The 115,343-nt window shown below is 48.7% G+C and carries 90 protein-coding genes and 3 tRNA genes (2 of these 93 running past the window's edge); 66 read left to right on the forward strand and 27 right to left on the reverse strand.

Annotation, left to right across the window (positions count from 1 at the left end):
- From WJM45_RS05160 to WJM45_RS05205, 10 genes are all read left to right on the forward strand, one after another.
- Positions 1-1,103: the 3' portion of a PepSY-associated TM helix domain-containing protein gene (locus tag WJM45_RS05160; RefSeq protein WP_341327911.1), read on the forward strand. 91 nt of this gene lie to the left of the window's left edge; 1,103 of the gene's 1,194 nt are visible here — the last part of the coding sequence; the start codon falls outside the window, past its left edge; it ends in the stop codon at positions 1,101-1,103.
- A 223-nt stretch (positions 1,104-1,326) separates the two neighbouring features.
- Positions 1,327-1,578, forward strand: coding sequence for a type II toxin-antitoxin system Phd/YefM family antitoxin (locus WJM45_RS05165; protein ID WP_017841123.1), 252 nt, complete (start codon positions 1,327-1,329; stop codon positions 1,576-1,578).
- Positions 1,575-1,988, forward strand: coding sequence for a type II toxin-antitoxin system VapC family toxin (locus tag WJM45_RS05170; RefSeq protein ID WP_017841122.1), 414 nt, complete (start codon positions 1,575-1,577; stop codon positions 1,986-1,988). The genes WJM45_RS05165 and WJM45_RS05170 overlap by 4 nt, the downstream gene beginning before the upstream one ends.
- Positions 1,989-2,649: 661 nt before the next feature.
- On the forward strand, positions 2,650-2,925 hold the full coding sequence (locus WJM45_RS05175) for a hypothetical protein (RefSeq protein ID WP_341327912.1): 276 nt from the start codon (positions 2,650-2,652) through the stop codon (positions 2,923-2,925).
- Between the two features lie 379 nt (positions 2,926-3,304).
- A complete protein-coding gene (locus tag WJM45_RS05180) occupies positions 3,305-4,084 on the forward strand; it encodes a DUF3450 domain-containing protein (RefSeq protein WP_341327913.1) in 780 nt (259 codons plus the stop codon).
- Complete coding sequence (locus tag WJM45_RS05185) at positions 4,081-5,463, forward strand: MotA/TolQ/ExbB proton channel family protein (RefSeq protein WP_341328910.1); 1,383 nt, start codon at positions 4,081-4,083, stop codon at positions 5,461-5,463. The genes WJM45_RS05180 and WJM45_RS05185 overlap by 4 nt, the downstream gene beginning before the upstream one ends.
- A complete protein-coding gene (locus WJM45_RS05190) occupies positions 5,447-5,965 on the forward strand; it encodes a MotA/TolQ/ExbB proton channel family protein (RefSeq protein WP_341327914.1) in 519 nt (172 codons plus the stop codon). The genes WJM45_RS05185 and WJM45_RS05190 overlap by 17 nt, the downstream gene beginning before the upstream one ends.
- 566 nt (positions 5,966-6,531) lie before the next feature.
- Positions 6,532-6,936 carry a biopolymer transporter ExbD gene (locus tag WJM45_RS05195; RefSeq protein WP_341327915.1) on the forward strand — a complete coding sequence of 135 codons (405 nt, stop codon included), beginning with the start codon at positions 6,532-6,534 and terminating at the stop codon, positions 6,934-6,936.
- Positions 6,933-7,562, forward strand: a complete 630-nt coding sequence (locus WJM45_RS05200; RefSeq protein WP_341327916.1) for a TonB family protein — start codon at positions 6,933-6,935, stop codon at positions 7,560-7,562. Before WJM45_RS05195 ends, WJM45_RS05200 begins: the two co-directional genes overlap by 4 nt.
- 2 nt (positions 7,563-7,564) lie before the next feature.
- Positions 7,565-8,812 (forward strand): tetratricopeptide repeat protein, encoded by a 1,248-nt coding sequence (locus WJM45_RS05205; protein ID WP_341327917.1) that lies wholly within the window; start codon positions 7,565-7,567, stop codon positions 8,810-8,812.
- 486 nt (positions 8,813-9,298) lie between these two features.
- Here WJM45_RS05205 and WJM45_RS05210 read toward each other — a convergent pair whose 3' ends face one another.
- From WJM45_RS05210 to WJM45_RS05230, 5 genes are read right to left on the reverse strand one after another with little or no spacing between them, the layout of a single operon-like run.
- A complete protein-coding gene (locus tag WJM45_RS05210; protein ID WP_341327918.1) occupies positions 9,299-10,690 on the reverse strand; it encodes an aspartate aminotransferase family protein in 1,392 nt (463 codons plus the stop codon).
- Positions 10,691-10,706: 16 nt separating this feature from the next.
- The gene (locus tag WJM45_RS05215) at positions 10,707-13,322 is read right to left on the reverse strand and encodes an MMPL family transporter (RefSeq protein ID WP_341327919.1); all 2,616 of its coding nucleotides are present in this window, start codon (positions 13,320-13,322) and stop codon (positions 10,707-10,709) included.
- Positions 13,323-13,341: 19 nt separating this feature from the next.
- Positions 13,342-14,046: a phosphorylase gene (locus tag WJM45_RS05220; protein WP_341327920.1), complete on the reverse strand. Its 705-nt coding sequence runs from the start codon at positions 14,044-14,046 to the stop codon at positions 13,342-13,344.
- The gene (gene shc, locus WJM45_RS05225) at positions 14,043-16,001 is read right to left on the reverse strand and encodes a squalene--hopene cyclase (protein ID WP_341327921.1); all 1,959 of its coding nucleotides are present in this window, start codon (positions 15,999-16,001) and stop codon (positions 14,043-14,045) included. The genes WJM45_RS05220 and shc overlap by 4 nt, the downstream gene beginning before the upstream one ends.
- A gap of 10 nt (positions 16,002-16,011) precedes the next feature.
- Complete coding sequence (locus WJM45_RS05230; RefSeq protein ID WP_341327922.1) at positions 16,012-17,112, reverse strand: phytoene/squalene synthase family protein; 1,101 nt, start codon at positions 17,110-17,112, stop codon at positions 16,012-16,014.
- Between the two features lie 472 nt (positions 17,113-17,584).
- Between WJM45_RS05230 and hpnH the strand changes: the two genes are divergently transcribed.
- The 3 genes from hpnH (at position 17,585) to WJM45_RS05245 (ending at position 20,620) form a co-directional block, all read left to right on the forward strand.
- Positions 17,585-18,697 (forward strand): adenosyl-hopene transferase HpnH, encoded by a 1,113-nt coding sequence (gene hpnH / locus WJM45_RS05235; protein ID WP_341327923.1) that lies wholly within the window; start codon positions 17,585-17,587, stop codon positions 18,695-18,697.
- Positions 18,698-19,150: 453 nt separating this feature from the next.
- Positions 19,151-19,798: an ABC transporter substrate-binding protein gene (locus tag WJM45_RS05240; RefSeq protein WP_341327924.1), complete on the forward strand. Its 648-nt coding sequence runs from the start codon at positions 19,151-19,153 to the stop codon at positions 19,796-19,798.
- Positions 19,799-19,813: 15 nt separating this feature from the next.
- Positions 19,814-20,620 (forward strand): VacJ family lipoprotein, encoded by an 807-nt coding sequence (locus WJM45_RS05245; protein WP_341328911.1) that lies wholly within the window; start codon positions 19,814-19,816, stop codon positions 20,618-20,620.
- Between the two features lie 467 nt (positions 20,621-21,087).
- On the opposite strand, the gene WJM45_RS05250 is transcribed toward WJM45_RS05245, so the two are convergent.
- The 4 genes from WJM45_RS05250 to WJM45_RS05265 all read right to left on the reverse strand — a co-directional run bounded on the left by WJM45_RS05250 (position 21,088) and on the right by WJM45_RS05265 (position 25,447).
- Positions 21,088-21,603, reverse strand: coding sequence for an adenine phosphoribosyltransferase (locus tag WJM45_RS05250; RefSeq protein ID WP_341327925.1), 516 nt, complete (start codon positions 21,601-21,603; stop codon positions 21,088-21,090).
- A gap of 774 nt (positions 21,604-22,377) precedes the next feature.
- The gene (dxs, locus tag WJM45_RS05255; protein ID WP_341327926.1) at positions 22,378-24,240 is read right to left on the reverse strand and encodes a 1-deoxy-D-xylulose-5-phosphate synthase; all 1,863 of its coding nucleotides are present in this window, start codon (positions 24,238-24,240) and stop codon (positions 22,378-22,380) included.
- An 84-nt stretch (positions 24,241-24,324) separates the two neighbouring features.
- Positions 24,325-25,221, reverse strand: coding sequence for a (2E,6E)-farnesyl diphosphate synthase (gene ispA / locus WJM45_RS05260; RefSeq protein ID WP_341327927.1), 897 nt, complete (start codon positions 25,219-25,221; stop codon positions 24,325-24,327).
- Entirely contained in the window at positions 25,214-25,447 is a 234-nt protein-coding gene (locus WJM45_RS05265) for an exodeoxyribonuclease VII small subunit (RefSeq protein ID WP_014149516.1), read from the reverse strand. Before WJM45_RS05265 ends, ispA begins: the two co-directional genes overlap by 8 nt.
- A gap of 84 nt (positions 25,448-25,531) precedes the next feature.
- On the opposite strand from WJM45_RS05265, the gene parE reads away from it, so the two are divergent.
- From parE to WJM45_RS05330, 13 genes are all read left to right on the forward strand, one after another.
- Positions 25,532-27,421: a DNA topoisomerase IV subunit B gene (gene parE, locus WJM45_RS05270; RefSeq protein WP_341327928.1), complete on the forward strand. Its 1,890-nt coding sequence runs from the start codon at positions 25,532-25,534 to the stop codon at positions 27,419-27,421.
- Positions 27,422-27,881: 460 nt separating this feature from the next.
- Entirely contained in the window at positions 27,882-30,302 is a 2,421-nt protein-coding gene (locus WJM45_RS05275; RefSeq protein WP_341327929.1) for a type I restriction-modification system subunit M, read from the forward strand.
- Positions 30,299-31,339, forward strand: a complete 1,041-nt coding sequence (locus WJM45_RS05280) for a PDDEXK nuclease domain-containing protein (protein ID WP_341327930.1) — start codon at positions 30,299-30,301, stop codon at positions 31,337-31,339. The genes WJM45_RS05275 and WJM45_RS05280 overlap by 4 nt, the downstream gene beginning before the upstream one ends.
- On the forward strand, positions 31,336-32,700 hold the full coding sequence (locus WJM45_RS05285) for a restriction endonuclease subunit S (protein ID WP_341327931.1): 1,365 nt from the start codon (positions 31,336-31,338) through the stop codon (positions 32,698-32,700). Before WJM45_RS05280 ends, WJM45_RS05285 begins: the two co-directional genes overlap by 4 nt.
- A 122-nt stretch (positions 32,701-32,822) precedes the next feature.
- Positions 32,823-34,043: an RNA-binding domain-containing protein gene (locus tag WJM45_RS05290; RefSeq protein WP_341327932.1), complete on the forward strand. Its 1,221-nt coding sequence runs from the start codon at positions 32,823-32,825 to the stop codon at positions 34,041-34,043.
- A gap of 188 nt (positions 34,044-34,231) precedes the next feature.
- Positions 34,232-37,324, forward strand: coding sequence for a type I restriction endonuclease subunit R (locus WJM45_RS05295; protein WP_341327933.1), 3,093 nt, complete (start codon positions 34,232-34,234; stop codon positions 37,322-37,324).
- A complete protein-coding gene (locus tag WJM45_RS05300) occupies positions 37,324-38,037 on the forward strand; it encodes a SprT family zinc-dependent metalloprotease (protein WP_341327934.1) in 714 nt (237 codons plus the stop codon). The genes WJM45_RS05295 and WJM45_RS05300 overlap by 1 nt, the downstream gene beginning before the upstream one ends.
- Before the next feature lie 642 nt (positions 38,038-38,679).
- The gene (locus WJM45_RS05305; protein ID WP_341327935.1) at positions 38,680-39,144 is read left to right on the forward strand and encodes an SRPBCC family protein; all 465 of its coding nucleotides are present in this window, start codon (positions 38,680-38,682) and stop codon (positions 39,142-39,144) included.
- A gap of 302 nt (positions 39,145-39,446) precedes the next feature.
- Positions 39,447-39,941, forward strand: a complete 495-nt coding sequence (locus WJM45_RS05310; RefSeq protein ID WP_341327936.1) for a PAS domain-containing protein — start codon at positions 39,447-39,449, stop codon at positions 39,939-39,941.
- Between the two features lie 58 nt (positions 39,942-39,999).
- Complete coding sequence (locus WJM45_RS05315; RefSeq protein WP_341327937.1) at positions 40,000-40,125, forward strand: hypothetical protein; 126 nt, start codon at positions 40,000-40,002, stop codon at positions 40,123-40,125.
- A complete protein-coding gene (locus WJM45_RS05320; protein WP_341327938.1) occupies positions 40,112-40,600 on the forward strand; it encodes an SRPBCC family protein in 489 nt (162 codons plus the stop codon). The genes WJM45_RS05315 and WJM45_RS05320 overlap by 14 nt, the downstream gene beginning before the upstream one ends.
- 72 nt (positions 40,601-40,672) lie before the next feature.
- Positions 40,673-41,119: a PAS domain-containing protein gene (locus WJM45_RS05325; RefSeq protein WP_341327939.1), complete on the forward strand. Its 447-nt coding sequence runs from the start codon at positions 40,673-40,675 to the stop codon at positions 41,117-41,119.
- A gap of 103 nt (positions 41,120-41,222) precedes the next feature.
- A complete protein-coding gene (locus tag WJM45_RS05330) occupies positions 41,223-42,059 on the forward strand; it encodes a sterol desaturase family protein (protein ID WP_341327940.1) in 837 nt (278 codons plus the stop codon).
- Between the two features lie 329 nt (positions 42,060-42,388).
- Here WJM45_RS05330 and pyk read toward each other — a convergent pair whose 3' ends face one another.
- Positions 42,389-43,834 carry a pyruvate kinase gene (pyk, locus tag WJM45_RS05335; protein WP_341327941.1) on the reverse strand — a complete coding sequence of 482 codons (1,446 nt, stop codon included), beginning with the start codon at positions 43,832-43,834 and terminating at the stop codon, positions 42,389-42,391.
- A 9-nt stretch (positions 43,835-43,843) separates the two neighbouring features.
- Positions 43,844-44,854 carry a type I glyceraldehyde-3-phosphate dehydrogenase gene (gene gap, locus WJM45_RS05340; protein WP_341327942.1) on the reverse strand — a complete coding sequence of 337 codons (1,011 nt, stop codon included), beginning with the start codon at positions 44,852-44,854 and terminating at the stop codon, positions 43,844-43,846.
- Between the two features lie 461 nt (positions 44,855-45,315).
- Between gap and WJM45_RS05345 the strand changes: the two genes are divergently transcribed.
- Positions 45,316-46,401, forward strand: coding sequence for a TRAP transporter substrate-binding protein (locus tag WJM45_RS05345; protein ID WP_341327943.1), 1,086 nt, complete (start codon positions 45,316-45,318; stop codon positions 46,399-46,401).
- Between the two features lie 615 nt (positions 46,402-47,016).
- Here WJM45_RS05345 and WJM45_RS05350 read toward each other — a convergent pair.
- The 3 genes from WJM45_RS05350 to argH form a co-directional block, all read right to left on the reverse strand.
- Positions 47,017-47,397: a PilZ domain-containing protein gene (locus WJM45_RS05350; protein ID WP_341327944.1), complete on the reverse strand. Its 381-nt coding sequence runs from the start codon at positions 47,395-47,397 to the stop codon at positions 47,017-47,019.
- A 279-nt stretch (positions 47,398-47,676) separates the two neighbouring features.
- Positions 47,677-50,502, reverse strand: a complete 2,826-nt coding sequence (locus tag WJM45_RS05355) for a class I adenylate cyclase (RefSeq protein ID WP_341327945.1) — start codon at positions 50,500-50,502, stop codon at positions 47,677-47,679.
- 976 nt (positions 50,503-51,478) lie between these two features.
- Positions 51,479-52,876: an argininosuccinate lyase gene (argH, locus tag WJM45_RS05360; RefSeq protein ID WP_341327946.1), complete on the reverse strand. Its 1,398-nt coding sequence runs from the start codon at positions 52,874-52,876 to the stop codon at positions 51,479-51,481.
- Between the two features lie 259 nt (positions 52,877-53,135).
- Here argH and hemC point away from each other — a divergent pair, with 259 nt between their 5' ends.
- From hemC to WJM45_RS05445, 17 genes are all read left to right on the forward strand, one after another.
- Positions 53,136-54,059 (forward strand): hydroxymethylbilane synthase, encoded by a 924-nt coding sequence (gene hemC, locus WJM45_RS05365; protein ID WP_341327947.1) that lies wholly within the window; start codon positions 53,136-53,138, stop codon positions 54,057-54,059.
- A gap of 4 nt (positions 54,060-54,063) precedes the next feature.
- Positions 54,064-54,834, forward strand: coding sequence for a uroporphyrinogen-III synthase (locus WJM45_RS05370; protein ID WP_341327948.1), 771 nt, complete (start codon positions 54,064-54,066; stop codon positions 54,832-54,834).
- Position 54,835: 1 nt separating this feature from the next.
- On the forward strand, positions 54,836-56,008 hold the full coding sequence (locus tag WJM45_RS05375) for a uroporphyrinogen-III C-methyltransferase (RefSeq protein WP_341327949.1): 1,173 nt from the start codon (positions 54,836-54,838) through the stop codon (positions 56,006-56,008).
- Between the two features lie 19 nt (positions 56,009-56,027).
- Entirely contained in the window at positions 56,028-57,260 is a 1,233-nt protein-coding gene (locus tag WJM45_RS05380; RefSeq protein ID WP_341327950.1) for a heme biosynthesis HemY N-terminal domain-containing protein, read from the forward strand.
- A 311-nt stretch (positions 57,261-57,571) separates the two neighbouring features.
- Positions 57,572-58,855: a lipid IV(A) 3-deoxy-D-manno-octulosonic acid transferase gene (gene waaA / locus WJM45_RS05385; protein WP_341327951.1), complete on the forward strand. Its 1,284-nt coding sequence runs from the start codon at positions 57,572-57,574 to the stop codon at positions 58,853-58,855.
- Between the two features lie 190 nt (positions 58,856-59,045).
- Entirely contained in the window at positions 59,046-59,279 is a 234-nt protein-coding gene (locus WJM45_RS05390) for a TIGR02647 family protein (RefSeq protein WP_341327952.1), read from the forward strand.
- Between the two features lie 35 nt (positions 59,280-59,314).
- Positions 59,315-59,635: a hypothetical protein gene (locus WJM45_RS05395; protein WP_341327953.1), complete on the forward strand. Its 321-nt coding sequence runs from the start codon at positions 59,315-59,317 to the stop codon at positions 59,633-59,635.
- Between the two features lie 139 nt (positions 59,636-59,774).
- Positions 59,775-60,956: an NAD(P)/FAD-dependent oxidoreductase gene (locus WJM45_RS05400; protein ID WP_341327954.1), complete on the forward strand. Its 1,182-nt coding sequence runs from the start codon at positions 59,775-59,777 to the stop codon at positions 60,954-60,956.
- Between the two features lie 245 nt (positions 60,957-61,201).
- Entirely contained in the window at positions 61,202-61,924 is a 723-nt protein-coding gene (locus WJM45_RS05405; RefSeq protein WP_341327955.1) for a DUF445 domain-containing protein, read from the forward strand.
- Between the two features lie 2 nt (positions 61,925-61,926).
- Positions 61,927-62,709, forward strand: coding sequence for an alpha/beta fold hydrolase (locus WJM45_RS05410; RefSeq protein WP_341327956.1), 783 nt, complete (start codon positions 61,927-61,929; stop codon positions 62,707-62,709).
- A 56-nt stretch (positions 62,710-62,765) separates the two neighbouring features.
- Entirely contained in the window at positions 62,766-63,317 is a 552-nt protein-coding gene (locus WJM45_RS05415; protein ID WP_341327957.1) for a hypothetical protein, read from the forward strand.
- 203 nt (positions 63,318-63,520) lie between these two features.
- Positions 63,521-63,760 (forward strand): RNA chaperone Hfq, encoded by a 240-nt coding sequence (gene hfq / locus WJM45_RS05420; RefSeq protein WP_125220321.1) that lies wholly within the window; start codon positions 63,521-63,523, stop codon positions 63,758-63,760.
- Between the two features lie 19 nt (positions 63,761-63,779).
- Positions 63,780-65,042: a ribosome rescue GTPase HflX gene (hflX, locus tag WJM45_RS05425; RefSeq protein ID WP_341327958.1), complete on the forward strand. Its 1,263-nt coding sequence runs from the start codon at positions 63,780-63,782 to the stop codon at positions 65,040-65,042.
- Between the two features lie 307 nt (positions 65,043-65,349).
- Positions 65,350-66,534: an FtsH protease activity modulator HflK gene (hflK, locus tag WJM45_RS05430; protein ID WP_341327959.1), complete on the forward strand. Its 1,185-nt coding sequence runs from the start codon at positions 65,350-65,352 to the stop codon at positions 66,532-66,534.
- The gene (gene hflC, locus WJM45_RS05435) at positions 66,534-67,391 is read left to right on the forward strand and encodes a protease modulator HflC (RefSeq protein WP_341327960.1); all 858 of its coding nucleotides are present in this window, start codon (positions 66,534-66,536) and stop codon (positions 67,389-67,391) included. The genes hflK and hflC overlap by 1 nt, the downstream gene beginning before the upstream one ends.
- Positions 67,392-67,490: 99 nt before the next feature.
- A complete protein-coding gene (locus tag WJM45_RS05440) occupies positions 67,491-68,681 on the forward strand; it encodes an ATP phosphoribosyltransferase regulatory subunit (protein ID WP_341327961.1) in 1,191 nt (396 codons plus the stop codon).
- Between the two features lie 13 nt (positions 68,682-68,694).
- Positions 68,695-69,993 carry an adenylosuccinate synthase gene (locus WJM45_RS05445; RefSeq protein ID WP_341327962.1) on the forward strand — a complete coding sequence of 433 codons (1,299 nt, stop codon included), beginning with the start codon at positions 68,695-68,697 and terminating at the stop codon, positions 69,991-69,993.
- A 582-nt stretch (positions 69,994-70,575) separates the two neighbouring features.
- Here the strand turns inward: WJM45_RS05445 and WJM45_RS05450 are convergent.
- The 5 genes from WJM45_RS05450 to WJM45_RS05470 form a co-directional block, all read right to left on the reverse strand.
- Entirely contained in the window at positions 70,576-71,145 is a 570-nt protein-coding gene (locus tag WJM45_RS05450) for a YbhB/YbcL family Raf kinase inhibitor-like protein (RefSeq protein ID WP_341327963.1), read from the reverse strand.
- Positions 71,146-71,574: 429 nt separating this feature from the next.
- The gene (locus tag WJM45_RS05455) at positions 71,575-72,765 is read right to left on the reverse strand and encodes an efflux RND transporter periplasmic adaptor subunit (RefSeq protein WP_341327964.1); all 1,191 of its coding nucleotides are present in this window, start codon (positions 72,763-72,765) and stop codon (positions 71,575-71,577) included.
- Positions 72,762-74,216, reverse strand: coding sequence for an efflux transporter outer membrane subunit (locus WJM45_RS05460; RefSeq protein ID WP_341327965.1), 1,455 nt, complete (start codon positions 74,214-74,216; stop codon positions 72,762-72,764). The genes WJM45_RS05455 and WJM45_RS05460 overlap by 4 nt, the downstream gene beginning before the upstream one ends.
- The gene (locus WJM45_RS05465; protein WP_341327966.1) at positions 74,213-75,793 is read right to left on the reverse strand and encodes a DHA2 family efflux MFS transporter permease subunit; all 1,581 of its coding nucleotides are present in this window, start codon (positions 75,791-75,793) and stop codon (positions 74,213-74,215) included. Before WJM45_RS05465 ends, WJM45_RS05460 begins: the two co-directional genes overlap by 4 nt.
- 332 nt (positions 75,794-76,125) lie before the next feature.
- Positions 76,126-77,124, reverse strand: coding sequence for a hypothetical protein (locus WJM45_RS05470; RefSeq protein WP_341327967.1), 999 nt, complete (start codon positions 77,122-77,124; stop codon positions 76,126-76,128).
- Positions 77,125-77,486: 362 nt separating this feature from the next.
- Between WJM45_RS05470 and norR the strand changes: the two genes are divergently transcribed.
- Positions 77,487-79,010: a nitric oxide reductase transcriptional regulator NorR gene (gene norR, locus WJM45_RS05475; RefSeq protein WP_341327968.1), complete on the forward strand. Its 1,524-nt coding sequence runs from the start codon at positions 77,487-77,489 to the stop codon at positions 79,008-79,010.
- 845 nt (positions 79,011-79,855) lie between these two features.
- Here the strand turns inward: norR and WJM45_RS05480 are convergent.
- On the reverse strand, positions 79,856-81,556 hold the full coding sequence (locus WJM45_RS05480; RefSeq protein WP_341327969.1) for a hypothetical protein: 1,701 nt from the start codon (positions 81,554-81,556) through the stop codon (positions 79,856-79,858).
- 549 nt (positions 81,557-82,105) lie between these two features.
- Here WJM45_RS05480 and WJM45_RS05485 point away from each other — a divergent pair.
- The 9 genes from WJM45_RS05485 to WJM45_RS05525 all read left to right on the forward strand — a co-directional run bounded on the left by WJM45_RS05485 (position 82,106) and on the right by WJM45_RS05525 (position 91,455).
- Positions 82,106-82,190: transfer RNA gene (locus WJM45_RS05485), tRNA-Leu, on the forward strand.
- A 114-nt stretch (positions 82,191-82,304) separates the two neighbouring features.
- Positions 82,305-83,600 (forward strand): trigger factor, encoded by a 1,296-nt coding sequence (gene tig / locus WJM45_RS05490; RefSeq protein WP_341327970.1) that lies wholly within the window; start codon positions 82,305-82,307, stop codon positions 83,598-83,600.
- 18 nt (positions 83,601-83,618) lie between these two features.
- A complete protein-coding gene (clpP, locus tag WJM45_RS05495; RefSeq protein WP_341327971.1) occupies positions 83,619-84,266 on the forward strand; it encodes an ATP-dependent Clp endopeptidase proteolytic subunit ClpP in 648 nt (215 codons plus the stop codon).
- An 83-nt stretch (positions 84,267-84,349) separates the two neighbouring features.
- Entirely contained in the window at positions 84,350-85,621 is a 1,272-nt protein-coding gene (gene clpX / locus WJM45_RS05500) for an ATP-dependent Clp protease ATP-binding subunit ClpX (protein ID WP_341327972.1), read from the forward strand.
- Positions 85,622-86,174: 553 nt separating this feature from the next.
- A complete protein-coding gene (gene lon, locus WJM45_RS05505) occupies positions 86,175-88,592 on the forward strand; it encodes an endopeptidase La (protein ID WP_341327973.1) in 2,418 nt (805 codons plus the stop codon).
- Positions 88,593-88,773: 181 nt separating this feature from the next.
- Positions 88,774-89,046 (forward strand): HU family DNA-binding protein, encoded by a 273-nt coding sequence (locus tag WJM45_RS05510; protein WP_014149474.1) that lies wholly within the window; start codon positions 88,774-88,776, stop codon positions 89,044-89,046.
- Positions 89,047-89,059: 13 nt separating this feature from the next.
- Positions 89,060-89,135, forward strand: a tRNA-Val gene (locus WJM45_RS05515).
- Between the two features lie 8 nt (positions 89,136-89,143).
- Positions 89,144-89,220 (forward strand) — tRNA-Asp (locus WJM45_RS05520).
- 372 nt (positions 89,221-89,592) lie between these two features.
- Positions 89,593-91,455 (forward strand): SurA N-terminal domain-containing protein, encoded by a 1,863-nt coding sequence (locus WJM45_RS05525; protein ID WP_341327974.1) that lies wholly within the window; start codon positions 89,593-89,595, stop codon positions 91,453-91,455.
- Positions 91,456-91,583: 128 nt separating this feature from the next.
- Here WJM45_RS05525 and WJM45_RS05530 read toward each other — a convergent pair whose 3' ends face one another.
- Positions 91,584-91,739: a hypothetical protein gene (locus WJM45_RS05530; protein ID WP_341327975.1), complete on the reverse strand. Its 156-nt coding sequence runs from the start codon at positions 91,737-91,739 to the stop codon at positions 91,584-91,586.
- Positions 91,740-91,803: 64 nt separating this feature from the next.
- Positions 91,804-92,586, reverse strand: coding sequence for an SDR family oxidoreductase (locus tag WJM45_RS05535; protein WP_341327976.1), 783 nt, complete (start codon positions 92,584-92,586; stop codon positions 91,804-91,806).
- A gap of 92 nt (positions 92,587-92,678) precedes the next feature.
- Here WJM45_RS05535 and WJM45_RS05540 point away from each other — a divergent pair, with 92 nt between their 5' ends.
- From WJM45_RS05540 to WJM45_RS05555, 4 genes are read left to right on the forward strand one after another with little or no spacing between them, the layout of a single operon-like run.
- Entirely contained in the window at positions 92,679-94,829 is a 2,151-nt protein-coding gene (locus tag WJM45_RS05540) for an ABC transporter substrate-binding protein (protein ID WP_341327977.1), read from the forward strand.
- Positions 94,830-94,864: 35 nt separating this feature from the next.
- Positions 94,865-95,845, forward strand: coding sequence for an ABC transporter permease (locus tag WJM45_RS05545; RefSeq protein ID WP_341327978.1), 981 nt, complete (start codon positions 94,865-94,867; stop codon positions 95,843-95,845).
- Positions 95,845-97,176 carry an ABC transporter permease gene (locus WJM45_RS05550; protein WP_341327979.1) on the forward strand — a complete coding sequence of 444 codons (1,332 nt, stop codon included), beginning with the start codon at positions 95,845-95,847 and terminating at the stop codon, positions 97,174-97,176. Before WJM45_RS05545 ends, WJM45_RS05550 begins: the two co-directional genes overlap by 1 nt.
- Positions 97,173-98,786 (forward strand): dipeptide ABC transporter ATP-binding protein, encoded by a 1,614-nt coding sequence (locus WJM45_RS05555; protein ID WP_341327980.1) that lies wholly within the window; start codon positions 97,173-97,175, stop codon positions 98,784-98,786. The genes WJM45_RS05550 and WJM45_RS05555 overlap by 4 nt, the downstream gene beginning before the upstream one ends.
- A gap of 320 nt (positions 98,787-99,106) precedes the next feature.
- On the opposite strand, the gene WJM45_RS05560 is transcribed toward WJM45_RS05555, so the two are convergent.
- Positions 99,107-100,498 carry a LysM peptidoglycan-binding domain-containing protein gene (locus tag WJM45_RS05560; RefSeq protein WP_341327981.1) on the reverse strand — a complete coding sequence of 464 codons (1,392 nt, stop codon included), beginning with the start codon at positions 100,496-100,498 and terminating at the stop codon, positions 99,107-99,109.
- Between the two features lie 314 nt (positions 100,499-100,812).
- On the opposite strand from WJM45_RS05560, the gene WJM45_RS05565 reads away from it, so the two are divergent.
- From WJM45_RS05565 to dnaQ, 5 genes are all read left to right on the forward strand, one after another.
- Positions 100,813-101,529 (forward strand): methyltransferase domain-containing protein, encoded by a 717-nt coding sequence (locus WJM45_RS05565; RefSeq protein ID WP_341327982.1) that lies wholly within the window; start codon positions 100,813-100,815, stop codon positions 101,527-101,529.
- Positions 101,522-101,965: a ribonuclease HI gene (gene rnhA / locus WJM45_RS05570; protein WP_341327983.1), complete on the forward strand. Its 444-nt coding sequence runs from the start codon at positions 101,522-101,524 to the stop codon at positions 101,963-101,965. Before WJM45_RS05565 ends, rnhA begins: the two co-directional genes overlap by 8 nt.
- On the forward strand, positions 101,962-105,315 hold the full coding sequence (locus WJM45_RS05575; RefSeq protein WP_341327984.1) for an EAL domain-containing protein: 3,354 nt from the start codon (positions 101,962-101,964) through the stop codon (positions 105,313-105,315). The genes rnhA and WJM45_RS05575 overlap by 4 nt, the downstream gene beginning before the upstream one ends.
- 146 nt (positions 105,316-105,461) lie before the next feature.
- Complete coding sequence (locus tag WJM45_RS05580) at positions 105,462-106,145, forward strand: carboxylesterase (protein ID WP_341327985.1); 684 nt, start codon at positions 105,462-105,464, stop codon at positions 106,143-106,145.
- Positions 106,145-106,864: a DNA polymerase III subunit epsilon gene (dnaQ, locus tag WJM45_RS05585; RefSeq protein ID WP_341327986.1), complete on the forward strand. Its 720-nt coding sequence runs from the start codon at positions 106,145-106,147 to the stop codon at positions 106,862-106,864. Before WJM45_RS05580 ends, dnaQ begins: the two co-directional genes overlap by 1 nt.
- A gap of 288 nt (positions 106,865-107,152) precedes the next feature.
- Here dnaQ and WJM45_RS05590 read toward each other — a convergent pair whose 3' ends face one another.
- The gene (locus WJM45_RS05590) at positions 107,153-108,889 is read right to left on the reverse strand and encodes a DEAD/DEAH box helicase (protein WP_341327987.1); all 1,737 of its coding nucleotides are present in this window, start codon (positions 108,887-108,889) and stop codon (positions 107,153-107,155) included.
- A gap of 881 nt (positions 108,890-109,770) precedes the next feature.
- Positions 109,771-110,175, reverse strand: a complete 405-nt coding sequence (locus tag WJM45_RS05595) for a hypothetical protein (RefSeq protein ID WP_341327988.1) — start codon at positions 110,173-110,175, stop codon at positions 109,771-109,773.
- 162 nt (positions 110,176-110,337) lie between these two features.
- Between WJM45_RS05595 and WJM45_RS05600 the strand changes: the two genes are divergently transcribed.
- The gene (locus WJM45_RS05600) at positions 110,338-111,321 is read left to right on the forward strand and encodes a hydrolase (protein WP_341327989.1); all 984 of its coding nucleotides are present in this window, start codon (positions 110,338-110,340) and stop codon (positions 111,319-111,321) included.
- A gap of 203 nt (positions 111,322-111,524) precedes the next feature.
- Here the strand turns inward: WJM45_RS05600 and WJM45_RS05605 are convergent, their stop codons facing one another.
- Positions 111,525-113,423: an IS1634 family transposase gene (locus WJM45_RS05605; RefSeq protein ID WP_341325412.1), complete on the reverse strand. Its 1,899-nt coding sequence runs from the start codon at positions 113,421-113,423 to the stop codon at positions 111,525-111,527.
- A 371-nt stretch (positions 113,424-113,794) separates the two neighbouring features.
- Between WJM45_RS05605 and gloB the strand changes: the two genes are divergently transcribed.
- Entirely contained in the window at positions 113,795-114,559 is a 765-nt protein-coding gene (gene gloB, locus WJM45_RS05610; protein WP_341327990.1) for a hydroxyacylglutathione hydrolase, read from the forward strand.
- Positions 114,560-114,567: 8 nt separating this feature from the next.
- On the opposite strand, the gene WJM45_RS05615 is transcribed toward gloB, so the two are convergent.
- On the reverse strand, positions 114,568-115,158 hold the full coding sequence (locus WJM45_RS05615; protein ID WP_341327991.1) for a Uma2 family endonuclease: 591 nt from the start codon (positions 115,156-115,158) through the stop codon (positions 114,568-114,570).
- A gap of 165 nt (positions 115,159-115,323) precedes the next feature.
- Here WJM45_RS05615 and WJM45_RS05620 point away from each other — a divergent pair, with 165 nt between their 5' ends.
- Positions 115,324-115,343 carry the 5' portion of an isocitrate/isopropylmalate family dehydrogenase gene (locus WJM45_RS05620; RefSeq protein ID WP_341327992.1) on the forward strand. The gene runs 991 nt beyond the window's last position, so 20 of the gene's 1,011 nt are visible here — the first part of the coding sequence; the start codon lies at positions 115,324-115,326; its stop codon lies off the right edge, out of view.

Genomic DNA, 115,343 nt, shown 5'->3' on the forward strand with positions numbered 1-115,343 from the left:
GCCTGAGCGGCTCGTTCAATGTGTTTCATTGGGAATTGGAGGAATTGGGCTTGCCCGAGGTGAAGCATGAACGCAACGCTCAACCGTTGGATCTCGATGCGCTGATGGAACGTATTCATCACCGTCATCCGCAAAAAAACGGTCGCTGGCTGTTATTCATGCCGGGCTATGAACGCGATTATCTGTGGGTGGTTTATCCGAAACCGGAAGAAAAAGTCGGCAAGTTCTTTACCCCGCTCCGATTGCAGATCAATCCTTATAGCGGAGAAATCGCCGGCGGGCATTATTGGGGTGACAGCTTATGGACGTTAGTCTATTCGTTGCATGCCAGTCTGTTGACCGAGCCTTTTTTCGGAGCGGAAATAAGCAGAAAGGCTTTCGACGCCATCTGTTTTCTAGGCGTGTTGCTGATGCTGTCGGTCGGGAGTGGCCTGTATTTGTGGTGGCCGTCTCCTGGCAAAATCTGCCAGGCATTGGTGATAAAACCAAGAGCCAGTTTGCCCCGGTTTATTTACGACCTGCATAAAGTGACCGGGGCATACTTTCTGGTCATTTTGTTTGTGCTCGCCTTTACCGGCTTTTCCTTCGCCTACAAGGATTACCTGATGCCTCTGGTTTCGCCGTTCACTAAGGTCGAGGCCCTACATTTCCATGATCCAGAAAACCTGAGCAGTAGGGCGGGCACAACCCACCCTACGAAACCAGCAATTTCCATCATGCAAGCCGTGGCCATCGCGGACCGGGTGTTTCCCTATGGGGAATTGCGCTGGCTGGCGACGCCGGACGGTCCGGGCGGCGTCTACGCCATCGAGAAACGACAGGCTGGCGAAGCCAACCGCAGGCGGCCGCGCAGTAAGGTGTGGATAGACCAATACAGTGGTGAGATATTGGCCGTCGAAGATCCGCAACTATTCAGCGCCGGCGAAACCTTTTTCAACCTGATGTGGCCGCTGCATAACGGTGAAGCCTTCGGTCTGCCGGGGAGGGTTTTGTGGTGCATGACCGGTCTGGCGCCGTTAATCCTCTATGTCACCGGTATCATGCGCTGGTTGCAAAAACGCAAGGCCGCCAAAATAAAGCACCGTAGCCCGGATGGAGCATAGCGCAATCCGGAAGTTCGCAGCTACGCCATTCCCGTATTCCGCTGCGCTGCATACGGGCTACGAAACTACGAAACGCCTTTCCGGCTACGGGGTCAAGTCTTGACCCCGTTGGCTTAGTCTGATCAATGGCCGTATGGATCCGGGCGCAGTTAGTGACGTGAAGTGCGTTTAAAACAAATACCGCTTATAATCTGACCAGACTGGTTAGAATTAGAGGTTGATTATGCATAAATGGCAAATTCAGGAGGCGAAAGCGCGTCTTTCCACCGTATTACGCAGCGCCGAACAGGATGGGCCTCAGGACATCACCCATCACGGTCGTTCTGTTGCGGTACTGCTCTCACGCGCCGATTACGACCGACTGACGGGTAATCGGCAGTCGCTGGTTGAATTCATGCGTCGTTCGCCACTTTATGATCAGGACGATCTCATCATAGAACGCGATGCCAGTCTGACCCGTGAATTCGAACTATGAGTTATCTGGTCGATACCAACGTGTTATCGGAATTGCGTCGCCGTGAACCCAATCAGGGCGTCATCGAATGGTTCGAACAACGTCCAGCCGGCACGCTTTACCTCAGCGTACTAACCTTGGGAGAAATCCGTAAAGGTATCGATTTGCTGAACAATGACGATCGACAGCTCAAACTACTGGATTGGCTGGAAGTAGAACTGCCCCAGTTTTTTTCCGGTCGGATTTTGAGCGTGGATGCTGATGTAGCTGACCGCTGGGGACGATTGATTGCTCAAATAGGGCGTCCCATTCCAGCGATCGACAGCCTGATTGCGGCTACAGCGCTTAGGCATGGATTGAAGCTGGTTACCCGCAATGTTCGCGACTTCAGTTACCCTGAGCTCGATGTCATCAATCCCTGGCGAGATTGAGTTTTCGAACTATCCGATTTACCAGCCCCGTAGCCCGGATGGAGCATAGCGCAATCCGGGACGTTCGAAGCCGCGCCATTCCCGTATTCCGCTGCGCTGCATACGGGCTACGAAACTACGAAATTTATCTCGAATTTGCCGCGCCGATACATTAATCGAACTAAATTATTCCACACGGGCTATCAAAAAAAGCCCACCTAGGCGTTGTAGATTGTGCCGAATGGTCATTCACCAAAAAAAATTCAAAATAACGGTGAGGTTTTTTGGTGTTTGAAACGTCTTAATAAACGGAAGCGAAAAAATCCGGGAAATGTTATTTAACATCCTCCCGCAATTCGGATTTTGTTTCCTGTATGAGTGTTACGAAGCCAATGGACGCGGCAACTCCAGGGACGGATCTTTATTCGATCGTAAAGCCTTCTGTCGATTAGCTGGGGGCATGATTAGCAATGAGTGTTGGAATTATACCCTTTGCTAGTCAAATTTCGGCGTCGGGATGTTCGTCAAAGGACGCCGTGAATACGTCCATGTAGGCTCTGTGACAGCATCCATGCTGTCAAAGCCTTTGCCGACACCCTGACGCCTCCATACATTAATGCCGAAATTTGATGTGCGATGGGTATAAACAACTCGGGTTCGACGCCCGAGTAAGGAATTAGCCATGATAGATCTAGACAAACAACCGCATTTTTCTTCGTCAATAACGGATCGGGCGGCAACTGAGTTCGGGCTAAAAGAATTCAGCGGCCAATTAATCGAATCGTTTCCGATGCCGCGCTATTTTCAAGTGCATTTCGAGCATGTTCACAGCAATGTCGAAACGATGCATAAGGAAATCATTCAGCTCAGGCAGTATGCCATGCAGTTGGAGGAAAAGCTCGATAAGGCGTTGGACTTATTGAGCAGTCTGGCGGCTTCCGAAATGTCGACTGGTTGACCGGTTGCGGATTTCGGGTCTAAAAAATTCATTAAAGCGAATATATGTAATTATTCACACTCTCTATCGTTCCCACGCTCCGGCGTGGGAATGAAGACCGAGACGCTCTGGCGTCTTGTACCGCTGGTGCGGTACTCAGGCGTTCCCACGCAGAGCGCTCATCGTTATACATAAGTGCCGTCATGCCCGCAGGACGCGGGCATCCAGTGCCATGGATGGCAAGCTTCAAGCTATCCATGCAGCCTGGATTCCGGCAATCCCTGCCGGAATGACGGCTATCAAACAGAGATGTGTATAACGACGAGCGCAGAGCGTGGGAACGATAATTGCCGGGGGACTGAATAGTTACAATAAAATAACATTTAAGAGGATAAACGTAATGATGTGTCATCGGTCCCGCCTCCGCGCGCTGAGTATCGGGTTGTTATTGCCGGCTTTGATGCCGGCGGCGGTAACGGGCGCGCAACTGGACAGCGCGGTACAAGTTCAACAGGAGCGGCTGGAAAGTGCTCGTCGTTCGCAAGCTACCGTGGAAAAACTGGACGACCAACAGCAACAGATGCTCGCCGAGTACCGCGAAGCCGTTCGCGAACTCGAAAACTTGAAAAGCTATCATACGCAATTGGCCAAGATCGTCGATAGCCAAGATAAGGAAGTCGCTGAGCTGGACCGGCAGATGGACGAAATCGACGAAACCCAGCGTAATATCATTCCGCTAATGTTGCGCATGCAAGCGGTGCTGCGCAAATTCGTCGAATTGGATGCGCCGTTTCTCGAACAGGAACGCACACTGCGAGTGGAGGAATTGGAGCAGTTGCTGGACCGTTCCGATGTCGATTTGGCCGAGAAATTCCATCGCCTGATCGACGCCTATCTGATCGAAACCGATTATGGGCGCACGATCGAAGCCTACAGCGGCGAATTGCCGATGGGCGGAGGCAATCGTACCGTCGAGTTTCTGCGCCTCGGCCGCGTCGGTCTGTATTATTTGACGCTGGACGGCAGCGAATGCGGCTATTGGGATAAGGAAAACAAAGAATGGCGAATTCTGCCGAGCGAATACCGCACTCCGATCGGACAATCCTTGCGCGTGGCGAAAAAACAGGCCGCGCCCGAATTGCTCAAATTGCCGGTATCGGCACCGGAGACGGCACGATGAAATCGACGATTCGAAACCTGAATTCCATCAGACAATCGCTATGGGTCTTATGTCTGTACTTTGCCGTTGTACCGGCTGTCATGGCCGAAAGTCCGAAAACGCTGGATGAATTGATCAAACAAGTGCGTTCCGATAGCGTCCTGGAAAGCCGGGAATTGGCCGAACGCGAGCGCGAATTTCGCAATGCGCGCGATCGGCAGGCTTCGCTGTTGCAATCGGCCAAAGCCAAATTGGCGGCCGAACGGCAACGCGGTGCCGAACTTAAAAGCCGATACGAGGCCAACGAACCGGCCATCAAGGACAAGACCGAACGCTTGCACGAGCGCATGGGCGCATTGGGCGAATTGTTCGGCATCGTTCGGCAAACGTCGAAAGACATGCTGAGCCTGTTCAGCGCTTCGATCATATCCGCGCAATTACCCGACCGCAAGGAAACCGCGAAATTGCTGGCCGAGCGGAAAAGCAATCCGAACATCCAGGCGCTGGAGGAATTCTGGCATTTGTTGCTGGACGAAATGGTGCAAGCCGGTAAAGTCGCACGCTTCGAAGCGCCGGTCATCACCGCCGACGGTCAGGAAAGCCGCCGCGAAGTCGTACGTATCGGTGCGTTCAATGCAGTCTCCGACGGCTTGTATCTGCGGTATCTACCGGAAACCGGACGTTTGGTCGAATTGGGCCGTCAGCCTCAAGCGCGTTTCTTGACTCTGGCGAAAACCTTGGAAGAAAGCAAGGACGGCATTGCGCCGGTCGCGCTGGACCCGTCGCGCGGCGCGATCTTGTCGTTGATGGTGCAAAAGCCGGATTGGTCGGAACATATCGAACAGGGCGGTGCGATCGGTTATTTGATCATCGGATTGGGTGTCATCGGTCTGCTGTTGGCTGCCGAACGTACGTTTTCGCTGACGCGCCTGCACCGGAAAATGCTGGATCAGAGGCAAGATCCCGAAGCCGAAACCGATTCGGCGATCCGTCGTTTGCGCGAAGTCGCACAGGAACATCCGAAACTGGATGCCGAGGCCTTAGGGCTCAAACTGGATCAGGCCATACTCGGCGAACGTCCCCAAATCAAACGCTTTCTGCCGACCATCGCGATTTTCGCATCGGTGGCGCCGTTGCTGGGACTGCTGGGCACCGTCACCGGCATGATCGAGACCTTTCAAGCGATTACGCTATTCGGCACCGGCGATCCCAAGTTGATGTCGGGGGGTATTTCCGGCGCCTTGGTGACGACCGAAATGGGATTGGTTGTCGCGATTCCCTTGTTATTGCTGCATAGCTGGTTGAACGGCAATACCCGAAAACTGATCTATCTGTTGGATGAGGAAAGCGCTGCATTGGTGGCGAGCCGTGGAGGACAAGTCCGTGTTGTCTCCGGCTGAAACGATCGACATCGCCCGCGCCTTCATGGACAAAGGCGGTCCCGCGCTATGGGCGATTTTTGCCGTATCGTTTGCGATGTGGGCGATGATCCTGGAACGCTATTGGTATCTGTATAGTGCTTATCCTCGGCAATTGACAACGATAAAGCGCGAATGGCAACACTATCGGCGTAGGCCGGCCAAGGTGGCCAAACGCCTGCGCGGCCGCCTTTTGGAGCAATTGAGCCTGTCCGCCTGCGCCGGTCTCGGTGGCATACGCGGTACGTCGAAGGTATTACCGTTGCTCGGCTTGCTGGGTACCGTATTCGGCATGATCGACACCTTCGACGTGATTGCGGTGTTCGGCAACGGTAATGCGCGCGGCTTGGCCGGCGGTATTTCCGAAGCCTTGTTGACGACGATGGCGGGACTCGTCACCGCGTTATCGGGTCTGTATTTCAGCAGCGACTTGCACGAACGCATTAGAATCTTGGTGGATCTGGCTGCGGACGAGTTGGAATGATTGGTAGCCCGGATGGAGCACAGCGCAATCCGGGGAGGCCGGAGCCGCGAAGTTCCCGTATTCCGCTACGCTGCATACGGGCTACGCAAAAAAAGATAGCTGAGAAGACAGATGTTCAATTTCTGGTTCCCACGGTCCTCCGTGGGAACCCATACCATGGCTGCCGCAACAAGACCGGTATGCATTCCCACGCAGGAGCGGTGGGAACGAGGAAAAATCATCGCCCGTAGCTCGGATGGAGCACAGCGCAATCCGGGGAGGCCGGAGCCGCGAAGTTCCCGTATTCCGCTACGCTGCATACGGGCTACGCAAAAAAAGATAGCTGAGAAGACAGATGTTCAATTTCTGGTTCCCACGGTCCTCCGTGGGAACCCATACCATGGCTGCCGCAACAAGACCGGTATGCATTCCCACGCAGGAGCGGTGGGAACGAGGAAAAATCATCGCCCGTAGCCCGGATGGAGTGCAACGCAATCCGGGAGGCCGAAGCCGCGCCATTCCCGTATTCCGCTTCACTGCATACGGGCTACGCAAACAAACAAAAATAACGAAGTAACATTATTTCTATGAAAATTCACAGCGAAGACGAAGAATTCAACGGCAACGGCATCGATTTGACGCCGTTGATCGATATGGTATTTATCCTATTGATCTTTTTCATCGTGACCTCGTCGTTCGTCAAGGAGTCCGGCATGGAGGTCAACCGGCCTTCGGCGAAAACGGCCGAGCGTCAGGAAAAAGGCAATATCATCATTTCAGTGACCAAGACCGGCGAAATCTGGATTGACCGGCGCAAAGTCGACGTCAATGCGCTGCGCGCAAACGTCGAACGCCTGCATGCCGAAAATCCGGAAGGCTCGGTCGTCATCGCCGCCGACCGCGACGCGCGCACCGAATTGCTGGTTCAGGCGCTGGATCAATCGCGTCTGGCCGGTGTGTCCAACGTCTCGATCGCAGCGTTTTCCGAATGATCGCGAAACGTCATGCCGTCATCGGATTGGGTGCGGTCTTCATCAATTTGCTGCTGTTCGCCGTCATGGAGCGCATGGCCGCACAGAGACCGGTCTTATTGAAAATGCCGTCCGAGAGCTTGGTGATCGATTTCGTCAGGCTCAAGCGCGAGCCGCCGGTGCCGCAATTGAAAGAGCGGGTGAAGCCCAAGCAACCGAAAAACGAACCGCTGACGGTGCCGGAACTCTCGGTGCCGAGCCCTAAACCGGTCAAAGTCAACCCGGTGGCGATGAATGTGCCGGAAATGGACCTGGCGCTCAACATCGCAGGTCAACCGTTCAAAGGCGAAATGGGCGGCGGCGGACTCGGTTCTGTTCAGGAAGCGATGCCGCTGATTCGCACCGCGCCGCTCTATCCGCCCAGCGCGTTGGCCAAACGCATCGAAGGCAAAGTGAAAATTCTGTTCACGGTCACCGAAGAGGGCACGGTCGTCGATCCGCAAGTCATCGTTTCCGAACCGAAAGGCGTTTTCGACAGCACCGCGTTACGCGCGATTCGTCACTGGAAATTCCAGAAAAAGAAAGTGGACGGTCAGGCCGTCCGTTGGCAAAGCGTTCAGACGATCTATTTCAACTTGGAAAGATAATCATGCACTGGAACAGAACACGCTTCGGGAATGTCAATCGGCGATTAATCACTGGCGTGCTGCTTGCGCTATTGAGTTTGCAGGGTAGGGCGGAGACCGAAACGGACGAATCTAAAAAATATGCTGTTTCGCCGGAAACCTATAAGGTGCTGAATCAGTCCCGCGAATTGAGCGAACAATCGCGCTTCAGCAAAGCCTTATCGCTGTTGCAAGCGCAATTGCCTAAAGTGGCCGGCAACCGCTATGAACGCGCCTTGATCCATCAGCATCTGGCCTATATCCATCTCGAACGGCACGACTATCTTCAGGCCGTCATCGCACTCGAAGAAACGCTGCGCGGCGCCGATACGCTGCCGCCGGATACCGTCCACAATTTACGCTATAACCTGGCGCAGGCCGCGGTACAGGCCGAACGTTTCGAACAAGCAATCAAGCAGTTGGATCTTTGGTTCGCCAATGAGCCGCGCCCGTCAGCCGAAGCCTGGTACCTGCGCGCTTTGGCGTATTATAAAATCAAACGATTCGATCGTTCGGCGGGTTATCTGAAAAAGGCCTTGGCCTTATCGGAAAGACAAGATTGGCAAATCTTATTGCTGAGTATCGTCCTGGAACAGAAAAAATACCGGGAGGCGGTGCCGTTGTTGAACAAACTGATCGCGCAAGCGCCGAACGAACAAAGTTGGTGGCTGAACCTGACCGACGTGCATTTGATGTTGAAGGACTACGGTAAAGCGGTATCGGTATTGGAATTGGCGCACCGTAAATTCGAATTGCCGAAAGACCAAATCGTCCGGCTTGCACAGTTGTATATGCATAAAAATACGCCTTATCTTGCGGCAAAATTACTGACCCGCGAGATGGAGCGCGGACGCATCGAGCGCAACGCGGCCAATTTGGAATTGTTGGCCAATAGCTGGGCGATGGCGCGCGAACACGACAAGGAGTTTACGATTCTGAAACAGTTGGCCGCGATGCGCAACGACGGCAATCTGTATCTGCGCTGCGCCCATATTTTATTGAGCCGGGAAAAGTGGAGCGAATCGGCCGGGATGCTGAACAAAGCCCTGGCGACCGGTAACCTGAAAAACCGGCAGCAAGCGCAATTGATGCTCGGCATCGTCTACTACAACAGCGGCCGCATGGACTCCGCCGAGAACGCATTCACGCGCGCCTGCAAGCATCGCCAGACCAAAGACCAGGCCCAGCGCTGGCTGATGCAAATCAAAAGCAGGGAAAAAGCGGAGTCGTAGCCCGTATGCAGCGAAGCGGAATACGGGAAAGGCGTGGCTTCGAATGTCCCGGATTGCACTTCGTTTCATCCGGGCTACAATGCTAAAATCAACCTCATCAAAATGATAGGCCGAAACCCGGAATGACAACCATGTCTGGCGATCGTAAACCGTAGCCCGTATGCAGCGCAGCGGAATACGGGAAAGGCGTGGCTGCGAATGTCCCGGATTGCACTTCGTTTCATTCGGGCTACACTGTTCGGAACTTACATTGTTATTTACGTGTTTCCGAGTGAAGTACTTATTTTTCACATTTCAAATTTAGGCACCGGGGTGCCCATCGAAAGTTCAGCACCTGATTTATCCCAGATAGTTAATCATAGCCAATGGACTATGGAATTTAGGTGCTGGATTTACGGCGTCCTTGCCAAGCGAGTTACCGAACCTTCAACAAAGCGCATAGTTCCAAGACGATATTTATCATAAAACTCTAAATAAACTGCAAGCTTATTTCCCCGCCTTACCCTTCAACGCATGACTTGCCAAGTTTTTGCCTAAATCCCAAATCGTGCCCGGAACTTGATGGGTTGCGGCGATGGTTTGGTCAAAGGCGTTGACGATATGATCCCTGTCTTTTTGCGTTAGGGTCAGCGGCGGCAGCAGTTTGACGACGTTCATGCCGTGTCCGGCGACTTGCGTTAGAATCCGGTGCTCTTTAAACAGCGGGATCGTGATCATTTGACAGAACAGTCCTTTGTTGGCCGCTTCCAGCATTGCCCAGGCCGCTTTCAGCGTCAGGCTTTTCGGTGCGTGGAATTCGATCGCGATCATCGAGCCTTTACCGCGCGCTTCTTTCAAGAATTCGTATTTTGTCGACAGCGCATTCAGGCTGGCGATGATGTCATTGCCGACTGTCGCGCTCTGTTCAACCAGGTTTTCCGATTTGATGACTTCAAGACCGGCGAGCCCCGCCGCCATTGCCATGTTGTTTTTCGAAAAAGTCGAGCCGTGCACGACCGCGCGGTCCATGCGATTGAAGACGGTGTCCATGATGTGCTGCGTCATCGCGACCGCGCCGACCGGTACGAAGCCGCCGGATAATGCCTTGGACATCAGGATCATATCGGGTTTGGCGCCGTAATGATCGATCGCCCAGAATTTGCCGGTGCGACCGATACCGGTTTGGATTTCGTCGGCGACGAATAGCGTGCCGTATTTTTTACAGAGGCGTTCGACTTCGACCAAGTAGTTATCGTCGGGCAGGTTGACGCCTTTGCCTTGTATCGGTTCGACGATGAAGGCCGCGACGTCTTTGTTGCTTAGGGCTTGTTCGAGTGCCGCTAAATCGTTGAACGGTATCGCAATGCAGTCGGGCAGGAGCGGGCCGAAGCCTTCTCGGAAGATCTTTTCGCCGTTCAGCGAGAGCGCGCCCATGGTCAAGCCGTGATAACCGTGTTCGCAATAGACGATTTTCGAGCGCTTGGTGGTGTAGCGCGCGAATTTGATTGCCGCCTCGACCGCTTCGGTGCCCGAGTTGCAAAAAAACATTTTTTCGAGATTTTCCGGTGTCGTCGTCAAGATTTCTTTGGCCAGTAAGCCGCTCAATATCGAGACGTCGAGTTGTACCAGGTTCGGCAATTCGAGCGTCAAAGTTTCTTGCAAGGCGCTGATTACGGTTGGGTGGTTGCGCCCGATCGCGAATACGCCGAAGCCGCTCAACAGGTCGAGATATTCGTTGCCTTGTTCGTCGTAAAGATATTGGCCGATCGCGCGTTTGTAATTGCGGTCGTATCCGATTGTTTTTAAAACGCGAACCATTTGATTGTTCAAATGTTTTTCATGCAACTCAAATTTATCTTCACTGTGTTGCGCTAATAGTTCGGCTATGCTGAAAGACATAAAAAGACCTCTAAATTTATATTTTGTGCCGGCTGAATGCAGGCAGCACGATTAACGTGCAAATGATGGTGAAGGAAATGCCGATCGCCAGTAACAAGCCCATGCTGGATGTGCCTGGATGAGGCGTGAAGGCAAGACTGGAAAAACTGCATAAGGTTGTTAAAGAACTGAATAAGACGCCTCGTGCGGTGCTGCTTTGCAGCAGGTCGACGCCGTTCGACCAGTGGCTGTTCAGTCGGTGCACGACATGAATGCCGCTGTCGACGCCCATGCCCATCAGTAGTGGCAAGGCGATGATGTTGGCGAAATTAAACGGATTGTTGAGCAAGACATTGGTCGCTCCTGTCAATAAGGTCGCAAGCAGTAGCGATCCGATCATCAATAGCGTATCGCGGATGTTTTTCGTAATGATCAGCATGAGCATGACGATAGCCGCGAATGCGCAAGCGAAGGCTTCGACAAATGACAGGATGATTGCGTCGCCGGAGGCTTTATCGATAATCGGTAAGCCGGATACGGTAGTATCGATGCTTTGTACGTCATTGACGAAGGCTTCCCGGTGACTGACGATGTTTAGGTTTTTCTCCGGCGTGATCATGATTTTATAAAGGCCGGTTTTACTCTGCCAATGGTCGGTTATGTAAGGCGGCAGGTCATTCAGGTCGTAAGCCTGGGCGGTCAAGCTGATGCTCAAGCGCTGCATCGTATAAGGTAGCAGGCCCAATATGTTTTGTTCCAATTGGCTGTATTCGGCATTCGGTTCGGGTTGCCGGTCGGCAAATTCAATATAGCTGTTGATTCGTGCGAGTAGGGTTTTCAGTATCGGAATCGGGACGGCGGTCGTTGCTTCATCGATGGCTTTTTGTAATGTAACGGCGAAACGAATCGCGGCATCGCGCTGATCGTTGGCAAGTAACGGTTTACCGAATTGTTTGAGTTGGGCGCCGAGAATCATGTCCAGTTCTTCGATCCGATAGAGTTTGTCCTCTTGGTCGCCGGCGACAAAGCTCGATAGGGTGAGTGCTTCATGAGTCGTCGGCAAAGCGCGTAATGCTTCGGCTCGTCGGTCGGCTTCCGCTAGGCTGTCGGCAAGGCCGGTTAGCGAATAAGGCGATTCATTGCGTGACGACAAGAGCTCTTTGAATGTAGAGGCCGATTCGCGGCTGGGGTCGCGTAAGTTGAATGTGCTGGAATCGAACTCCAGTTGTGTAAGTATCGCGGCCGAGGCAATGGCAAGCAGTATGCTGACGGTTCTGATCGCTTTGGCATGACGAAACGGAAAATGGGCGATGGCCGATGATAGTTGCGAGGATCTAAACGGGGCGGTTTTACCCAGAGGCATGACTTTCAATAATGCGGGTACGATCGATAATGAAAGCCCCAGGCCGATGAACATTCCGGCGCTGGAAATAATGCCTAATTCGGATACGCCGGAGTAGTCGGTCGGAATGAATCCGAGAAAGCCGATGGCGGTGGTCAATGCGCATAAAAACAGCGAGAAGCCAATGCTGTTGATGCTTTCGGTAATTGCGCTTTCATTGTTCATGCCTGCTGCACGGCATTCGCGGTAGCGTAGGCACAAATGCGTGGCGTAGTCGACGCCGAGTCCGATATACAAAACGGCAAAGGCCACTGAAATAATATTTAAATGTCCGACCGCGAGCGTGGCGAAGCCGGCGGTCAGAATCAGGCCCATGATCAATGCGGCCAATGTAGTTAACAGGAGTCTGACGGATCGGTAGCTCAACCATAGCGAGGCGCAAACAAGCAGCAGCGATAAGATTCCGGAAACGATCGCACCTTCGCTGACTGTTTCGAGCTCTTCGTGTTGTAAAGCGGTTTCGCCGGTAATTCGAATGCGGACCGCAGGGTTTTCTTGCATGATCGATTGACTCACGGATCGCGCGACCGAAAGCGCAAAATCGGCGGGCATGATGTCGGTAAAAATCAGTTTGGGTTTGGCAATGACGATCGAGCGTTTAGACTCGGTATTGAGTCGGTGGTCGGCTAGTAGGTTTTGCCAGGATAAATAACGAGGGTTCCGATTGAGTCGACGGTCGACTGTGTCGTCTATCGCAGTCAGCAGCGGCGTAAGATTCATCGGTAACGATTTATTTTTTTCCTCGAGCGCTTGGCGAATGATTTCGAATAAGCCTTCCAAGTTGTAGTGTTGCGCGAGATAGCCGATGAACGGTTGGGCGTCGGTCAGTTTTTTCGACAGGTCGTCTAACTCGTCAAGGCTTAGGAATAATAAGGCTTGTTGCTTAAAAAATGCGTTATCGGTTGGTATTATTGCCGACTCGAAGTGTTCCTTGTCACGGCTTAGACGCTGTGCGAGTTCGGCTGCGGCCCGGGAAATTTGTTCCGGAGTTTCGCCGTCGACCACCAGCATGATCGCGGCGGCGTCTTCGGGAAAGGCGTTGTTCAGACGAAAGCGATTGACTTGAAAAGGTAAATCCGGCGACAACATTTGTGTCGTATCGGTATTGAATCCGAGGTTGTTGATCGTGTAATGCAGGCTAAAGCCGCACAGAGTCGTGGTCAGAATCAGCAAAGTCCACGGAAAACGCACGACTTGGCGGTCCCACCATAGTAATAATCTGTGAATAAGGGTGTCGTGATGCTGAGTCATGCCGGCGTTGCGCGGATTTTTAGTTAACGATTGATGGCAGCCAAATCGATGCGGCCTGTTTCAATGTTTTTTGCGATGCATGAAAGTGCCGGCCTAATTGTATCAGGCTTGGTAATTCTAAGGGATGTTTGATTAGATGGTTAAGTAGTTTGGCGATATTGACTTCGCCGTTTTGGTCCAATGCATGCGCGACGGCTTTCGGTAGGCTCATGTCGGCGGGGTCTGCGATCGATCTAATGGCTAGGAAATCGATTCGGCAAGCCTTAGCGACTTTGGCGATGGCAACGCTTTCCATGTCCAGTGCCGCGGCACCGGTTTTTCGATGGAGCTCTTTTTTGTCCTTGCTTGTGGCGACAAGCGTATTGCTGGACGCTAGGCTGATATGCGCGACAGGGGTAAGCGCGTTTAATAGCGCTTGCACTTCAGCAAGCCAAGGAGATCGGATGTCGATGCTTTCCAAGTCATCGCTAATGAGTTGTTCGGGTAGGGTTAGGTTGCCTGGGCGCAAGTCAGGTGCGAGCGCGGCGGCACAACCCCAGCTTATCAGGCGTTCGGCGCCTTGATCGAGCAGTTGTTCAGCGGCTTGCTTGGCATTTTTCGGGCCGGCGCCGGATTGAATGATAAGGATATTTTCGGCGATGACGTGACAGCACCCTTTCTTCGGTTTGTCCGAAGTCAGGGTGCTTAGTTCTTCCGGTAGGGCGGCAATAATCCCCGTGATCACGAGTTATTGATCGCGTTACGGTATTTGGCCAGGGCCCACAGCGGGAAGAATTTGTCGTAGCCGTGATATTTCAAATAAAACACTTTTGGAAAACCGGGGGCGGTAAAGCATTTGTCGTTCCAGCTACCGTCGGTCAACTGGGTTTTCATGAGAAACTCAACGCCGGCTTTGACTTCCGGGCTATGCGCTTCGCCGGCCGCAATCAAGCCGATAACGGCCCAGGCGGTTTGAAACGCAGTGCTGAAGCGATATTTTCCGCGAAAGTTCTGTTCGTCATGATAACTGAAGTTGTCTTCGCCCCAGCCGCCATCTTCGCGTTGCACGCTTTTCAGCCATTTCGCCGCATTGACATACATCGGGTCGGTTTTAGGGACATCGGTTTGTTCGAGGCCCAATAATACCGACCAGGTGCCGTATATATAGTTGGTTCCCCAGCGTCCGAACCAAGAGCCGTCCGCTTCTTGTTCGCTACGAATATAATCGATGGTGCGTTGCAGTGCCGGGCGGTATTCGTCGTGGCCTTTTGCGACGCGTGCCATCAGCATCGCGCAGCGCGCGCTGACGTCGACCGTGGGCGGGTCGAGTAAGGCACCGTGGTCGGCGAACGGAATTTCGTTCAAGTAATAATATGTGTTATCGACATCGAATGCGCCGTAGCCGCCGTTTTCCGATTGCATGCCGACGATCCAGCGTGTCGCGCGGTGTATCGATTCGTCCAACTCGGGCAGATTAGAATCGGCCATGGCGAACGCAACGAGTCCGGTGTCGTCGACATCGGGATAGTGTGGGTTGGCATATTGAAACGCCCAGCCGCCGCCTTCCAAGTCGGGTTTAGTTACTTGCCAGTCGCCCGGTTCGTCTATCAATTGCTTAGATTTTAGCCAATCATAGGCGCGAATCAAAGCGTCGCGATTGCCGTTTTTGTCGACTTCCTGCAAGGCTAGGGCTGTTAGGCCGGTATCCCAGACGGGTGACAGGCACGGTTGGCAATAGGCGTCGTGTTCGTTGATGACCAATAATTTATCGATCGCTTTTCTAGCCGTAACGACCAGTTCATGATCTTTCGGCATGCCGAGTAGCAGCATCGCTTCGTAAGCATTGACCATGGCCGGGAAAATTCCGCCCAAGCCGTCTTCGCCGTTCAGGCGCTCGACGAACCAATCTTTGGCTTTGTCGAGCGCTTTTTGATGCATGCTTTGGGGAATCAGCGGACGGGTGAAGCGACCGAGCTTGTCCAGCATCAAGAAAAACTTGTTCAACGCGGTGCGCTCGGGAAAATAATGTTTTTCCTTGTCCGGATGAACGACGAACAGTTCCAGAATGTCGACTTTATTCGGGTTTTTCGCGGTCGCTTTTTCTGAGCACAGAACGAACAACGGCACCATGACCGTTCTGGACCAATACGAAACCTTGTCCAAATGGAACGGAAACCATTTCGGAAACAGCATGATTTCAACCGGAATATAAGGCACGCCGCGCCAAGGCAATTGTTCGAACATCGCTAGCGCTATGCGCGTGAACACATTGGCGCGAGCCGCACCGCCTTGGCTTAGGATGTAATTTTTGAGTTTTTTCATGTGCGGCGCGTCGATCGAATCGCCGGCCATTTTTAGCGCATAGTACACCTTGACGCTACAACTAATATCGCCCGGGCCGGCGGTAAATAGCGGATAACTGCCGTCCTCGGATTGGCGCGATCTCAAATAATTGGCAATCTTGGCTTGCAGGGTTGTATCGATTTCGCCCAAGTAATGCATCATCATGATGTATTCGGCAGGAATCGTGCAATCGGCTTCCAACTCGAAAATCCAATGGCCGTCCGGTTGTTGTCGCTTTAGCAGGTAATCCTGCGCCTTGCCGATAGCTTTGTTTAAATCGTTAGGCTTGGCGATGATAGCCGTGGCGGAGCGGGACAAGTCGCGCGTGTTGGTCTCTGTAGTGGCGTCGGTGAACATAATGCTTCCTTTATAGTGCTGACTTAGCTTTCAGGGATTGTGGGTGGTAAGTCCAATCGGGCGATTCGAGCCCGCGGCTGGTCAGATTAAACAATAAGGACAGCAGCAGGTTGCTGCGCCCGGTAAGACGAGTTGTTAGAATGGTCGCTTTGACACTGTTTCGGGTGATCTTGACTTGGTTCGATTGTTTAAAGTCCAAGTGCTGCTTGATTTTTCGCAAGGTCAGGACCGCCATGCCAAGCGCCCATAAACAGAAGTTTCTAATTCCGGTTTCGTGCGACGGAATCAGCTGCGTATAAGCAAGTGCATTACGCAGGTGTCCGTGTGCGATGCTGATTAGGTGTTCAAGGCCTTTTCGGAAGTTCTCGTCGTCGGTTTCCGGCGTCAACATGGATAAGTCGAAACCGGTCTCGTCGAAAATATCTTGAGGCAGCCAGCAAACACCTCGGCTAGCGTCGTCCCATATATCCTTGAGGATGTTTGTCATTTGCAGACCTTGTCCGAACGATACCGAGAGTTCGAGCAGGCGCTCTTTATTAGCCGCAATCTCGGGCGAGTAATGGCAAAACAGTTTGGCGAGCATTTCGCCGACGCAGCCGGCTACGTAATAACAGTAGTTATCCATGTCGGCCATGGTCGGCAGTCCATTGCTTAGATTTTGCGCCTGAAAGACAGGCATGCCTTGTGCCATTGTCTCGACGCAAGTTGCCAGCGCCTCAATCTGTTGCGGATCGAACGAATGCGTGATTTGAATGACGCGTGGCGTCAGGTCGATCAGCGTATGTTCGGCCGGAATGGTTTGCTCTGAAAGTAAGGGGGCTAGATCGGCGGCAAAATCATTCGCGCCATGACCGGTTTTGACGGTTTCGATGAAACGCTCGCAGAAAGTTTTTTTCTGTTCCGGGCTAAGCGAAACTTCGTCTTCTACTGTGTCCACAATTCGACACAGTAGATAGGCATTCGCTACAGGGCGATAAAGACTTTCCGGTAGTTGAGGAATCGTGAGCGCAAACGTCCTGGAGACGCCTTCAAGCAGCAGTGCCTGAAATTCATCGTCGGATAGGCCGGTTAATGACTCCGGTTTGTCCAGTGTTGGTTGTAATGCGCTCATGATTATTTTCTAAGATTTCGTCTTGAGGGTGTTGGAAACAGACTGAATTTAACGGCAATGATAGACTGTTTGTTGGTATTTTGCAAAGCAATGTTGTTTTCTAGCCAATATGAGGAAAATCCTGTGCTCTGGCTCTGTTATATAGAATAAAAATCAACTATTTAAAAGTTTATGTTGTATTTTTGCAAATAGGCTGCAATGTGCTCCGGTTTGGCGCTTAAGGCGATAAAATTATGCTAAAACTGGAGTCGATTCCGAAAAGATAGTATTCTACTTGTAAATCTATAAATGATTGTAATTTATAAGGACTTATATTTTAGGTGGGTTGTTTTGATTCGCCGGAAGTTATTTTCATGGAAAGGTGCTTGATATTTTTGGTCTGTTGCAAGCATGCAACAGGTCGTTTTTCGGTTATATGAGGCTTGATAACGATCGGCCTTGCTTGTATTCAGTCAATATGGAGGATATGCCCGTGGGTGTGCCATTACGTCAGCAGTTAGCAGTTGGTAGTTATCTTATTAAGCAAAAACTGAAAGGGGCTAAAAAGTATCCTTTGGTTTTAATGCTCGAGCCATTGTTTCGATGCAATCTGGCTTGCGCAGGATGCGGAAAGATCGACTATCCGGATGATATTTTAGATAAGCGGTTATCGGTCGAGGAATGTTTGCAAGCGGTCGACGAATGCGGTGCGCCAATGGTTTCGATCCCCGGTGGCGAACCGTTAATTCATAAAGATATGCCGGCAATTGTCGAAGGCATCGTTGCGAGAAAGAAATTCGTTTATCTATGCACGAATGCGCTGTTATTGAAGAAGAAAATTGATGATTATAAGCCTTCTCCATATTTGACGTTCTCCATTCATTTAGATGGAAATAAAGAAAGACACGATGCATCGGTTTGCCAGGACGGCGTTTTCGATAGGGCGGTCGAAGCGATCAAGTTAGCGCTCGATAAAGGTTTTAGAGTCACGATCAATTGCACGCTGTTTCAAGGAGAGAAAGCGAAAGAAGTGGCCGAATTTTTGGATTACGCGATGGAGTTGGGTGTCGAAGGCATTACAATCGCGCCGGGTTTCAGTTACGAACGCGCGCCGCAACAAGATATCTTCATCAAAGGACGCGATGTCAAGGAGTTATTCCGGGGTATTTTCAAGATCGGCAAGAATCGTAAATGGAAATTGAATCATTCGTCGCTCTATTTAGACTTTTTGGCCGGAAATCAAAGCTATAATTGTACGCCATGGGGCAATCCGACCCGTAATGTATTCGGTTGGCAAAAGCCTTGTTACTTGCTATCCGACGAAGGTTATGCGGAAACCTTCCAGCAATTGCTCGATGAAACGCCATGGGAAAAATACGGTACTTCGAAAAATCCGAAATGCGCCAGTTGCATGGCGCATTGCGGTTACGAGGCAACAGCCGTGGAAGACATGATGAAAAACCCGATTAAAGGTTTATTGACAGCGATCAGAGGGCCTAAAACCGAAGGCGACATGGTTCCGGAGCCGGTTCCTGTTTATGCAAATGAAAAGCCGGCTTCTAGTCTCTCCGGTATTCCTATTACTGTCGAGGCGATGGATTCTTAAAGCAGGTTTGAGGTAATTATTCACATCCCCCTATCGTTCCCACGCAGAGCGTGGGAACGAGAATGGCCGGGGAACTGAATACTCACGGTTTGAGTGGTGTCCATGCCTTTATGGATATTGGCATGGGCGATATTGCTGCCGGTATACCTATACTTTTCGCACTTCAAATTTCGGCGTTGCTTAAGGAGAGGCCGGGCTCGGGGCGAGGTATTCAATTCGTCCCGAACGTTTTGGTTTACTTATTCTGTTTCCCAAACTCCTGAGGTTGTGAAAGTATTGGTGAATACATCGTAAAAAATTTATTTATCATGAAGAGCATGAAGGTAATGAAGAAAAAGACCATAAAAGCAACAATCTAATTCTTCATGGTTATTTTGTAAGACTATATGCTTTGACAGTCTCTAGAGCTTGGGAAGGAGCGAAAGAGTATATCTTCTTTACGGCCGGCAACGCATGCCGGAAATTAATGTTTTCGGAGTTTTTATGTATCAGAGTCTAATAATAAATAAAATATCGGGTCTTTTTTTGCTTTTTTTGTTGGGCTTAACCGAAGTTTATGCCGAGGATATTCTCAGCGCCAGAGAGGTTGTTGAAAATTTTCAAGCCGAGTTAATTGATGTTATGAAAAACGGCAAAGAGCTTGGTTATGAAGGCCGTTTCGATCAGCTTGAAAAACCGGTAAGTGAAAGCCACGATTTAAATATGATTGCAAGAGTCGTGGTCGGGCGAGAATGGGAGAATATGTCGTCGGATCAACAAGAAAAATTTGTCGAGGTGTTTAGTCGATTCAGCGTTGCGGCTTATGCGCACAATTTTAAGGAATACTCCGGCGAGTCGTTTAAATTCGAATCGGAGGAAGAGACCGGAAGAGGCGGTGTTATCGTCCATACTTATTTGGTCATACCCGATGATAAGGATGTTAAATTCGATTATATGTTGAAGAAAAAGGGTAATAGCTGGAGAATAATCAACATCATTGCCAATGGTGTCAGCGATTTAGCTTTAAGGCGTTCGGAGTATGGCAGTATCTTGAAACGGGACGGCTATGACGTGCTGATCGAAAAAATCAGCGAAAAAATCGATTTTTATTCAAAACAGTAGGTTTTTATGGGTATTTTGGGTGGCAAGTTTCAACGAATGGTTGTCGTTTTTCTTTGTGCTCAAGCTTACGGGTTAAGTGGTTGCGCGACGACGGCGAGTCAAGATTTATCGTTGTCGGAAGTCGACCCTTACGAAGACATAAACCGTAAGGTGTATGCTTTTAATATGACGGTTGACGAATATGTTGCCGAACCCGTCGCCAATGCTTATAAAACCGTGGCTCCGGATGTTGTTCGGACTGGAGTCAATAACTTTTTCGGCAATCTAAAAACCATCAATACCGTTATCAACGATGTTCTGCAGGGTAAGTTTCAGCAAAGTGCCGAGGATTCCGGGCGTTTTTTGGTGAATTCTACGGTGGGTCTGGGCGGTTTGCTCGATGTCGCAACCGACATGGGGTTGGAACATCATGAAGAAGATTTTGATCAGACATTCGCGGTGTGGGGCGTTCCTCAAGGTTCTTATTTGATGCTGCCTTTTTTAGGGCCCTCGACGACCCGGGGCATCCCAGGAGCGGTATTGGATACCGCGGCGAACCCGGCGACCTATGTTGGAATGCCGGCGCAAGCATTACAAGTGTTGGAAGTTATCAATTCTCGAGCTAATGCTGACGGTGCGCTGAAATTTATCGATGAAGCAGCATTGGATCCTTATGTATTCACCCGAGAATCTTATCTTCAGTGGCGCAATAATCTGATCAACGATGGCAATATTGAAGTCGACGCTAATGACGATATAGACGAATTGTTAGAATTGGAAGACGCGTTTTATGAAGAAAATGATGCTGAAAAATTAACCGATCAAGCGCCTGGTAACGATTAGGGTTGTCATTTTCAAACATTTTAGCTTTATTAAAGGCTATTGTTGGATTAACCTAAAAAGAGCATTTCACCATGAAGATCATGAAGAATAGGAAGTTAATTCAATAACTTATTGCGCGTTTGAGTAGAGCATTCGCTCACCAAAAAGGTTAGCGAGAAGATTTAGGTAATTTCTTGAAATCCTTCATGAACTTCATGTGCTTCATGGTAAAACTGCCGAATTCAGGATTAATGGTTGTCGTCGTTCGGTCAAAAATATTGAGGAGCGGGGCAGGTTATTTGGACGAGTCTAAACAGTGTAGCCCGGATGGAGCGCAGCGCAATCCGGGAACTTCGAAGCCACGCCATTTCCCGTATTCCGCTACGCTGCATACGGGCTACATGCTGTCGACAGGCGCGGGGCGGGTGATTCAACCAGCCCTGAACCTTTTGGATTGCCTTGGACATAGTCAGAATTTGAGGTTCGCGCTAAAAATGAAGCAGCGAATGAACTTCGTATGCTGCAAGCTTTTCACGTCCTTTTAGAAAATCCAATTCAACGACAAATGCACAGGCTTCGACGGTTGCGCCCAGTTTCTCTACCAATTCGCAACTTGCTTTAGCGGTTCCGCCTGTTGCCAACAAGTCGTCTATCAATAAAACACGGTCCCCGGTTTCGAACGCATCGCTATGTGCTTCCAGTGTCGCCGATCCGTATTCCAAGTCGTAAGAAACGCTTTGTACGTCATAGGGTAATTTGCCCGGTTTTCTAAGCGGTACAAACGGCAATCCCAGCTCCCATGCGACCAATGCGCCGAATATAAATCCCCGCGCCTCCATGCCGGCTACGGCTGTGATGTCTCTTTCCAAGAACGGATGCAGTAAATGGTGGACTGCAAGTCTTACTGCAACCGGATCTTTGACCAGCGGTGTAATATCTTTGAAGATAATGCCGGGCTTCGGAAAATCCGGGATGTCTCGGATTTTTTCTTTTAGTTTGTTCATAGTTAAAATGTAGAGTTTATATATCGCGTTCGGGGTGGTTTACTCCCTTTATACTCAAAAAACGGTTAACTTTATGAGTCATTATACCCTTTGCTGGTCAAATTTCGGCGCCGGGGTGTCCGTCAAAGGACGCCGTGAATACGTCCATGTAGGCTCTGTGACAGCATCCCTGCTGTCAAAGCCTTTGCCGAACACCCCGGTGCCTCCATCATACGTCAATGCCGAAATATGAAGTGCGATAGGTATATTCACATCCGCTATCGTTCCCATGTTCCAGCGCTCATCGTTATACATAAGTCAAAAATTACCCTTTTGCAAGCTTAACCCATGAGACCTCGATGCCATTTATTGTGACTTATCACTCTCGGCCTTCCCTCACCTAACGCTAGGTGAGGGACGATCAGGGGATCGCTCCCACAGAGCGTTTTCCGCTCTCTGTGGGAGCGACGCCTTCGTCGCGATTTTCGAAGCCACCGACGCTCAACTTCCACGGTTTGTTTCGAAGTCCTAATTATCCTGAATTCAATGAATTCGCCCCTAGGCGAAGTGCTTTATCTTAGAAAAAGCATTTCACCATGAAGATCATGAAGAATAAGAAGTTAACTCAATAACTTGTCATTCGTTTATGAACAACTTTCGCTCACCCGAAAGGTTAGCTGCAATGTTTAGGTAATCTATTGAAATACTTCATGAACTTCATGTGCTTCATGGTTGAACTGCCGAATTTAGGTTTATCTATGGTCAATCGAGCAAAGCCGGCTTTCGCCAATGATGTCACGCGCAAAATTGCTCGATGCTCTGCCGAATGCCTTGGGTATCCAATCCGCAAAAACTCAGTAATTCCTCGCGCGTACCCTGTTCGATGAAGGCGTCGGGCAGGCCGATATTCAACACCGGCATCACGATTCTTTGTGCCTGCAGAAATTCGTTGACCGCGCTGCCGGCGCCGCCGGCGACGACGTTTTCCTCGACTGTCACGATGACATCGTGACTCTTGGCCAGTTCCAGAATCAACGCTTCATCGAGCGGCTTGACGAAACGCATGTTGACGACGGTCGCGCCGAGTTGCTTACCGGCCTCGATCGACGGCGCTACCATGCTGCCGAAGGCGAGCATCGCGATACGTCCGCCTTGGTGGCGAATTTCGGCCTTGCCGATCGGTAGGGCGGTCATGCTGCAATCGACCGGCACGCCAGGACCCTTGCCGCGCGGATAACGCACCGAAGCCGGGCCTTTATGAATATAACCGGTATAGAGCATCTGCCGGCATTCGTTTTCATCGGCCGGCGCCATGATCAGCATATTCGGCAAACAGCGCATGTAGGTGTAATCGAAACTGCCGGCATGGGTCGGGCCGTCCGGGCCGACCAAACCCGCGCGGTCGAGCGCGAACAATACATCCAAGTCTTGCAAGACCACATCGTGTATCAATTGATCGTAGCCGCGTTGTAAAAATGTCGAATAGATCGCGACGACCGGCTTTGCGCCCTCGCAAGCCAGGCCCGCCGCCAAGGTTACGGCATGCTGCTCGGCGATGGCGACATCGAAATAGCGCTTCGGAAAGCGTTCGGAAAATGCGACCAAGCCCGAGCCTTCGCGCATCGCCGGGGTGATGCCGCACAGGCGCTCGTCCTGCTCGGCCATGTCGCAGAGCCATTGGCCGAACACCTGCGTATAAGTCGGATGCGGAGAAGGAGCCGATTTCGGCAGGCAATCCCGGCTCGGGTCGAAGGCCGGGACGCCGTGATAGGCAAGCGGGTCTTTCTCCGCCGGCGGATAGCCCTTGCCTTTCTTGGTGACGATATGCAAGAAGCGCGGGCCGGAAATTTGCTTCAGATTCTCCAGCGTCGACACCAGCATGTCCAGATCGTGACCGTCGATCGGGCCGATATAATTGAAACCCATTTCCTCGAACAAGGTGCCCGGCACGATCATGCCTTTCATGTGCTCCTCGGTCTTGCGCGCCAGTTCCCAGACGCTCGGCATGCTGCTCAAGACTTTCTTGCTTTCTTCGCGTACCGAAGAATAAATCTTACTCGACAGAATCTTAGTCAGATAATTATTCAACGCGCCGACATTCGGCGAAATCGACATATCGTTATCGTTTAGGATCACCAGTAGATTCGCATCGATCGCACCGGCATGATTCATCGCCTCGAAGGCCATGCCGCCGGTGATGCTGCCGTCGCCGATGATCGCGACGCAGTGCTTGTCCTCGCCGCGCAAACCCGATGCGATCGCCATGCCTAAGGCCGCGCTGATCGACGTGCTTGAATGGCCGACGCCGAAGGCATCGTACTCGCTCTCGTCACGATTCGGAAACGCGCAGATACCGTCGCGGGTGCGGATCGTCGTCATGCGCTCCTTGCGCCCGGTTAGGATCTTATGCGGATAGGCCTGGTGGCCGACATCCCAGACTAATTGATCGTGCGGCGTATCGAATACGTAATGCAGCGCCACGGTCAACTCCACGGTGCCGAGACCTGCCGAGAAATGCCCGCCGGAAATACTGACCGTGTGAGTTAGGTATTCGCGCAGTTCTTTGGCAAGCGGTTTTAATAGTTCCTTCGGCAGTTTTCTAAGGTCGGAGGGAAGCTTGACGCTGTCTAGTATGGGGAATTTTCCTGTGATTTTCATGAATAAATCGATTCCTTGTTGATCGGTACGGACGCGGTTGCCGACTGATTATGCAGATTAATACCTGAGTGTTCAAGTCGGTTATTAATGATCCCGCTGAATAATATAAAGCGACAGGTCGCGAAGCAAATCGGCTTCGGAGCCGAATCCCTTTAAGCTTTCAATGGCTTGCTCATGAAGTTCCTGGGCTTTTTGCTTTGCTCCGGCTAAGCCGAGTAAGGCAGGGTAAGTCGGCTTGTCGTTGTCCTTGTCCTTACCTTGGGTTTTGCCGAGTGTTGCGGTATCGCTTTCCTCGTCCAAAATATCGTCCTTGACTTGGAAAGATAGGCCGATGCATTTCGCATAATGATCGAGGCCTTCTGCTTGGTTAGGGTCTATATCGGGCTTCGTTAATGTCGCCATGTTGACGCTGGCTCGGATTAACGCACCGGTTTTGTGGATATGCATATTTTCAAGCTGAGGCAGCGTCAGTATTGTGCCGACCGATTCTAAATCGATGGCTTGGCCGCCGACCATGCCTTGAGAGCCGCTAGCCTTGGCCAGCATCGTAATCATTTTTAGACGGCTTTCGGCATCGGCTTGGATGGTTGGATCGTCCGCCAAGACTTTGAATGCCAGTGCTTGCAGTGCGTCTCCGGTCAGAATGGCGGTCGCTTCATCATAAGCGATATGGCAGGTCGGCTTTCCGCGCCTGAGATCGTCGTCGTCCATGGCCGGCAAATCGTCATGTATCAACGAATAAACATGAATGAATTCAACCGCACAGGCCGCTCCGTCTAAATCTTCCGGTGCAATGCCCAAGGCTTTTCCTGTACAGTAGGTTAGCATTGGCCGCATGCGTTTACCGCCGTCCAGCACGCAATAGCGCATGGCTTCGTGCAATTTTGTCGGAATTTGATTTTCGCTTGGCAGCCGGGCTTCCAAGGCTCTTTCGACTCGGTTTTGACAAAAGGTCAGATAGTCTTTCAGTGCGTTACTCATCGGTGAAGGGCTCCAGAGTTTGAGTGCCGTTTTTTTCCAGTAAAATCTGAACTTTCTGTTCGGCTTCCTGCAAGGCTTTTTGGCAGGTTCGGGTCAAAGCGACGCCGCGTTCAAATGATTTTAACGAATCTTCTAAAGATAGCTCACCTTGTTCCATTTGCTCGACGAGTTGCTCAAGCTCGGCTAGGGACTCTTCGAATAAATTCGTGGTTTTTTTTTTCGGCATGTAGATAAAATAGTAGGTAGAAATTGGGCGATGGAATCAAACCGGCCATTATATATGAAATTGGATAATGAGTGATTAGGAAGTATGAGTAATGATTACAATGCAGCCGCGATAGAAGTATTAAGCGGCTTGGAACCGGTCCGAAAACGGCCGGGTATGTATACCGATACGACCCGGCCGAATCATTTGGTTCAGGAGGTTGTCGACAATAGCGTCGATGAAGCGATAGCGGGACATGCCGATACGATTGCTGTCGTGTTATACAAAGACGGTTCGGTGTCGGTCGGCGATAACGGCCGAGGAATGCCGGTCGACATTCATCCGGAGCAGGGTATTCCCGGTGTCGAAGTGATTTTGACGCAACTGCATGCCGGCGGGAAATTCTCGAATAAAAATTATCAGTTCTCCGGCGGTTTGCACGGTGTCGGTGTGTCGGTCGTGAATGCCTTGTCGGCCCAATTGGAGATTGAGGTCAAGCGGGGCGGTAAGGTGTATCGCATGACCTTTGCCGACGGCGAAAAGCAGAGCGAGTTGACCGAAATGGGCTCGGTGGGCCGCAACAATACCGGTACTTCGGTCAAGTTTTGGCCGAATGAAAAATATTTCGATTCGAGTAAGATTTCGGTTAGTAAACTCAGGCATGTATTGAGAGCGAAAGCGGTATTATGCCCGGGTCTCAATATTACTTTGCAATCCAAATTTACCGATGAGCAATGGCAGTGGTGCTACCAAGACGGCTTAAAGGAATATTTACTCGATCGTGTAGGAGATGCCGAATTTTATCCCGAACCGCCGTTCATGGGCAAAATGACGTCCGATCATGAAGCGGTCGAATGGGGTATCGTGTGGACGGCGGATAGTTTGCCGGAAGCGATTAACGAAAGTTATGTCAATTTGGTACCGACCGCGCAAGGGGGCACGCATGTCAATGGTTTGCGGGCCGGCTTGACTGAAGCGATGCGCGAGTTTTGCGATTTCAGAAACCTATTGCCGCGAGGCATCAAGGTTTCTCCGGAAGATGTCTGGGAGCACTGCCATTTTATTTTGTCGGTCAAATTGGAAGATCCTCAGTTTTCGGGACAAACCAAAGAGCGATTGAGTTCGCGCGAATGTGTCGCGTTCGTCTCGGGCGTTGCTAAAGACGGTTTCAGTCTTTGGCTGAATCAGCATCCCTCCGAAGGCGAAAAAATTGCCGAAATCATCATTGCCAGCGCGCAAAAACGATTGAAATCCGCCAAGAAAATCGTTCGTAAGAAATTGACATCGGGACCGGCGCTACCCGGTAAGCTTGCAGATTGTTCCGGTCAGGATATTGGTCGATCCGAGTTGTTTTTGGTTGAGGGCGATTCGGCCGGCGGTTCGGCTAAACAGGCTAGAGACCGAGAGTTTCAGGCAATCATGCCGCTACGGGGGAAAATCCTAAATACTTGGGAAGTTGATTCGAGCCAAGTCATGGCCTCCCAAGAAGTTCACGATATCGCGGTGGCCCTGGGCATAGAGCCGGGTTCGGATGATTTGCGAAGCCTGCGCTACGGCAAGGTATGTATTTTGGCAGACGCGGACTCGGACGGAAATCATATTGCAACATTGATTTGCGCATTGTTTTACCAACATTTCAAGGCGCTGGTGCAAGCCGGTCATGTTTTCGTTGCAATGCCGCCGTTGTACCGGGTCGATATCGGCAAAAAAGTCTTTTATGCGCTCGACGAATCCGAGCGGCAAGGCGTTTTGGATCGAATTAAGGCGGAGAAGTTGAAAGGCCAGATCAATGTTCAGCGTTTCAAAGGCTTGGGCGAAATGAACCCGAGTCAGCTTCGCGAAACGACGATGAACCCCGATACCCGCCGGCTCGTGCAATTAACGGTAACCGAAGACGACGATACCAGCGAACAACTGGATTTACTATTAGCCAAAAAACGCTCGCCGGATCGCAAGCATTGGCTCGAAACCAAAGGGAATTTGGCGGATTTGTGATGAGTAGGGTGAGCAGTAAGTCGGGAGCGGAGAGCAGGGGTTGGTACTACAAGCGGGACCTTTCGCCGGTCAAACTTCATCGCTGGAGTGTCCTGCCATACACATCAATCTAAATGCTGCTCCTCGCTGCAGCTAAATTGCTATTGGCCGGGACGTCATGAGAGCCATTGCAACAAATCGCGGGTTTGGTAAATGGCAGCGTTATCATAACCGCGCCTGCGTTTATACCTTTCGCACTTCAAATTTCGGCAGTGCCTAAGGAGGCGCCGGGGTGCTCGGCAAAGGCTTTGCCAGCATGGAGCTGGCATAGAGCCTACAGGGACGTATTCACGGCGTCCTTTGACGGGCACCCCGGCGCCGAATTTTGATCTCCGATGAGTATAAACAAGACTACCGAAGTTTGAAGTTCGAAAGGTATATAAACGGACCGGGCAAGCGCCCGGCACAGTAAGGAATAACCATGGCTATTAAGAAAACCGAACTCTACTCCTCCCTTTGGGCTAGCTGCGACGAACTGCGCGGCGGTATGGATGCCAGTCAGTACAAAGACTACGTACTGACCCTGCTGTTTATGAAGTACGTCTCCGATAAGTACAAAGGCGACCCTTACGGCATGATCGTGGTGCCTCAAGGTGCCAGCTTCGACGATATGGTTGCGCTAAAAGGTGACAAAGAAATCGGCGATAAAATCAATAAGGTTATCAGTGCGCTTGCTGAAGAGAACGACCTGAAAGGCGTCATCGACGTGGCCGACTTTAACGATGAAGACAAGCTCGGCAAAGGCAAAGAAATGGTTGACCGACTAGGTAAATTGGTCGGTATTTTTGAAGGCTTAAACCTGGCTGATAACCGCGCCGATGGTGACGACTTACTTGGCGATGCTTACGAATACCTGATGCGCCACTTCGCCACCGAATCGGGCAAGTCTAAGGGCCAATTTTATACGCCGTCGGAAGTCTCGCGCATTCTCGCGAAAGTCATTGGTATCAATAGCGATACGCCGCAAGACGCAACCGTCTACGACCCCACCTGTGGCTCAGGCTCGCTATTGTTAAAAGCCAGCGATGAAGCGCCGCGTGGTTTGAGTATTTTCGGACAGGAAATGGACAATGCCACCAGTGCCTTGGCGCGTATGAACATGATTCTGCACAACACCGCCACCGCTAAAATCTGGAAGGGCAATACCATTTCCGATCCCCAGTGGAAAGACGCCAACGGCCGGCTTAAAACCTTTGACTTCGCTGTCGCCAACCCGCCGTTCTCCAATAAAAACTGGACCAGCGGCATTAATCCGCAAGAAGATGAATTTGGCCGTTTTACCTGGGGCATTCCGCCGGAAAAAAACGGCGACTACACTTTTCTGCTGCACATTATCAAAAGCCTGAAAAGCACCGGCAAAGGCGCGGTGATTCTGCCCCATGGTGTCCTGTTCCGTGGCAATGCCGAAGCGCGCATTCGTGAAAATCTGATTAAACAAGGCTACATCAAAGGCATCATCGGTCTGCCCGCCAACTTGTTTTACGGCACAGGCATTCCTGCCTGCATTATTGTGATCGACAAAGAGCACGCGCAAGCAAGGAAAGGCATTTTTATGGTCGATGCCAGCAAAGGCTTTATGAAAGACGGCAACAAAAACCGTCTGCGCAGCCAGGATATTCACAAAATCGTCGATGTGTTCACCAAACAACTGGAGCAGCCGCGCTATTCCCGCATGGTGCCCGTAAGCGAAATCGCCGCGAATGATTACAACCTGAATATTCCGCGTTACATTGATTCCAGCGAGCCGGAAGACCTGCATGACTTAAGTGCCCATTTGCAGGGCGGTATTCCCAATGCCGATATCGATGCTTTGGAACGTTACTGGCAAGTCTTCCCCAGTATTCGCGCCAGCCTGTTCGAACCCGTGCGCGAAGGTTACAGCCAAGCGTTGGTCAAAGCCAGCGAGGTGAAAAGCACCATTCTCAATCACCAGGAATTTAAAAGCTTTGCCGCAGCGAGCCTTGTGCCCTTTACCGATTGGTCTGAGCGCGCCAACTTAAAAGCCATAGCACCAGGTGAACAGCCAAAACAGATCATTCACCGCATTAGTGAAGACTTGTTGGAAAGCTATTCCAGCAACTCACTGCTCAGCAAATACGACATTTACCAGATTTTGATGGATTACTGGGCGGATACCCTGCAAGACGATGTCTATGTACTGGTGCAGGATGACTGGCCCGCAGGTAAGGTACTGCGCGAATTGGCGGTTAAAAAGGGCGAAAAACTCAAAGAAACGCCGGATTTGGTGATTAACAAAACCAAATACAAAGCCGAATTGATTCCACCGGCTTTGATCATCGCCCGTTTCTTCTCCAGCGAACAGCAACAAGCGGATGCCATGCAAGGCGCACTCGATAGCGCCGGCCAAGAACTGGAAACCTACTTGGAAGAAAACGGCGGCGAAGATGGCCTGCTGAGTGAAGCGCTGAACGATAAAGACAAAGTCACCAAAGCCACGGTTACCGAACGCTTGAAGCTGGCAGCAGACCCGGAAGAAAAGGCCGCCCTTAAACAGGCCAAGAAACTGTTCGATGCCGAAGCGGAGTCCAAAAAAGCCCTGAAAGAGGCGCAAGATGCCCTCGATTTAGCCGTGTTTAAGCAGTATCCCAAACTGAGCATCGACGAGATCAAAGTCCTGATTGTTGAAGATAAATGGCTGGCGACACTGGAAAGCAACATTGTTGCCGAAATCGAACGAGTGACGCAGCAACTGGCCAATCGAGTGAAAGAATTGGAAGAGCGCTATAGCGAGCCGTTACCGGCTATTATCCAATCGGTAGAGCAGTTTAGCGACAAAGTAGCAGGGCACCTAAAAGCCATGGGCTTGGAGTGGTCGGTATGAGTGAATTAAACTTCACCGGATTAAACCATCTGGTGGATGCCATTGCCCGCCAGATTGAGCAAGCGCGCAGCCAAGTTCGTCAAACGGTAAACATTGCCATGGTACAAAGTTATTGGGAGATTGGTCGCCTAATTGTTGAGGAAGAACAACAGGGTGAAAGCCGTGCGGTCTATGGCAAGCAACAATTACAGCAACTCTCCCAACAGTTAACAGAACGCTTAGGCAAAGGCTTTGACGTTGGCAACCTGCGTAATATGCGCCAGTTTTATCTAGCTTTTCCAATTCACGACGCAGTGCGTAGTGAATTAAGCTGGACACACTACCGAGCCTTAATGCGTATCGACAATCCAGCCGCAAGGGATTGGTATCTGCAAGAGGCGATCAGCCAGAGTTGGAGTGCTCGTGCATTAGAACGCCAAATCAACGTGCTCTATTACGAGCGCCTGCTGGCCAGCAAAGACAGAGCACGGGTCGAGCAAGAAGCCGAGGCCAACACCCAGCCATTGGCCGAAACAGCCCAAGACTATCTGCGTGACCCGTATATTCTCGACTTCCTCAACCTGCAAGACAAAACCTACCAAGAAAACGAACTGGAGCAGGCCATTATCAGCAACCTGCAACAGTTTTTATTGGAGTTAGGCAAGGGCTTTGCCTTTGTCGAGCGCCAACAGCGCATTCGCTTTGACGATGAAGACTTCTATATCGACTTGGTATTTTACAACTTCAAACTCAAATGCTTTCTGCTGGTGGATCTGAAACTGGGCAAACTCAAACATCAGGATATTGGCCAGATGGATACTTACGTGCGCCTTTACGACGAGCAGCGCAAAGGAGATGACGACAATCCTACCATTGGCCTGGTGCTCTGCAGCGAGAAAAGCGAAGCTATAGTGAAATACTCGGTATTGGCCGAGCAAAAACAGCTATTTGCCGCCAAGTATTTGCCTTATCTACCGACCGAAGAAGAATTGAAGCGTGAGCTGGAACGCGAGCGCGCGGTGTTGAGTGGCAAGTTGAAAATGGAGAATGGAAAATGACAAACAGCGCCGTGAAAGAAGCGAGTAGCCACTATCAATTATCCACTGTCAATTCTCAATTGAATGAAGTGCCGGTTGGGTACAAGCAAACCGAAGTTGGAGTTATTCCTTATGATTGGGAAGCTGCATGCCTCGGCGAGATTGCCGCAGTTCGGATGTGCAAGCGAATTCTTGCGGGGCAAACTCAAAAAGTAGGTGCCATTCCATTTTTTAAAATAGGTACATTTGGAAGTGAGCCAGATGCATATATTCCATACTCTCTGTATGAAGAGTTCAAAGCAAAATATTCGTTTCCTGCTGAAGGTGATATTTTAATTTCAGCAGCTGGAACACTTGGGAAGTCAGTTGTTTATGATGGCAAGCCCGCATATTTCCAAGACTCAAATATTGTTTGGCTCGAAATTAATAAACGGAAATTGCTGAATGAATACCTGTACCACTATTACAAGGTAATTAAATGGGCTTCCTCTGAAGGCAGTACTATTGCTCGACTTTACAATGGCATAATTCGAGCCTCGATGATTGCACTTCCTCCAATCGAAGAACAAACCGCCATCGCCAATGCCCTATCCGATGTCGATGCGCTGATCAGCGTGCTGGAAAAACTGATCGCCAAAAAACAGGCCATCAAAACCGCCACCATGCAACAACTCCTCACCGGCCGCACCCGCCTGCCGCAGTTCGCCCTGCGTGAAGATGGCACACCAAAAGGCACCAAGCCAAGCGAGTTGGGGGAGATTCCGGAGGATTGGGAAGTTATGACTCTCGGAGATATTGGCCAAACGATTATCGGCCTAACATACTCGCCGAATGATGTTGCTGAATTTGGTACATTGGTTTTGCGTTCGTCCAATGTCCAGAATGGTAAATTGGCTTACGTGGATAACGTCTTTGTCAATATGGACCTGCCTGAACGCGTCATCGTCAGGCAAGGCGATATTTTGATCTGTGTTCGTAATGGAAGTCGCCAGCTCATCGGAAAGTGCGCGTTAATTGATAAAAATGCAGAAGGAAGTGCGTTTGGTGCATTTATGTCGATATTTAGAACTAAGCACTCCGTATTCGTGTTCTACCAATTTCAATCAGATCTAATACAGAATCAGATAAATGAAATTATGGGGGCAACAATTAACCAGATAACAAATAAAGATATGTCTGGATTCAAGATTACGTTGCCGTCGGATGAAAAAGAACAAACCGCCATCGCTACCATCCTGTTTGATATGGACGCAGAGATTCAGGCACTGGAACAACGCCTGAGCAAAACCCGCCAAATCAAACAGGGCATGATGCAAGAACTGCTAACGGGTAAGACGCGCCTGGTGAAGCCTGCTGCTGCGGGAGGATCTTATGCCCATTGATATGAGCTTGCCGCAACGGCTTGCACTCTTAAAAGGTATTGAGTCAGAAACCCGATGCCGAAAAAAAGCGGATATGTGGCGTATTTAGGCCCGCATTTAAGTTTATGAACAAGGTGTAGGCTATGCTAAAAACAGAATTACTGGAAATTATTGCCAATGGTGAAAACTCAGGCGTTGAATTTAAGCGTGATGATATTCGCCCTGAACAGCTTGCTAAAGAAGTGGTTGCCATGGCCAACTTTCAAGGTGGTCGGGTTCTGCTTGGTGTCGAAGATGACGGCACGATTAACGGGGTGCAAAGGGAAGATCTTGAAGAATGGGTGATGAATGTTTTTCAAAATAAAATTCACCCAATGATCCTGCCTTTTTACGAAGAAGTGAAGCTGGATAATGGCAAACGGGTTGCTGTCGTCAGTTTTCCTATGGGTATTTCTAAACCTTATGTGGTTCGCCATGCAGGCAAAGAAGAAATCTACATCCGCATCGGCTCGACTTCGCGGCAGGCCACCCGAGAACAGCAGATGCGCCTGTTTGAACTGGGCGGCATGTTGCATACCGAATTGATGCCAGTACCTCGAACCGATATAAACAGTTTGGACGACGCACGTTTACTGAATTATTTACGTGATATTCTTAATGACCCCGATATTCCGAAAACGCCCGATGCATGGCGGCAACGCTTGCTTGGGCTGGGTTTTATCACCGAGGCCGGTGAAAATACCTGCTGTACCATCGCTGGATTGGTGCTATTTGGCAAAACGCCACGCCGCCACCTTAAACAGGCCGGGTTACGTGCGCTTGCTTTTCAAGGGAAAGATAAAGAATATCAAGCATTACTGGACGATTTAATAGACGGACCAATGGTCGGCCGTTGGGATAGCCATGGCGCAAGCAAAACCTTACTGGATGGAGGCATTATTGAGCGTTTCATGTCGGCCATGAAGCCCTTTATTTCTCAGGAAGCCGCCCGGATAAATCAGGATTTGAGACGAGAGACAACATGGTTTTACCCTCTCGAAGCCGTTCGTGAGTCTTTGATTAATGCACTTGCCCACCGCGACTGGACACGCTTTGTTGAGATTGAAGTAGCCAGTTATTCCGACCGGCTGGAGGTTATTAGCCCCGGCGCTTTACCAAACTCGATGACTGTGGAAAAAATGAAGGCTGGTCAGCGCTCGCCGAGAAATACCATAGTCATGGAAGTTTTACGCGATTATGGTTACGTCGATTATCGCGGCATGGGTGTAAGAACAAAAATTGTACCGTTGACGAAAGCACTAACAGGCAAAGAACCAGAGTTTGAATCAACAGAAGACTATTTAAAAACAGTTTTATATCGATAACTACTCCCTTTATACTCAAAAAATGGTTAACTTTATGAAGGTATGGGGTGTGGCTAGCGAGGATGTCGGCAGCAGGGAACGCTGCCGTCAAGCCCCCATGGACGGGTTCACGGCTGTCCTCGATAGACACATCCCATGCCTTTTTATTCTTAGACGGTTTTTCAATCAAAAGGGAGTAAGGATAAGGTATGAGTAACGTCGGCCAGCGCGAGCGCATTACCCAAAACCGTATTGTTCAGTTTTTTCAAGCTGACTTAGGCTACCGCTATTTAGGTAATTGGCAGGATCGCGCCAATAATAAGAATATTGAGGTCGATATCCTTGTCGATTGGCTAAAAAGCCGCGGTGTGAGCGAAGCCTTGATTAATCGCGCCATTCGCCAGTTGGATACGGCGGCAGCACTGGGCGAAGGTAAAAAGCTCTACTATGCCAACAAAGAGGTCTATCGCTTGCTGCGTTATGGCGTAAAGGATAAAGAAGGCGCGGGCCATCAGAATGAAACGGTATGGCTGATTGATTGGAACAATCCTGAAGCCAATGATTTCGCCATTGCCGAAGAGGTCTCCATTAAAGGCGAGAACAAAAAACGCCCGGACATCGTGTTGTATGTGAATGGTATTGCTTTAGGCGTGATAGAGATGAAACGCTCATCGGTTTCGGTTTCTGAAGGTATCCGCCAGAATCTCGATAACCAGAAGAAAGACTTTATCCGCAATTTCTTCACCACCATGCAATTAGTGATGGCAGGCAACGATACTCAAGGCCTTCGCTACGGCACGATTGAAACGCCGGAAAAGCATTATCTGGAGTGGAAAGAAGACGTCGCCAATCCATACGATCATAAGCTGGAGTTTCATCTGAGCCGCGTTTGTAGCAAGCAGCGCTTTTTGCAAATTATCCACGACTTCATTGTATTTGACGCTGGCGTAAAGAAAACCTGCCGTCATAACCAATTTTTTGGCATTGAAGCAGCCAAGCGCCATATTGCCCGGCGTGAAGGCGGCATTATTTGGCATACGCAAGGCTCGGGTAAAAGCTTAACCATGGTGTGGCTGGCCAAGTGGATACGCGAAAATGTGAAAGATGCCCGCGTGCTGATCGTGACCGACCGCACTGAGCTCGACGAGCAGATTGAAAAGGTCTTTACCGGTGTTGAGGAAGATATTTATCGCACCAAAAGCGGTGCCGACTTGGTGGCGACACTCAATCAACCCAATCCTTGGTTGGTGTGTTCGTTGGTGCATAAGTTTGGGCGACAGTCTGACTCGGAAAATGATGCCGCGACCGATGAGTTTATCGAGGAGCTGAAGAAGTCTCTGCCATCGGATTTCAATGCCAAAGGCGACCTATTTGTATTTGTCGATGAGTGTCACCGTACTCAATCGGGCAAGTTACACGAAGCGATGAAATCGATTCTGCCGCAGGCCATGTTTGTTGGCTTTACCGGTACGCCGCTGATGAAAAAGGACAAGAAAAAATCGGTGGAGGTATTTGGCCCCTATATCCACACCTACAAATTCGACGAGGCCGTGGCCGATGGCGTGGTGCTCGATTTGCGCTACGAAGCGCGAGACATAGACCAAAACATCACATCCCAGAAGAAAGTGGATGAATGGTTCGAGGCGAAAACCCGCGGCCTGTCTCGATTAGCCAAAACACAGCTCAAGCAGAAATGGGGCACCATGCAAAAGGTGCTGTCCAGCAAATCGCGCTTGCAGCAGATTGTGAATGACATCCTACTGGACATGGATACCAAGCCGCGCCTGATGGACGGACGCGGCAATGCCATGTTGGTGTGCTCCAGTGTGTATCAAGTTTGTAAGGCCTATGAGATGTTCAGCCAAACCGATTTGGCAGGCAAGATTGCCATTGTTACCAGTTTCCAACCTAACGCTGCCGGCATTAAGGGTGAAGAAACCGGTGAAGGCTTAACGGAAAAGCTGTTCAAATACGACACCTACCGCAAGATGTTGGCGGATTATTTCGAGCAACCTGAAGAGCTGGCAGCCAGGCGCGTGGGGGAGTTCGAAAAGGAAGTGATAAAACGCTTCGTGAATGAGCCAGGGCAAATGCGCTTGCTGATTGTGGTCGATAAGCTCTTAACCGGCTTTGATGCGCCTTCGGCAACGTATTTGTATATCGACAAGCAAATGGCCGATCACAACCTGTTTCAGGCGATCTGTCGGGTAAACCGTTTGGATGGTGATGACAAAGAATACGGTTATATCATCGATTACAAAGACCTGTTCCGCTCATTGGATAAAGCGGTATCGGATTATACGGAGGGCGCATTTGACGGCTACGACAAGGAAGATGTCGCCGGGCTATTAAAAGATCGTTTAGAGCAAGCTAGGCTCGATTTGGATAATGCGCTGGAAATGGTACGCGCTTTATGTGAGCCGGTAAAAGCCCCGCGGAATACCGAGGATTACATTCACTATTTTTGTGGCGAGTCAGGATCGAATCAGGATGAATTGACTGAAAAGGAGGCGCTTAGATTAACTCTGTACCAGAACGTGGCCAAGCTGCTGCGAGCCTTTGCCAATATCGCCAACGAAATGGTCGATGCCGGATATTCTGCACAAGACGTTGAGGCAATCCGGTCGGAAGTCGCCCACTTTGAAAAGGTTCGCGACGAGGTAAAACTGGCCGGCGGTGATTTAGTGGAGATGAAGCGCTTTGAACCCGCGATGCGCCACCTGTTAGATATGTATATTCGGGCTGATGATAGCGAAACCTTGATGGATTTTGAAGAACTCGGGCTCATCGAGCTGATTGTCGAAAAAGGCGCCGATGCTTTGGATGCTTTGCCGGAGAGTATCCGCAAGAACCGAGAAGCCATGTCTGAAACCATCGAAAACAATGTGCGTAAAACCATCGTGGATGAAAATCCTGTTAATCCGAAATATTACGAACAGATGTCTGTTTTATTAGATGAATTGATTGAGTTACGCAGACAAAAGGCCATTGAATATCAGGAATATCTGGAGCGAATTCGCGAGCTGTCTCGCAAGGTCATTCGCCCGGATCAAACGACTTCGAATTACCCGCCTTCCATAGACACAAATGCCAAGCGAGCTTTCTACGATAACTTTGGCAATGATGAAGTATTGGCAACGAAAATTGATACTGCGATTCGTTACACCAAAAAGGCTGATTGGGCGGGTGATCGTTTTAAAGAGCGTGAAATTGCCAATGCTATCAGGGAAGAAACGGCTGGTTATAACGTGGATATTCAAGGCGTAATGGAACTGGCCAAGGCGCAGAAAGAGTATCAGTGATGGCAATGATTGAAATCGGTTCGATTGCGATGCAGTTGAATCGCAAGGCAATTAAAAATCTGCATATCAGCGTGTTGCCGCCTGATGGCCGCGTGCGGGTGTCTGCGCCGGAATCCATGACGGATACGGCTATTCGTATGGCGGTGATCAGTCGCATTCCCTGGATCAAAAAGCAGCAAAGCGGATTTGCCAAACAACCCCGTCAGTCTGACAGGGAAATGGTGAGTGGCGAATGTCACTACTTATGGGGAAAACGCTATCGGCTCAATGTCGTAGAGCGCTCCGGTAAACATGAAATCAAGTTGGGACGTGGTTGGTTACACCTGTATGTCAGTACGTCTGCGACGGCTGAAAACAGGGCTTTGGTACTGAACTCGTTTTACCGAGATGCGTTAAAGAAACGAATCGCCGACTTATTGACTGTTTGGCAAAACAAAATAGGCGTAGCCGCTGCCGATTGGGGCGTTAAGAGGATGAAAACCAAGTGGGGCAGCTGTAACACGCAAGCAAAGCGTATTTGGCTGAACTTAGAGTTGGCGAAGAAGCCGCCCGAGTGTTTGGAATATATCCTAGTGCATGAGTTGGTGCATCTGCTTGAACGTACGCATAATGAACGGTTTAAGGCCCATATGGAAAAGCTTCTTCCAGACTGGCGTGAGCGTCGGGACTTGTTGAATCGTATGCCGTTGGCACACAACGACTGGGTTTACTAGGCAATTACGCGGAGTAATACCTTTCGCGCTTCAAATTTCGGCATTATCACAGGAGGCCTTGGGGTGCTCCGCCCCTCACCTAGCGCTAGGTGAGGGGCAGCATGGAGCTGGCATAGAGCATGGACGTATTTACCCAGCACCTAAATTCCATAGATCCTTGGCAATGATTCAAAATCATCCTAAAAAGAGCAGTTGACATGTGTTGTAGACCGTTCGTGCTGAGCTAAGTCGAAGCATGAAGGGTCTACAACACTTTCACCGTCTTGGTGAAGCCTCAAACTACCATTCACCCTTCGACGGGCTCAGGGCGAACGGTAGTTTGAGGGTATCAACTGCTCTTTTTAGGATCATGGCTTATTTAGGCGCTGGGTTTACGGCGTCCTTTGACGGGCACCCCAAGGCCGAACTTTCATCTACGATGGGTATACACATGGTTTGCGTAGTTATGCATGTGGCGCGTATGCTCAGTATATTTCCGGAAGCTATTTCCAACCACATCTTCAATATTGCAAGGAGTATGATTGCCAATGCTAATTGTGCTGATATTCTATTTGACAATTCGTTATAATCGAAATGAATGGAATAAATGAGCCAATGACTAGGACTTTCGTTTCTATTGTTAACCAAATGGTGAGCCTGTAAATGTTTGGATTTACTTCGGATCATTCCGCTTCGGGCACGGCTAGCACAATCATCAATAAACCGGTGGATGATGTGTTTAATTTTATCGGGGTCGATTTTTTTAAAAATTATCCTCGGTGGTCGCCTGAGGTCATCGAATGCGAATTACTGAGCGATCCGCCGTTACGTTTGAATAGTCTTGCCAGGCAAGTGCGAATCGATCAAGGTCAAAGAAGCGAGTCGACTTTTAAGGTAACTTGCTTTGATCCGTTTACTAAATTGACTTTCGAAGGTGTTTCGAATCCTTATCGTTGTTTTTATGATTTTAAGCCGGGGCGAACGCCGGAGCAGACTGAGGTCACATTTACTTTCGAGTTATTGAGGCTCGAGCTTTTCATGCTACCGTTTGAAAAGCTGATTCGTATTGCTGTGAGAGAGGGCGCGATCCGAACGGTTCGAAATCTCAAAACCTTAATAGAGTCTTAGGTGGGGGGTAGGGTACGCTATGCGTACCATGGTAACCCCACCAATGCTAATGTAAGCCATTATTGTTTGGTCTGAATAGGGATTCGGAATTTAACGGCATGGAGGTTGCGGTTATTCCACAATAGCACCGGATTCCGCCAGTCTACGGCGGAATAACGAGTTTAACTTAATGTTATGGCAAGCCTGGGCATGATGCAGTAATTTCGTGCTCATTTCTTAGAGAGCTCTAAAAACGAGTTCAGACTTGATGGCTATTGCTAAACAATCCGGATATTTTTTGAGTCAGATGGCGGATATCGAACATGAAATTTCAAATAGAAAAAGATCCGGGAGTCATTCCTCACATTCTTACTCAAATTTTGGACGGTTGCGTTAATGGTATTACCTTGTCCGACCCCGATTTGGAAGATAACCCGATCGTCTTCGCGAATGAAGTTTTCGAAAAAATCACCGGTTATAGTTGTGATGACATCATTGGAAAAAACTGCCGCTTCTTGCAAGGAAAAGATCATGATCAACCGGAGATTGAAATCTTGCGTGATGCGATCAGGAATCAACGAGCAGTTGAGGTCACGCTAAAAAACTATAAAAAAAACGGCGATCTTTTTTACAATCGTCTTTCTGTTACCCCCTTATTCGATAACGAAGGTCGGTTGATTTATTTTCTAGGCGTTCAATACGACATTACCGAACAAATACATGCGCAACATGAGATCGAAAGATTGAATAATTCTTTCGACTTAAGGCGTTCCGATTACCTTAGTCAGAAGTCTAAGCAAGGAACTGTTAAGCGTTGAGTACTCAAACGTGATCGATTCTTTCATAAACAAACAGCTATGCTATATGGGGAAGCTAATGAGCAATAAGGTTGCCATGACGAGTACCGACATTCATCCGAAAATGCCTGTCGATGACGGTTCGGTGCCGGATAAAAAAAGCTTCAACTCAGAATCGACCGGGGAATGGCATGTTTGCGTTTGACTTATCAAAACCGTTGATCGGGAAGGCTGATATAGGCATCGAAAAAACCGTCTCTGACGTGTTTGATTATGTAGGATTGCATTTTTTTGATAATTATCCTAAATGGGCCTTAGAAGTTATCGAATTTGAGGTGCTGCAGGAGCATCGTATCGGAGTCGGTTCCAGAGCCAAGCAAGTTAGAATAGAACAAGGGCAAAAAGTTGAGTCGATGTTCGAGATCACCGAATTTGTGCCGTTGCAAAAATTGGCGCTGGAGTCGGTAAGCCAAGAGTTTCGTGAAGTTTATACCTTCGAGGAAAATGACGGCAGCGATTCGACTCGATTAGAAATAAGCTTTGAGTTGTTGCATGTCGATTTTTTCATGAGGCCGTTTGAAAAGTTGATTCGCGTTGCGATCGAGGAAGGCTTGCAAAATTCGCTGGAAAACATCCAAGCACTGTTGTGTGGTCATTACGGTGAGCCGGAAGGGTCTTAATTTAAAGGCATTAAATGCCGCCGGCAGCCAATACTGAATGTTCCAATCGTAAATTTATCTAGGAGTATAACCATGGCCTTTATTGCTGAAAAAGATCCGGGACTGATTCCGCAAATTCTTTCGCTGATTCTGGATGAATGTATTAACGGCATCACACTTGCCGACCCCGACCTTGACGACATGCCGATTGTTTACGCCAACAAAGCGTTTGAAACGGTTACCGGTTATTCACAAGAAGAAGTGATTGGACGGAATTGCCGATTCTTGCAGGGCGAAGATCGAAACCAAGAAGAAATTAAGAGGATTAAGGAGGCTATAAATGCACAAAAACCGGTTGAAGTGGTTTTGCGCAATTATAAAAAAAATGGAGAGCTATTCTATAACCGGTTTAAGATCATTCCATTATTCGATCGGAGCGGCAAGCTGATTTATTTTCTCGGCGTGCAATACGATATTACCCGGCAAATAGTTGACGAAGAAACAATCAATAAATTAAACAAAGAACTTGAGAGTCTGTAATATTCCGATTTATTGGGGAATATTTTGGCAATCGGCCAGGGCTTTATCCAACAAAACTTCCTATATTTGGTGTTGATATGTGTACTATTAGTCAAGGTGCGCCATGAACGTTACGGATAGTTCTATACCGGTTGCTGAGCAAGGTCTGCCGTTGAATGAAATCTTTTTGTCATTGGCGATAGCAGCATTTCTGTTGTTATTAGTGATGGAGGGATTGAAGCCTTACCAGCGGTTCGATCGAAAAGTCGCGAAGAATTCGGTGGTTACCAATACTACGGCTTTCTTATTCAATAATGTCATTTTAACCACGCTAAGAGCGTCCTCGCTTTTTTTTGTGGCACAACAGTTTTCGAATTATGGCGTATTGAGCGGTCTGTCTAACGGGCCGATTAAATGGGTGCTGTCGTTTTTGCTATTCGATCTTGCAATTTATGCTTGGCACTATGCCAGCCACAAATACGAATTTTTATGGCGTTTCCATAAAATTCATCATAGCGATAAAACCTTTAATGTCACGACCGGGTTTCGTTTTCATGTATTCGATCTGTTTATTGAAATCGTTATGAAATGCCTGTTCGTCATTGTTTTCGGCGTGGAGGCTTACGTTATACTTGCGATCGAATTGATCGAGCTGTCTTTTATTTTCTTCCATCATTCAAATCTATCCTTCGATAAAGAAGATTTATTGTCGAAAGTGATTATTACGCCGGCTCTGCATAGAACTCATCATTCGGCGCTACGTAGCGAACATGACAGTAATTACGGTATCGTGTTATCGATATGGGATCAATTGTTTGGGACTCGCAAGGAATTGGTTCCGAAAAAGATCGGTCTCGATCTAATCGAGGCAGATAATTTTATACAGTTGTTTTTCTTGGCATTTATTACCGAAAGACACGTAGCTAAGTTATTAGGTTTGATTCCGAAAGGAAAAAGATAAAATTATTTTAGCGATTTGGTGTCCCCAGGTAGGTGGCCCAACCCAGGTGCTTTATAGCCAAGGTTGATCTCGTTTACTCCCTTTTGATTGAAAAACCGTCTAAGAATAAAAGGCATGTGGTGTGTCTATCGAGGACCGCCGTAAACCCATCCATGGGGGCTTGACGGCAGCTCCCTGCTGCCGACATCCTCGCTAGCCACACCCCATACCTTTATAAAGTTAGCTAATTTTTGAGTATAAAGGGAGTAGTATTGCAAACGGGCGCCGTAAATAAAAAAGGGCGGAGAATATCCGCCCTTGGTGCATTGTTTAGGAATGCCAGTGAGTTATTAAGGCGTTAAGCCTTCACCCACGGTAATCACTTTCAATGCGTTGGTTCCGCCCTGTACGCCGGTCAGATCGCCTTTGGTGATAATGAATTTATCTCCATTTTGCGCTTGATGGCGTTTTCTTAGCTGTTTGACGATTTCACGGTTCACTTCGGCATGATCCGGTTCTTTCAAGTGTTTGTCGAAATAGAACGGAAATACGCCTCGATAAAGCGTTACCTTGCCTAAAGTTTTTTCCTGACTGCTAAATGCGAAGATAGGAATTCCCGAACTAATTCTGGACATCCATAGCGGTGTCGATCCGGATTCGGTCAATGCCGCTATGCCGTCAATTGTCGTATGATTCGCCATATACATCGCCGACATCGCGATAGCTTCATCGATACGCTGGAATTGCGTATCCATACGATGCTTCGAAACTCGAACGCTCGGTTGTTTTTCGGTTTCTTCGCAAACCCTTACCATCGCTTCGACCGCTTTGACCGGATATTTACCGGAAGCGGTTTCAGCCGATAGCATGATAGCATCGGTGCCGTCGACGACCGCATTCGCAACGTCGAAAACTTCGGCGCGAGTCGGAATCGGGTTTTCGATCATCGATTCCATCATTTGCGTTGCAGTGATCGCTATGCGATTCAGTTCGCGTGCGCGGCTGATGAGTCGTTTTTGTGCGGCCGGAAGGTTAGCGTCCCCGATTTCGACGCCTAAGTCGCCACGAGCGACCATTACCGCATCGGATGCCAGGATAATTTCATCCATTACATCCATCGCTTCGGCGCGCTCCACCTTAGCGACGATGCCGGCATGGCAGCCTTCCGCCAGCAGCAATTCGCGTGCTTCGTTCAAGTCCGCAGCGCATCTAGGAAAAGATACCGCAACATAATCGCAATCGATTTTCGCAATCGTTTTGATGTCTTCCTTGTCTTTGTCGGTCAAGGCGGCAGCGGATAAGCCGCCGCCTAGAAGATTGATGCCTTTGTTGTTGGACAGGTCGCCGCCGACCACAACTTTGCAATTGACGCGTTTGCCGTCGGTATCGACGACGTCTAATACCACTCGTCCATCGTCCAGCAGCAAACGACTGCCGTTGCGCACTTCGCGGGCCAGCGGTTCGTAAGTGATTCCGACTTGGGTGTTATCGCCGTCGTTCGGCCCTAAGTTGATGTCCAGGGCGAAGTTCTGGCCTTCATCGAGCCATACTTTCGTTTCCTTGAAACGCGCTATGCGTATTTTAGGGCCTTGCAGGTCGCCTAAGATGCCGACGCGGCGTCCGGTTTTGCGGCTTAATTCGCGAACTTTGTTGGCTCGGTCAATATGGTCTTGCGCCGAGCCGTGCGAGAAATTCATGCGAACCACGTCGATGCCGGCTTTGAACAAGTTTTCCAGGACCCCGGGTTTATCCGTTGCGGGGCCTAAAGTGGCCAGTATTTTGGTTCTTCGTAACATTAGTGCCCTTTATTTTGCGTTGCACAAGGCAACAGTGGTGTCCAGCATACGATTCGAGAAGCCCCATTCGTTGTCGTACCAAGCCAAGACTTTAACAAAGTTGCCTTCGGTGACTTTGGTTAATGACGATTCGTAGATCGATGATGCAGGATTGTGGTTGAAGTCGATAGAAACCAGGGGCTTGTCATTGTAAGCCAAGATACCGTTCGATTTTTCCGAAGCGGATTTCAGGATGCTGTTGATTTCATCCACGCTGGTGTCTTTTCCGGCCGTAAAGCACAGGTCGACGACCGAAACGTTGATGGTCGGAACGCGCATGGCGAAGCCGTCCAGTTTTCCGGCCAATTCAGGCAGAACCAAGCCGACAGCTGCGGCAGCGCCTGTTTTGGTTGGGATCATCGATTGTGTTGCGGAACGAGCGCGGCGTAAATCGCTGTGATAAACATCGGTTAATACTTGGTCGTTGGTGTAGGCATGAATCGTGGTCATCAAGCCGTGTTTGATGCCGATGCTATCGTTCAAGGCTTTTGCTAATGGCGCCAGACAGTTGGTGGTGCACGAAGCATTGGAAATGATCGTGTCGGAAGCTTTTAGCGTTTCGTGGTTGACGCCGTAAACGATTGTGGCGTCGACGTCGTTACCGCCGGGGGCCGAAATGATGACTTTTTTCGCACCTGCGGTGATATGAGCGGAAGCTTTGGCTTTGCTGGTAAAAAAACCGGTACATTCATGCACGACGTCGATTCCGAGTTCGGCCCAAGGGAGTTTGGATGGATCGCGTTCGGAAAGTACACGAATTCTGTCGCCATTGACGATCATGTAATCGCCGTCGACACCGACTTCACCGGGGAATTTTCCGTGCGCGGTATCGTATTGAGTGAGGTGAGCATTGGTAGCGGAATCGCCCAAGTCGTTGATTGCGACAACTTGGATTTCACCGTTGCGGCCAGATTCATACAATGCACGAACGATATTTCGTCCAATACGACCATAGCCGTTGATTGCGACTTTAATTGCCATATAAGTTCTCCGGTAATGTGAGGTTGATTTTTCGGTGGGCGCCAATCGGTTTCCGATCAGCGTACGGCGTGAAAGTATAGCAAAATTAGCTATATTCCGTCCATGTATAAAGGGATTCGTTGCTTTAGAGTAACGTTCATGAAGGGCTAGCCATCGTCCCGGCAAATGAAAGTGCGAGGGAGTGGCTGGGTGCGGTCACTCGCCCGACAGGACGCCGTGAATACGTCCATGTAGGCTCGACGGCGGCTTTCCCTGCCGCCGCCGACGCCTGTCGATCGAGCAACCGCACCCGCTTCGGAGCCGGCATTGTACTTTCACAGTAACATAAATCACCGTGTTGCTATTGTTGAAAGTTTCGGTAGATTTTGTGAATCTTCGTTAAACTCACGTTACATTCAAAGCCATTTTTTTGATTGCGGGTAATCATCGACTTTTTCGGAAATAACGGAGATGCATAGCATATGAAGCGTAGAGAATTTATAAAAAAAGCGGGCGTGAGTACGGTCGCGGCAAGTGCTGTAACATTGACAGGCACCGAAATCAGTAAGGCCGACACGGCTTTTAAATGGAAGTTGGTTACGGCTTGGCCGAAAAATTTTCCAGGCTTAGGGCATGGAGCTAACTTATTGGCGCAAATGATCACCGAGATGAGCGGTGGGCGGATCAACGTCAAAGTCTATGGGGCTTCGGAATTGGTGCCCGCTTTTGAAGTGTTTGATGCGGTTGCTAATGGAACCGCAGAGATGGGTCATTCCGGATCTTATTATTGGAAGGGTAAGTCGGAAGCGGCGCAGTTTTTTTCGGCGGTGCCTTTCGGTTTTACGGCTCAAGAAATGAACGCTTGGTTATATTACGGCGGCGGTTTGGAGTTGTGGCAAGAACTTTACAAGCCCTTCGGTCTGATTCCGGTGCCGGCCGGAAATTCGGGCGTGCAAATGGCCGGATGGTTCAATCGAGAAATTAAATCGGTAGCCGATTTGGATGGATTAAAAATGCGTATTCCGGGTCTGGGTGGCGAGGTTTTGAGGCGCGCAGGCGGTACTACGGTTAACTTGCCGGGGGGAGAAATATTCACGGCTTTGCAGTCACATAACATCGATGCGACTGAGTGGGTCGGACCTTATAACGATTTGGCTTTCGGTTTGCATAAGGTGGCCAAGTTTTATTATTACCCAGGTTGGCATGAACCGGGCTCGACGATCGAGGCTGTTATCAACCGAAAAGCCTTCGATGCATTGCCGAAAGATTTGCAGCAAATTGTCATGACGGCATGTAAGGCTGCAAATATGGACATGATAAGCGAATACACGGCGCGCAATAATCAAGCCTTGGATACTTTAATTAACAAGCACAATGTATCGGTATTGCCCTTGCCGGACGATGTGTTGAAAAAACTCAAGCAGATTTCGGACGAGCTTATTGCTGAAATGGCTGCAAAGGATCCTGCGGTCAAAAAAGTTTACGATTCGGTCGTCGGTTTCAGAAGTCAAGTCTCGCGTTGGACCGAGATTTCGGAGTTGGCTTTTTTGAAAGCGAGAGCGCTTTGATCGATAAACCTATAAAAAGCATTTCACCATTAACATCATGAAGAATTATAAGTTAATGCAATAGCTTGCCATGCTTTTGCAAAATAACTTTTCTCTCCTGTATGTAATTGTTCACCCCCCCCCCCCCCCCTCTATCGTTCCCACGCTCCGGCGTGGGAATGAAGACCGAGACGCTCTAGCGTCTCGTACCGCTGGAGCGGTACTCAGGCATTCCCACGCAGAGCACTCATCGTCATACATAAGTCAAAAATTACTCTTTTACAATCATTAGCCAATGAGACCTCGATACCATTTATTGTCACTTAACATCTCGACTTTCCCTCACCTAACGCTAGGTGAGGGAAAGCCAGTGATGTTCAATATCCGCAGATTTATCAAACAACACCGTTTCCAAATATACGATGACCTCTGTTTAGCAAGTTTACCGATACTTGTGTATAACGATGAGCGCAGAGCATGGGAACGATAATTGCCGGGGGACTGAATAGTTACTCCTGTATGGTTGCCAATATTTTTTAATATTTATATTGAAATACTTAATTAAAGAACCTCATGTGCTTTATGGTTAAACCGCCGAATTTAGGATCAAAAGCATTTTGTGGATTCGTTGCCTTGTTATATTGTCGGCATTGCGATGCTCGTTTGGGCGTGTTTGACGCATTCGAACATTAATTCGTCTAAGGCTTCTTCAGTCGAATAGTTGCCATGGTGCAGGCCGTATTCGAAGTGTGGGCAGTAATGCTTGATCTCGCCGTGTATCGTTATCGGGATTTGCGATTCCGGGAGCACGATGACAATTTTGACAATACCTTCGCTTTCCTCGGGTAATGGAGAGTTCAGGCGAATTTTAATGCCGGTATAGCTAATGTCGATTACGTCGCCGTCAATTTCAATCGGAGCCTGTCTGACTCGGTCGATGCTGACATGGGCTTTTAATTCCTTGACCGATATTCTTGGGTGGTTGCGTTGTTCGTTGTGCATGTGATGTATACTCATCGTAGATGAAAATTCGGCCTCGGGGTGCCCGTCAAAGGACGCCGTGAACCCAGCACTTAAATTCTATAGGTCATTGGCAATGATTTAATATTATGGCTAATTTAGGTGCTGGGTGAATACGTCCATGTAGGCTCTATGCCAGCTCCATGCTGGCAAAGCCTTTACCGAGCACCCCGAGGCCTCCTCCGGCACGGCCGAAATTAGAAGTGCGAAAGGTGTATGAATTAAAAAGTTTTGCTGCTTAGGATTTTGCCATAAATCATTTGAATCCAAGAAGTGTTATGTACCCGAAATGCTGTTCAAACGGTTTTCGATTTTTTGTTTATATTTCAATAAGTGAATGGTTTGTAATTCCGATGCGTTTTCAATGCCTAAGTTTGCGAGCGGTACGTCGATATCACTGATGTGAATAGGATATCGCTGATTGGATTGTCTAAATTCCAGAATATATTCCGCCGCTGCTGAAAGGGCGCGCTTACCGTAAGTTAGTGTCGAAAACTCTTTTTCGTTGCAATAAAGCGTGTAGGATGCCGAGTGTTCTCCTGATACGCGAATATCCAATTCGCGAGTCAAGTTTATTCTGTTTGGAACACTCGGAGTATATTTAATGATGGTACTGGGATTGTGTCGGATTTTATAGTGCTCGATTAACAGGCTGTCGTCAAAGAAATATCGGTTCAGAATATTATCTAGAAAATGTTGATAACGGCGCAACAAACCATCGATCTTTGCGGAAGGGTAGTACTGGCGAAACAGCGCGCCTTTTTCGTCCAGTAAATAAAGCTGTATACCTGTTTTCGTGGCAGTATGAAATACTTGAATCGTGTTGGCTTTATTCAATTTTAATAATTCGGGGATCTCGCTTTCTTCCAGGCAAAAAGGGTCGATATGCGTCGGGCTGAAAACCCCTTGGGCTTGGCTTAATTCGTTTAACAGTTCTTGACGAGTTCCAATGCTTCGATATTGTAGGGTTCTGTTTTTTCTCTGAAAAATATAATAATCTTTTGCTCCTGCCAGAATGTATCGGGGCGATTCGTCTGGACTTGACTGGCCGAACCAACTGATTAACGTTTGGAATACGCTTTGAGCTCGTTGACTAATGCTATTGGCGCGTGCCGAAGTATTACAAATAACTTTGACATCGCTATCAGCGATTGGAGGGCGATGATTGTTGAAGATGTCGGTGAAGGTGTCGAATAGACCGTCCAGTCCGAGTGCGCGGCTTGCGGTAACCTCCCCCCAGTTCGAGATGGAAATCCGGTTTACCGATTGAACAAACGATTGACGGCTTTTGCCGTAACTAAAAGGGTCGGAGCGTTCGCTCATGACAAGGCGTCCGTCATTGCGCTCACCCTCAGGATCCGTTCCGATATTGATGAATAATAGCGAGCTTTGACATTGGTTAGGTTGTTTATAGCTAGGTAGGTCGAGGTGTAATTTATCGAGTCTGCTGCTAATGAAGTCATGCAATTGTTCGGTCGTGGTTTGGAGTTCGTTCTTTGAGAGAGTGAGTGTTTTGCTGTCGAGGTTAAGTTTCAGTTTTTTATGGTATAGGCCGTTTACAATGATCCATGCCAGCAATTCGATTAAACTCCAGGTATTTTTTATCGGGCTTTGTTCAGCAAGATTGTCCGCAGTAACATGACCAAGATACAGGCTCCAGCCGCTTTGATTATCGGCGAAGCGAGTTTCTACGAGCGATAATTCCTGTTCTTTGGTTTGGAGTGCCGAGCGGGTTGTAATAAACTCGATTTTGCCTGGTTTTTTGTCTAGAAAGGAGTGCAGCTTGCGGCCTATCAGTTTGAGGTCTTCATTGTCCTTCAGATTACTTTGAACATGTTGCCCGGCAAAATTTAAAATCATACGATAACAGCCTGCGAGATGACGCAGAATGATGTCATGTTCACGGGTGGCTTTTTGTATGTTCCATGACTGTTGACTGCTGATTTCAGGCAGCAACGTTTCCGGCCATTGCCACCGATGCGCAATATGCTTGATGAATTCGGTGCGATAGAGTTGTTTTTGCGGGTCTTGTTCGATATTGGCAAAGCCCATGATTTTAATATATAGGCTATGCCTGATCAGTTCCAGGCGCGCGCGGTTAGCGGGCGAGCTAAGGTAATTCTCGAGTTTTTGATAAATCAATAGATAGGGGTCGAGATCCTCGAGCGAGAATTCACCGCCGTGAACGGCTTTTTTCATTTCCGAACAAAGCCATTGGGTATTGGGATACTCGCTTGCGTAACATTCCATCAGCATCAGTTTTAGCAGCGACTTATGCGGCGAGCCGATCGCTTTATAAATATGCCAGAGCGTGACGGTGATGAATTCTTCAGGAGGCGCGTTTTCCAAACTGCCGAAATCGATGACTTCCAGTTCCGAGATGAATTTGTTATCGAGTAAATGACTGATATAGCCGGTATGACGATGCTCTTCTTGCGGCGGCACGAGCCACCAAGCCGGGGATCGGCCCGCGATATAGACGGCGGTACGATAAAATTCCTCCAGTAATAAATAGTGTTGGGTCTTTCCGCTGCTTTCATCGGAAATAGGGATATCTTGGCCGCTTTTAAATTTTTCATGATCGATCAGAAAAAAATGGACCTCGAGGTCTAAAGACGTGGCCCATTCTTCGATCGCGGTGGCTTTCTGCTGAAGTTCTTCTAGGGCGGAAGGCGGCAGGGCCGGGTCGTGACAAAGCCAGATATCCATATCGCTGGTTTTAGTGAAGGCAATGCTGCCGACGCTGCCCATCAAGAACAAGCCTAGAATCGGGTAATTTGCTAAGGCGCGCGTTTTGTATTGGTAGCTTCTCGAAAATTGGGCGGCATGCAGTAGGGCTTGACGTGTCGGTGAATAGTCTAGAATGCCGGCCGGGGTTTCAGAAGAAATAAAACCGGGCAATAACGGTACGTTTTGATGAAACAGCAAGGGGAGTAATTCTAAAAAGACTTGTTGACGCGGTTGCAAAAAGCTTTGAATGCGTTTTTGCTGAAGCAAATGCAAATTTTTGAAACGCTGGAGAATCGCTAGCAAATCTTTTTTGCTGATATCTTCTCCGGGCGAACCTAGGCGAATCGGTGTGAGATGTTTTTTTTCAACCATGTAGTCGTGAATGGTTAGCGATTGACAGGCATATTATTGTCTTCGGTATGGCAGTGCAGCAAGATTTGTGGGGATTTTGAGGCGCGGAAGCTCCCATCACGCAAAATTTTTCGTACTGTTATAACTTTAGGTTATCCCCTTTGTTAGTCAAATGTCGGTTCCGGGGCGAATGTCGATTTTGCATTATACCCATCGCAGATCAAAATTCGGCACCAGGGTGTCCGTCAAAGGACGCCGTGAATACATCCCTGTAGGCTCTATGCCAGCTCCATGCTGGCAAAGCCTTTGCCGCACACCCTGGCGCCTCCTCAGGCACTGCCGAAATTTGAAGTGCGAAAGGTATACGTTATTCTTGACGTTCGAGCGCTGCCGTCAATTCCCCATGGGTGGGGTGGGTTCACGGCGCATACACATCAAACTAAAAACGGCCAACCCGCATCCGCTCTTGCCCAAGTTGCTATTAAAGCATGTAGCCCGTATGCAGCGTAGCGGAATACGGGAATGGCGTGGCTCCGAGTTTCCCGGATTGCGCTACGCTCCATCCGGGCTACGCTGATTAGACTCGCCGGAAGTGGTCGGTTACGATTTAGCAACGAGGACCCGTGCTTAGCTTTATTCGCATGGTTTATGGCGGTCCTCGATAGACACAAGCCATACCTTTTATCCTAGAAAAAGCAGTTGGCATGTGTTGTAGACCGTTCGTTCTGAGCCAAGTCGAAGCATGAAAGGGCTACAACGCGTTCACCAGTTTGGTGAAGCCTCAAACTACCCTTCATCCTTCGACAGGGCTCTCCTGAGCGCAGCCGAAGGACTCAGTGCGTACGGTAGTTTTAGGCTCTCAACTACTCTTTTTTGGGTAAAAAATCAGTGGTTTGCCTCGATCTTTCGACTATGCTTTTCCATTCACCATTCACCATTCACCATTCACCATTCACCATTCACCATTCACCATTCACCATTCACCATTCACCAGCATTCAAGCATTCCCTGCAAGTTCGGCTCTCGCTTTGCTAATGGCCTCCCTAACGGTGTCCGGTGCGGTTCCGCCAATATGTTTTCGGGCGGCGACCGAGCCTTCAAGCGTTAATACGCTAAAGACATCTTCGTCAATGCAGTCGGAAAACTGTTGCAATTCCGTAAGGGTTAGCTCGGACAAGTCGCGTTCGGTTTCGACGCCGAGCCGCACGGCTCGACCGACAATTTCATGTGCATCTCGAAAGGCCAAGCCTTTCCGGACCAGATAATCGGCTAGATCGGTCGCGGTCGCGAAGCCTTGTTTCGCGGCGCGGTACATTTTGTCTTTTTTTGCGCTCAAGCGGGGCACCATGTCCGCGAATGCGCGCAGGCAATTGATTAGGGTGTCGGCAGTATCAAACAACGGTTCTTTGTCTTCTTGATTATCCTTATTGTAGGCGAGAGGTTGGCTTTTCATTAGCATCAACAGCGACATCAAATGTCCGGTTACGCGCCCCGATTTGCCGCGTACCAACTCCGGAACATCGGGGTTTTTCTTTTGCGGCATGATAGATGAGCCGGTGCAGAAAGCATCAGGAATATCGATGAAATCGAATTGGGCGCTGGACCATAATACCAGCTCCTCGGAGAAACGCGAGAGATGCATCATGATCAAACTGCCCGCGGCACAAAACTCGATTGCGAAATCGCGGTCGCTGACCGAATCCAATGAATTGGCCGACGGTTCGGCAAATTGCAACAGTTGCGCGGTCATGTGCCGGTCGATCGGATAACTGGTGCCAGCCAGTGCCGCGGCACCTAACGGCATGATATTGATTCGTTTTAGGCAGTCGGCTAAGCGCTCGTTGTCGCGCTTGAGCATTTCGAACCAAGCCATCAGATGATGTCCGAAAGTGATCGGTTGCGCGACCTGCAAATGGGTAAAACCGGGCATGATCGTGTCTGATTCGCGTTCGGCAAGGTTTAAAAGCGCATTTTGTAAGCGAGTTAGTTCGGCGCGGATACGCTTGATTTCATCGCGTAAATAAAGCCTAATGTCTGTCGCGACCTGATCGTTGCGGGAGCGTCCGGTATGCAGCTTTTTGCCGGCAATGCCGATCATATCGGTCAGGCGAGCTTCGATGTTCATATGGACGTCTTCTTGTTTGACGGACCAATTAAATTGACCTTGCTCGATTTCGATGCCGATTTTTTGGAGGCCGTCGATGATCGCATCGCGTTCGTTTTCGGTGAGGATGCCGATTTTGCCCAGCATTGTTGCGTGAGCGATCGAGCCTTGAATGTCTTGCTGGGCCATGCTTTTGTCGAAGTCGACCGAAGCGGTAAAGATTTCTACAAAGGCGTCGGTGGCCTCGGCAAATCGGGCGCTGGATAGTTTTTCGGAGTTAACGTTGGTCATGAGTTTCGGTACTGAAATTAAAAATAATTCATTATAAGCGATGCGCAGGCTTTCGTTGTTCTGAAAATTATTGATTCGCCCCATTTGCGTATCTGTGAAGAAAAAGTTTTCAATAGGGCATGAGTTCTGTAAGTGCCTAGAAGTAAAGTGAGTTTTTTAGGCCGTTCAAGGCTTTGTTTGCCGAAAATGAAACTCGCTAAGGATTGTACTTGTCGGACAGGTTACAATATGCATTTTTAGTTGAATATTGGGTGTTGTTTTGGCAAATCAAATCATTCGTATCGCAACTCGCAAGAGCCCTTTGGCTTTATGGCAGGCCGAACATGTCGCCGACCGGTTGAAGCGGGCTTTTCCTGGACTCGAAACCGAATTGGTCACGATGACCACGAAGGGCGACAAATTGTTGGATGCGCCATTGGCTAAGGTTGGCGGCAAAGGCTTATTCGTCAAGGAATTGGAACAGGGTATGCTGGAAGGCAGGGCCGATATTGCCGTGCATTCAATGAAGGATGTGCCGGTGGAATTTCCGGATGGCTTGCATTTGTCGGTGATTTTACAGCGTGAAGATCCTACCGATGCCTTTGTGTCTAATCACTATGCTTCGCTGAGCGAGCTGCCCGAACAACCTAGAATAGGGACATGCAGCTTGCGCAGACAATGTCAAATCAAGGAAAAATTTCCCAATGCCGAAATATTGACATTAAGAGGTAATGTCAATACCCGTTTGGCCAAGCTCGATGCGGGCGAATTCGATGCGATCATCCTTGCCTCAGCCGGGCTGATTCGCTTAGGAATGCAGGATAGAATCGCCGCGCGGCTCGATCCTAGCGAAAGCCTGCCGGCCATTGGGCAAGGCGCGATCGGTATAGAATGCCGAAGCGACGATACGGTTATCAATGAATTATTGAGTCGGCTGCATGATCCGGAAACCCATATTTGTGTATCGGCGGAGCGTGCGATGAATGCTCGATTAAAAGGCGGTTGCCAAGTCCCGATAGCCGGTTTTGCGACCTTGCAATCGGGTACTCTTTATATGCGTGGCTTGGTCGGCGATCCGGACGGTAGTGTGATATATCGCGCCGAACGAAGCGGGCCGGCCGAACAGGCCGAGCAGATCGGTGTGTCTATTGCCGAAGAGTTATTGGCTAACGGCGCCGATAAAATTTTGCAAGCTTTGTTTTAGATTAATGACGAATGCAAAACCGTTTTCAGTGCTGGTGACTCGCCCGGTTCATCAGGCGCACAATTTGACTCGAATGATCGAAAGTCGTGGTTGGCAGGCCGTGCCCTTTCCGGTACTCGAAATTGTTCCGCTGCCTCGCTCGACTGGCGGATTCGATAAGCTGGAAAGACTGCCGTATTTCGATTGCGTAATCTTTGTTAGCGCTAATGCGGTAAATTTTGCGCTCCAAGCGAATAATGGCAAAATAGCCCCATTTAAACAGTGTAAAATCGCCTCGGTTGGAAAAGCCACGGCCAGAGCCTTGGAGTCTGCGGGACTCGTCGTGGATTGGGTGCCTGAGACTGGTTTCGATAGCGAAGCTTTATTGACACTGCCTTATTTTCATGGGGTTGAGGGACGCTCCTTTTTAATAGTCAGGGGCGAAGGCGGTAGGGAAAAACTTGCCGATACTTTGCGCGAAAGAGGTGCGGTCGTTGAATATTGCGAGGTCTATCAAAGAATTCGACCGCAATCCGATGTTCAGCCGGTGGTCGATTTGTTAAAACGCAGAGAACTTAGCCTGATCACGGTAAGCAGCGGTGAAGCATTGCGCAATCTTGTGGAAATGTTAAGTTCTTACGCAAAGCCGGAATTGATGTCCGTCCCGTTGGTCGTTATCAGCGAAAGAATGAAATGTCTTGCCGAGGATATCGGCTTTAAAAGAATCGTTTTAGCCTCCGGTCCGGATGACGAAGCGATTGTTCGAAAAGTAACTACTGTGTGCAATGGGGAATAGTGTGGCCGAAGTGACTGAAAATCAAGAGCGGGAAGCGGAAGCTGAAACGGATACAAAAACGGCGAATAGCAGCGAAAAAGTACACCGATCCCGAAGCGGGTTTTGGCTGGCTGTGATCGTTTTTTTAGTTATCCTATCGATAGTTGGCATAGGCTTGTTTTTATTTGCTCAATTAAGACAGCAGCAGGAGACGCTCGGCGGTGAAGTCTCTAAAGGCGATATGCAATTATTCGAATTGACTAAGCAAATTAGCGGCTACCAAACGCAAATTGCCGCGATTCAATCGCATTTGACGACGATCGAATCGGATTTGAAAGCGAAAGATAGGTTGATTAACGAATCCTTAACCGAGTTTTCTCAACTGCAGTCCGAAAAATTGGAAGCGATGCGTACCGATTTGAATACTCGAATTCAACAGGTTCAGCGCCAATTGGGTAAAACGCGTGGCGATTGGTTAATCGCCGATGCCGAGTATTTGCTTAGCGTCGCAAATCAGCGCCTGCAATTGACCGGTGATGTCGAGACTGCTCGTGAAGCCTTGCAAGCGGCGGATCAACGTTTGCGTGAAAGCGGCGATGCGGCCGCCTATAAAGTACGCGAACAGATTGCCAAAGAAATTGCCGAATTAGGTAAGGTGCAATTGCTCGATATTGTCGGGGTTTATTCGTCAATCAGAACATTAGAGACCGAAATCGGTAAGTTGTCGTTGATTAAACCTTATTCAGGTAAACCTCTGACGCCGTCTGAAGAAATACACGATCATGCTCAGCATACCGATGAAGAGCACGACCTTCTGTCGAAAGCGTTAAAAAGTTTGCAAGGTGTCGTAACGGTAAGGCATACCGACCAGCCCATCACTGAAATTATTACGCCGGAGGAAGCGCAGTTTACTCGCCAACAATTGCGAGTCAAATTAGAAATGATAAAAATCGGTTTGGTGCAGCAAAACGAAGTTTTATACAAGGCCAGTATTGCCGATGCCAAGGAATGGGTAGCCGAACATTTTACAAGTAATTCTATCGCCAGAAACTTCGTGACCGAATTGGATAAGCTCGAAGCAATTAGTTTACATAGTCAATATCCCGATATCAGTCATTCGCTAAAAATGCTACGCGATATCACTAAACTTAGAATCGAAACCGATAAGGCTTTGTCGGCTCCTGAGTCATCCTAAATATAACAACGGGTACATTATGAAAAATATTATTTTTTTTCTGGGCTCGCTGTTTATCGCCATCGCGGTCGCTTTTGGGATACACAGTTGGTTTTCTCGCTACGACGATCCGGGCTATGTCTTGATTGGTATCGGCCATTGGTCGTTGGAAACCTCTTTGGTAGTGTTAGGTGTAACGTTAGTCATCGCCTTTTTTCTGTTCTATATGTTTTTTCGCCTGTTGGGCTGGTTGCTTCGGCTACCCGGCAAGGTTAAATCTCATGGTCAAAGCGTCAAATACAACCGATCTCAAGAAGCTTTGATCGCAGGCTTAGTGGATTCGGCGGAAGGAAATTGGGAAAAAGCCGAAAAAATTCTGATCAAACATGCTTCGCATAGCGGCGCGCCATTGATTCATTATTTGACCGCGGCACGCGCCGCTCAGTCGCGCGGAGCTGTTGAAAAGCGCGATGAATATCTAAGAATTGCCGCGGAGCGATCGCCGGGCGCCGATATTGCGGTTGGTTTGACCCAGGCGGAAATGCATTTGTCGGAGCAGCAGTTCGACCAAGCGCTTGACACGCTGAAAAAACTACACTCCATCAATCCCGGCCATGCCAGCGTTTTGAAGCTGTTGCATCAGACGTATCGCCAATTAGGGGACTGGGAGGCGATACGCAAAATTATTCCGTCGATGAATAAAAGTAAAGTGTTGATGGAAACCGAAATCAAACTGCTGGAAGCCGAGGTTTTTAGCGGCTTGTTGAGGCAGACGGCGGAAAACGGAGATTATACCAAGATTCAAGAAGTCTGGCAGGAGGTGCCTGATTATATTAAGCGTATACAAGGGATTCCCGCGATTTATTTTGCCGCTATGATCGATGTTGGTGCGGGCGCCAAAATAGAGGACGAGTTAGCACGCTCGATTTCCGAGGATTGGGACGAAACTTTGTTGGTATTGTTCGGGAGCGTTCAATCTAACGACCCTCAAAGGCAGCTTAAAACCGCAGAAGGTTGGCTTAAGGCCTATCCCGATAATGCAGTTTTGTTGAGAGTTCTCGGTAAAATCAGTAAACGTTGTAAAGAAAAGGATAAGGCCGGCCAATATTTGGAAAAAAGTATTGCCTTGGAGCCTTCGGTTTCGGCTTATCAATTGTTAGCAGACTTATTGACCGAAAAAGGCGATAAAAATTCGGCGCTTGAATGTTACAAATGCGCTCTCGACTTGGCCTCCGGCGAAGTGGCGCGCCAGGTGGAAAATATTACGGGCTAACCGGCTGAAAAAAATCGCTAATTGGAAATTTTTGGCGCTTCAGAAAAGCTATTATCATCCTGGAAAAAGCTTTTTGTCCACGAAACACACGAAATACATACCTTTCGCACTTCAAATTTCGGCATTGTCGGAGGAGGGCCTTGGGGTGCTCGGTAAAGGCTTTGCCAGCATGGAGCTGGCATAGAGTCTACATGGACGTATTTACGGCGTCCTTTGACGGGTACCCCAAGGCCGAATTTTCATCTACGATGGGCATATTACGAAATCCTTAGTGCCCCCTCTTTTTTTCCGGAATGTTAAGGCTAAACATCGTGCGAGTTATTTATTCCGCCGTTTTTTATTTATTATTGCCGCTGATTTTTGGGCGATTGCTTTGGCGGAGTATCAAGGCGCCCGAATATCGTAATCGATATTGGGAGAGGCTTGGGCTGTATCGGCACAGTTTCGAAGGTTCGTTTATCTGGTTTCATGCCGTATCGGTCGGAGAGGCCGAGGCGGCTTTTCCGTTAATTAAGCGCCTTCAGCAAGATTATCCTGCAAAAAAATTCCTGATTACTACGACCACGCCGACCGGTTCCGCGCGTGTTCAAGCCGTTTTAGCCGATTCTGTCGCTCATGTTTATCTTCCTTATGATACGCCCGATTCGGTCGCGCGGTTTATTGCGGCATTTAGGCCCGAGCTTGGCGTCGTCATGGAAACCGAAATTTGGCCCAATCTATTTGCAGCCTGCGAGGCAAAGGGTATTCCATTATGCATTGTCAATGCTCGATTGTCCGATAGATCCGCGCGCGGTTACGCCAAAATTCCGAGCCTAATTAAGCCGGCGCTTACTTGCGTGAGTCAAATTGCCGCTCAAACGCAGGAAGATGCCGAACGATTCGTGTCGATCGGCGCGGAGCGGGAGCGCGTTCAATCGGTCGGCAATATGAAGTTCGATATCGACATCGATTCGCAATTGCCTGATCGAGGTAAGCAACTGAAGCAGGAATACTTCGCCGGACGTTTTATTTGGATTATCGCTAGCACGCATAAAAACGAAGAAGCGATTTTTTTGGGTCTTTATCCGAAGCTCAAAGCCATGATACCTAAATTGCTGTTACTGCTCGTACCTCGTCACCCTGAGCGGTTTTCCGAAGTCGAGCAACTGGTTGTCGGCAATGATTTAAAGCTGATAACCCGTTCGTCCGGATTGAAATGTGCGGATGAAACCGATGTATTTTTGTTGGACAGTATAGGCGAGTTGAAGTTGTTTTATGCGGCTGCCGATTTGGCTTTTGTCGGCGGCAGTATGGTGCCGGTCGGAGGGCACAATATTTTAGAGCCGGCAGCGCTTGGTGTTCCGGTAATGTTCGGCCCTTACATGGATAATTTCAGAGAAATTCAATCCAATGTGTTAGCCGCTGAAGCAGCCGTTCAATGTTCCAATGAAGCAGAGATCCTCTCTAATATTGGTTATTTCCATCAAAATCGAGCAGTGCGTGATGCATTGGCTCAAAAGGGATTGCAATTTGTCGCTGATAACAAGGGGGCTTTGGATAAAATTGTAACCCTGATCGCTTCGTTACTCGGGCGCAATAATGCTAGATCGGCGTAGTATGGTGAAAGAGGGCTTGACAAGTAGTAAAAATATCGAATCATTTCACTGCTCACTATTTTCGAGGGCTAACCCTTATAGGATTAAAACTTGTCGGGAGCTTCATTCAAAATAAACGCCGAACTTTTTCGAAAATGGTTATTATCCGCTTCTGTGGTCTAATGATATTAATAATAAATGGAGAACATACATGCTCAAACAAGAATTAGTGGACGAACTCAATATATTGTTGCATTACAACCTAGCGACGACACTCGAGGGAATCAAAATCCATAAGGATGCCAATGCCTCTGTAATCGATGCGGTAGCGCGTTTGTACCAAAAAGGCTTGGTAACGCAAGCAGATGGCGGATATTTGACTGACCTTGGTCGAACGGCAGCCGAGCATGCTCAAGCTTGTCATATTATTCTTACCTCCGGTTGAGGTTGTTGCTTACGGGTTTTCGGGAGGCTTAAACGATGAAAGTATTTTTATTATTCTCCGGTAGCGGCACGATGGTTGTGATGACGGATCGTTCGCAAGTCGACGACCAGTCTTTTTTAGCGGTGCTGGCAGGCAAGGGCGTCGAAAAGTTTGTGGCCTATGAAATTCCGATATCTTTGGCCAGAGATCGCTATGGACATCATTTCGAAAAAGCCGAACAAGAATTGAATGCGGATCGTCCTTTGCGAGTGCTTGATTATAACGGCGAACGCGCAATGCGTTTGTTTCGATTCGCCGAATTGGGCGCTGTGGTCATGCATGAGCCGGAAGGATATACGGAGCAAAAAAGTTTTTGATGGCCCCGTCTCTTTTTTTCAAATGCGCTTGTCGCTTATGTATGTCCTACAAGGCTAATTTCTCACGCTGATTGACTCGAAGTCTGGTGATTTGATTGCGGTTCTTGTATAGTTCGCCGCTTTTTTCCGGATATAAACTATGGTGGAAACCGATGTCGTCGTAATCGGTGCGGGCGCTTCGGGGTTAATGTGCGCCATCGAAGCAGGTAAGCGCAAGCGCAATGTGAAAGTGTTGGAATTAGCCGCAAAGCCCGGTAAAAAGATTCTGATGTCCGGAGGCGGACGCTGTAACTTCACCAATTATTCGGTTGAGCCGGACAATTATATTTCACATAATCCGCATTTTTGTAAATCGGCCTTGAGTCGATTTACACAATGGGATTTTCTGGATTGGGTTCAGCGTTATCGCATCCCTTATCACGAGCGAGAATTCGGTCGTCTGTTTTGTAACGACAGCGCTAAGGATATTCTTAACATGCTGTTGACCGAGTGCGATTCGGTCGGTGTCGACATTGATTTGAATACCCACATCGAAGCCATTGAGCATCGTTCCGATGGAAAATTCCTGATTAACACCAAGCTGCAAAATTATTTATGCCGTTCGCTAGTGATTGCTACCGGCGGTCTGTCGATTCCTAAAATGGGAGCGACGCCTTTCGGCTATAAAATCGCCGAACAATTCGGTATTAAAGTTTGGCCGACCTCGGCGGGCTTGGTTCCGTTTACGCTGCAACCGGACGACAAGCAGCGATTATCCGAACTTTCCGGTATCGCACTGTTATGCCGGGTAAGTTGTTTAGAGCAAAGTTTCACCGAGAATTTGTTGTTTACCCATCGGGGTCTAAGCGGTCCGGCGATGCTGCAGATTTCGAACTACTGGCGTCCCGGACAGTTCTTGACGATCGATTTGTTACCCGAGACCGATCTTGCCGAGCATCTTTGGCAGCTTAAAACGACAAAGTCTAAAGCCGCGTTAAAGACCGTGCTAGCCGAATTATTGCCGAAACGTTTGATCGCCTATTTAATCGAAGAAAAGTTGCTGAATAGTAATATGGCGGATTTATCGGCTGCTCAAATCGATGCTATTACCGACAGTATCAACCATTGGACGATCAAACCAAACGCGACGGAAGGCTACCGCACCGCGGAAGTGACGCTGGGCGGCGTCGATTGCAACGCGATTTCATCGAAAACGATGGGCTGCCATGATGTGCCGGGTTTGTATTTCATCGGCGAAGTACTCGATGTGACCGGTTGGCTCGGCGGTTATAACTTTCAATGGGCTTGGTCGTCGGGTTGGTGCGCCGGGCAATATGTTTGAACGGCTTGAAACCGATGATATCGTCCCCATAGTCCCGGATACTGCATCCATTGAAAAGATTATTAGTAATTATTCAGCATAAGTCATGTATGAGCAGGTGTCAGGCATTGATTTCTAAGGACGCGTGAATACATCCCTGTAAGCTCTGACTGCAACGTCCTGTTGCAGACAGCCTTATGAATCAATGCCTGACACCAACCTATCGCATGCGCTGAATAGTTACGATTATTATTGTTTAAATCATCATGAAAAAGTTATTCAACAAAAGTTTAATCACGAACTTGCTGGCGGTTTTGATCGTTGTTACCGGCTATGTGTGCCCTGTACAGCAGGATTTAATGAAAGCGGTCGGTTTTTTTGCATTGTCGGGTGCGATTACCAATTGGTTGGCCGTGCATATGTTATTTGAAAAAGTGCCGTTGTTATATGGCTCCGGCGTCATCCCCAATCGTTTCGAGGAGTTTAAATCGTCGATCAAGCTTCTGATGATGCAACAGTTTTTTACCGTCGAAAATGTCGAACATTTTATCGAGAAAGAAGAACGGGAAGGCGGCAAGGTATTGAATTTAGAGCCGATATTGAATGCAGTCGATTATGACCGGGTTTACGAAGGTCTGGTGGCTTCGATCATGAACTCTTCATTCGGCGGCATGTTGATGATGATGGGTGGAGAAGACGCATTAAAGCCGCTCAAAGAGCCTTTTACCGAGAAAATGAAACTCATTTTGACCGAAACGGTCGATTCGGAGCGCTTCAAAGAAGCTTTACATCATAGTTTGGACGCTCATAAGATTGGCGAAGATATTGTCGACAAAATCGAGACTGTTATCGATAAACGCTTGAATCAATTAACGCCTCAGCTAGTCAAGGAAATCGTGCAGACCATTATCCGCCAACACTTGGGATGGCTTGTGGTTTGGGGCGGTGTTTTCGGCGGCTTGATCGGTGCCGCGTTCAGCTTTATATAGTCATGGGCGACATTCAGTTACATTATGAAACCTTCGGCGAAGAGCGCGCGCCGCCAATGGTTATCTTGCACGGCTTCTTAGCTTCGTCTCGCAACTGGAGGCAAATTGCCAAGCGTTTGTCCGAGCGTTTCCGTGTTTATGTGCCGGATCAGCGCAATCATGGCGCATCGCCCCATGCCGAGAGCATGGACTATCCGCTGATGGCATCCGATCTGGCGACATTCATGGATCGTCTGAATTTAGAATCGGCTACCTTGCTTGGACATAGCATGGGCGGCAAGACCGCGATGTGGTTCGCGCTCAATTATCCCGAGCGGGTGTCGCGTTTGTTAGTCGCGGATATTGCGCCGGTCGCTTATCAACACAATTTCGATCGTATTATCGAGGCGCTTGACCGCTTGCCTTTAGCATCGCTTTCGAATCGTAAACAGGCTGATGATTTTTTGTCTGAGGCGATTCCCGATATTGGCTTCAGGCAATTTTTATTGCAAAACTTGATATTGCGGGATGGACAGTATGCTTGGCGCATCAATCTGGATTATTGCCAACAGTCGGCCGATTATATCGTCGGTTTTCCTTCCGTCGAGGGAGTGGCGGGTTTTGTCGGAGAGGTATTGTTCATAACCGGAGAAAATTCCACTTATTTTCGGCCCGAAGCCGTTCCGGCGTTGTTTCCTAACGCGGCTGTCGCAACAATTGCGAATGCCGGGCATTGGTTGCATGCCGAACAGCCTGAGCACTTCGTCAAGGTAGTCGAGGATTTTGTCATGGATCAGTTTAAATAATCCGCCTAGTTTGCCGATACTATCTGTATATGGATAAAAACGACCGGGTTATGAATATGAAACTTTTTAGTGGGTTGATTGTATTATTATTAATTGTTTCGACTGCAAAGGCTTATGCAGAGTTTTACGAAGTGCCGATGATGGATGCAAAATGGGACGTTGAAAGCGGTCAATCGGAGTGCCTTCTTAAACAAACCGTCCCCAATTATGGCGTAGCGGTGTTCAGTCATCGTTCCGGGGCTGCGTTAAAATTCTCATTGCAGGAAAGACGAGTTAAGGCCGATATCATTAAGGCGAATGTCATCGAAGCAACAGCACCTTGGATACATAACGAGTTAGCGTCACCTAATCATGCGGTATATTTGGACGGTGCTGCGCATGGCCGAGATTTTGATCGGCTCAGTGTGTATGGCGATGCAGCGGAAGATATGCTCGATGCATTATTGCGAGGTAACGCGCCGACCTTTGTCTACGTGCGGGCATCGACGGTCTTAGATATGCGCGAAATTAGGGTATCGGTATCGCCGATTAAGTTTTTGGAAAGCTATGATGATTTTGTTCAGTGCCGGGAAAAGTTGTTACATAGTCGTTCAAGAGTCGTTTATTGAAAATTTTCCCTAGGATTTGGTTGCTTGGATTCCAGTTATGCTTGATTGCCGAGGGCGATCAGTGTGCTATTGTTTAATAATTGTCCAAGAGTATTAAAAACGGGTTAAAATGCTCTGCGAATTAAGTTAGACTTACTGAAAAGTATTGGTATAGTGTATTCATAGTTTATTTAGGCTAGCTAAAAATAATAAGGAGAAAGCGGATGTCGAAAGGGCAAAATTTGCAGGATAATTTTTTAAATACACTCAGAAAAGAGCATACCCCTGTATCGATTTTTTTAGTGAACGGAATCAAGCTGCAAGGTCGTGTCGATTCGTTCGATCAATATGTCATTATGCTAAAGAACACGGTCAGCCAAATGGTTTATAAACATGCCATTTCAACGATCGTTCCAGGAAAACCCGTAAAAATCACCCGTGATAACGAACTCATTGAAGATTAACGATACAAGGAGCGCTTGATTGTTTGAGCGTCCAAATGCCGGTGAACGGGCCGTGCTCGTTCACCTCACCTTACATACTTCACCCGAAGACCTTTCGGAATTGAAAGAATTGGCTAAGTCGGCGGGTGCCGATCCGGTTTATGTGTTGACCGGCAGCCGGCAAAGCCCCGATTCGAAATATTTTATCGGTACCGGCAAGCTTGAGGAGCTCAAGCAGGCTATTAGCGATTATTCGGCCGATATCGTCTTATTTAATCATCCTTTATCACCAAGCCAAGAGCGCAACCTCGAAAAAGCGTTGGAAGTTCGTGTGGTCGATCGCAATGGTTTGATCTTGGATATTTTTGCACAGCGGGCGCAGACTTTCGAGGGTAAGCTTCAAGTCGAATTGGCTCAATTGCGGCATTTATCCACTCGCCTAATTCGCGGCTGGACGCATTTGGAGCGGCAAAAAGGCGGGATCGGCTTAAGGGGACCCGGTGAAACACAGCTTGAGACCGACCGCAGGCTTTTGGGGGTTCGGATCAAACAAATTCAACGCCGCTTGAATAAAGTTGCCAAACAGCGACATCAAGGGCGAAGTAAACGTAAAAAAGCTGAAGTTCCATCGGTTTCGTTGGTCGGTTATACCAATGCGGGGAAGTCGACGCTATTCAATACGATGACCGGCGCGGAAATTTATGCGGCCGACCAGTTATTTGCGACGCTCGATCCAACTTTGCGCCAATGCGTATTGCCCAATAATGCCGAAATTGTCTTGGCCGATACCGTTGGATTCATTCGGCATTTACCTCATGAGTTGGTTGCTGCTTTCAGATCGACACTACAAGAAGCTAGCGAGGCAAATCTACTTCTGCATGTGATCGATGCTAATGCCGAAGACCGCGATGAAACTATAGCCCAGGTTAATCAGGTTTTAGAGGATATCGAAGCGAATGAAATCAGACAGCTGCAAGTGTTTAATAAAATTGACCTCTTGCCGGATATTGAGCCGCATATCGATAGGGATGATGAAGGTAATGCTCTGAGAGTCTGGTTGTCGGCCGAAACCGGTGCAGGCATTGATTTGCTGTATCAGGTGTTGGCCGAAATTTTTGCTTCCAGCAAAGTGCGACGACAGATTAATCTTTTGCCAACTCAAGGCGACGTTCGAGCGAAGCTTTTCCGTCTGGGAACGGTCCTCGAGGAAGAAGTGAGCGATACGGGAGGATGGGATTTACTAGTCGAAATCGATAAAAAGCATTTGGGTGTTTTGAAATCGCTTGATAAGTTGGAGGCGTAGTATGAATATTCTTATCTCGATAGGTGGGTTTGTATAAAGGTGGTTTTTTTAGGATAATCCCCGACTTGATGATTATCAATAATACAAATGCTTGTTGCTCTCTTCGTGTTTGCGGTCTTTATCGGAAGCAGTCAATAAAATAAGGGTAAAACGTGAGAGACAAAAATAATTTTTGTTTAAATTTATAGGTTTATTAAGTGATTGAAGCGGTTGCGAATGTTGATTTTTCATATTACCGATTTTTTATTTTACTGTAATAGACGTCTTTTTAATGTTTAATTTAAGAAAATCCAAATGGAGCATAGCTATGTCCTGGAATGAGCCTGGCGGCGGTAAAAAAGATCCTTGGAGCGGTCGTGGAGGAGACGATAAAGGACCTCCGGATCTGGATGAAGCGATCAGAGCGCTTCAGGAAAAGATAGGCGGAATTTTTGGCGGGGGCGGTGGAGGCGGTAGTTCGCCTGGCGGCTCGATGAAAGGCTTCGCGTTTCTTGTTGGAGGTGCCGTCGTATTGTGGGGCCTTAGTGGCTTTTACATCGTAGATGAAGGTAATCATGGTGTTGTGACACGTTTCGGTAAATACACCGAAACGACCCAGGCCGGCTTGAATTGGCACATACCAGCCCCCATCGAAAGCGTCGAATTAGTTAATGTCAGACGACAACGCTTTATAGAAGTCGGGTATCGTAGCGGTGGATCTCAACAGACTTTGGGGTCGGTGCCGAAAGAAGCGTTGATGTTGACTAAAGACGAAAACATCGTCGATGTCCGTTTGGCTGTGCAATATCAAGTCAAGGATGCGAAGGATTTCCTGTTCAACATCGTTAGCCCTGAGATCACATTAAAACAGGTGACCGAAGCGGCTCAACGCGGTGTGGTCGGTTCGAGTAAAATGGACTTTGTCTTGACCGAAGGGCGTACTGAAATTGTAGCGCAAATCCGGGAGGAAATTCAGGAGGTCATGGATTCTTATGAATCGGGCGTCCAAATTACCAGTGTCAACTTGCAGGATGCCCAGCCGCCTGAGCAAGTTCAGGGGGCGTTTGAAGATGCGATCAAGGCTCGAGAAGATCAGCAGCGTTTAATCAATGAAGCGGAAGCTTATTCGAACGATGTCATCCCGAAAGCACGCGGCGCCGCGGCTAGGAAGATGCAGGAAGCCGAAGGTTATAAGCAGCAGGTGATAGCTCGTGCGGAAGGTGAAGCCAGTCGTTTCTTGGCTTTGCTCGGCGAGTATAAAAAGGCTCCCGAGGTGACGCGTAAGCGCTTGTATATCGAGTCTATGCAGAGCGTATTGACCCATTCCAATACCGTTTTCCTTGATGTTAAAGGCGGTAATAATTTGATGTATTTACCCTTGGATAAATTGATTAAACAATCTCCAACGGAAGAATCTGCGCCAAAGCCTCAAACCGGCAACGTGACGCAAACTAGGCCGATCGATCCGGTTTTTCGAACCACTACTCGCGGTCGTGAAGGAAGGGGACGCTAATGACTTTGAATAAAATTTTAATCGGTGTAGCCGCAATCCTATTCGTTGGGTTGATGTGCGTTTTTACCGTATCGGAAACTGAAAAAGCTATTAAATTCAAGTTGGGTGAAATCGTCAAAGACGACTATGAGTCCGGTATCCATTTCAAATGGCCAATCGTCAATAATGTCAAAAAATTCGATAGCCGTATTCAAACAATGGATACTACGCCGGAGCGTTTTTTGACCGCAGAGAAGAAAAACGTAATCGTCGACTCTTTCGTCAAATGGCGAATCGGCGATGTCAAGGCGTTTTATACGGTAGTTGGCGGTGATATTAATCAGGCCAATTTAAGACTGGATCAAATCATTAAGGATGCCTTTCGTAGCGAATTCGGTAAACGCGATATCACGCAGTTGGTCGCGACCGACCGAAAAATCATTCGGGAAATCTTGATTGATAAAACTAGAGAGATCGCGGCTGATTTAGGTCTCGATATTATCGACGTTCAAGTCAAGCGTATCGATTTACCGTCTGATGTCAGTAACTCGGTGTTTAGAAGGATGGAAGCCGAACGTGAGCGGGTAGCCAGGGAGTTTCGCTCTCAAGGTTCCGAGGCCGCTGAACGTATTCGGTCCGATGCCGATAGACAACGTGTCGTAATTCTTGCCGAAGCCTTTAGAGAAGCCGAGAAGCTGCGAGGCGAAGGCGATGCGATTTCGGCCGATACCTATGCTAAAGCGTTTACAAAAGATTCTGAATTTTACAGCTTTTATCGTAGTATCAATGCATATAAAGATACATTTAACGATCCTGAGCGCATGATGGTCATCGATCCGGAATCGGAGTTCTTTAAATACTTCAAGTCTCAGAAATAAAGACTGGTAAAATTTATTGTTCAATTAAGTCGATTGGACATTTGACAAAACTAACGCTCCGTCTTTACGGGGCGTTTTGTTTGAGTGGGTACGTAAAAAATGCAACAAAAAAATACTTGGCTTTTGCCGGATGGTATCGAAGAAGTCTTGCCGGCTGAAGCCAAGCACCTGGAAAATCTTAGGCGCAAGTTATTGGATGTTTTTTCGTGTTGGGGATATTCTCTAGTCATTACGCCAATGATAGATTATTTGGATTCTCTGTTGACCGGGTCCGGTCATGATTTGGATCTCCAAACCTTTAAATTAACCGATCAGCTGAGCGGTGAAATGCTGGGCATTCGTGCCGATATGACGCCACAGGTTGCGCGTATCGACGCACATAACCTTAATAACTGTTCGCCTGCCCGGTTATGCTATGTCGGCACGGTATTGCATACGCTTGGCGACCCGCTCGAAAAAACCCGGAGTCCGATGCAGATCGGTGCGGAGCTCTACGGTCACGAAGGTCGTGAGAGCGATGTCGAAGTTATCTCGCTAATGTTGGAAATGTTGGCGATGACTGGTTTGAAAAATATTCATCTCGACTTGGGACATGTCGGCATTTATCGAGCCTTATCGGAACAGGCTGAGTTAACCGATGCCGACGAATCGGCATTGTTCGATGCGTTGCAGCGAAAAGCGCGGCCGGAAATTCGAGGGCTCATAGATGGATTGACTGTCGATGAGAACCTGAAAACAATGCTGCTCAAGTTGCCGGAACTGAATGGTGGTTACGAAACAATCGAGCAAGCACGAGCCGTGTTTGCCGATGCCGGCGATGCCGTAAAACAGGCCTTGGCAGATTTGCAAATGATTGCCGATCAAATGGCGGTCGCTTTTCCTGATTTGCCGTTGAGTTTCGATTTGGCCGAGCTCAGAGGCTATCGCTATCATACCGGCGTCGTGTTTGCGGCTTTCATGCCGAGCGTAGGGCGCGAGATAGCTAGAGGCGGACGCTACGACAATATCGGCGAAGTCTTCGGTAGGGCCCGTCCTGCAACCGGTTTTAGCGCCGATTTAAAATTATTATCGGTTTTAAGTAAAGACATTATTCCGCTTGATCGGCCGGAAATTATTTTTGCCCCCGCTTCCGAAGACAGGGAGTTGGCCGAAAAAATTCGGGATTTACGTGCCGAAGGCCGTACCGTCATCCGTGAATTACCCGGACAGACCGGAAACTACAAAGAGCTTGGATTTACTTCGATCTTGGAAAAAAATAATACCGATTGGATTGTTAAGGCTATCGCTTAATTTTGGAATCATCATGGGAAAAAATGTTGTTGTCATCGGCACTCAATGGGGTGACGAAGGAAAGGGTAAACTGGTCGATTTGCTGACCGATCAGGCGGACGCTGTCGTCCGTTTTCAAGGCGGCCACAATGCGGGTCATACCTTGGTCATTCAAGGCCAGAAAACCGTGTTGCATCTGATACCGTCCGGTATTCTGCGAAAAGACGTGCAATGCATGATCGGCAACGGTGTCGTGCTCGCGCCTAATGCATTGCTTGAAGAGATCGAAATTCTCGAGAAAGCCGGCATTTCTGTCAAGAATCGACTACTGATTAGCGAGGCATGCGCACTAATCCTACCGATTCATGTCGCGATCGATCAGGCCCGCGAACTGGCGCGTGGAAACAAAGCCATCGGCACGACCGGGCGCGGCATTGGCCCTGCTTATGAAGATAAAGTCGCGCGTAGAGGTTTGCGAGCCGGCGATCTATTCGATGTCGGCAGCTTCAGCGATAAGTTGAAAGAATTGCTCGATTATCACAACTTCATGCTGACAAATTATTATAAAGTCGATGCGGTCGATTTTAACCAAGCACTCGACGAAGTTCTGGCTCAAGGCGAGCAAATAAAGCCGATGTTGGCCGATGTCGGCGACGTGCTTTCAAAATATCAAAGCACCGGTAAAAAGATATTGTTCGAAGGCGCACAAGGTGCGTTGCTCGATATCGACCACGGTACTTATCCCTATGTGACTTCGTCGAATACGACGGCTGGCGGCGCCTCGACCGGAACCGGCGTCGGTCCGCTGAATCTCGATTATGTATTGGGTATTACCAAGGCTTATTCGACACGGGTCGGCAACGGTCCTTTCCCAACCGAATTAATGAACGATATCGGCGAGCATCTCGGGGTGAAAGGTCATGAGTTCGGCGCGACGACCGGACGCAAACGCCGAACCGGTTGGTTCGATGCGGTATCGATGCGTAAATCCGCGCAATTGAACAGTTTGACAGGCATTTGCTTGACCAAACTCGACGTGCTCGACGGCCTCGAAAAAATCGGCATTTGTACAGCTTACAAATTGGATGGCGAATTCACCGAAACCGCTCCGTTAGGTGCCGACCGTTATCAAGCTTGCGAAGCGATCATCGAAGAAATGCCGGGTTGGAGCGAAAGCACCGAAGGTGTGACCGAATACGACAAATTGCCTGAAAACGCGAAATCCTATATCAGAAGAATCGAAGAACTGATCGGCGTTAAGGTCGCTATTCTGTCGACCGGTCCTGATCGTGACGAAACAATCATGCTGGAGCATCCGTTCAACGGCAATTGACACAAAGCTCTACACAGAAACGTCCGGTTTATGTCGGGCGTTTCCGATGATTCCATCGGCAAGACTGAGCGTCCCCTGCTCATTTACTCCCTATATAGCCGTAGATCAAATTTCGGCAGTGCCGGAGGAGGCCTCGGGGTGCTCGGTAAAGGCTTTGCCAGCATGGAGCTGGCATAGAGCCTACATGAACGTATTTACCCAGCACCTAAATTCCATAGCCATTAGCTATGTTTAATATTATGGCTACTCCCTTTTGACCGAAAAAGCGTATAAGAACGAGAAGGTGTGGGGTATGCCTAGCGAGGATGTCGGCGGCAGGGAGCCGCCGTCAAGCCCCCATGGATGGGTTCACGGCGCTCCTCGATAGGCATACCCCATACCCAACAAAGTTGAACGATTCTTCAGTAAGAAGGGAGTAATTTAGGTGCTGGATGAATTCCATACCCCATTGGCTATGGTTAACTATCTTGGATAATTTAGGCGCTGGGTTCACGGCGTCCTGCCAGGCGAGTTACCGAACCCTCGACAAAGCTCATAACTTTAGGAAGTTATTTTTCAGGAAATCCTTAGCTAATTTTATAACTAACGTTCGTAAGTTCCCACCCATTCGGCCTTGTCGAGAATATGTCCTTGCATCGCCTGTTCAAGTTCTGCTTTGGTTGGCTCATTGAGGTCAGGTAGCTCGATATCTAAGGCATAGAGTTTATGAAAATAACGATGCTTGCCGGTCGGCGGGCACGGTCCTCGATATCCGATTTTCTTCCAATCGTTCTTGCCTTGGAGTGTACCCGGCGGCAATTCTTCGTCGCTAACGGCTTTCGCCAGTCCGGGGGCCGATGCCGGTATGTTGTAGAGCACCCAATGCACCCAAGTCATTTTCGGCGCCTTCGGATCCGGTGCGTCGGGGTCGTCGATGATCAACACAAGTGTTTTGGTGTTTGACGGTATTCCGGACCAAGTCAATGCTGGAGAAATATCGTCTCCGTCGCAGGTAAAAGTTTTGGCAATCGGGCCGTTTTCGTTGAAATCTGGGGATTGAAGTTTAAGGCTCATGGTTTGGGATCCTTCGGCGGCGAGACCGGAAATACTAGCGGCAAGTAAGCTCGATAGAAAAAGCAAGCGTAATGATGCGGGAATATATTGTTTATGCATCGCGAATCTCCTCTTTATGTGGAATTCTTAACGCCCAACATAAACCGCCGGGCCCGTGGCCGGCAAGTTTTTTGTTAATCCCGATCATACCAAGGTTTCTTGATTGTAAAAATAATCAAAAAATGACTTGACCGTTACCGGCTTATGCACACCGAGTGCATTAAGCGTTTTCCGAACCTAAAATCATAAATCAAGGACTTAGAGAAACCGGTATTGCTTCATAAGTTGTTGATTTAATAAAAATATGAGGGCTGTATAAAAATTGAACAATTTAACAAAACCGTAATAATTACGCGGCATCGAAGCTTTCATCATCAAGATATGCACAGAGTTATCCACAGGTTTTGTGGGTAACTGGAATTAACTAATCAACAGTGAGATTTAGCCGGTTTTCGTGAAATGATTTTAAGAATCACGCGTAATTCGTCATTACTCTTTTAAGCGATAGTTGGCAGGTTGGTTTTTAAAAATGATTTCGTGGATTAATCGTTCGGCTTCTTCCAATTCGTTGTCGAAGATAGTAGTACGGTAAAACTCGGTACGGGTGCCGGCGTTCGAGGTCAAGAGCGGCTCTCCTGTTTCGCTAATGTTGATCCGGGTTAGTGTCGATAGTCCCGGCTGTAGCGGGTGTTCTTGTATTTCCTTCGGGTCGAGTCCAATGCGGACCGGCACGCGCTCGGCGATATGAATGAAGTTGCCGGTGGCGTTGTTGGTCGGCAGTACCGCGAATACGCTGCCGGTTCCGGGGTTTAGGCCTTGCACGGTGCCATGGTATAGCCTTTCGCCGCCGTAAGCGTCGATCTTGATTTCCGCGGATTGGCCGGGGCGGATTGAAGCGATTTGGGTTTCGAGAAAATTGGCCTCTACCCAGACCTCGTCTAGCGGCACAATGGCCATTAACGGCATGCCGGACTTGATATGATCTCCGACATGCGCGCGGCGATTGGCAACATAGCCCGATACCGGCGCGAAGATATTGCTTCGGCGATAATCCAAATAGGCTTTTTTGACGCGGCTCTTGGCTTTTTCGACGGATGGATGGTGGTCGATGTCGGATTCGAGTAATTGCGCTTGAATGCCCATTTTTTCCGCTTCGGCTTCGCCGATCGCCGCTTCCAATTCACGCAGTTGGTCGCGGGCGTTTTGCACTTGCTGTTCGGATACCGCGCCTTCGAAGAGGGCGCTTTCGTAGCGCTTGAGATCGTGGCGAACCGTTGCCAGCGAAGCTTGCCGGGCAATCACGCGATGATTGAGCGTTTCTATTCGGGTTTTCAGCGTGACGATGTTTCTGACCGTTTCGGCCAATTCGGCTTTCGCTTGTTGCAATGCGACCTCGGCATGGTTGCCGTCGAGGCGAATCAATAGGTCGCCGGCTTGCACGGACTGGGTGTCTTCGACCGCGACTTCGACGACGATACCTTCGGTCAACGCTTTGATTGTGATCAAATGTCCCGCGACGAAGGCGTCGTCGGTAGTGACCCAATCTCGATTCACATACCACCAATAAGCGAAATAGCTCAAGCCGGCCAGTAATATCGCCAGTGTTATCCCTTTCAATCGGCGGTTACGTTGGCGAAGGATTTCTTTCGGGCGAATTTTTTTGGGTACGGCTGTCGTCATAGTTTGTCGTTTTCGGTATAGCCGCCGCCCAGGGCTTTAAAGAGTTGCACGGCGGTTTTGAAGCGTTCGTTTTCGAGCGTCGTTAAGTGGTAGCGTTGATCCAAAACCTGAATTCGGGCTTCCAGCAAATCGCTACGATTGTTGAGTCCGGCTCGATTGAGGGATTGCGCGAGACTTTCATTGCTTTGCGCCGCCTCCAACGAACGTTGCTGTTCAGTGAGTCTGGCTTCGGCCTCTTGCCAATGCGTCAAAGCATCGGCGACTTCTTGTACGGCATGCAGCAGACTGGCGTTATAGCGTTCCACCGCCGCATCGTAGGTGGCTTCTTGATAAGTCAAATTAGCGCGCAAACGACCACCTTCGAAGATCGGAAACTCGATCGAAGGTCCGACAGCATAGGCCAAGCTTGCGCCTTGTAACATTACGTCGGTCATGCTGACGCTATGCAGTCCGGTAAATGCGATTAGGTTGACGTCCGGGTAAAATGCGGTTTCGGCGACTTTGATTTCTTCGGCGGCGGCTTCGGCATGCAGCCTGGCAGCAGCGATATCGGGACGGTGTGCGAGAAGGCTCAACGGCAGGTTGGCCGGTAGATTCAAGCGTTTCGGAAACAAGCTGGGGCCGGCCGCGATGCTTTGTCCCCAGTCGGGGCCACGCCCGGCGAGCGCCGCGAGTAAATGGCGCTGTAGATCGACCTTGGCGCGAAAAGCGGCTTCGATTTCCCGGGCCGCATTCAATTCGATTTCGGTATTCAGCGGCGCGGAGCGTTCGACCAATCCGAGCTCGAGCCGAGTCTGTTCGAGTTTTAGCAGTGTTTTTTTGTGTTGCACGATTTGTTGTATCAGTTTCAGTTTTTCGGTGCTTTCGCTCAAGTCGAAATAGCCTTGCGCGACGGTGGCAGATAACAATAATTTGGCGTCGGCCAGTTCGTTTTCGACGGCAACGGCACGGCCGACAGCGGCTTGCAAAGCGGCTTTGTCGCGTCCCCAAAAGTCCAGGTGATAACGCAAGATTAATGGGTTGATCAGCATGTGCCGGAAATTTTCTCCGGCGAATTTGACTTGCACGCTGTTCGCGGAAAATCGTTGGGCATTGAAGGTGATGTTGGCATGGACGGTCGGATACAGTTCGGCTGCTTGCGCATCGACCATCGACTGAGCCTGGCTTAGCCGTGCCGCGGTGGCTTTCAGGTCCGGGTTGCTTTCGAGCGAGGCTTCTATCAGTGTTTGTAATTGCGGATTGTTGAAAATGTCCCACCAAGCCGGGTCCGGCCATCGATCGGCCGCCGGCAGATTTTGCTGCGCCTCGCGAATCGTTTGGCCGATCTCGGGCAACGCATTCATTACGGCGCGTTGCGTGCTTTCGGGAAACCACGCGCAACCGGCTATCAATAGCGTACCGCCGAGTAGGCAGGCGCTAGCAGTGTGCTGTTTGGCCGGATTACCTGTCATGGCCCCTCCGATAAGGCTTGTTGAGCCTTGCGCCTTAGCGCGCGGGCGATCGTCGATTTAGCCGGTTGACGGGTCGGATAGGCGAACCAAACCAAGATCGACAGGCCGACGAATAGACAGCCGGCCAACCAGTAAGCGTCGTTCATCGCGTTCAGCACCGATTCGCGTTCCACGATTTTGGCCAGTTTAATGAAGGCCTGCCGTTCGGACAGCCCGGTCGCGAGTAAGGGTTCGATGGCTTGGTCGTAACGGGGTGCGAGCGGTGTTAGGATTTCTGCTATCCGGGTCATATGAAACGGCTTGCGTTGATAGATGATGATGGTTTGCAGCGTGATGCCGAATGCGCCTCCGGCAATCCGCATTAGTCCGGCCAATTCGACGGCTCGCCATTGCCTTTCCGGCGGCAGGCCATGCAGCATCAGCGCGGTCAACGGCACGAAAAAACTGCCCAAACAAATGCCTTCCAATAGCTTGGGCCAGAACAGATCGGCATAGGCGTCGCTTACATCGAAGCGGCTGAGCCAGAAATAGGTCGCCGCGAAGCCGAGTAAATTAAAAGAGGCCAATAGGCGGGCATCGAAGCGCTTGATGATTTCATGGAAGATCCCTCCCATCGGTTTCGCGAAAATTGCCATCGGCAGAAACACTAGTCCGGCCAGCCATGACGAGTAGCCTAGGGTGATTTGCAATTGCACGATCAGCATCGATAGCAGGCCTTGAAAGCACAGAAAGCCCAGAAACAGCGATAGGGCGCCGATTGTGAAGTTGCGATGCGCGAACAGTCCTATATCCAAAAACGGATAACGTGCGCCGATTTCCCAAACGATCCAATAGGCGAGACTGATAGCCATGACGATGATTAAGGCATCGATCAACGGCGAATTCGTCCAATCCCAGTCGTTGCCAATATTTAGAATCGTTTGCAGGCAACCCAGAATGACGGCTATTAAAATAAAACCGGTGAAGTCGAAGCGCCGCCAGATTCGCTTGTAGCCGCGCTGGTAGAGTAGCGCGCCGACGACTCCGGCAATCGTGAGCGCTACCGGAACGTTGATCCAAAATAACCAGCGCCAACCCAAGGTGTCGGCGATCCAGCCGCCGAAGGGGGGCGCGAAGGTGAAAGGCGTCAAGGTAAATAGGCTCCAGACCCCGATGCCCAACGATTTGCGTTTATCCGGGAACTCCTTGATCAGTAGCGACTGTCCGAGCGGCAATGTCAGACCGCCGGCAAAGCCCATGACGATGCGTCCGGCCAAGTAAACATAGAAAGATGAGCTGTAGGCGCAAACCCACGAGGCCAGCGCAAAGATCGTAAAAGCCGCGACAAAGGGGCGGTATTCGCCGATGCGCCGCGACAACCAGCCGCCGACAGGAAAGGACAGTGCCAAACCGATCATATAATCGGTTTGCGTCCAAGTGGCATAGCTCAACGGAATGCCGAGGCCGCCGGCGACGCGGGGCAGCATCGCGATGTAGGCGCCGGCGTTGAATAGGACCAAGGCATGGCTCAAGCCCAGGCAGCCATTGAATAAAATAAAGCGCCAACCTTTCAGGCGTTTCGCATAAATGATGCTCATTGCCGCTTAGGATTTCGTAATAAATAACGTCCTGGAACTATGAGCCTTGTTGAGGGTTCGGTCACTCGCTTGGCAGGACGCCGTGAATACGTCCATGTAGGCTTGACACGGCGGAATCTGATTGCCATGGATGGCATGAATGCAGATTTTGCATTACGCCATGGATGGCGTGTATTAGGGCAATGCAGGAGCAATTGCCGAGGAGCAAAAATCTGCCCTGCCGCCGACACCTGCCAATCGAGCAACCGAACCCTCCTTAAAATAGGGAAGTTATTTACGGCCAAATCCTTAAAGCATGGGGGAGGCGAATCTATTAACATATCGAGGCAAGGCTAAAATTGTGTATTGACCGGCGGGGCTTCGACGAAGGGTATTTTAGATGGGTTCAGAGCCGTTTTCCGAAGCGGCAACCCGATGTTACCGAGCCCGCGGTCGACGAGTCGCATGCCCATATCGGTAATCAGTTGTTTGAAGCGTTGGCCTTCGTTGTCGAGTAATGATTGCGACGAGCCGGAAATCGTATACGTTTCCGCGCTGGTTCTGGCGAAGACCGTGCCGTCGGCCGGATCGACCAAGCGCATGAGAATTTGTAGCGCTGTTTGACCTTCGAAGATTCGGTAATGTCCGATGCCGATTTCGAGAACCGCATCAAAACCGGCCGAATCCTTTAGCGAGCGGTAGTCGATCGAGGATTGCGTTTGTTCGTACCACTGCGCAACCGATTTGCGCCAGTCGGCTGGGTCGCTACTGAACCGAGCTGTGGGGCTAGGTAGCCGGTAATAATGGCTACTCAATTGGGATTTGATATTGTTAAAGGTCAATTGCGTCACTAGGTTTTCAGCCAAAGCCTGGCTCGGTAGCCAATAGTCTTGACCGAGGGGCGAGAGTGACGGGCGATGCGCGTCTTGTTCTATGTCGGGGGCGAACTCGGTAACGACATCTTCGTTGCTGATTAATCCCGAGACTAGCAGCTTGCCCGGATTGAGATAGATCTTTTTGGTCAAGGGTGTTGCGATCTCCATGTTCCGAAAGTGACGCTGCACCGGTAGGCGGTTGTCGATGGGATCGGGAATGACTTCGAGCGGCGGCGTTTCGATTGGGACGACGAGGATCTGGCGTAATTGTGCGGTTTTGTATGCAGGCGCCTTGATCGGCGGCGCTTGGCAACCCGATAATACTAAGGGAAGGAGTAATATGAATATACCGGTCATGATACTGCCGATTCGATTGCGCCGCGGTTTGCCGAAACGAGTAAGGAGCGCGCGGTAATCGAAGTCATGGCTATTGTTTGTGTTGGGGCTTAGCGCCGTGTTCAAAATTGATTTTGACATCGGTGATTTCCTGTCTTGAATTATTCGGTTGCTATAAATATCGGTGCCGGTGAATGATTTCGGTATGGGGAGAACAGTTGATCGCGTCGACTGGGGTATTCCGGCATGACTTGATGGATACGGAAGCAATTACTAGGCCAAATTTCAGGCTATTGAATAATAAGGAATTTTTTGTGGTGTGTTAGTGATTGTTGTCATAATGACACTTATCGATGGAGTGAGGTTTGACGTATACCAAAAAGATTTACTGAACAGTCTTGCATAGGCTGTAGGTGATCGTTGTAAAATAGGGGTGTGTCGTATTGACTCGAAACGAGTCTAAATAACACGGTATTTTATCGGATCAGCCTGGGATTATTGAAATGGATAATGCTATACGTGAAGTAGTGCTCACCTTGACCGCTAATTTGTCGATGAATGAGCGTTATACCGAATTTTTGAACGTGTTTGCCAGAATTACCGGTAATCATGCGTGCGCCCTGTTGCGTTATCAAGACGGGCTATTGATCCCTGTCGCGACACGCGGCTTGGTACCCAAGGTCCTCGATATGCAGTTTCAACCGGAGCTTCATCCGCGCTTATCGGTCATCATGCAATCGCGGGCCCCGGTTAGGTTCCCGGTCAACGACCCGAGGCCCGATCCTTATGACGGTCTGCTAAGTAACGATGCCAATGGGACGATTGGGGTTCATGCCTGTGTCGGTTGCGCCTTATATAATGAAAACACTCTATTCGGAGTGCTGTCCGCGGATTCGTTGGAGCCCGGTGCCTTTGATCATATCGAAGACAGCGTGTTTCGCATTTTTGCTGCCTTGGCAACGGTGTCGTTGCGATATGAATCGTATATCAATCGTTTGGAGCAGTTAGCAAAGCACCGTGAATTGGTCGCTAGTGAGTTGGTCAACGAGAACCTGCAGCGCAGTAATCAAACCTTGGGTGAAAGCCCGGCAATGCGGAAATTGAGCGGCGAGATCGATATCGTCGCCGGTTCCGATTTGACCGTTCTGCTGCTAGGCGAAACGGGGGTCGGTAAGGAAGTCATCGCGCGTATCATTCATGCCCGTTCGCCGCGAGCCGATCAGCCCTTGGTTTATGTCAATTGCGCGGCTTTGCCTGAAGCCTTGGCCGAAAGCGAATTATTCGGCCATGTGAAGGGGGCCTTCAGCGGCGCGAATAACGACCGCGCCGGTAAATTCGAATTAGCTAATGGCGGCACGCTGTTTTTGGACGAAGTCGGCGAATTGCCGTTGACGATACAGGCGAAATTGTTGCGCGCGGTGCAATTCGGCGAAATCCAGCGCATCGGTTCCGACAAGAGTCATCGAGCCGATGTGCGGATCATTGCCGCCACGAACCGAATGTTGGCCGAGGAAGTCAAGGCAGGCCGTTTTCGCGCCGATTTGTACCACAGGCTGAGTGTCTATCCGCTGCATGTTGCTCCGCTACGCGAACGTATCGTCGATATTGCCGTGCTGTCCCGGTATTTTCTTAATCAAGCTAGGGGGCGTTTAGGTTTGGTTAATGCCGGATTGGCCGCCGAAACCGTCGAGGTTCTGCAAAGTTACCGCTGGCCGGGCAATGTTCGAGAATTGGAGCATGTGATCTTGCGAGCGGTGCTCAGGGCTTCGTCGATACGAGGGCGCTCGGTGATACTGGAGCCGGGCGATTTGGATCTCGCGGAGAAACATGAGACGCTTGCGCAAGCCTCGCCGGTTATGCCAGAGGTTGAAAATGTTACTTTGTCGCAGGCGGTCGATGATTTTCAACGGCAATTGATCAGGACTGCTTATCTCGAAGAGGGATCGAATTGGGCGAAAACGGCCCGTCGCCTTGGTGTCGATCGAGGCAATTTGCACCGTTTGGCTAAACGTTTGGCGATCAAATGATAGTGAATGGCGTGGGCTTTGTGAGCCGCTTTTATGGATAGTATACCCGTCGTAGATCAAAATTCGGCGCCTGGGTGTCCGCTAAAGGACGCCGTAAACCCAGCACCTAAATTCCATAGGTCTTTGGCAATGATTTAAAATCATGGCTTATTTAGGTGCTGGGTAAATACGTCCATGTAGGCTCTATACCAGCTCCATGCTGGCAAAGCCTTTATCCTAGAAAAAGCATTTCACCATGAAGATCATGAAGAATAGAAGGTTAATTCAATAACTTATTACGCGTATGAATCAAGCTTTCGCTCACCAAAAAGGTTAGCGAGAAGATTTAAGTAATTTCCAGAAATCCTTCATGAACTTCATGTGCTTCATGGTTTAACTGCCGAATTTAAGTTTATCGGACACCCAGGCGCCTCCTCCTGACACTGCCAAAATTTGACCTGATTAGCAAGATGCTTCAGCTTGCCGAAACCAAGTGTCCAAGCAGAGGCCAGTCGTAGTCGCAAAAACTAAAATATGCTGTTACCCAAGCTCCAGCTTGGGTAACCTGTTCAGGAAGCTCTAGCTTCCCGACAATCAAGAAAAATTGAACGAGCAAGTCGCGGGGTTGATTGAGAGTGAGCGGAGGTTGTGTCGGTCTCAGGAAGCTCTTGCCCTGAGCCCTTCGGCTGCGCTTCCGGGGTGTTTTTCCCAAGCTGGAGCTTGGGAAAGAGCGTGAAGTGGGTGGCCGTTTTTAGCTTGACGTGCATGGCTTACGAACCCCGTCCTGCTAGGGATATGCTGATCTTTGGGCTTTAGCTGAAGAAGCTTGCTAATCAGGTCAAGACATGTTTATTCTTGGAAATTGCCTAAAATCGCGAACCGGTCAGTTCGACATCGGCTTCCGCCCAAACGTGCCGGAACTGAGTATCGATTTCATCGGCTTCGCGGTTTTTATGCTGTTCGCGTAAGCTTTGCGCTAGTCCGTACAATGACCAACCGTTTTGCGGATGATGCCGCAAATCCTCGCGATAAACGAGTTCGGCCTCTTGCGGTCGGTCCGCTTCGAGTAAAATCGCCCCCAAGACCTGCCTCGGCGGCAAATACCAGTCCTTGGGTTCGGTATAATTGAGGCCGTCTTCGAGTTCAATTGCGTGTTTGAGATGCCCGGCGGCTTTGTCGTAGTCTTTGCTTTCGGCGGCCAGTTCGCTGCTCAGAATTTCCGATCCGATTCGCAACAACGATGCGATCGGGTTTAAATCGAACACTTTCAATTCGGCAATAGCGGGATCGTTCAAGATTTTTTCAAGTTGAGCCAATTCCTGACGGGCAGACTCGGCTTGATTTGTTCTGAGTAAAGCCAGTCCGCGCGTATAATGCCAGATGCCTTTCGGATAAAGTAGATCGGGAGCCGGGGTAGGTTCATTCAAGATGGCTTCCCATTCGCCGAATAGGGCTTGAGTGTAAAGCGGGATCAAGGAAAAATGCTGCAAGGTGCCGTCAAAGCCGGGCTCGCGCAACAATTCCGGTTTGATCTTGGATGCTGTATCGGCGGCCGCCTGGATAGCCAATGCCTTGCGTCCGGTTTTGATTGCGGCAGCCCATAAAAAATGAAAATTATGCGGGACATAGGCAAGGGTATAGAGGCTTTCGGCATGGTTGTGACTCAGATAGCCGTGATCGGATTTAACAGCTTGCTGATTGGCCATAATCGCATCGCGGTAGCGCCCGGTGCGGATATAGATATGCGCCGGCATATGTACCAAATGGCCGGAAGCCGGTACCAAGGACGACAGGCGTTGAGCGCTCGGAAGCGCTTTTTCGGGGAATGGTGAGGCCTCGAGAGCGTGAATATATAAATGATTGGCGAGTGGATTATTGGCATCGATAGCCAGAGCTTGTTCTAACGTCGATATAATTTCCGCTGTCCAAGGTTTGGCCTCGCCTTGGTTGGTCCAAAAGTCCCATGGATGCAAATCCATCAAAGCTTCGGCAAATAGAGAGAGGATGACGGGGTCGTCAGGAAAGCGTTGAGCCACTTCGCGCATAGCCGCCGCATAGGCTTCATCGAGATATACCCGGTCTGCCGGCGCCTCTTTTACATAACGTTTGGTTAAGGCATGAATGAGGGCTTTTTCTTTGTCGGAGACCGAATCGGCGAGTGTCATCGCTTTTTGTACCGATGCATAGGCTTGTGGGACAGTGCTTGGGTCCATCGGCGCATTAATATTCGGTCCAAGGACTAGCGCTTCGCCCCAATAGCACATGGCGCAGGTCGAGTCCAAGCGATAGGCTTGACGAAACGAACGAGCCGCTTCGGCATGGTTGAAGCCGTAGGTTAGAATCAAGCCTTGGTCGAAATAGCGTTGCGCCGCAGTCGATGAAGTGGCGATCGAATAGCGGTGGTCGCCCAAATCGTCGAACAACGGTACGGTTTCGACTTGTACGTTATGGCAGCCATGGAGCAGCAGCGCCGAAAACAAGAGCTTTGTTAAATCATGCATGCGTTTTTTCTTTAGTGTGTGTTGCGAAAAGCGGGCGATGACGATTCGTGGGCCGTCATTGCTCATGAAGCACTATGTTAGTTTCATTGTTTATAGTTGGGTTCACGGCGTCTTGTCAAGCGAGCCATCGAGCCGCCGCAAAGTCTACTATACCCGTCGTAGATCAAAATTCGGCGCCTGGGTGTCCCGCTAAAGGACGCCGTGAACCCAGCCCTAAATCCAGCACCTAAATTCCATAGGTCTTTGGCAATGATTCAAAATCATGGCTTAATTTAGGTGCTGGGTGAATACGCCCATGTAGGCTCTATGCCGGCTCCATGCTGGCAAAGCCTTTATGAGCGCCATGGATGGCGTGAATGTCGATTTTGCAGGAGCGAAAATCGACCGGACACCCAAGCACCTCCTCTGTCACTGCCGAAATTTGAAGTGCGAAAGGTATATTTGTAGAAGTTATTTTGTGCATATTCCTTAAGTTATGTCCGTCACTGTAACAAATGGCGTGGACTGCCATAAGCGCTATCGAAACTTTGATATGAGATAAGTATGAATAAATGGTTTGAAAAAAAGGTTTGTATAATGGCGTATATCGAATATAATGCCGCGTTCATTTAATGTGCGAATGTGGCGGAACTGGTAGACGCGCTGGATTTAGGTTCCAGTAGGGTAGCCTGTGAGAGTTCGAGTCTCTCCATTCGCACCAATAAATTCTAAATACGCTACATTTCAAGTTAGTGTTCCCAACGTTAACTTTTCCAAGTCTTAAGCCTTTATCAGGCGTCTTAATCCAATCGTATCAAAATAGCTGAGGTAAAAAATGCAGGTTTCTGTCGAAAAAACATCGGAATTAAGCAGAAAAATGACCGTGAGCGTGCCTGAAGAGGTCGTTAAGGATAAAATGGAAAGCCGTTTTAAATCCTTGGCGCGCGAAGTCAAATTGGATGGTTTTCGACCGGGTAAAGTACCTCAGCATGTTATTAAAAAAATGTTCAAGGATAGGGTTCGAGAAGAAATCGCCGGTGATTTGATTCAGTCGACTTATTTTGAAGCCCTGCAAGAACAAAATTTAAGACCGGCAGGATATCCGCATATTCAGCCAATCGATGAGTCGGAGGGCTTCCAATACACGGCGGAGTTCGAAGTCTATCCCGAGATATCTCTTCAAGGAATTGACGGTATCGAAGTGGTTCGAAAAGTGGCGTCTGTCGAGGAAGCCGATCTTGACGCGATGATCGAGCAAATCAGAAATCAAAACAAAACTTGGGCTCCAGTGGAGCGTCCAGCTCAGGCTAACGATCAAGTTTGGATTAGCTTTTCTGGTGTTAGCGAAGGCGAGAATTTCACCGATGGCAAAGTCGACGACTATCCTGTCGAGATCGGCGCCAACAAAATGATACCCGGATTCGAAGACAATCTGATTGGTTTGAGTGCCGGCGACGTCAAAACTTTTACCGTGACATTCCCCGAACAATACGGTAACGCTAAGTTGGCAGGTAAGCCTGCGGAGTTTGAAGTTTCTGTAGCCAAGGTTGAAGAGTCTGTGGTTCCTGAAATAGACGCCGAATTTCTGAAAGATTACGGAGTTTTAGATGGCGATTTAACGACTTTCAAAGAGGATGTTAAGGCCAACATGGAACGGGAATTGAGGCAAGCTCTGCGTAACAACCTGAAAACTGCCGTAATGGATAGTTTGTATGCCAATATTTCGGTTACATTGCCTAAAACGCTTGTCGATCAGGAAGTCGAGGAAATAATCAAGCCCTATGTTGAAAACGCCAAAAAGCAAAATCGCAAGCTAGAGGAGTCTGAGTTACCTAGGGATGTTTTTGAGGAGCAGGCGCGTCGAAGAGTTGCTTTAGGCTTGATTCTGAGCGAGGTTATCCAGGCCAACAATATTAAAGTCGATGAAGCGAAAGTACGATCGACGATTGAAGATATGGCGCAAAGTTACGAGCGTTCTGAGGATGTTATTAATTGGTATTATTCCGATGAAAATCGTCTGAATGAAATTCGACAGCTGGTTTTGGAAGACCAAACCGTTGAGTGGATTGTCGAAAGAGCGAAAGTCACCGATGAAAAAGTCAATTTCGATGCTATCATGGGCAAGAAGTAACAGATCTTAGGAATGCAAATGCACTATCGAAATGAGTTAAATAATAACATGCAGCCACAGGCGGCCGGCGGTTTGGTCCCGATCGTCATTGAACAGACAGCTCGGGGCGAACGTTCGTTCGATATTTATTCCCGATTGCTCAAAGAGCGCGTGATTTTTTTGGTAGGGCAAGTCGAAGATTACATGGCCAATCTGGTTGTTGCGCAGTTATTGTTTCTCGAATCGGAAAATCCGGATAAAGACATTCATCTTTATATTAATTCTCCGGGCGGTTCGGTGACCGCGGGTATGTCGATATACGATACAATGCAGTTTATCAAGCCCGATGTCAGTACAATGTGTATTGGTCAGGCGGCGAGTATGGGAGCATTGTTGTTAACTGGCGGCGCTAAAGGTAAACGTTTTTGTTTGCCTCACTCGCGCATGATGATTCATCAACCTTTAGGCGGTTTTCAGGGGCAAGCTTCCGATATCGATATTCATGCTCGTGAAATATTATCAATTAGAGAAAAGCTCAATAAAGTTTTAGCTTTACATACCGGCCAGCCCATCGAAAAGATTCGTTTGGATACCGATAGGGATAACTTCTTGAGTGCGCACGATGCGGTCGAATATGGTTTGATCGATAAGGTCTTGACCAGTCGTGTCGGCGAAACTGTCAAATAACAATTTGCTAATGTTCGGGATATCCTTTTTACTGAATCGATTGATGCGAATACTTCAGTCTTGGGGTATGTGGGAGTCTATTTATGAGTAATGACAAAAGCGGTAAAGATGACGACAAGCTTCTTTATTGTTCTTTTTGCGGTAAAAGCCAGCATGAAGTCAGAAAACTGATTGCAGGTCCCTCGGTATACATATGCGACGAGTGCGTCGAGTTGTGTAACGATATTATCAGGGATGAATTGTTGGATGAGTCTTCAGAAGGCGATGGCTCTCTGCCGAAACCGTTAGAAATTAAAAACGTGCTGGATGAATATGTCATCGGGCAGGAACGTGCTAAAAAAACATTGGCTGTTGCGGTTTATAATCACTATAAACGATTACGCAGCAAATCCAGGAAAGATGAGGTCGAACTGGCGAAGAGTAATATTTTGCTTATCGGTCCGACCGGTTCGGGTAAAACCCTGTTGGCTGAAACATTGGCAAGATTGCTGGATGTTCCTTTCACGATCGCCGATGCGACCACATTAACCGAAGCCGGTTATGTCGGCGAAGATGTCGAAAACATCATTCAAAAAATTCTGCAGAAGTGCGATTACGATGTTGAAAAGGCGGAATCGGGTATCGTATATATCGATGAAATCGATAAGATATCCAGGAAGGCCGACAATCCGTCGATAACGCGTGATGTTTCAGGTGAGGGTGTGCAGCAAGCGTTATTGAAACTGATCGAAGGTACCGTAGCTTCAGTGCCTCCGCAAGGCGGTCGCAAGCATCCTCAGCAAGAATTTTTGCAAGTCAATACGGCGAATATTCTTTTTATTGTAGGTGGTGCATTCGCGGGATTGGATCGTGTGATCAAGGCCCGTTCCGAGAAAGGCGGCATCGGTTTTTCCGCCGAGGTCAAGGCCAAGGATAACGACAAGAATGTCGGAGAAATTTTTGCCCAGGTCGAAGCGGAGGATCTGATCAAGTATGGCTTGATTCCCGAGTTTGTCGGTCGTCTGCCGGTTGTTGCAACGCTTGAAGAATTGGATGAGGAAGCGTTGGTCAAGATCTTAACCGAACCTAAGAACGCCCTCGTCAAACAATATCAGCACTTATTTGAAATGGAAGGGGCCGAATTGGAGTTTAGAGAAGACTCTTTGCATGCCATTGCGCGCAAGTCTATGGAAAGAAAAACCGGAGCAAGAGGGTTGAGGACCATCGTTGAAAATGTCCTGTTGGATACAATGTATGAGCTGCCTTCAGCGGAAAATATCACAAAGGTCGTCGTGGATGAGGGTGTGATATCGGGCGAGTCTAAGCCGATTTTGGTTTATGAGTCCGAGATAAAAAAAGCGGCTTCGGATTCCTGATATCCCTTTTGCTAGTTAAGCTTCGGTGCAGGACTTCCGTTATCCATGGCGTTATACAAATCCGCTATGGCATAGCTCACTGGCTAAGTAACTATCTTGGTTATTTAGGTGCTAGTCAGGCGAGTCACAGGCCACTACCAAAACGTATCGTTCCCACGCTCTGCGCCACTGCCATTAAGTTAAGCCTTTTCTGGTTCCCACGGTCCTCCGTGGGAATCCGTACCTTGGCTGTCGAAACCAGATCGGTATGCGTTCCCACGCTGGAGCGATGGGAACGAGGAAAAATCTCCCCCAGCCACTCTTTTTCAAAGAGGGGAGTAAAACTCCAAGGATCTTAACTTAATGGCACTGACGCTCTGCGTGGGAACGATAGTGGGTGTGAATAATTACTATATTTCTTAGCATAAAAAAGGGCTTTATATGTTACATATAAAGCCCTTTTTTATGCTTACTTGCGATGGTTATTCTCTCAAAACTTGCTATTTTAATAAGTGGCCTTATATTAAAGTTATTGAGAAATAATAAATGACCCCTTTTGCGGAAGCTTATTGAAATGACAGTTATACATCAAACAAAAATGATCGTGCCGGTTTTGCCGTTAAGAGATGTCGTGGTTTATCCGCACATGGTGATTCCATTATTTGTGGGAAGGGACAAATCGATTGTCGCTCTCGATTCGGCAATGAAGGATAACAAGCAAGTGCTTTTAGTCGCACAAAAAGAAGCCGAAGTCGATGATCCGGATTTTACCGATTTATATCAGGTGGGAACATTGGCGAATATCCTCCAATTGCTTAAATTGCCTGACGGAACCGTAAAAGTGCTAGTCGAGGGCGGTAAACGCTGCCAGGTGCATAAATATGAGTTTTCCGACGGTTATTTTTCGGCCATGGTTTCCGAGATTAATGACATTATTACGATGTCCGAGCAAGAGCAGGAAGTCTTGCAACGTACTGCAATGGGATCTTTCGATCAATATGTCAAGCTGAACAACAAGATCCCTCCCGAGGTTTTGAATGCACTAGCCGGTATCGACGATCCGGGGCGTTTCGCCGATACCGTGGCGGCTCACATGACGCTGAAAGTTTCCGATAAACAAACGATATTGGAATTATCCGATATTCAACAACGTTTGGAAGCTTTGATGACGTTGATGGAAGGCGAGGTCGATTTACTCGAAATGGAGAAGAGTATTCGCGGGCGCGTCAAGCAACAAATGGAGAAAAACCAAAGGGAGTATTATCTGAATGAACAGATGAAGGCGATACAAAAGGAATTGGGAGAAATGGACGATGCGCCTTACGAAATCGAAGAGCTTGAAAAGAAAATCAATTCGGCCGGTATGACGGCGGAAGCGAAAGAGAAGGCGACCGCTGAGCTCAATAAGTTGAAAATGATGTCGCCGATGTCGGCCGAAGCGACTGTGGTGCGTAACTATATCGACTGGATGGTTAATGTGCCATGGAAAAAGAAAACCAAGGTCAGGCATGATTTAAAAGTGGCGGAAGAGGTATTGGAAGCCGAGCATTACGGGCTTGAAAAAGTGAAAGAAAGGATTCTTGAGTATTTGGCCGTGCAACAAAGAGTTAAACGCTTGAAGGGTCCTATTTTATGCTTAGTGGGTCCTCCTGGTGTCGGCAAGACCTCATTAGGCGAATCGATTGCGCGTGCAACTAATCGTAAATATGTTCGCATGGCATTAGGCGGGGTTAGGGATGAGGCCGAAATTCGCGGGCATCGGCGTACTTATATCGGTTCTATGCCCGGCAAGATTTTGCAGAATTTGGCTAAGGTGAAAACGCGAAACCCGATGTTTCTGTTGGACGAAATCGACAAAATGGCTGCCGATTTTCGTGGCGACCCGGCATCGGCATTATTAGAGGTCCTCGATCCCGAGCAAAATCACACCTTTTCGGATCATTATCTAGAAGTGGATTTCGATCTGTCCGATGTGATGTTTGTAGCGACGGCCAATACGATGAATATTCCGGCGGCATTACTTGATCGCATGGAGGTTATTCGTCTCGCCGGCTACACTGAAGATGAAAAAATCAACATCGCGATGCGTTATTTGATTCCCAAGCAAATCAAAAATAACGGTTTGAAAGAAAAAGAAATCGACATTGATGAATCGGCGGTCAGGGATATTATTCGTTACTATACGCGAGAGGCGGGTGTCAGAAGCTTGGAGCGAGAGATTTCTAAAATTTGCCGTAAAGTCGTTAAGGATTTGTTGCTTCAACAAAAAGACGCTAAGGTACTAGTAGATTCGACTAACCTGGACAAATATTTGGGCGTTAGGCGTTTCAATTACGGATTGGCGGAAGAGCATGATCAAATCGGTCAAGTGACCGGTTTGGCGTGGACCGAGGTTGGCGGCGAATTGCTGACGATTGAGACAGCGGTTATTCCGGGCAAAGGCAAGCAAACCGCAACCGGAAAACTCGGCGATGTGATGAAAGAGTCTATCGAGGCGGCAATGACTGTGGTGCGAAGTCGTGCGGCTGTGCTCGATATCGATAATGAAGTTTTTCAAAAAAACGATATTCACATTCATGTCCCTGAAGGAGCGACACCGAAAGATGGGCCTAGTGCCGGTATCGGTATGTGTACCGCGATTATTTCCGCATTGACCAAAATACCGGTTAAGGCTAGTGTAGCAATGACGGGGGAAATCACATTAAGAGGCGAAGTATTGCCTATCGGCGGCCTGAAAGAAAAGTTGCTGGCCGCTCATCGCGGAGGCATTACTACGGTTTTGATTCCTGCGGAAAATGAAAAAGATTTAGCCGAGATTCCGGTAAATATAAAAGAAAAGCTGACGATTAAATGTGTACACTGGATCGATGAGGTCTTGGTTGAAGCGTTGCAGTACATGCCTGTTCCCGGCAATAAGAAAAAATCGATTGAACATGCTAAAAAAACCGAAGCGGCTGCTAAAGCAAAAAAACAGAATGTAACCGCGCATTAATAGGCCTTTTTTTGTTAAAGTGTGCTTAAAACCGGAAAATGCCTGGTCTGGAGAGTTTAAAGCTTGACACTTAAGGAGTCGTGTTGATATAAATGTTCGCTTTCTTATGTGGCGGGGGGCGGCATAAGAAAATAAGCGCTTTGCTTATACACTTAACTTTAATAATTTCCTAGGGGGAATAATGAACAAATCTGAACTTATTGATGCTATCGCGGATTCATCAGGATTAACGAAAGCGGATGCCGGTCGTGCCTTAGATGGTTTTTTAAGTGCGGTAACAACAGCTTTAAGCAAAGGCGATTCTTTAGCGTTGGTTGGTTTCGGTACGTTTTCTGTCAAAGAAAGAGCAGAGCGCAAAGGACGTAATCCGCAAACGGGTGAAGAAATTACCATTAGTGCTGCAAAAATTCCTACATTTAAAGCTGGTAAATCTTTAAAAGATGCTGTAAACTAGCGATTCTTTAGTCGGGTGCTTAGCTCAGCTGGGAGAGCATCGCCCTTACAAGGCGAGGGTCGGGGGTTCGATCCCCTCAGCACCCACCACAGACTTAGGAGCGGTAGTTCAGTTGGTTAGAATACCGGCCTGTCACGCCGGGGGTCGCGGGTTCGAGCCCCGTCCGCTCCGCCAAATATAAAACCCCGGGCCGTTCCACGGTTCGGGGTTTTTTTTTGCTTCGATTGAAGGTAGCTATTACTCCCATCTGATCGGAAGAGCATCCTAATTTCTGGAGGATCTGGGTTATGGCGTTCGAATTGTCTCGCCAAACTCGCATGGATGGGATCATCCAGACCCTAAATTCCAAGCGTTTTAATTACTGAATCGAATTTCGTTATACCTTTCGCACTTCAAATTTCGGCCGCGCCAAAGGAAGCAACTGATGCCGAACTTTGATCTACGATAGGTATAAAAGGAGTCGAGTGAAAATTTGGCGGTAGCCTAAGAATCAATGCACATGAGTGTTCTTACAAATCAAGTTACTTTTATTTAAGGATCTAGCATATGCTGACAAAGATAAGAGAAAAAGCGCAGGGCGTGTTCTCGTGGGTCATTCTGATTGCAATCACAGTGCCTTTTGCTTTATGGGGAATTCAAAACTATGTCGATGTCGGGAAAGAAACTCCGGTTGCATCGGTCGGCGATAGAGATTTTTTTCAACGCGATGTATCTAAAGCTTACGCTCAATTCAGTCAAAGTTTGCAAGGTTTGGAGATTGACGAGGAAACGCTTAAGCAGCAAGCGCTGCAAAAATTGATTCAAGATGAGGTGCTTTTGCAGCATGTGCAATCGCAAGGCTTGGTGATAACCGATAAAACGGCTAGGGATTTTATCCAGTCCTTGGATTATTTTCAGGTGGATGGCCGGTTTGATAAAAACCAATACCAAGCATTACTGGGTTCTCAAGGCATGTCTTCGATGGAATTTGTAGGCAGAATTAAGAATGCATTGATGATGGAGCAGTTTCAACATGCGGTCGTTAAAAGCAGTTTTGCTACACCATACGATGTTGAAAGTTTTTTTAAAATTCAAAATCAACTACGGGATATTGAATATTTGACCGTTTCGGTCAAGACGATTGACGAGCAGCCTGGTGAAGAAGAAATCGAAGCTTTTTACCGGCAATATCAAGATAATTATCGTACCCCCGAGCAAGTTTCGGTCGATTATATCGAGTTATCGCTTAATGAGCTTGCCGACGCGGTCGAGGTTGACGACGATAAATTGCGTGCTTTTTATGAAGAGCAAAAGGAGTTTTTCAGCACTAAAGAGCGCCGAAAAATCAGCCACATACTGTTTGCAGTGACGAGTGAAACCGATGATGCGGCAGCGTTGGCAAAGGCACAGGCAGCAAAACAGCAATTGCAAACCGAGTCGTTTGCTAAAGTTGCCGAAGCCTTGTCCGATGATAAATTAACGGCAAAATCCGGCGGTGATTTAGGGCTATTCGAAGCCGGCGTAATGGAAAAAGCCTTCGAGGATGCAGCGAGTGCGCTGCAGTTGGGTGAGGTTTCCGATCCGGTTAGGTCGGCTTTCGGTTATCACCTGATTAAAGTGACCGAACTGATTCCCCGGGAAACTAAGTCTTTCGAGGATGTTAAGGATGAAGTAAAACGATCCTACCAAAAAACGGAAGCCGAAAATAAATATTACGAGCTTGGGCAAACGCTGACGGAGTTCAGCTACGAGCATTCCGAAGACTTGCTCGAAGTAGCGGACGCTTTAGGGTTGACGATTAAAACGACGAAACTCTTTACCCGTGACCAAGGCGAAGGGATCGCCGCGGAACAGAGGGTTCGTAATACAGCGTTTTCTGAAGATGTCTTGAAAGGCAATAACAGCGAGCCGCTCGAACTGGAGGGCGATCGATTGATCGTACTGCATGTCAAGGATCATCAGCCTGCTGCCGTGCGCGAACTGGCTGAAGTCAAGAATGACGTCATCGAAGCGTTGTTGTTGTCGAAATCTAGACGTCAAGCTGAAGAGCGGGTGTTCGATCTTAAAAGCCGGGCAATAGCCGGCGAGAGCTTGAAGAAATTAGCCGAAGAAGCAAACGATGTTAGTCACAAATCGATAAAAGGCTTGTCGCGCACTAGTTCGGAAGTTCCCGGCGAACTTTTGCAGGCTGTTTTTAAAGCCGCCAAACCTGTCGCTGATCAGCCGAATCTTTTTGTCGCGCCTTTGAGCAGCGGTGAGCAAGTGTTGGTGAGCTTGCAGAATGTTACTGATGGCAAGATGACTGAAGAAGACAAAAAACGTATGGAATTGGCAACCAAAAATATTGCCAATGCGTTAGGTCAGTCGTTATTTAGTGCGGTAATGGCAAATTTGCAAGAAAAGGCCGATGTAATTGTCCGATCAAAATGATTGAGTCCGGATCTTGGGGCAGCGTTTTAGCAAAAGCGTTGCCTTATCGGATTTAAAAATGGCATAACGTTCATGAAGGCCCGGCCATCGCCCCGACAAATGAAAGTGCGAGGAATGGCTGGGTACGGTCACTCGCCCGACAGGACGCCGTAAATACGTCCATGTAGGCTCGACGGCGGCGACTGATTGCCATGGATGGCATGAATGCAGATTTTGCAGGAGCAAAAATCTGCCCTGCCGCCGACGCCTGTCGATCGAGCAACCGCACCCGCTTCGGTTCGCATACTTTCACAGTCAAAAAAGGGAGCTTTAAGCTCCCTTTTTTGACTGCGTTATTCTTGGAAAGAATTAGGATGCAGCTAAACCCGCTATGTTATAGCCGGCGTCAACATAGGTAATTTCTCCGGTGATGCCGGAAGCCAGGTCCGAGCATAAAAATGCCGCAGCATTGCCGACTTCTTCTATGGTGACATTCTTTTTCAGTGGTGACGTATCAGCCGCTTTACTCAGCATCGCCTTAAAATTGTTAATGCCGGAAGCGGCTAGTGTTCTAATGGGGCCGGCTGAAACCGCGTTGACACGGGTGCCTTCGGCACCTAAGGCTACGGCCATATAGCGGACATTGGCTTCCAGGCTGGCTTTAGCGACCCCCATGACATTGTAATTCGGGATCGCGCGTTCGGCGCCTAGATAGCTTAGCGTCAACAAGGCGCCGTTGCGTCCTTTCATCATCGGCCGGCCCGCTTTAGCCAGTGCGGTAAAGCTGTAAGAACTGATATCGTGAGCGATTTGAAAATTCTCTCGGGTCGTGGCTTCGACATAATCGCCGTCCAGCGCTTCTCTAGGCGCATAAGCCACCGAATGCACGATGCAGTCCAGTCCATCCCAATGCTTGCCCAGTTCCTTGAATACGCCTTCGATATGGTCGTCATTGCTGACATCGCACTCGACAGTAATATTGGAGCCGCACTCGGCGGCCATTGTAACGACACGTTCTTGCAATTTGTCGTTTTGGAACGTAAATGCCAGTTCGGCACCTTCACGGTGCATTGCCTTGGCAATACCCCAAGCGATTGAGCGGTTGCTGGCCAAGCCGACAATCAAGACGCGTTTGCCTTGCATGAAACCCATATTATCTCTCCATTGGTTTATTGTTAGAATAACGCAAAGTATCTCTAACCGTTAATTTGATGTCCAGCCTTTTGTGGATGAATACGCTGCTGATGAACATAAAATCTAAAACTATCGGTGTAAAAGCAGTTTTGTCGGCATTTGCCATATTATTAAGTGCTTGCGATATCTCGCAATTAAATAATCCTTATTCCAAAAAAGACGCTGATTTGGTCGTACTTTATTCTGCATTTACGGAGCGCCCGAAGCATCTGGACCCGGCGATTTCCTATAGCGCCAACGAATATACGTTTCTCGGACAGATTTATGAGCCGCCATTTCAATATCACTACCTCAAAAGGCCTTATGAATTGGTACCGTTGACCGCGATGCAAATGCCGGAAGTAGTCTATCTTGATGTTGAAGGTAACCCGTTACCTGAAAACGCTGCGGAAGCGCATATTGCCTTTACCGATTATCTGATTGAAATCAAAGCGGGAGTTCGTTATCAGCCGCATCCGGCGTTTGCCAAAAACAGTGACGGAACGTATCGATATCATGCATTAAATGATTCGGAGATAGTGCACATAAACGCGTTGGCTGATTTCGATCAGTTAGAGACCCGGGAGTTGGTGGCTGAAGATTACGTTTATCAAATCAAACGCCTGGCTTATTCAAAGATTCAATCGCCGATCGCTGAATTAATGAAGCAGTATATTGTCGGATTCGATGAGTTTTATGAGGCTACCCGAGATGTCGAAACCGGTGAATTAATGCAGCGGAAACTTTCCGGTGCGGAAGCGTTGGGCAAGTACCGTTACAAAATTCGAATCAACGGCAAGTATCCGCAATTCAGTTATTGGTTGGCAATGCCGTTTTTCGCGCCGATGCCTTGGGAAGCCGATGTTTTTTATCATCAGGATGGTTTAATCGAAAAAAATATCACGCTCGATTGGTATCCGGTCGGTACCGGACCTTTTTTATTGGCGGAAAATAATCCGAATCGGCGCATGGTGCTGGAAAAAAACCCCAATTTTCGCTTCGAAGCCTATCCCGACGAGGGCGAGCCTGATGATCGAGAGCAAGGCTTGCTCGAAGATGCCGGAAAGGCCCTGCCTTTTATCGATAAAGTCGTGTTTACGCTGGAAAAGGAAACGATTCCCTACTGGCAAAAATTCCTGCAAGGTTACTATGATGCATCCGGCATCGCCTCCGATAGTTTCGACCAAGCCGTGCAATTTTCCGGCAGCGGCGAAGTAGGTTTGACCCATTCGATGGAAGAAAAAGGCATTCAATTGAAAACATCGACGGTCACCGCGATCTATTATATGGGCTTCAATATGCTGGATAGCCTAGTCGGTGGTTTGTCCGATGAGGCTAGAAAGTTACGCCAAGCGATCGCTATCGCGGTCGACTATGAGGAATTTATTTCGATATTCATGAATGGTCGCGGCGAAGCCGCGCAGGGCGTTTTGCCGCCGGGGATATTCGGTTACGCAGAAGGGCAGGAAGGACTCAATCGCTATGTTTACGATTGGGTGGACGGAAAACCGAAGCGAAAGAATATTGAGGCGGCTCGTCAATTAATGGTTGAGGCCGGATACCCCGGGGGGATAGATCCCAAAACCGGCCAACCCTTGATTCTGTATTTCGACACGACCTCGTCGGGTATCGATGATCGATCTAGATTAAACTGGTTTCGCAAGCAATTTAGACAATTAGGGATTAAGTTGGTCATCCGTGGGACCGATTACAATCGTTTTCAACAAAAAATGCGTGCCGGCAATGCGCAAATTTATATGTGGGGTTGGAATGCCGATTACCCCGATCCGGAGAATTTCTTTTTTCTGCTTTATGGACCAAACGGAAAAGTGCAATTCGGCGGTGAAAATACCGGTAATTACCAAAATCCTGAGTTCGATCGCATATTCGAAAAAATGCGTAATATGGATAACACGGATGAGCGTTTTCGCTTGATTCAGAAATTACAAGAACAAGTTCGTTATGATGTGCCGTGGTTGTTCGGCTTTTATCCGAAAGATTTCATTCTTTATCACCAGTGGTATAAAAATGTGAAGCCGAATTTAATGGCGAATAATCGTTTAAAGTACGTTCGCATCGATACAGCCATGCGTACCGAAAAAAGACAGCAGTGGAATCAGCCGGTTTTCTGGCCTATTGTGCTCGTTTTATTGTTGTTGGCTGTCTTGATTGTTCCGGCAATACTCGCTTATCGCCGTAAAATCAGAGCGATTGCTCATTAGTTTTTATTGATTTACAAGGTTTTGGAGACCTAGCGATGATTCAATATATCATCCGACGAATTTTATATGCATTTCCGCTATTGCTGGGTGTAAACATTCTGACGTTTGTGTTGTTTTTCGTCGTAAACAGCCCCGAAGATATGGCGCGTATGCAACTCGGGCACAAGCATGTCACCGAGCAAGCCGTCGAGAACTGGAAGCAGCAGCGAGGTTATCATTTGCCGCTGTTGTGGAATGCTGAGGCTAGCGGGACAAGCAAGATCACCGAAACAATTTATTTTCAAAAATCGGCCGGTTTGTTTTGGTTCGATTTCGGAATTTCCGATAGCGACCGGCGTAATATCGGTGCCGATATCAAGCAGCGGATGTGGCCCAGTTTGGCAGTGGCATTGCCGACTTTATTGCTGGGTCTGATCACGAATATTTGCGTCGCCTTGCTGATGGTTTTGTTTCGCCGATCTTATCTTGAATTCGGCGGTATTGTGCTTTGTGTCGTGTTGATGTCGGTATCGTCATTGTTTTATATCATCGGCGGACAATTTTTTATCGGCAAGGTGCTGAAGCTGGTGCCGATTTCCGGCTACGATGGGGGCTTTCAAGCGTTGAAGTTCATAGTGCTACCGATAGTCATCGGTGTGATCTCCGGCATCGGTTCCGGGGGGAGATGGTACAGAACGCTGTTTTTGGAGGAAGTCGAAAAGGACTATGTGCGAACCGCTAGAGCCAAAGGCTTGTCCGAGACCCAAGTGTTGTTCCGGCATGTGTTAAAAAACGCAATGATACCTATTTTGACTGGCGTGGTCGTGGTGCTGCCGTTGTTATTTATGGGAAGCTTGATCATGGAGTCGTTTTTCAGTATTCCTGGCCTGGGTAGTTATACGATCGATGCGATTAACAGTCAGGATTTCGCGATTGTCCGGTCAATGGTCTTTCTTGGCTCGGTGCTTTATATCGTTGGGCTGTTATTGACCGATATTTCTTATACTTTAGTAGACCCTAGAGTCAGGTTGTCATAATGGTTGTTTTATGGACCGATGCGCTTATTTTTGTGTTGCTGCTCGGCATGATCGTGTTGTCGGTTTCTATGCTGCGCAACCCTCGAATGAGCCGGCCGTTAAGGCAAATAGGCACGAGTAAGACCGGCATGGTATCGCTGACGGTGCTGCTATTTTTCGTGGCGGTGGGTTTGCTCGACTCGATGCATTTTCATTCGAAGGATTCCAATGAAATCGTCAGTGTTTTGGATCAATGGCTATCGCCGATTCGTTTGCATGGCGAAAAGACTTATTCGGCACCATTTGCTGCTCATCTTTTCGGCAAGGAGTTAATGGTGCTAGAAGATGGCAGTCCCGTATGGGCTTATCCGCGATTGCAATACGGCGGGGCTCATTTGGATGATCCGGAATCCGAGTTGTTCTTCGATGTTTTAATGAAGGCGTCTATCGGTTTCATTAAAAGCGCAATTCCTGCGGTTATCGTGCTTGTCTTATTGGTGCAAAGGCTTCGGCGCCGGCAAAATGCTTTAATAAGTCAAGCTTCAGTCAAGGCTGTTGCTTGGACCGTCTTTTGGATCGTGACGGTGTGCGGTACATTGCTTGAGTTGTCGTCGTATTATCATGTGTTAGGCACCGATAAAGTCGGTGAGGATGTGTTGTACCAGGCGATTAAAAGCATTAGAACCGGGCTCGTTATCGGGACGTTGACGACGCTGATTATGCTGCCGCTGGCAATCGTATTTGGTATTCTCGCGGGTTTTTTCCGAGGATGGGTCGATGATACGATTCAATATTTGTACACGACCCTCAATTCGATTCCGAGTGTATTGTTGATTGCCGCCTCGATTCTGGTCGTGCAAGTCTATATGGCGAAAAATGAAGAACAGTTCACCAGCTTGATCGTTCGCGCCGATATGAGGCTACTGTTTTTATGCATAATTTTGGGAGTGACCAGTTGGACAGGACTATGCCGTATGCTGCGCGCCGAAACACTGAAACTACGCGAGATGGAATATGTACAAGCGGCTTCGGCGCTCGGAGTCAGGCGAAGAGTCATTTTATTTCGGCATATTCTGCCGAATGTGATGCATATCGTATTGATTTCTGTCGTGCTCGACTTTAGTTCTTTGGTGTTGGCTGAGGCGGTCTTGTCGTATATCAATATCGGTGTCGATCCGACCACGCATAGTTGGGGTAATATGATTAACGGTGCCCGGCTTGAAATGGCGCGCGAACCGGTGGTTTGGTGGTCGTTGGCGGCATCGTTCCTATTCATGTTTACGCTGGTACTTGCCGCGAATCTGTTCGCCGATTCGGTCAGGGACGCATTCGATCCGAGGCGCATGGGATGAACCGAAGCCCCGTTCTTGAAGTTAAAAATTTAACAGTCAAATTCGGCTCCGATAATCCGGTGGTCGATGCCATCGGCTTCGAGGTACATGCCGGTGAAACGTTTGCAATTGTTGGCGAATCGGGTTCCGGTAAGTCGATTACCGCGTTATCGGTATTGCGGTTATTGCCGGTCAATGCAAGCGTCGTGGCGGATGAAATCAACCTGAATGGCGTCGATCTATTGCGCAAGGCCGAATATGAGTTGTGCAAAATTCGCGGTCGGCGTGTTGCATTGATCTTTCAGGATCCGATGTCATCGCTTAATCCGGTGATGACGGTCGGTGAACAAATTGCTGAAGTGCTTAAATTACATTTCTCGATGACGAAACAAACGATTCGGCAACGCGTCATCGAATTATTGACGCGGGTTGAAATTCCGGAACCTGAAAAGCGGGCCGGCGAATATCCACATCAATTATCGGGGGGGCAGCGGCAAAGGGTCATGATCGCGATTGCGTTGGCCGGCGAACCCGATTTATTGATCGCCGACGAACCGACGACCGCTCTGGATGTGACGATTCAGGCGCAAATCTTGGCGCTCCTTAAGGCGATTCAAAATAAGACCGGCATGGCGTTATGGTTGATCAGTCATGATTTGGCATTGGTTTCGACGATGGCCGATCGCATTGCCGTGATGCAAAATGGCAAAATCGTCGAGACTGGACGGAGCGCTTCGATATTTCAAAATCCCACGCATCCTTATACGCGAAAATTGCTCGATGCCTTGCCGTCGATGGATAGTTGTCTCGGTCATCAAAGAGAGCAAAACTCCCCGCTACTGAAGATCGATGATTTCAAGGTCTATTATCCCATTAGAAAAGGGATCTTTAAGCGAGTTGTCGGCCATGTTCGGGCCGTCGATGGGGTTGGCTTCGAAATTGAACATGGCAAGACCTTGGCCTTGGTCGGCGAGTCGGGTTGCGGCAAGACGACGCTCGGCAAGGCGCTATTGAATTTGATTCCGGCTTATTCGGGAAGGGTAGTCATGGACGGCATTGAATTGCATAAACTGACCGGTGAAGCTTTGCGTCGCAAGCGTGCCGATATTCAAATCGTGTTTCAAGATCCGTTTTCGTCGATGAATCCTAGAATGTTGGTTAGCGAGATTATCGATGAAGGAATTAGAGCCTTGTATCCCGAGGTTGGTGCAGTCGATAGATATGCGAGAGTTGTCGAGTTGCTCGAACGGGTTGATTTGCCGCCTGATAGTGCGCATCGCTATCCGCATGAATTTTCAGGCGGTCAACGGCAGCGAATTTGTATTGCCAGAGCCTTGGCGGTGCAACCGAAAATGATTGTTTGCGACGAACCGACTAGCGCGCTGGATGTTTCGGTTCAGGCGCAAATAATCGAGTTGCTGAAGGATTTGCAGAAAGAACAAGGCGTGAGTTATTTATTTATTACGCATGATCTTGGTGTCGTTGCGGAAATTGCCGACGAAGTGGCGGTGATGTATCGCGGCAAGATCGTCGAGCACGGTGAAGTCGAACAGGTACTGCTGAATCCGAAAAATACCTATACCCGCGAATTATTGGCGGCGGTTCCGCGTTTGCAAAACAAAGACGTGTAAAAAAGCAAGGGCAATACCGTTGCTCTTGCCTTTATTCTCTAAATTGGACCAAATCCTAAGGATTTGGTCGTAAATAACTTTCCTATTTTACGGAGGGTTCAGTTGCTCGATTGGCAGGTGTCGGCGGCAGGGAAAGCCGCCGTCAAGCCTACAAGGACGTATTCACCCAGCACCTAAATCCAGCACCTAAATTCCATAGCCCATTGGCTATGGTTAACTACCGTGGATAATTTAGGTGCTGGGTTCACGGCGTCCTGCCAAGCGAGTTACCGAACCCTCAACAAAGCTCATAGTTCCAGGACGGTATTTATCACGAGATCCTAAGTCGATTTGTCGGCTAATACTTTCAGTTGCTGACCCGGCTTCAAAATTTTGTCGACGCTGGTCGAATTCCATTTCAACAAATCGCGAACCGGAACTTTGAATTTTCGCGAAATTTGCATCAAAGAATCACCCGGCTGTACGGTATAGTTAATCGGTTGCGAAGAGGAGTTAGCTTTAGCGACGATTTGTGAGCCTTTATGGATCGTCAATTTTTGTCCGGCTCTTAAGTTCGAATTTGCATTTAACTTATTCCACTGATAAATCTCATGAGTGCTAACTGAAAATTGCCGTGATATTTTCCAGAAAGTATCGCCGGGTTTGACCGTGTAAATGATTGGTTTTGCAGTGGCTGGTGCTGACTTGGCGGCAACGGTCGATTTTCCGTTGGCTGGTATGATCAGCGATTTTCCCGATTGAATGTGGTCGGTTTTGCCAAGGCGGTTAGCTGTGCGAATAGCGCCGATTGAAGTCTTGTATTTTCTGGCGATTAAGCCTAATGATTCACCCCGGCGGATTTTATGTTTAATTGTTCGATTCGCGGCGGCTTTGACGCGAGTGTTATCAGGCACTACCTTTGCGGATGCTTGGGTATAGCGTTGCGCAAGCGGTAGCTTGGCTAGGTTTTCTTTGAAAATCGATACTTGATCGACCGGTATCAATAAACGGTGTGGGCCGTTTGGTGCGGTAGCGTTGCGTTTGAAGGCCGGGTTCAAGCGCTTGATTTCGTCTACGCTGGTTTGGGCGAGTTCGGCGGCTTTTTTTAAGTCGAGTTGCGTGTCCAAGTCGACGACTTCGAAATAAGGCTGATCGGGGATCTCGTATAACGGGATGTTGTATTGATCCGGGTTAGCGAAAATTTTCGCAACAGCCAACAATCGCGGCACATAGTTAAACGTTTCGTTGGGCATTTTCAATGACCAGTAATCGGTAGGTAAATCCTGGGCTAGATTTCTGTCTATCGACTTTTGCACATTGCCTCGACCCCAGTTATAGGAGGCCAGCGCGAGCAGCCAATCGCCCTCGAAATTATCGCCGAGATCTTTTAAGAATTTGGTTGCCGCCTGTGTGGAAGCATAAACATCACGTCGTCCGTCATACCAGTTATTTTGTTTTAGACCATACAATCGACCGGTTTCCGGAATGAATTGCCACAGCCCGGAAGCATGAGCCGGAGAATACGCGTCGGGCCGGAATGCGCTTTCGACGACTGGTAACAGGGCCAATTCACCGGGAATATTTTTTGATTCGATCTCTTCTAAAATCAAATGCAGATAAGGTTCGGCGCGTTTTTGCACACGTACTAAGTATTCCGGGTTTTTAAGAAACCAATTGATTTCCTTGTCAATCCTTTCATTTTCAACTTCCGGCAATGCGTAAAGCGAGACCAAACGTTCCCAAATGGTATGGTTGCCTGATTTAAATAAGGAGCCTTTTTTAGACTTGGCGAACTTAAGCTTATTTAGACGTGGTTTGTAATCATCTTTTTTGACGAGCGGTGGTTTTTGGCTAATGCTAAGTGAACTTTTGGTCGGTTGTTGAGTACAACCAGCTGAGAGAGTCAAAATCAAAAACGAAAAAAGCGTCAATGACCTGTTAGAATTAGTCTTAGGCATATCTATATCTTAAATTCATTGCACGAAATGAGTAGTATAGCCCGTTTTTATTATAATTCACTGTAATTTAATTTTTTTGAGCCGATTTTATGAAGCGCGATTTTTTATTCTCCTGGTATGAAACGCCGAGAGGAAAAATGCTGCAAGAGGTTGAAGCCGAATATATTCGGCGTTCGATTACGGTCAGTTGTAAACAAAAAGTGCTGCAAATAGGCGGTTTGGGTTGGGAGGATCAATTTATTGACTGTACGCTTTATAACGGGTTTACAATTTTAGACGCCAATAATCGAGGATGCGATGGAGCGCTTAAAATTAAGGCTAAAGCTTATTGCTTACCTATACTTAGCGATAGCGTCGATTTGATTTTATTGCCTCACTTGCTGGAATTCGATGCGAACCGTTTTCAAACGATGCGTGAAATAGAACGGGTGCTAAAAGCGGAAGGTCATGTGTTGATTATTAATTTTAATCCGTGGAGTTTTTGGGTTCGCTATCAATATCTTTGGGAAAAGAAAATGGCGGATTCATGGACCGGACATTTTATCAGTAAGAGAAGAGTGCTGGATTGGTTAAAGCTGCTTAATTTCGAAGCAAAAGCGGTTGCCGATTTAAGTATCGATTCCGTTCGTTCCAATCCTGCGAATGCTAAGTCTGAAAGATCCTCGTTGCGCGCCACTGCCTATGCAATTAGGGCCATCAAGCGTCGATATACACTTATTCCTTTGGATTCCAAAACCGTAAAGCAGCCTCGTATGGCTGTTTTAAACGGTTTTGAATCGTCACAGCGTTTAACGAAAGATGACTGAGTCCGTTATTATTTATACCGATGGTGCCTGTCGCGGTAATCCCGGTCCTGGCGGTTGGGGGGTCTTTTTAAGTTATAAAGGATCGACCAAGGAATTATTCGGCGGCGAAGCACAAACGACGAATAACCGAATGGAGTTAATGGCTGCGATTCAAGCGTTTGAAGCACTAAATCGTCCGTGTTCCGTCAAGATATTTACCGATTCGAAATATGTACTGCAAGGCATCACCGAATGGATGCCGAATTGGAAAATACGGGGTTGGTTGACCGCTGCTAAAAAACCGGTAAAAAATGACGATTTATGGCGGCGTCTCGATGCATCGATGGGTAAGCATCGGGTCGAGTGGGTCTGGGTTAAGGGGCACTCCGGCGATCAAGGCAATGAAACGGCAGACCGACTGGCTAATCAAGGCATCGATTCTTTAAAGAGAACATGAGTTTGTTTCAGCGCGCCGACTTTTCTCAGACTGTTCCCGGTCGAAGTTTTTTTAATGGAAGCACGGTCGTGCTCAATGTAGTTGCCTCGCTCAGTTATTTAGCTGGCGGTTGTCTCGGCACATTATTGGCAATTCCGCCGAGCGGCGTGAGCCCGGTTTGGCCCGCTGCAGGTATCGCGCTAGCATGGATATTGGTTTATCGGGTTCGGGTGCTGGCGGGTGTTTTTTTCGGCGCTTTGTTTGTACAGGTGTATGCCTTTCTCGATCATTCTTCAGTCGAAATGATTGTCGGCTCCATGGTGATCGGGAGTGCCGTCAGTGTGGCTTGTTGTGTTCAAGCACTGGTCGGAGCTACGTTAATCGAACGCTGGGTCGGTATCGGCGATTCATTAACGGAAGATCGACGCATCTTGCGCTTCATGTTACTAGGCGGACCGTTGGCCTGCTTGGGGGCGCCGGCTGTTGGAGTTACAGCGCTTTGGATTCGCGGCGTGATTACCGGCGATGATATTTTGTTGAGCTGGGGGACTTGGTGGATTGGCGATACGATAGGCGTGTTGATTTTTACGCCATTTGTTCTGACATTTATCGGCGAGCCAAGATCTTCATGGAGGGGGCGTCGCAACTATGTGGCTTATCCGTTGGTTTTACTGGTTCTGTTGGTCATTGGCGTTTTTCAATATGCCAATCGGCAGGAGTCTCTAAGAATCGAGTCGGTCTTCGAGCGACAGGCGATGTTGTTCCATAATGCTTTCAGCGTCTTGGTTCAAGACCACATCGGTACCAATGAGATCCTAAAAGGTTTATTCGATAGCGCCGACCCCATTTCCAAAGAAGGTTTTAAAATCTTTACCGCTCCGCTTTTAGATAAGCACCACGGTCTAGTGGCGTTGGAGTGGATGGCTCATGTGCCGGCATCAGAGCGGGATCGATTCGAAAATTCTCAAAATGAAGGCTTTGCAATACGAGAGCCTGACGAATTCGGGCGGATGGTTTCGGCCGGTCCCCGCACGACCTATTTGCCGATTACTTTTCTTGAGCCGTTAGAAGGCAACGAGAAGGCTTTAGGTTACGATGTTTTTGTTAACCCCATAGCATCAAACGCGGTCGAGAACGCAAGGGATCGCGGGGTTTCCTCGGTTACCGGCAAGCTCAAATTGGTGCAGGACGGTCATGCCGACAAAAGCGGGATCGTTATTTATTCCCCGGTTTATGAGCGCTTTCAACCGGTGGATACCATGAAGTCTAGGCGGCTACATTTTAAAGGTGTTGTTGCGACGGTGTTTCGCATCGACGATCTAGTGACGATAGTGTTGAGTAACCTCCCGGATATGCAGTTGTTGATTCGAATCTCCGATCATGACTCGGTGTTATTTAGCAATTTTCCGGAAAGGCCGACTCATAAAGTCATCGATTTGCCTTTAAGGATTGCGGAGAGAATTGAAGTCGGAGATCGGGTTTGGAATATATTTTACGAGCCTTCCGGGCAATTTTTTCATAGCCATTTATCATGGAGCGTCTGGTGGTTATTGTTCGGAGGTTTTTTGTTTACAGGGTTGACCGGCATTGGTTTATTGATGTTGACCGGACGGACCTTAAGAATGGAGGAAGAAGTAAAAAACCGAACGTTGGAACTGAAGCGGAGCAATGCTAGCCTCGCGGAAAGCGAAAGCCAGTTACGGTTGGCCGCTACTACATTTGAAACCCATGAAGGAATTTTAATTACGGATAATGCCGGCAATATCTTACGCGTCAATCATGCTTTTTCTGAAATTACCGGTTTTAGCGCCGATGAGGTAATGGGGCGGACTCCACGCATATTACAATCCGATCGTCATCATGATGATTTTTATGACGAGCTTTGGCGGCATTTGCTGACGGTAGGCAAATTCGAAGGCGAAATTTGGAATCGGCGCAAGAATGGAGAAAATATTCCGACATGGCAAACGATCACGGCCGTTAAGAATGAAAAAGGCGATCCGACGCATTTTGTCGCTATTTTTTATGATATTACCGAGAAAAAGAAAGCGGAAAACGAGATTCACGATCTTGCTTTTTATGACCCGCTGACAGCTCTGGCTAATCGCCGTTTACTGGTGAATCAGCTTTCCAACGAATTGGCTGTGAGTAAACGCCAAGGGACTTTCGGGTCTATTATTTTTCTCGATTTGGATCGATTCAAAGTGTTGAACGACTCGTTAGGGCATCATGTCGGGGATGAATTGTTGATTCAAGTTGCGAACCGTTTGAAGGATTCGCTTAGGGAAGAAGACATACCGTCAAGACTGGGCGGAGACGAATTCGTTATATTGATTCATGCCAATAAAAGCAGTCTTGAAGCAGCTAGCGATGAGGCCTTACATGTTGCCGAAAAAGTAAGGTGTGTACTAAATCGGCCATATTTTTTTGGAGATTTCGAGCATCATTGTTCGCAGAGTATTGGTATCGCTTTGTTTCCGGATAGCGGTCAAACGGCCAATCAGATTTTGCAACAGGCCGACAAGGCTATGTATCAATCCAAGGCTAAAGGGCGCAATACGATAAGCTTTTTTCATCAGAGCATTCAAGAGGCTGCCGATGCCCGAATGTTTTTAGAAAAAGAGTTGCGTTCGGCAATCGAAAATCAGGATTTTATTTTGTATTACCAGCCGCAAACCGATCGTTTAGGGCGGCTTTCCGGTTCGGAAGCCTTGATTCGCTGGGAGCATGGGCAAAAAGGTTTAATCGCTCCCGACCAATTTATACCGGTTGCCGAAGAAGCGGGTTTGATTGTGCCTTTGGGTATCTGGGTTTTTCGCGAGTCTTGCGCGCAAATGCGGAAGTGGCTCGATAACGGCTTGGACATACAGCATATCTCGATCAATGTCAGCTCTAAGCAATTTCGTCAGCAAGACTTTGTCGATCAAATTGCTGGCGCGATAAGGCAGTATGAGGTCCCGGCCTCGCGTTTCGTTATCGAATTAACCGAGGGTATCGTGATCGATAATATCGATGACACGGTCGAAAAAATGCGAGCCTTGAAACAATTGGGTGTAAAAATCTCGATAGACGATTTTGGGACGGGATATTCGTCATTGACCTATCTCAAGCAGTTGCCGCTGGACGAATTAAAAATCGACAAGAGTTTTGTCAGAGATATTACTACCGATTTCAACGATGCCATTATTATCGAGACCATCATCAATATGGCTCATAATCTCGGAATCGATGTCATTGCCGAGGGAGTCGAAACCGAGGAGCAAAGAGACTTTCTGTACAACAAGGGATGTCGAGTGTTTCAAGGATATTATTTTTCTCGGCCAATGACGAGTGCGGATTTTGAGGTTTGGGTAAGGAAAGGGGAAAGATGAAAGATGAAAGATGAAAGGTGAAAGGTGAAAGGTGAAAGGTGAAAGGTGAAAGGTGAAAGGTGAAAGGTGAAAGATGAAAGATGAAAGATGAATGGTGAAAGATGAATGGTGAAAGATGAATGGTGAAGGGGCGGGGAATCGAAAAAATGACGGGTGAGATTGATTGGGTTGAAATTGCTCCTAGGGCGCCGCATCGGTATACGATTATTTGGATGCATGGCTTGGGGGCCGATGGGCATGACTTTGAGAGCATTGTTCCGGAATTGGGATTGCCCGATGATTTGGGTATTCGCTTTTGTTTTCCTAATGCGCCTGTGCGCCCGGTTACGATCAATGGCGGGATGGCGATGCGTGCTTGGTATGACATTATGGATATGTCATTGGAACGGCAAGTCGACAAGGCCGGTATTGCCGAGTCGTCGGCGTCGATCTTGAAATTGATAGACAGGGAAATTGAAGGAGGCGTGCCTTCCGAAAATATCTTGCTGGCTGGGTTTTCGCAGGGCGGCGTGATTGCGCTCGATGTCGGTTTGAAATGTCCGCATCGATTGGCGGGTATCCTAGCGCTTTCTTGCTATTTACCGACATGGCCTGAAATCGTTCCGGCGCTTTCCGAGGTAAATCGATCGCTTCCGATAATGATGGCGCACGGTTCGTTTGATAATGTCGTTGCGCGTGAAGTGGGCAGAGCCGCTTTCGAGGCATTGATGTCAATGGGCTATTCAGTGGACTGGAAAGAATACCCGATGGCGCATTCGGTCTGCCTTGAAGAAGTTCAGGATATCGCGGACTTCATTCGGAAATGTTTTCATCTAGAGGGCTATGTGTAATGAGTAAGCCGACCATACGGCAAATCGTGCTGGATACCGAAACGACAGGGCTTAATCCGCAAGAAGGGCATCGTGTCATTGAGATAGGCTGTGTTGAATTATTGAACCGCCGCCTAAGCGGTCGCCATTTTCATGTCTACATCAATCCGGAACGGGAAATCGATGCCGGTGCGGTCGAGGTTCATGGAATTACTAATGAGTTTTTGGCCGATAAACCGGTATTTTCCTCGATAGTCGAAGACTTCATCAATTTTATTCGCGATGCCGAATTGGTCATTCACAACGCCCCATTCGATGTTGGGTTTTTAAATCATGAATTCGGCTTATTGAATAATGGGACCGGAGTTGTCGAGAGTTACAGTTCGGTATTCGATACCTTGACGTTTGCCAGAAAAAAACATCCCGGGCAGCGAAATAGTTTGGATGCCTTATGCAAGCGTTATGGCATCGATAACAGTCATCGAGATTTACATGGCGCGCTTTTGGATGCGGAAATTCTGGCGGATGTCTACCTATTGATGACCGGTGGACAGGCTTCATTGTTGGATGAAGAAATATCGTCGGAAGAGGAGGGTGGGAGCGAGTCGGTTATTGTGCGTCTACCTTCCAATCGTCCCAGGCTAAAAGTGATCCAATGCGATGCCGAAGAGGTTGCCGAACATCAGCGTCGCTTGGCGGCCATTGAAAAAGCGGGCGGAGTTTGTCTTTGGAAGAATTGACCGGGCCTTTTTACTGTGAAAGTTCGCAGTTTTGCATTCCTTATCTAATTTTTTGATATAAAAAAATCAATGTCGGTTCCGAATGGGGTGCGGTCGCTCGACCGACAGGCGTCGGCGGCAGGGAGCCGCCGTCGAGCCTACAGGGACGTATTTACCCAACACCTGAATTATCTTAGACAATTAGCCATATCGCCAAAGGGCTATGGACGTTAGGTGCCGGGTCTGTAAAGCGAGTTACCGGACCCGCTGCAAAACTCATGGCGCCAGGGAGTTATTTTTTACGAAATCCTAACTGCCGGCCTTGGCTTTTCTTCGCTTGTTATCCGAACCGTCACGTTTTTTAGCCTTGAAAGTTTTTTTCAAGGTTTCGCCCATTCTGGAAATATTCAATTGCTGACCGGCAACCCTTACTTTTTTTAGTTCTTGGAAAATATCCTTGGGCATGCCGGCAGGAAGCTCAACGGTGCTGTAGTTTTCCTCGATTTTGATTCGTGCGATATGATCCCCGTCAAGTCCTGTCTCATTAGCGATAGCGCCGACGATGTTGCCGGGCTTGACACCATGCGCTTTGCCGACTTCGATACGGTAGGTTTCCATTTCAATGTCGGGGTTTGCCTTACGCTTGCTCTTGCGTTCCGTCCCGGATTCTCGGTCTATCGAGTCTTTTCGTTCGCGGCGTTCGGTTTCTTTTTTGGGCGGGTTTTTCATAAGCAACGGTGTTTCGCCTTGGACTTGTTTTGCCAAGGCTGCAGCAATTTCGATTGCCGATACATTATGTTCGTTTTGGTATTGTTCCATCAATTGAATAAAAAAACTCAATTCTTCCGCGGCCAGTGTATCGGTAATGCGTTGTTTGAATCGGGCAATCCTTTTATTGTTAATAATTTCGGTCGAAGGCAGTCCCATTTCTGCGACTTTTTGACGAGTTGCTTTCTCGATATTACTGAGCAGTCTTCTTTCACGCGGTGCGACAAACAATATCGCATCGCCGGTTCGACCGGCACGGCCGGTTCTGCCGATGCGGTGAATATAGGCCTCGGTATCGTAGGGAATATCGTAATTGATGACGTGGCTGATCCGTTCGACATCGAGACCCCGCGCCGCCACGTCGGTGGCAATTAGAATATCCAATTTACCGTTTTTCAAATGCGCGATGGTTCTTTCGCGCAGTGCTTGCGACATATCGCCATTGATTGCCGCTGCCGAATAGCCGCGTGCTTCGAGTTTTTCGGCCAGTTCGACCGTCGCGGTTTTAGTCCGGACAAAAATAATGATGCCGTCGAAGGTTTCCGATTCCAAAATGCGGGTTAGTGCGTCGAGCTTATGGACTCCGCTGACTAGCCAGTAGCGTTGACGTATCGTTTCGGCGGTCGACGTGCGGACCTTGACCGTGATTTCCTCGGGGTCATGTAAATACGTTTGTGCGATTTTGCGTATGGGTGCCGGCATCGTTGCCGAAAACAGGGCGATTTGGCGTTGTTTGGGGGTTTGTTCCAAAATCCATTCAACATCGTCTATAAAGCCCATGCGAAGCATTTCGTCGGCTTCGTCGAGCACCAAGCAGCTTAATTCGCCCAGCCTTAGCGTGCCTTTACGCATATGATCCATGACCCGTCCCGGTGTGCCGACGATAACGTGCGGGCCGCGTTTGAGCTGGCGAAGTTGCGTCGTGTAGTCTTGCCCGCCGTAGATCGGCAATACATGAAAACCTTTTAAATGAGCGGCATAGCGCTGAAAAGCCTCGGCCACTTGTATGGCCAGTTCGCGGGTAGGGGCTAGAACCAAAACTTGCGGTTCGGTTTTTTTTAGGTCGAGTCGAGATAATATCGGAAGAGCAAAAGCTGCGGTCTTACCGGTGCCTGTTTGCGCCTGGCCTAGAACATCCTTGCCTTGCATTAAGTGCGGAATGGTTTGAGCTTGAATCGGGGAGGGGGATTCGTAACCGACATCATCCAATGCTTTAAGCACCGGTTCGATTAGAGTTAATTCACGAAAAGTTGGAAAAGAGGAAACATCGTTGGACATGCAAAGCCTGTGGGTAAATTTAAGACGCGTGGCGCGGAGGGGAGTTAAGCCCGCAATTATACCTCATATTAATCAAACCGGTAAAAATAGATTGACAAGAACGGCGTTTTTTTGATTTTGACTCTATCGATGAAAACTTCCGGCGGCTTTAGCCTTGGCTAAGTATTTCATGATAAATAATGTCCTGGAGATATGAGCTTTGTTGAGGGTTTTGAGGCTTGCTTGACAGGACGCCGTGAATCCATCCGCTTGACCGCGGAATCTGATGGCCAAGGATGGCTTGTATTAGGGCGCCATCCTTGGCCGAAGCAAGCCGAAACGTTGGGGACGTGTTAAATAAGGCTATGTTCGCGTTAGCAGTTGAAACGGTTCACTTCCCTACTAAATAAACCACTTAGGAAATAGTCAATGATTGCTTTCCAATACTCTGAGCGTGGAAGAGGGTACGATTACTCGCTTGACAGGACGCCGTGAATACGTCCATGTAGGCTTGACGGCAGCTCCCTGCTGCCGACACCTGTCAATCGAGCAACCGTACCCTCCTTTCAACCATTGGCGCGATATTGAAAAAAGGAAAGTTATACCTTTCGCACTTCAAAATTCGGCAGTGCCTTAGGAGGCACCGGGGTGCCCGGCCCCTCACCTAGCGTTAGGTGAGGGCTGGCATGGAGCTGGCATAGAGCCTACATGGACGTATTCACGGCGTCCTTTGGCGGGCCACCCCGGTGCCGAATTTTGATCTCCGATAGGTTTATTCAGAGTTGTATCCTTGGGTTTTATGTTGGCTTTAAATTCATAAAGTATCAGCTATTAACGCGGACATAGCCTTAAATAACTCGTCCCTCAGGAGTTACTGGCCTAACTTATTTCATGCCCGTTACTTAGCGATTATCGCAAACGTGACGGCTTGAGGTTTCCGGGTCGTCATAATCTTCGGATTCGGTGACTATTTTAGGTAACATATCTGCCATGCCTTCTCCGCATTTTTTCATCGCCTGAATAACCGGGTCGCTTGCCATCTCACGGGCAAAGGCCATTGCTTTGCTTTGCGCTTGGTCTCGATTGCCGGCGCGGCACAGTGCCGTTATTTCGGCATCGATCGATTGGCCGCGTTCGGAAAGCCGTTCCATCGCTGAAGGATCAATTTGGCCGAAACATTCCTGCATCTTAAGGCCCTGTTGCATCATTTGCTGCATTTGCGCTTCGGTCATATTACCGAATTGAGCATGGCTCGATATCGGCAAGAATGCGAATGCCGCAAGATATATTCGTGTTTTTTTTGTCATGGCATAGCCTTGTTGAGTTTTGCGTTACGATGGAAAAACATAGTCATGGATCGGAGTTTAGTCAAAATAAAGATCTTTGTGCTTCGGGATGATTTTGCAGAAATCGATGATAATATAACTGCAATCAAATTCGGTATTTGACCGCTTTATATTCTTGATTTCATGACCTATCGATCTCCTTGGTGGCTAAAGACCGCCCATTTGCAAACCGTATATCCGGCTTTGTGCAGAAAGCCCGCAATAAATTTAAACATTAGACGTGAGAGGCTTAGGACTCCGGACAACGATTTTATCGATATCGATTTTTGCGGAGAAGGCCGTAGTCCATTAGTCATACTGTTACACGGACTGACCGGAAGTTCTCAATCCGGTTATATAAAGGGATTGCAGACCGTTTTTCGGCAACAAGGTTGGCGAAGTGCTGCGCTTAATTTTCGCGGTTGTAGCGGCGAGCCGAATCAATTGGCTCGTTGTTATCATTCAGGCGATACCGAGGACATCGATTTCCTCTATCGAATCCTTCGCCAACGTGAGCCGGAGACGTCTTTGGCTGCAGTCGGATTCTCGTTGGGCGGTAATGTTTTGCTAAAATGGTTGGGCGAACAGGGTAGTAACGTGACGCTCTCGGCAGCGGTTGCCGTATCAGTGCCATTGGTCTTGAATATTTGCGCGACAAAATTAGATAGCGGATTTTCCAAAATTTATCGCGACCGCTTATTGTTGGAGTTGAAGGAATATCTCGACACTAAGCTCAACTATTTGGTGGGCATTGGGCGTCATGAAGAGGCCGACAAAATTCAACGCTTGGGCGATTTATCCTCGGTAAAATCGTTTTGGCAATATGACGACCGGGTTGTGGCCAGGCTGCATGGATTCGAGGATGTTCATGATTATTACCGGCGTTCGAGTTCGAGGCAATATCTTAAAGCTATCCGGGTGCCGACCTTATTGATTCAAGCATTCGACGATCCTTTCATGACGCCGGCCGTGTTGCCTACTCCTGACGAATTATCTCCGAATGTGATCTTGGAAGTCACTCCAGGAGGAGGGCATGTTGGCTTTGTGGAAGGTCGTAACCCTCTAAAACCTAAGTATTGGCTTGAGCGGCGCATTCCGCGTTTTATAGCCGAACAAGGTTTCTCTTAGAATTTGGTTGCCAATAAGTTTCCTATTTTGAAGTTGGGGTAACAGAGCCCTCGACATCGCTCAAAGCTCAAATTTATCGTGAAATCCTGATTAACTTAGCCCATGTTTGACACCTAACTTTAAAACTCTTTATGAATCAATATTTTATTGGATCATAAATGACCGTAAGGCACTACATAGGCGTTTTTTAAGCGTAATTCGATCTATAGTAGAGTTTTTTGTACACCTCCAGGAAGCGGGTCAAGGCCCAATGTGTGGTAAATCCGTGCTAATTCCGCTTCCGGTTGTGTGCTTTTGCGGATGTGCAGAATACCGCCGTCGGCGCGCCGGAAGGAGGCGGTGACGCGCTGCTGAACGGACAAGATGTCGCGCAGTGTGGACCAGCGGTCGTGAATGCCGTGTTCTTTCAGTTGCCGGCGGATGATTTGCACGAACTGATAGGCCAGGACGGTGATGAACAAATGGCCGTCGACGCGGACTTCTTTGTGATGGTAGACCGGACGAAGCCCGAGTTCGGATTTAAGGCTACGAAACACCGCTTCCAGGTCGGTGAGCATGATATAGGTGCGCCACAGTTTTTCAGCATCCCATTGCGTTTCGTTACTGCGGAGGCAATAGACGCCGGGATGGCTCAGGCGGCTGCCGGCTTTGGGCTGTTTCGACCAGGTCAGGCCGATGACTTTTTCGCCGGTCTCATCCGGGGTCAGTTCGATCGTGTAATGCTGGCCGATACCGTGGTATTTTTCTTGGAGCCGACCGATGCGCTGTTGCAGTTTGTCGAGGCGCTTTTCGGCGCGAGGCTTGTGGAGGCCGTCGGCGATTTTTTGTAATCCGGCTTCGAAGCGCTCGCACAGGTGTTGATTGATGCCGCGCTCTTTTTGTTCGCGCTGTTCGGAGTAGCAATACAAGCGCACTTCTTGGTGTTCGCTGTCGTCGATGCGCTGGATGTGGACGGCGGAGCCGGCGGCGGTTTCGATCGGGATCGCGGTGTCGGCTTCGAATTGCCGAGCGCGTTCGCGGCTGACGACCAGATAGCGGTAACCGTGTTCGCGCAGCCAGGTGAGATTGGCTTCCGTGGCGATGCCTGCGTCCATGACCACCAAGGCGCCGGGTGGTGCACCGAGGTCTTTGAGCATCTCGGCCAAGGTCTTGCCTTCCGAGGCATTGCCGTCGAAGGTCTGGGAACGGCGGACGAAGCCGCTGCCATCGAGCACCAAGCCCAGCGTGACCAGTGGACAGTCGCGGCGCTTTTCTTTGGAGCGGCCCCGTTGCGCTTTCGGATTGGCGGCCGCCGTGCCTTCGAAGTAGGTATTGGTCAAGTCGTATAAGGTAACCGTGGTCTCGAAACCGAACAGATCGTGCACCCGGTTGAACAGCGTGCGTTCGATGACGTCCCGGTGCTTCATCAAAGCGTCTGAAGCCCGATACAACGTGATCGGCTTCATGCGTTCGAAATCGACGTCCAACAGCTCGCCCAAACCGCTGCGCTGACCTAGCCAACGGTGCGTGGCGGCCTCAGAAGCCGGCGCTGCCATGCGCCCGATGATCGAACCCACGACCGCCGCCCGTATCGGCCCGGAGAGACCCAGTCCCATCAGCAGCGAGGTAAAATTGACCAAGTCCATCGCCGCCAAACCGACCTGCTCGACACCGATCGAACGGGGCCTCGCTAATTCCAGCGAGTTCGCATCAATGGTATATATTTCAGCGGGAGTCCGGGACTCCGGTGGCTCCGACGAGACCGATTCCGAAGCCGCCTGTGCGGCTTCATTGACGACACTCATGGCTGGGGTCGGGATCAACGAAAGCCTCACGAGCAATGGCGCGCTTTCCGCCAACAAGCGCGCGGCGATATGTTCCGCGGCCAAGGCCACCGTCTGAGGTAAGTCCGGATCGAATAAACTCGTTTGCAACGATAACAACTCCAGGACACGGCGACATAAGGCCGGCCAAAAAGTGGGCTGGATCGAAAAATGCCGGCCTAGATTCAGCAGTGTGACCTGTTTAACTTTTTGACCGATGCGTTCGGAATGAACCAGTCGATAAGTCTCATGAGGTTCGCCGGTGGCTCTGCAGCGGGTTTGAGTGCGTCGAATAAACATGCCGTCAACTTAGCGCAAACCGCGAGGCGGCGCAAGATGCCTAAGGCATTTTATGGCACTACATTAGCCATTTTCGAGGAAGTCGATTTTTATAGCCCAATGATATCAATTAGTTAAAAAATTAATAATTTTTGCGAATGATAGATATTTACTAGAAAATGTTAAAGGTGGGTTAGGATTTCGTGATAAATAACCTCCTGGAGCTATGAGCTTTGTTGAGGGTTCGGTAACTCGCTTGACAGGACGCCGTGAATACGTCCGTGTAGGCTTGACGGCGGCTTTCCCTGCCGCCGACACCTGCCAATCGAGCTACCGAACCCTCCATAAAACAGGGAAGTTATTTACGACCAAATCCTTAGAGGTTGATACCCATGTTGAAGGTTATTCAAATCCCGGTCTTGAACGACAATTATATCTACCTGGCAAAAGACGTTGAGTCCGGATTAACGGCAGCGGTCGATCCTGCTGTTGCTGGACCAGTGCTGGATGCCATGGCCGAACAGGGTTGGCGGCTCGATTTTATCCTAAACACGCATCATCATGGCGATCATGTCGGCGGGAACCGCGAGCTCAAGAAACAGACCGGGTGCCGGATTGTCGGTGCGAAAGCGGATAAACACCGCATTCCGGGCATCGATATCGAATTGTCAGACGGCGGTCATTTTCGTTTAGGAAACACCGTTTTCCAAATTATCGAAACGCCGGGTCATACTTTGGGTCATATCGTTTATTATTCGGCCGAGGACGGTATTTTGTTTTGCGGCGATACCTTGTTTGCGATGGGCTGCGGGCGTTTGTTCGAAGGCACCGCCGAACAAATGTGGCGTTCCTTGCAAAAGTTAAGAGCATTGCCTTCCTCGACACGCGTTTATTGCGCACACGAATATACGTTGAATAACGGCCGTTTTGCATTGACTGTCGAACCCGATAATACCGCGTTGCAGCAAAGAATGGCCGAGGTTCGTCGTTTGAGAGAGTCGGATCAACCGACCGTTCCTTTTTCGATTGAAGAGGAAGTAGCGACCAATCCTTTTTTTAGAGCGGATGTCGAAGCTTTGAAGGCGGCTATCGCAATGGAAACACGACAGCCCCTGGCTGTATTTACGGAATTGAGATCGAGAAAAGACGTGTTTTGACGCCTGGATCAGTATTCAGTCGGTAAGCGTGCCGCCAATTCGTCCCACGCTATGACGACTTCCGGCAAGCTCCTCGATGATGTAGCCCCTTGCAATTCGAATATTTCCGGTTTTCCATATTTAGCGTCGCATAATAGGTAAATGGTCAATATTCGGTCGACCGGGTGCACGAGCCAATATTCTTTGACGCCAGAGCGTTCGTATAGGCTTAATTTTCGGATTTGGTCGTGGCCGGCAGTGGACGGCGACAAGACTTCGATGATCCAGTCCGGCGCCCCGAGTACGCCGCGGCGATCCAATTTGGCTGTATCGCACACGACGAACACGTCCGGTTGCACGACAGTGTCGATACGCTCGTCGGCTTCTTCATGTTTCGGCAAACGCACATCGACCGGTGCGATGAAGGGCCGGCACGTTTTACCTCTTAACGCCAAGCGAAGTTGAAAATAGAGCTCTCCGGCAATATCCTGATGAGCCAAATCAGGCGCAGGCGCCATCATAAACGCCTCGCCGTCGATTAACTCGTAGCGTTGCTCCGTTTGCCAATTGACATAATCGGCATAACTAAAGTGATCGGATTTCTTTATTGCTAAGTTCATCGGCTTTTTGTTGAAGGCAGGTTGAGTCCGGCTGTCGATTATATGGTCTTTCGTAGCGTAAATGCCGGATTTCGGAATATCCGTTTTTAGTAAGTACCCGGCTTGATGTATAGTTATACCTCAAAATCTTCTCATTACTGTGATTTTTTTAAATGGAGATAACAAATGCATAATGTCACTTTGAT

The sequence above is a fragment of the Methylotuvimicrobium sp. KM2 genome, assembly GCF_038051925.1.
Taxonomy (GTDB): domain Bacteria; phylum Pseudomonadota; class Gammaproteobacteria; order Methylococcales; family Methylomonadaceae; genus Methylotuvimicrobium.

What these genes read in the sequence shown, in the direction of transcription:
- WJM45_RS05295 (WP_341327933.1), top strand. Translation starts at nt 34,232, where the DNA reads ATGAGTAACGTCGGCCAGCGCGAGCGCATTACCCAAAACCGTATTGTT.
- WJM45_RS05510 (WP_014149474.1), top strand. Translation starts at nt 88,774, where the DNA reads ATGAACAAATCTGAACTTATTGATGCTATCGCGGATTCATCAGGATTA.
- WJM45_RS05590 (WP_341327987.1), bottom strand. Translation starts at nt 108,889, where the DNA reads ATGTCCAACGATGTTTCCTCTTTTCCAACTTTTCGTGAATTAACTCTA.
- WJM45_RS05460 (WP_341327965.1), bottom strand. Translation starts at nt 74,216, where the DNA reads ATGACAGGTAATCCGGCCAAACAGCACACTGCTAGCGCCTGCCTACTC.
- WJM45_RS05580 (WP_341327985.1), top strand. Translation starts at nt 105,462, where the DNA reads ATGACGGGTGAGATTGATTGGGTTGAAATTGCTCCTAGGGCGCCGCAT.
- ispA (WP_341327927.1), bottom strand. Translation starts at nt 25,221, where the DNA reads ATGAGTAACGCACTGAAAGACTATCTGACCTTTTGTCAAAACCGAGTC.
- WJM45_RS05390 (WP_341327952.1), top strand. Translation starts at nt 59,046, where the DNA reads ATGCTCAAACAAGAATTAGTGGACGAACTCAATATATTGTTGCATTAC.
- WJM45_RS05180 (WP_341327913.1), top strand. Translation starts at nt 3,305, where the DNA reads ATGATGTGTCATCGGTCCCGCCTCCGCGCGCTGAGTATCGGGTTGTTA.
- WJM45_RS05330 (WP_341327940.1), top strand. Translation starts at nt 41,223, where the DNA reads ATGAACGTTACGGATAGTTCTATACCGGTTGCTGAGCAAGGTCTGCCG.
- WJM45_RS05350 (WP_341327944.1), bottom strand. Translation starts at nt 47,397, where the DNA reads ATGAGTATACATCACATGCACAACGAACAACGCAACCACCCAAGAATA.
- WJM45_RS05240 (WP_341327924.1), top strand. Translation starts at nt 19,151, where the DNA reads ATGCCGGAAATTAATGTTTTCGGAGTTTTTATGTATCAGAGTCTAATA.
- dnaQ (WP_341327986.1), top strand. Translation starts at nt 106,145, where the DNA reads ATGAGTAAGCCGACCATACGGCAAATCGTGCTGGATACCGAAACGACA.
- norR (WP_341327968.1), top strand. Translation starts at nt 77,487, where the DNA reads ATGGATAATGCTATACGTGAAGTAGTGCTCACCTTGACCGCTAATTTG.
- WJM45_RS05415 (WP_341327957.1), top strand. Translation starts at nt 62,766, where the DNA reads ATGAAACTTTTTAGTGGGTTGATTGTATTATTATTAATTGTTTCGACT.
- WJM45_RS05250 (WP_341327925.1), bottom strand. Translation starts at nt 21,603, where the DNA reads ATGAACAAACTAAAAGAAAAAATCCGAGACATCCCGGATTTTCCGAAG.
- WJM45_RS05370 (WP_341327948.1), top strand. Translation starts at nt 54,064, where the DNA reads ATGACGAATGCAAAACCGTTTTCAGTGCTGGTGACTCGCCCGGTTCAT.
- clpP (WP_341327971.1), top strand. Translation starts at nt 83,619, where the DNA reads ATGCACTATCGAAATGAGTTAAATAATAACATGCAGCCACAGGCGGCC.
- WJM45_RS05305 (WP_341327935.1), top strand. Translation starts at nt 38,680, where the DNA reads ATGTTTGGATTTACTTCGGATCATTCCGCTTCGGGCACGGCTAGCACA.
- WJM45_RS05550 (WP_341327979.1), top strand. Translation starts at nt 95,845, where the DNA reads ATGGTTGTTTTATGGACCGATGCGCTTATTTTTGTGTTGCTGCTCGGC.
- parE (WP_341327928.1), top strand. Translation starts at nt 25,532, where the DNA reads ATGAGTAATGATTACAATGCAGCCGCGATAGAAGTATTAAGCGGCTTG.
- WJM45_RS05280 (WP_341327930.1), top strand. Translation starts at nt 30,299, where the DNA reads ATGAGTGAATTAAACTTCACCGGATTAAACCATCTGGTGGATGCCATT.
- WJM45_RS05200 (WP_341327916.1), top strand. Translation starts at nt 6,933, where the DNA reads ATGATCGCGAAACGTCATGCCGTCATCGGATTGGGTGCGGTCTTCATC.
- WJM45_RS05525 (WP_341327974.1), top strand. Translation starts at nt 89,593, where the DNA reads ATGCTGACAAAGATAAGAGAAAAAGCGCAGGGCGTGTTCTCGTGGGTC.
- clpX (WP_341327972.1), top strand. Translation starts at nt 84,350, where the DNA reads ATGAGTAATGACAAAAGCGGTAAAGATGACGACAAGCTTCTTTATTGT.
- WJM45_RS05195 (WP_341327915.1), top strand. Translation starts at nt 6,532, where the DNA reads ATGAAAATTCACAGCGAAGACGAAGAATTCAACGGCAACGGCATCGAT.
- WJM45_RS05275 (WP_341327929.1), top strand. Translation starts at nt 27,882, where the DNA reads ATGGCTATTAAGAAAACCGAACTCTACTCCTCCCTTTGGGCTAGCTGC.
- WJM45_RS05470 (WP_341327967.1), bottom strand. Translation starts at nt 77,124, where the DNA reads ATGTCAAAATCAATTTTGAACACGGCGCTAAGCCCCAACACAAACAAT.
- WJM45_RS05315 (WP_341327937.1), top strand. Translation starts at nt 40,000, where the DNA reads ATGAGCAATAAGGTTGCCATGACGAGTACCGACATTCATCCGAAAATG.
- WJM45_RS05540 (WP_341327977.1), top strand. Translation starts at nt 92,679, where the DNA reads ATGAACATAAAATCTAAAACTATCGGTGTAAAAGCAGTTTTGTCGGCA.
- WJM45_RS05545 (WP_341327978.1), top strand. Translation starts at nt 94,865, where the DNA reads ATGATTCAATATATCATCCGACGAATTTTATATGCATTTCCGCTATTG.
- WJM45_RS05555 (WP_341327980.1), top strand. Translation starts at nt 97,173, where the DNA reads ATGAACCGAAGCCCCGTTCTTGAAGTTAAAAATTTAACAGTCAAATTC.
- WJM45_RS05210 (WP_341327918.1), bottom strand. Translation starts at nt 10,690, where the DNA reads ATGTCTTTCAGCATAGCCGAACTATTAGCGCAACACAGTGAAGATAAA.
- WJM45_RS05170 (WP_017841122.1), top strand. Translation starts at nt 1,575, where the DNA reads ATGAGTTATCTGGTCGATACCAACGTGTTATCGGAATTGCGTCGCCGT.
- WJM45_RS05445 (WP_341327962.1), top strand. Translation starts at nt 68,695, where the DNA reads ATGGGAAAAAATGTTGTTGTCATCGGCACTCAATGGGGTGACGAAGGA.
- WJM45_RS05205 (WP_341327917.1), top strand. Translation starts at nt 7,565, where the DNA reads ATGCACTGGAACAGAACACGCTTCGGGAATGTCAATCGGCGATTAATC.
- rnhA (WP_341327983.1), top strand. Translation starts at nt 101,522, where the DNA reads ATGACTGAGTCCGTTATTATTTATACCGATGGTGCCTGTCGCGGTAAT.
- WJM45_RS05355 (WP_341327945.1), bottom strand. Translation starts at nt 50,502, where the DNA reads ATGGTTGAAAAAAAACATCTCACACCGATTCGCCTAGGTTCGCCCGGA.
- WJM45_RS05565 (WP_341327982.1), top strand. Translation starts at nt 100,813, where the DNA reads ATGAAGCGCGATTTTTTATTCTCCTGGTATGAAACGCCGAGAGGAAAA.
- WJM45_RS05400 (WP_341327954.1), top strand. Translation starts at nt 59,775, where the DNA reads ATGGTGGAAACCGATGTCGTCGTAATCGGTGCGGGCGCTTCGGGGTTA.
- WJM45_RS05615 (WP_341327991.1), bottom strand. Translation starts at nt 115,158, where the DNA reads ATGAACTTAGCAATAAAGAAATCCGATCACTTTAGTTATGCCGATTAT.
- WJM45_RS05455 (WP_341327964.1), bottom strand. Translation starts at nt 72,765, where the DNA reads ATGACGACAGCCGTACCCAAAAAAATTCGCCCGAAAGAAATCCTTCGC.
- WJM45_RS05310 (WP_341327936.1), top strand. Translation starts at nt 39,447, where the DNA reads ATGAAATTTCAAATAGAAAAAGATCCGGGAGTCATTCCTCACATTCTT.
- WJM45_RS05320 (WP_341327938.1), top strand. Translation starts at nt 40,112, where the DNA reads ATGTTTGCGTTTGACTTATCAAAACCGTTGATCGGGAAGGCTGATATA.
- hfq (WP_125220321.1), top strand. Translation starts at nt 63,521, where the DNA reads ATGTCGAAAGGGCAAAATTTGCAGGATAATTTTTTAAATACACTCAGA.
- WJM45_RS05450 (WP_341327963.1), bottom strand. Translation starts at nt 71,145, where the DNA reads ATGCATAAACAATATATTCCCGCATCATTACGCTTGCTTTTTCTATCG.
- WJM45_RS05575 (WP_341327984.1), top strand. Translation starts at nt 101,962, where the DNA reads ATGAGTTTGTTTCAGCGCGCCGACTTTTCTCAGACTGTTCCCGGTCGA.
- WJM45_RS05395 (WP_341327953.1), top strand. Translation starts at nt 59,315, where the DNA reads ATGAAAGTATTTTTATTATTCTCCGGTAGCGGCACGATGGTTGTGATG.
- WJM45_RS05165 (WP_017841123.1), top strand. Translation starts at nt 1,327, where the DNA reads ATGCATAAATGGCAAATTCAGGAGGCGAAAGCGCGTCTTTCCACCGTA.
- WJM45_RS05410 (WP_341327956.1), top strand. Translation starts at nt 61,927, where the DNA reads ATGGGCGACATTCAGTTACATTATGAAACCTTCGGCGAAGAGCGCGCG.
- WJM45_RS05405 (WP_341327955.1), top strand. Translation starts at nt 61,202, where the DNA reads ATGAAAAAGTTATTCAACAAAAGTTTAATCACGAACTTGCTGGCGGTT.
- WJM45_RS05465 (WP_341327966.1), bottom strand. Translation starts at nt 75,793, where the DNA reads ATGAGCATCATTTATGCGAAACGCCTGAAAGGTTGGCGCTTTATTTTA.
- WJM45_RS05380 (WP_341327950.1), top strand. Translation starts at nt 56,028, where the DNA reads ATGAAAAATATTATTTTTTTTCTGGGCTCGCTGTTTATCGCCATCGCG.
- shc (WP_341327921.1), bottom strand. Translation starts at nt 16,001, where the DNA reads ATGTTCACCGACGCCACTACAGAGACCAACACGCGCGACTTGTCCCGC.
- WJM45_RS05595 (WP_341327988.1), bottom strand. Translation starts at nt 110,175, where the DNA reads ATGACAAAAAAAACACGAATATATCTTGCGGCATTCGCATTCTTGCCG.
- WJM45_RS05265 (WP_014149516.1), bottom strand. Translation starts at nt 25,447, where the DNA reads ATGCCGAAAAAAAAAACCACGAATTTATTCGAAGAGTCCCTAGCCGAG.
- WJM45_RS05600 (WP_341327989.1), top strand. Translation starts at nt 110,338, where the DNA reads ATGACCTATCGATCTCCTTGGTGGCTAAAGACCGCCCATTTGCAAACC.
- WJM45_RS05480 (WP_341327969.1), bottom strand. Translation starts at nt 81,556, where the DNA reads ATGAGCAATGACGGCCCACGAATCGTCATCGCCCGCTTTTCGCAACAC.
- gap (WP_341327942.1), bottom strand. Translation starts at nt 44,854, where the DNA reads ATGGCAATTAAAGTCGCAATCAACGGCTATGGTCGTATTGGACGAAAT.
- hflC (WP_341327960.1), top strand. Translation starts at nt 66,534, where the DNA reads ATGACTTTGAATAAAATTTTAATCGGTGTAGCCGCAATCCTATTCGTT.
- WJM45_RS05605 (WP_341325412.1), bottom strand. Translation starts at nt 113,423, where the DNA reads ATGTTTATTCGACGCACTCAAACCCGCTGCAGAGCCACCGGCGAACCT.
- pyk (WP_341327941.1), bottom strand. Translation starts at nt 43,834, where the DNA reads ATGTTACGAAGAACCAAAATACTGGCCACTTTAGGCCCCGCAACGGAT.
- WJM45_RS05290 (WP_341327932.1), top strand. Translation starts at nt 32,823, where the DNA reads ATGCTAAAAACAGAATTACTGGAAATTATTGCCAATGGTGAAAACTCA.
- WJM45_RS05185 (WP_341328910.1), top strand. Translation starts at nt 4,081, where the DNA reads ATGAAATCGACGATTCGAAACCTGAATTCCATCAGACAATCGCTATGG.
- tig (WP_341327970.1), top strand. Translation starts at nt 82,305, where the DNA reads ATGCAGGTTTCTGTCGAAAAAACATCGGAATTAAGCAGAAAAATGACC.
- WJM45_RS05530 (WP_341327975.1), bottom strand. Translation starts at nt 91,739, where the DNA reads ATGCGAACCGAAGCGGGTGCGGTTGCTCGATCGACAGGCGTCGGCGGC.
- WJM45_RS05300 (WP_341327934.1), top strand. Translation starts at nt 37,324, where the DNA reads ATGGCAATGATTGAAATCGGTTCGATTGCGATGCAGTTGAATCGCAAG.
- gloB (WP_341327990.1), top strand. Translation starts at nt 113,795, where the DNA reads ATGTTGAAGGTTATTCAAATCCCGGTCTTGAACGACAATTATATCTAC.
- WJM45_RS05440 (WP_341327961.1), top strand. Translation starts at nt 67,491, where the DNA reads ATGCAACAAAAAAATACTTGGCTTTTGCCGGATGGTATCGAAGAAGTC.
- WJM45_RS05535 (WP_341327976.1), bottom strand. Translation starts at nt 92,586, where the DNA reads ATGGGTTTCATGCAAGGCAAACGCGTCTTGATTGTCGGCTTGGCCAGC.
- WJM45_RS05230 (WP_341327922.1), bottom strand. Translation starts at nt 17,112, where the DNA reads ATGAGCGCATTACAACCAACACTGGACAAACCGGAGTCATTAACCGGC.
- lon (WP_341327973.1), top strand. Translation starts at nt 86,175, where the DNA reads ATGACAGTTATACATCAAACAAAAATGATCGTGCCGGTTTTGCCGTTA.
- WJM45_RS05345 (WP_341327943.1), top strand. Translation starts at nt 45,316, where the DNA reads ATGAAGCGTAGAGAATTTATAAAAAAAGCGGGCGTGAGTACGGTCGCG.
- hflK (WP_341327959.1), top strand. Translation starts at nt 65,350, where the DNA reads ATGTCCTGGAATGAGCCTGGCGGCGGTAAAAAAGATCCTTGGAGCGGT.
- WJM45_RS05325 (WP_341327939.1), top strand. Translation starts at nt 40,673, where the DNA reads ATGGCCTTTATTGCTGAAAAAGATCCGGGACTGATTCCGCAAATTCTT.
- argH (WP_341327946.1), bottom strand. Translation starts at nt 52,876, where the DNA reads ATGACCAACGTTAACTCCGAAAAACTATCCAGCGCCCGATTTGCCGAG.
- WJM45_RS05175 (WP_341327912.1), top strand. Translation starts at nt 2,650, where the DNA reads ATGATAGATCTAGACAAACAACCGCATTTTTCTTCGTCAATAACGGAT.
- WJM45_RS05285 (WP_341327931.1), top strand. Translation starts at nt 31,336, where the DNA reads ATGACAAACAGCGCCGTGAAAGAAGCGAGTAGCCACTATCAATTATCC.
- WJM45_RS05215 (WP_341327919.1), bottom strand. Translation starts at nt 13,322, where the DNA reads ATGACTCAGCATCACGACACCCTTATTCACAGATTATTACTATGGTGG.
- dxs (WP_341327926.1), bottom strand. Translation starts at nt 24,240, where the DNA reads ATGAAAATCACAGGAAAATTCCCCATACTAGACAGCGTCAAGCTTCCC.